The organism is Agrobacterium sp. ST15.13.013, from assembly GCF_027956525.1.
GTDB lineage: Bacteria > Pseudomonadota > Alphaproteobacteria > Rhizobiales > Rhizobiaceae > Agrobacterium > Agrobacterium salinitolerans.
Genome location: NZ_JAQKGP010000021.1, coordinates 1 through 99,826 on the forward strand (window position 1 = coordinate 1; position 99,826 = coordinate 99,826).

The 99,826-nt window shown below is 59.8% G+C and carries 97 protein-coding genes and 1 pseudogene; 42 read left to right on the forward strand and 56 right to left on the reverse strand.

All coding sequences use genetic code 11. From position 1 onward, the window contains the following. A partial coding sequence (locus PL597_RS19395) for a porin (RefSeq protein ID WP_271366031.1) occupies positions 1 to 490 on the forward strand: 490 nt, incomplete at its 5' end. A 144-nt stretch (positions 491 to 634) separates the two neighbouring features. Here PL597_RS19395 and PL597_RS19400 read toward each other — a convergent pair. Further along, positions 635 to 2,707, reverse strand: a complete 2,073-nt coding sequence (locus tag PL597_RS19400; protein WP_271366032.1) for a lytic transglycosylase domain-containing protein — start codon at positions 2,705 to 2,707, stop codon at positions 635 to 637. A gap of 362 nt (positions 2,708 to 3,069) precedes the next feature. Between PL597_RS19400 and dapA the strand changes: the two genes are divergently transcribed. Together dapA and smpB are read left to right on the forward strand one after the other, a co-directional pair. Continuing rightward, a complete protein-coding gene (gene dapA, locus PL597_RS19405) occupies positions 3,070 to 3,954 on the forward strand; it encodes a 4-hydroxy-tetrahydrodipicolinate synthase (RefSeq protein WP_077982991.1) in 885 nt (294 codons plus the stop codon). Positions 3,955 to 4,115: 161 nt separating this feature from the next. Next, positions 4,116 to 4,598: an SsrA-binding protein SmpB gene (gene smpB, locus PL597_RS19410; RefSeq protein WP_077982615.1), complete on the forward strand. Its 483-nt coding sequence runs from the start codon at positions 4,116 to 4,118 to the stop codon at positions 4,596 to 4,598. Positions 4,599 to 4,935: 337 nt separating this feature from the next. On the opposite strand, the gene PL597_RS19415 is transcribed toward smpB, so the two are convergent. Together PL597_RS19415 and PL597_RS19420 are read right to left on the reverse strand one after the other, a co-directional pair. After that, positions 4,936 to 6,435, reverse strand: a complete 1,500-nt coding sequence (locus PL597_RS19415) for a methyl-accepting chemotaxis protein (RefSeq protein WP_142912494.1) — start codon at positions 6,433 to 6,435, stop codon at positions 4,936 to 4,938. A gap of 214 nt (positions 6,436 to 6,649) precedes the next feature. After that, positions 6,650 to 7,219 carry a LabA-like NYN domain-containing protein gene (locus PL597_RS19420; protein ID WP_004440903.1) on the reverse strand — a complete coding sequence of 190 codons (570 nt, stop codon included), beginning with the start codon at positions 7,217 to 7,219 and terminating at the stop codon, positions 6,650 to 6,652. A 392-nt stretch (positions 7,220 to 7,611) separates the two neighbouring features. Between PL597_RS19420 and rpoZ the strand changes: the two genes are divergently transcribed. From rpoZ to recO, 11 genes are all read left to right on the forward strand, one after another. Further along, positions 7,612 to 8,001: a DNA-directed RNA polymerase subunit omega gene (gene rpoZ / locus PL597_RS19425; RefSeq protein ID WP_077982613.1), complete on the forward strand. Its 390-nt coding sequence runs from the start codon at positions 7,612 to 7,614 to the stop codon at positions 7,999 to 8,001. A 132-nt stretch (positions 8,002 to 8,133) separates the two neighbouring features. Further along, entirely contained in the window at positions 8,134 to 10,368 is a 2,235-nt protein-coding gene (locus tag PL597_RS19430; RefSeq protein ID WP_173988536.1) for a RelA/SpoT family protein, read from the forward strand. A 197-nt stretch (positions 10,369 to 10,565) separates the two neighbouring features. After that, positions 10,566 to 10,712, forward strand: a complete 147-nt coding sequence (locus PL597_RS19435) for a hypothetical protein (RefSeq protein WP_003496944.1) — start codon at positions 10,566 to 10,568, stop codon at positions 10,710 to 10,712. A gap of 242 nt (positions 10,713 to 10,954) precedes the next feature. Continuing rightward, positions 10,955 to 11,533 (forward strand): DUF2062 domain-containing protein, encoded by a 579-nt coding sequence (locus PL597_RS19440; protein WP_142912495.1) that lies wholly within the window; start codon positions 10,955 to 10,957, stop codon positions 11,531 to 11,533. Continuing rightward, positions 11,530 to 11,934 (forward strand): holo-ACP synthase, encoded by a 405-nt coding sequence (acpS, locus tag PL597_RS19445; protein WP_077982611.1) that lies wholly within the window; start codon positions 11,530 to 11,532, stop codon positions 11,932 to 11,934. The genes PL597_RS19440 and acpS overlap by 4 nt, the downstream gene beginning before the upstream one ends. Positions 11,935 to 12,140: 206 nt before the next feature. Beyond that, positions 12,141 to 12,887 (forward strand): signal peptidase I, encoded by a 747-nt coding sequence (gene lepB, locus PL597_RS19450; protein ID WP_080791042.1) that lies wholly within the window; start codon positions 12,141 to 12,143, stop codon positions 12,885 to 12,887. Continuing rightward, the gene (gene rnc, locus PL597_RS19455) at positions 12,884 to 13,603 is read left to right on the forward strand and encodes a ribonuclease III (protein ID WP_077982609.1); all 720 of its coding nucleotides are present in this window, start codon (positions 12,884 to 12,886) and stop codon (positions 13,601 to 13,603) included. The genes lepB and rnc overlap by 4 nt, the downstream gene beginning before the upstream one ends. A gap of 74 nt (positions 13,604 to 13,677) precedes the next feature. Then, a complete protein-coding gene (gene era, locus PL597_RS19460; protein WP_173988547.1) occupies positions 13,678 to 14,628 on the forward strand; it encodes a GTPase Era in 951 nt (316 codons plus the stop codon). 239 nt (positions 14,629 to 14,867) lie between these two features. Next, on the forward strand, positions 14,868 to 15,620 hold the full coding sequence (locus PL597_RS19465; RefSeq protein ID WP_080809772.1) for a Crp/Fnr family transcriptional regulator: 753 nt from the start codon (positions 14,868 to 14,870) through the stop codon (positions 15,618 to 15,620). Positions 15,621 to 15,754: 134 nt separating this feature from the next. Then, positions 15,755 to 16,132 carry a response regulator gene (locus PL597_RS19470; RefSeq protein WP_077982607.1) on the forward strand — a complete coding sequence of 126 codons (378 nt, stop codon included), beginning with the start codon at positions 15,755 to 15,757 and terminating at the stop codon, positions 16,130 to 16,132. 56 nt (positions 16,133 to 16,188) lie between these two features. Then, complete coding sequence (gene recO, locus PL597_RS19475) at positions 16,189 to 16,959, forward strand: DNA repair protein RecO (protein WP_077982606.1); 771 nt, start codon at positions 16,189 to 16,191, stop codon at positions 16,957 to 16,959. Between the two features lies 1 nt (position 16,960). Here the strand turns inward: recO and PL597_RS19480 are convergent, their stop codons facing one another. Further along, positions 16,961 to 18,175 carry an MFS transporter gene (locus PL597_RS19480; protein ID WP_271366034.1) on the reverse strand — a complete coding sequence of 405 codons (1,215 nt, stop codon included), beginning with the start codon at positions 18,173 to 18,175 and terminating at the stop codon, positions 16,961 to 16,963. Between the two features lie 166 nt (positions 18,176 to 18,341). Between PL597_RS19480 and PL597_RS19485 the strand changes: the two genes are divergently transcribed. Continuing rightward, the gene (locus PL597_RS19485; RefSeq protein ID WP_271366035.1) at positions 18,342 to 19,076 is read left to right on the forward strand and encodes a class I SAM-dependent methyltransferase; all 735 of its coding nucleotides are present in this window, start codon (positions 18,342 to 18,344) and stop codon (positions 19,074 to 19,076) included. A gap of 253 nt (positions 19,077 to 19,329) precedes the next feature. Here PL597_RS19485 and PL597_RS19490 read toward each other — a convergent pair whose 3' ends face one another. The 4 genes from PL597_RS19490 to PL597_RS19505 form a co-directional block, all read right to left on the reverse strand. Beyond that, positions 19,330 to 20,172 (reverse strand): MOSC domain-containing protein, encoded by an 843-nt coding sequence (locus PL597_RS19490; RefSeq protein WP_271366036.1) that lies wholly within the window; start codon positions 20,170 to 20,172, stop codon positions 19,330 to 19,332. A gap of 11 nt (positions 20,173 to 20,183) precedes the next feature. Then, positions 20,184 to 20,828 carry an HD domain-containing protein gene (locus tag PL597_RS19495; protein ID WP_271366037.1) on the reverse strand — a complete coding sequence of 215 codons (645 nt, stop codon included), beginning with the start codon at positions 20,826 to 20,828 and terminating at the stop codon, positions 20,184 to 20,186. Next, positions 20,825 to 23,596 carry a DUF2339 domain-containing protein gene (locus PL597_RS19500; protein ID WP_271366038.1) on the reverse strand — a complete coding sequence of 924 codons (2,772 nt, stop codon included), beginning with the start codon at positions 23,594 to 23,596 and terminating at the stop codon, positions 20,825 to 20,827. Before PL597_RS19500 ends, PL597_RS19495 begins: the two co-directional genes overlap by 4 nt. 256 nt (positions 23,597 to 23,852) lie before the next feature. Beyond that, positions 23,853 to 25,412, reverse strand: a complete 1,560-nt coding sequence (locus tag PL597_RS19505) for a VOC family protein (protein ID WP_271366039.1) — start codon at positions 25,410 to 25,412, stop codon at positions 23,853 to 23,855. A gap of 289 nt (positions 25,413 to 25,701) precedes the next feature. Between PL597_RS19505 and PL597_RS19510 the strand changes: the two genes are divergently transcribed. The 3 genes from PL597_RS19510 to PL597_RS19520 all read left to right on the forward strand — a co-directional run bounded on the left by PL597_RS19510 (position 25,702) and on the right by PL597_RS19520 (position 28,557). After that, positions 25,702 to 26,745, forward strand: coding sequence for an ABC transporter substrate-binding protein (locus PL597_RS19510; RefSeq protein WP_271366040.1), 1,044 nt, complete (start codon positions 25,702 to 25,704; stop codon positions 26,743 to 26,745). Between the two features lie 208 nt (positions 26,746 to 26,953). After that, entirely contained in the window at positions 26,954 to 27,742 is a 789-nt protein-coding gene (locus tag PL597_RS19515; protein ID WP_269833202.1) for an ABC transporter ATP-binding protein, read from the forward strand. Continuing rightward, positions 27,739 to 28,557 (forward strand): ABC transporter permease, encoded by an 819-nt coding sequence (locus PL597_RS19520; RefSeq protein ID WP_142912503.1) that lies wholly within the window; start codon positions 27,739 to 27,741, stop codon positions 28,555 to 28,557. Before PL597_RS19515 ends, PL597_RS19520 begins: the two co-directional genes overlap by 4 nt. Before the next feature lie 181 nt (positions 28,558 to 28,738). On the opposite strand, the gene PL597_RS19525 is transcribed toward PL597_RS19520, so the two are convergent. From PL597_RS19525 to PL597_RS19565, 9 genes are all read right to left on the reverse strand, one after another. Next, the gene (locus PL597_RS19525; RefSeq protein WP_271366041.1) at positions 28,739 to 29,425 is read right to left on the reverse strand and encodes a metal-binding protein ZinT; all 687 of its coding nucleotides are present in this window, start codon (positions 29,423 to 29,425) and stop codon (positions 28,739 to 28,741) included. Between the two features lie 166 nt (positions 29,426 to 29,591). Then, on the reverse strand, positions 29,592 to 30,413 hold the full coding sequence (locus PL597_RS19530) for a mechanosensitive ion channel family protein (protein WP_077982599.1): 822 nt from the start codon (positions 30,411 to 30,413) through the stop codon (positions 29,592 to 29,594). Positions 30,414 to 30,491: 78 nt separating this feature from the next. Then, positions 30,492 to 31,010, reverse strand: a complete 519-nt coding sequence (locus tag PL597_RS19535) for a tyrosine phosphatase family protein (protein ID WP_271366042.1) — start codon at positions 31,008 to 31,010, stop codon at positions 30,492 to 30,494. After that, positions 31,007 to 31,630 carry a YfbR-like 5'-deoxynucleotidase gene (locus PL597_RS19540; RefSeq protein ID WP_170985469.1) on the reverse strand — a complete coding sequence of 208 codons (624 nt, stop codon included), beginning with the start codon at positions 31,628 to 31,630 and terminating at the stop codon, positions 31,007 to 31,009. Before PL597_RS19540 ends, PL597_RS19535 begins: the two co-directional genes overlap by 4 nt. 2 nt (positions 31,631 to 31,632) lie before the next feature. Then, on the reverse strand, positions 31,633 to 32,481 hold the full coding sequence (ygfZ, locus tag PL597_RS19545) for a CAF17-like 4Fe-4S cluster assembly/insertion protein YgfZ (RefSeq protein ID WP_271366067.1): 849 nt from the start codon (positions 32,479 to 32,481) through the stop codon (positions 31,633 to 31,635). Positions 32,482 to 32,603: 122 nt separating this feature from the next. After that, positions 32,604 to 33,371 (reverse strand): hypothetical protein, encoded by a 768-nt coding sequence (locus tag PL597_RS19550; protein WP_137410028.1) that lies wholly within the window; start codon positions 33,369 to 33,371, stop codon positions 32,604 to 32,606. 14 nt (positions 33,372 to 33,385) lie between these two features. Then, the gene (locus PL597_RS19555; RefSeq protein WP_003501987.1) at positions 33,386 to 33,643 is read right to left on the reverse strand and encodes a hypothetical protein; all 258 of its coding nucleotides are present in this window, start codon (positions 33,641 to 33,643) and stop codon (positions 33,386 to 33,388) included. Positions 33,644 to 33,748: 105 nt separating this feature from the next. Continuing rightward, the gene (locus PL597_RS19560; protein WP_077982596.1) at positions 33,749 to 34,186 is read right to left on the reverse strand and encodes a TIGR02301 family protein; all 438 of its coding nucleotides are present in this window, start codon (positions 34,184 to 34,186) and stop codon (positions 33,749 to 33,751) included. A gap of 98 nt (positions 34,187 to 34,284) precedes the next feature. Then, positions 34,285 to 34,701: an NUDIX hydrolase gene (locus tag PL597_RS19565; RefSeq protein WP_269825795.1), complete on the reverse strand. Its 417-nt coding sequence runs from the start codon at positions 34,699 to 34,701 to the stop codon at positions 34,285 to 34,287. 133 nt (positions 34,702 to 34,834) lie between these two features. Between PL597_RS19565 and PL597_RS19570 the strand changes: the two genes are divergently transcribed. Further along, complete coding sequence (locus PL597_RS19570; protein ID WP_077982594.1) at positions 34,835 to 35,158, forward strand: YnfA family protein; 324 nt, start codon at positions 34,835 to 34,837, stop codon at positions 35,156 to 35,158. A gap of 10 nt (positions 35,159 to 35,168) precedes the next feature. Further along, on the forward strand, positions 35,169 to 35,930 hold the full coding sequence (locus PL597_RS19575) for an SOS response-associated peptidase (RefSeq protein ID WP_271366043.1): 762 nt from the start codon (positions 35,169 to 35,171) through the stop codon (positions 35,928 to 35,930). A gap of 208 nt (positions 35,931 to 36,138) precedes the next feature. Here the strand turns inward: PL597_RS19575 and PL597_RS19580 are convergent, their stop codons facing one another. The 6 genes from PL597_RS19580 to PL597_RS19605 form a co-directional block, all read right to left on the reverse strand. After that, a complete protein-coding gene (locus PL597_RS19580) occupies positions 36,139 to 37,431 on the reverse strand; it encodes a GGDEF domain-containing response regulator (RefSeq protein ID WP_271366044.1) in 1,293 nt (430 codons plus the stop codon). Between the two features lie 391 nt (positions 37,432 to 37,822). Beyond that, entirely contained in the window at positions 37,823 to 37,954 is a 132-nt protein-coding gene (locus PL597_RS19585) for a hypothetical protein (RefSeq protein ID WP_264673018.1), read from the reverse strand. Positions 37,955 to 38,126: 172 nt separating this feature from the next. Beyond that, on the reverse strand, positions 38,127 to 38,996 hold the full coding sequence (gene pssA, locus PL597_RS19590; RefSeq protein ID WP_020009523.1) for a CDP-diacylglycerol--serine O-phosphatidyltransferase: 870 nt from the start codon (positions 38,994 to 38,996) through the stop codon (positions 38,127 to 38,129). Between the two features lie 22 nt (positions 38,997 to 39,018). Then, positions 39,019 to 39,774, reverse strand: a complete 756-nt coding sequence (locus tag PL597_RS19595; protein ID WP_269825793.1) for a phosphatidylserine decarboxylase — start codon at positions 39,772 to 39,774, stop codon at positions 39,019 to 39,021. A 106-nt stretch (positions 39,775 to 39,880) separates the two neighbouring features. Continuing rightward, positions 39,881 to 41,767 (reverse strand): ABCB family ABC transporter ATP-binding protein/permease, encoded by a 1,887-nt coding sequence (locus tag PL597_RS19600; RefSeq protein WP_077982982.1) that lies wholly within the window; start codon positions 41,765 to 41,767, stop codon positions 39,881 to 39,883. Positions 41,768 to 41,877: 110 nt separating this feature from the next. Continuing rightward, positions 41,878 to 43,884: a LysM peptidoglycan-binding domain-containing protein gene (locus PL597_RS19605; RefSeq protein WP_271366046.1), complete on the reverse strand. Its 2,007-nt coding sequence runs from the start codon at positions 43,882 to 43,884 to the stop codon at positions 41,878 to 41,880. Between the two features lie 156 nt (positions 43,885 to 44,040). Between PL597_RS19605 and PL597_RS19610 the strand changes: the two genes are divergently transcribed. Both PL597_RS19610 and PL597_RS19615 read left to right on the forward strand, forming a co-directional pair. Continuing rightward, complete coding sequence (locus PL597_RS19610) at positions 44,041 to 44,661, forward strand: TIGR00730 family Rossman fold protein (protein WP_077982588.1); 621 nt, start codon at positions 44,041 to 44,043, stop codon at positions 44,659 to 44,661. 189 nt (positions 44,662 to 44,850) lie between these two features. Further along, complete coding sequence (locus PL597_RS19615; RefSeq protein ID WP_271366047.1) at positions 44,851 to 46,611, forward strand: peptidoglycan D,D-transpeptidase FtsI family protein; 1,761 nt, start codon at positions 44,851 to 44,853, stop codon at positions 46,609 to 46,611. 54 nt (positions 46,612 to 46,665) lie between these two features. Here PL597_RS19615 and rarD read toward each other — a convergent pair whose 3' ends face one another. The 14 genes from rarD to alr form a co-directional block, all read right to left on the reverse strand. Then, on the reverse strand, positions 46,666 to 47,574 hold the full coding sequence (gene rarD / locus PL597_RS19620; RefSeq protein WP_077982587.1) for an EamA family transporter RarD: 909 nt from the start codon (positions 47,572 to 47,574) through the stop codon (positions 46,666 to 46,668). 216 nt (positions 47,575 to 47,790) lie between these two features. Further along, complete coding sequence (gene pip, locus PL597_RS19625; RefSeq protein WP_271366049.1) at positions 47,791 to 48,747, reverse strand: prolyl aminopeptidase; 957 nt, start codon at positions 48,745 to 48,747, stop codon at positions 47,791 to 47,793. Beyond that, a complete protein-coding gene (locus PL597_RS19630) occupies positions 48,744 to 49,229 on the reverse strand; it encodes a GFA family protein (RefSeq protein WP_077982585.1) in 486 nt (161 codons plus the stop codon). The genes pip and PL597_RS19630 overlap by 4 nt, the downstream gene beginning before the upstream one ends. Continuing rightward, entirely contained in the window at positions 49,226 to 49,690 is a 465-nt protein-coding gene (locus tag PL597_RS19635) for a GFA family protein (protein ID WP_271366050.1), read from the reverse strand. The genes PL597_RS19630 and PL597_RS19635 overlap by 4 nt, the downstream gene beginning before the upstream one ends. After that, positions 49,687 to 50,163, reverse strand: a complete 477-nt coding sequence (locus PL597_RS19640) for a GFA family protein (protein WP_271366051.1) — start codon at positions 50,161 to 50,163, stop codon at positions 49,687 to 49,689. Before PL597_RS19640 ends, PL597_RS19635 begins: the two co-directional genes overlap by 4 nt. Next, a complete protein-coding gene (locus tag PL597_RS19645; protein WP_271366053.1) occupies positions 50,160 to 50,528 on the reverse strand; it encodes an endonuclease domain-containing protein in 369 nt (122 codons plus the stop codon). The genes PL597_RS19640 and PL597_RS19645 overlap by 4 nt, the downstream gene beginning before the upstream one ends. Before the next feature lie 257 nt (positions 50,529 to 50,785). Next, entirely contained in the window at positions 50,786 to 52,171 is a 1,386-nt protein-coding gene (gene cysS, locus PL597_RS19650; protein WP_271366054.1) for a cysteine--tRNA ligase, read from the reverse strand. 212 nt (positions 52,172 to 52,383) lie between these two features. Continuing rightward, complete coding sequence (locus PL597_RS19655; RefSeq protein WP_217004523.1) at positions 52,384 to 53,124, reverse strand: SDR family NAD(P)-dependent oxidoreductase; 741 nt, start codon at positions 53,122 to 53,124, stop codon at positions 52,384 to 52,386. A gap of 145 nt (positions 53,125 to 53,269) precedes the next feature. Beyond that, entirely contained in the window at positions 53,270 to 54,778 is a 1,509-nt protein-coding gene (gene purF, locus PL597_RS19660) for an amidophosphoribosyltransferase (protein ID WP_077982580.1), read from the reverse strand. A gap of 139 nt (positions 54,779 to 54,917) precedes the next feature. Further along, positions 54,918 to 55,505, reverse strand: coding sequence for a CvpA family protein (locus PL597_RS19665; protein WP_137410042.1), 588 nt, complete (start codon positions 55,503 to 55,505; stop codon positions 54,918 to 54,920). Between the two features lie 89 nt (positions 55,506 to 55,594). After that, complete coding sequence (radA, locus tag PL597_RS19670) at positions 55,595 to 57,001, reverse strand: DNA repair protein RadA (RefSeq protein ID WP_077982578.1); 1,407 nt, start codon at positions 56,999 to 57,001, stop codon at positions 55,595 to 55,597. Between the two features lie 6 nt (positions 57,002 to 57,007). Beyond that, positions 57,008 to 57,361, reverse strand: a complete 354-nt coding sequence (locus PL597_RS19675) for a type II toxin-antitoxin system RelE/ParE family toxin (protein WP_319802145.1) — start codon at positions 57,359 to 57,361, stop codon at positions 57,008 to 57,010. Continuing rightward, positions 57,315 to 57,584 (reverse strand): type II toxin-antitoxin system ParD family antitoxin, encoded by a 270-nt coding sequence (locus PL597_RS19680; RefSeq protein ID WP_137410043.1) that lies wholly within the window; start codon positions 57,582 to 57,584, stop codon positions 57,315 to 57,317. Before PL597_RS19680 ends, PL597_RS19675 begins: the two co-directional genes overlap by 47 nt. Positions 57,585 to 57,649: 65 nt before the next feature. Then, on the reverse strand, positions 57,650 to 58,825 hold the full coding sequence (gene alr, locus PL597_RS19685) for an alanine racemase (protein ID WP_271366055.1): 1,176 nt from the start codon (positions 58,823 to 58,825) through the stop codon (positions 57,650 to 57,652). 86 nt (positions 58,826 to 58,911) lie between these two features. Between alr and PL597_RS19690 the strand changes: the two genes are divergently transcribed. From PL597_RS19690 to PL597_RS19700, 3 genes are all read left to right on the forward strand, one after another. Continuing rightward, positions 58,912 to 59,769 carry an AraC family transcriptional regulator gene (locus PL597_RS19690; protein ID WP_271366056.1) on the forward strand — a complete coding sequence of 286 codons (858 nt, stop codon included), beginning with the start codon at positions 58,912 to 58,914 and terminating at the stop codon, positions 59,767 to 59,769. 94 nt (positions 59,770 to 59,863) lie between these two features. Further along, positions 59,864 to 60,568, forward strand: a complete 705-nt coding sequence (locus PL597_RS19695; RefSeq protein WP_271366058.1) for an AzlC family ABC transporter permease — start codon at positions 59,864 to 59,866, stop codon at positions 60,566 to 60,568. Next, on the forward strand, positions 60,565 to 60,867 hold the full coding sequence (locus PL597_RS19700; RefSeq protein WP_077982574.1) for an AzlD family protein: 303 nt from the start codon (positions 60,565 to 60,567) through the stop codon (positions 60,865 to 60,867). Before PL597_RS19695 ends, PL597_RS19700 begins: the two co-directional genes overlap by 4 nt. Before the next feature lie 99 nt (positions 60,868 to 60,966). On the opposite strand, the gene PL597_RS19705 is transcribed toward PL597_RS19700, so the two are convergent. Next, the gene (locus PL597_RS19705; protein ID WP_003520716.1) at positions 60,967 to 62,463 is read right to left on the reverse strand and encodes a replicative DNA helicase; all 1,497 of its coding nucleotides are present in this window, start codon (positions 62,461 to 62,463) and stop codon (positions 60,967 to 60,969) included. A gap of 325 nt (positions 62,464 to 62,788) precedes the next feature. Between PL597_RS19705 and PL597_RS19710 the strand changes: the two genes are divergently transcribed. Genes PL597_RS19710 through PL597_RS19720 form a run of 3 tightly spaced genes read left to right on the forward strand, consistent with a single transcriptional unit; the run spans position 62,789 to position 66,054 of the window. Next, positions 62,789 to 63,244: a MarR family winged helix-turn-helix transcriptional regulator gene (locus PL597_RS19710; protein WP_217004530.1), complete on the forward strand. Its 456-nt coding sequence runs from the start codon at positions 62,789 to 62,791 to the stop codon at positions 63,242 to 63,244. Further along, positions 63,241 to 64,968: an MFS transporter gene (locus tag PL597_RS19715; RefSeq protein WP_271366059.1), complete on the forward strand. Its 1,728-nt coding sequence runs from the start codon at positions 63,241 to 63,243 to the stop codon at positions 64,966 to 64,968. The genes PL597_RS19710 and PL597_RS19715 overlap by 4 nt, the downstream gene beginning before the upstream one ends. Before the next feature lie 18 nt (positions 64,969 to 64,986). Then, complete coding sequence (locus PL597_RS19720) at positions 64,987 to 66,054, forward strand: HlyD family secretion protein (RefSeq protein WP_077982572.1); 1,068 nt, start codon at positions 64,987 to 64,989, stop codon at positions 66,052 to 66,054. Between the two features lie 102 nt (positions 66,055 to 66,156). On the opposite strand, the gene rplI is transcribed toward PL597_RS19720, so the two are convergent. The 5 genes from rplI to PL597_RS19745 form a co-directional block, all read right to left on the reverse strand. Further along, positions 66,157 to 66,732 carry a 50S ribosomal protein L9 gene (gene rplI / locus PL597_RS19725; RefSeq protein ID WP_077982571.1) on the reverse strand — a complete coding sequence of 192 codons (576 nt, stop codon included), beginning with the start codon at positions 66,730 to 66,732 and terminating at the stop codon, positions 66,157 to 66,159. A 14-nt stretch (positions 66,733 to 66,746) separates the two neighbouring features. Beyond that, on the reverse strand, positions 66,747 to 67,721 hold the full coding sequence (locus PL597_RS19730; RefSeq protein WP_077982570.1) for a DUF2232 domain-containing protein: 975 nt from the start codon (positions 67,719 to 67,721) through the stop codon (positions 66,747 to 66,749). 148 nt (positions 67,722 to 67,869) lie between these two features. Continuing rightward, the gene (rpsR, locus tag PL597_RS19735) at positions 67,870 to 68,118 is read right to left on the reverse strand and encodes a 30S ribosomal protein S18 (RefSeq protein WP_003502063.1); all 249 of its coding nucleotides are present in this window, start codon (positions 68,116 to 68,118) and stop codon (positions 67,870 to 67,872) included. A gap of 13 nt (positions 68,119 to 68,131) precedes the next feature. After that, complete coding sequence (gene rpsF, locus PL597_RS19740; protein ID WP_003502065.1) at positions 68,132 to 68,593, reverse strand: 30S ribosomal protein S6; 462 nt, start codon at positions 68,591 to 68,593, stop codon at positions 68,132 to 68,134. A gap of 289 nt (positions 68,594 to 68,882) precedes the next feature. Further along, entirely contained in the window at positions 68,883 to 69,926 is a 1,044-nt protein-coding gene (locus PL597_RS19745; protein ID WP_271366060.1) for an aldo/keto reductase, read from the reverse strand. A gap of 225 nt (positions 69,927 to 70,151) precedes the next feature. Here PL597_RS19745 and fabD point away from each other — a divergent pair, with 225 nt between their 5' ends. From fabD to gmk, 7 genes are all read left to right on the forward strand, one after another. After that, complete coding sequence (fabD, locus tag PL597_RS19750) at positions 70,152 to 71,096, forward strand: ACP S-malonyltransferase (RefSeq protein WP_089153231.1); 945 nt, start codon at positions 70,152 to 70,154, stop codon at positions 71,094 to 71,096. Positions 71,097 to 71,178: 82 nt separating this feature from the next. After that, complete coding sequence (gene fabG / locus PL597_RS19755; protein ID WP_003520726.1) at positions 71,179 to 71,916, forward strand: 3-oxoacyl-[acyl-carrier-protein] reductase; 738 nt, start codon at positions 71,179 to 71,181, stop codon at positions 71,914 to 71,916. Between the two features lie 350 nt (positions 71,917 to 72,266). Then, positions 72,267 to 72,503 carry an acyl carrier protein gene (locus PL597_RS19760; protein WP_003502080.1) on the forward strand — a complete coding sequence of 79 codons (237 nt, stop codon included), beginning with the start codon at positions 72,267 to 72,269 and terminating at the stop codon, positions 72,501 to 72,503. A 250-nt stretch (positions 72,504 to 72,753) separates the two neighbouring features. Beyond that, positions 72,754 to 74,016 (forward strand): beta-ketoacyl-ACP synthase II, encoded by a 1,263-nt coding sequence (gene fabF, locus PL597_RS19765; RefSeq protein ID WP_077982567.1) that lies wholly within the window; start codon positions 72,754 to 72,756, stop codon positions 74,014 to 74,016. A 307-nt stretch (positions 74,017 to 74,323) separates the two neighbouring features. Next, the gene (gene mltG, locus PL597_RS19770) at positions 74,324 to 75,544 is read left to right on the forward strand and encodes an endolytic transglycosylase MltG (protein ID WP_077982566.1); all 1,221 of its coding nucleotides are present in this window, start codon (positions 74,324 to 74,326) and stop codon (positions 75,542 to 75,544) included. 67 nt (positions 75,545 to 75,611) lie between these two features. Further along, positions 75,612 to 76,499, forward strand: coding sequence for a YicC/YloC family endoribonuclease (locus PL597_RS19775; protein ID WP_137410052.1), 888 nt, complete (start codon positions 75,612 to 75,614; stop codon positions 76,497 to 76,499). 4 nt (positions 76,500 to 76,503) lie between these two features. Continuing rightward, entirely contained in the window at positions 76,504 to 77,169 is a 666-nt protein-coding gene (gene gmk / locus PL597_RS19780; protein ID WP_269824195.1) for a guanylate kinase, read from the forward strand. Between the two features lie 13 nt (positions 77,170 to 77,182). On the opposite strand, the gene PL597_RS19785 is transcribed toward gmk, so the two are convergent. The 8 genes from PL597_RS19785 to PL597_RS19820 form a co-directional block, all read right to left on the reverse strand. Further along, a complete protein-coding gene (locus tag PL597_RS19785; RefSeq protein ID WP_271366061.1) occupies positions 77,183 to 77,632 on the reverse strand; it encodes a type II toxin-antitoxin system VapC family toxin in 450 nt (149 codons plus the stop codon). Further along, complete coding sequence (locus PL597_RS19790; RefSeq protein WP_269824197.1) at positions 77,625 to 77,879, reverse strand: type II toxin-antitoxin system Phd/YefM family antitoxin; 255 nt, start codon at positions 77,877 to 77,879, stop codon at positions 77,625 to 77,627. Before PL597_RS19790 ends, PL597_RS19785 begins: the two co-directional genes overlap by 8 nt. An 89-nt stretch (positions 77,880 to 77,968) precedes the next feature. Further along, entirely contained in the window at positions 77,969 to 78,799 is an 831-nt protein-coding gene (gene rsmA / locus PL597_RS19795; protein WP_271366062.1) for a 16S rRNA (adenine(1518)-N(6)/adenine(1519)-N(6))-dimethyltransferase RsmA, read from the reverse strand. Beyond that, positions 78,799 to 79,821, reverse strand: coding sequence for a 4-hydroxythreonine-4-phosphate dehydrogenase PdxA (gene pdxA / locus PL597_RS19800; RefSeq protein WP_271366063.1), 1,023 nt, complete (start codon positions 79,819 to 79,821; stop codon positions 78,799 to 78,801). The genes rsmA and pdxA overlap by 1 nt, the downstream gene beginning before the upstream one ends. Before the next feature lie 26 nt (positions 79,822 to 79,847). Continuing rightward, entirely contained in the window at positions 79,848 to 80,795 is a 948-nt protein-coding gene (locus PL597_RS19805) for a SurA N-terminal domain-containing protein (RefSeq protein ID WP_077982977.1), read from the reverse strand. A 295-nt stretch (positions 80,796 to 81,090) separates the two neighbouring features. Next, complete coding sequence (locus PL597_RS19810) at positions 81,091 to 83,472, reverse strand: LPS-assembly protein LptD (RefSeq protein ID WP_269824200.1); 2,382 nt, start codon at positions 83,470 to 83,472, stop codon at positions 81,091 to 81,093. Beyond that, complete coding sequence (gene lptG, locus PL597_RS19815; protein ID WP_271366064.1) at positions 83,472 to 84,560, reverse strand: LPS export ABC transporter permease LptG; 1,089 nt, start codon at positions 84,558 to 84,560, stop codon at positions 83,472 to 83,474. Before lptG ends, PL597_RS19810 begins: the two co-directional genes overlap by 1 nt. Then, the gene (locus PL597_RS19820; protein ID WP_217004539.1) at positions 84,557 to 85,726 is read right to left on the reverse strand and encodes an LptF/LptG family permease; all 1,170 of its coding nucleotides are present in this window, start codon (positions 85,724 to 85,726) and stop codon (positions 84,557 to 84,559) included. The genes lptG and PL597_RS19820 overlap by 4 nt, the downstream gene beginning before the upstream one ends. 299 nt (positions 85,727 to 86,025) lie before the next feature. Here PL597_RS19820 and PL597_RS19825 point away from each other — a divergent pair, with 299 nt between their 5' ends. Both PL597_RS19825 and PL597_RS19830 read left to right on the forward strand, forming a co-directional pair. Further along, the gene (locus tag PL597_RS19825) at positions 86,026 to 87,519 is read left to right on the forward strand and encodes a leucyl aminopeptidase (RefSeq protein ID WP_077982975.1); all 1,494 of its coding nucleotides are present in this window, start codon (positions 86,026 to 86,028) and stop codon (positions 87,517 to 87,519) included. A gap of 25 nt (positions 87,520 to 87,544) precedes the next feature. Continuing rightward, complete coding sequence (locus tag PL597_RS19830) at positions 87,545 to 87,994, forward strand: DNA polymerase III subunit chi (RefSeq protein ID WP_269834437.1); 450 nt, start codon at positions 87,545 to 87,547, stop codon at positions 87,992 to 87,994. A gap of 202 nt (positions 87,995 to 88,196) precedes the next feature. On the opposite strand, the gene PL597_RS19835 is transcribed toward PL597_RS19830, so the two are convergent. Continuing rightward, positions 88,197 to 89,123 (reverse strand): Gfo/Idh/MocA family protein, encoded by a 927-nt coding sequence (locus PL597_RS19835; RefSeq protein ID WP_077982557.1) that lies wholly within the window; start codon positions 89,121 to 89,123, stop codon positions 88,197 to 88,199. A 445-nt stretch (positions 89,124 to 89,568) separates the two neighbouring features. Between PL597_RS19835 and PL597_RS19840 the strand changes: the two genes are divergently transcribed. Both PL597_RS19840 and PL597_RS19845 read left to right on the forward strand, forming a co-directional pair. Then, the gene (locus PL597_RS19840) at positions 89,569 to 90,645 is read left to right on the forward strand and encodes a GGDEF domain-containing protein (protein ID WP_269834439.1); all 1,077 of its coding nucleotides are present in this window, start codon (positions 89,569 to 89,571) and stop codon (positions 90,643 to 90,645) included. 112 nt (positions 90,646 to 90,757) lie between these two features. Next, on the forward strand, positions 90,758 to 92,698 hold the full coding sequence (locus PL597_RS19845) for an EAL domain-containing protein (protein ID WP_269834440.1): 1,941 nt from the start codon (positions 90,758 to 90,760) through the stop codon (positions 92,696 to 92,698). Between the two features lie 221 nt (positions 92,699 to 92,919). Here the strand turns inward: PL597_RS19845 and PL597_RS19850 are convergent, their stop codons facing one another. Both PL597_RS19850 and PL597_RS19855 read right to left on the reverse strand, forming a co-directional pair. Next, positions 92,920 to 94,803, reverse strand: coding sequence for an ABC-F family ATP-binding cassette domain-containing protein (locus tag PL597_RS19850; protein ID WP_271366069.1), 1,884 nt, complete (start codon positions 94,801 to 94,803; stop codon positions 92,920 to 92,922). A 69-nt stretch (positions 94,804 to 94,872) separates the two neighbouring features. Beyond that, positions 94,873 to 95,919 carry a GGDEF domain-containing protein gene (locus PL597_RS19855; protein WP_173988634.1) on the reverse strand — a complete coding sequence of 349 codons (1,047 nt, stop codon included), beginning with the start codon at positions 95,917 to 95,919 and terminating at the stop codon, positions 94,873 to 94,875. A gap of 256 nt (positions 95,920 to 96,175) precedes the next feature. Here PL597_RS19855 and PL597_RS19860 point away from each other — a divergent pair, with 256 nt between their 5' ends. Then, a complete protein-coding gene (locus tag PL597_RS19860; protein WP_137410061.1) occupies positions 96,176 to 96,871 on the forward strand; it encodes a glutathione S-transferase family protein in 696 nt (231 codons plus the stop codon). Between the two features lie 103 nt (positions 96,872 to 96,974). Beyond that, positions 96,975 to 97,397: a nucleoside-diphosphate kinase gene (ndk, locus tag PL597_RS19865; protein WP_003496769.1), complete on the forward strand. Its 423-nt coding sequence runs from the start codon at positions 96,975 to 96,977 to the stop codon at positions 97,395 to 97,397. A gap of 297 nt (positions 97,398 to 97,694) precedes the next feature. On the opposite strand, the gene PL597_RS19870 is transcribed toward ndk, so the two are convergent. After that, positions 97,695 to 98,207 carry a hypothetical protein gene (locus PL597_RS19870; RefSeq protein WP_137410063.1) on the reverse strand — a complete coding sequence of 171 codons (513 nt, stop codon included), beginning with the start codon at positions 98,205 to 98,207 and terminating at the stop codon, positions 97,695 to 97,697. Beyond that, positions 98,204 to 98,755 (reverse strand): CGNR zinc finger domain-containing protein, encoded by a 552-nt coding sequence (locus PL597_RS19875; RefSeq protein WP_077982553.1) that lies wholly within the window; start codon positions 98,753 to 98,755, stop codon positions 98,204 to 98,206. The genes PL597_RS19870 and PL597_RS19875 overlap by 4 nt, the downstream gene beginning before the upstream one ends. A 61-nt stretch (positions 98,756 to 98,816) precedes the next feature. Between PL597_RS19875 and PL597_RS19880 the strand changes: the two are divergent. Further along, a pseudogene (locus tag PL597_RS19880) lies at positions 98,817 to 99,714 on the forward strand (branched-chain amino acid ABC transporter permease). Positions 99,715 to 99,826 lie beyond the last annotated feature (112 nt).

Below are 99,826 nucleotides of genomic sequence, written 5' to 3' on the forward strand. Positions count from 1 at the left end.
TATCGGTGCGAAGCTCGGCGCTGCATCGCTGCAGTTCATCGGTGGCTACGACGTAGACCAGGAAGAAGGCGCTCTCCGCCTCATCGCTACGGCTGACATCGGCCCCGGCACGCTTGGTCTTGCTGGTGTTTGGGCTTCTGGCGTAAACGCTTACTACGCTGAATCCGAGTGGGCAGTTGCTGCTGAATACGCAATCAAGGCAACTGAAAAACTGACGATTACGCCTGCATTCCAATATTCTGGTAATGTTGCTGCGAAGGGCTCTTCTGCTGCATTCGCTGCCGCTGGCGCCCCCATTGTTGGCGGTGCTGCTGGTACGACGTACTACGTTGTTAACGACTGGTCGAACGATGATGCTTGGACTGCAGGTGTTACCGTTGATTACCAGATCACACAGGGTCTGGCCGCGAAAGTTACTGCCAATTACACCGACACCGACAACGCACCGGAAGAATGGACTGGTTTCGTTCGCCTTCAGCGTTCGTTCTAATCTGATCTGACATAGTCAGTGATGGAAACCCCGGCAGAAATGCCGGGGTTTTTTGTTTGAGTGCGGTCAGTCCATTAAACAAAAAAGCACCGGGCCTGCCGGTGCTTCGATAGTTTGACAGCGATCAACCGATGTGCCGGGTTTCTATCCCGCCCGCCCATGGCGCAGGTCGTCAACGATATCGGCCTGTTGCCCGAGCCTCGTCTTGTAGACCTGATAATTCTCCATCACCCGCTGCACGTAATTGCGGGTTTCGGGGAAGGGGATGCGCTCGATCCAGTCAATCACCTCGTCGATTGGCTTGCCGCGCGGGTCGCCATAGCGGGCGATCCATTCCGGCACGCGCTTGGGCCCGGCATTATAGGCGATGAAGGTGAGGATATAGGAGCCGCCGAAACTGTCGATCTGCTCGCCGAGATAATGTGCGCCGAGCGTGGCGTTATAACCCGCATCGGTGGTCAGTCGCGCCTGGATGTAGGGCAGGCCATGCCGTCCGGCCACGCCCTTGGCTGTTCCGGGCAGCAGTTGCAAGAGGCCGCGCGCATTGGCGGCGGAGACGGCGGCCGGGTTGAAGGCGCTTTCCTGCCGGGCGATGGCATAGGCAAGCGCCTTGCCGGAGCCGGCAATATTGGCGCTGGCGGGAATGACGCCGAGCGGATAGGCGAGTGCGGCCGCATCGATGCCGCGGCTGAAGGCGGTCTTGCCGATCTGTAGCGAAACCTGATGGTTGCCGTTGCCTTCCGCCCGTGCTGCAAGAATGGCAAGTTCGCCGGGGCTGTCGAGCTGTTCGGCGAGCGAGCGGTAAAGGCTGTCGGCACGCCAGCCGTAACCCGCCGCCTCCAGCCGGTCGATGGCGCGCACGGCTTCGCGGCCGGCGAAACGTTCGCGGTCGCCACTGCTGGGGCTTGGATAGGTGACGTTCAGTGTCTTCGTACCTATCCGCGCGGCGGCGAGCTGGCCGTAAAACGTGCCGGGATGCGCGGCGGCTTTTTCGAAATAGTCACGGGCATTCCCCGGTCCGCCCGCTTCCGCCGCCCGTCCGAGCCAATAATAGGCGCGCGAGGCCGAAAGCGGCCGGTTCGACGTCTGCAACAACGTATTGAAATGGCGAGAGGCTGCCGCCGGATCGCGCAGCGCCCTCAGCGCATACCAGCCGGCATGGAATTCTGCATCGGCAATATCGACGGCTGAAGTGGCCGAATGATTGGCGACGATGCGATAGGCTTCGGCAAAATCACCCAGATCGGCAAGGCCGCGGGCGACGATACGGCGTTCGTTCCACCATTCGCCGGGGTTGACGAGTCTGGCCGTTTCCTTCGGCGCCTGCCGCAGCAGCACGGCGGCTTCCGGATATTTCTGCTGATTGCGCAGGTTCTCGATGCGCGCGAAGAGATAGGTCGGATCGTTGCGCCAGGAGGCGTCGACCTTGCCCAGCAACGCCGTGGCATTGACGGATCGCTGTAGCACCGCCGCCCAGGCATTATAAAGCGACTGCGTCTTGCCGAGATCCCCGAAACGCTTGGCCTGGCTGATGCGGCTGCGATACATCAGATAATCCATACGCGCCTTGTGATCGGCCGGCGTCAGATAGGTGGGAAACTCGGCAAGCACACGGTCTTCCATGTCCTTGTCCATGCCTTCGCTGACCCAGAGCTGGCGAATGAGGCGCTGCGATTCGTCTGTTTTACCGGAGGAGGCGAGCGCCTTGGCAAGCACGACGGTTCCTTCCGCGGTTTCCGGCCGGCTGCTACCGAAGGCTGAAAGCACCTGCGCGGCCGGCGGATCTTCCCTGTAAAGCGCCTTTTCGGAATTGGCCCGCAGGGTGGCGGCACCGGGCCAGCCGGCCAGTTCGCGCTGGGCAGTAGCAATCTCGGCTGATGGCACATCCTTCTGGCCGGAGACGGCAATTGCCCAGGAGAGAATATGCCGGTCGAGGCTGCCGCTCGGCATGGTGTTGCGCAGCGCGATTGCCCTGGCCGCATCGCGGCTGGACAGCGCGTCGAGGCCGGCCTTCAGCTGGCTGGTATCATCGGGGCGGGTAAGGCGCGGTATGGCGCCGGTGATCTCGGGCGAGGCCGGCATGAAGGCCGGAACAGCAGGCGCGTTCGGCTTGACATAGGGAAGCGGCACCGCACCTTCCGGCAGCGGCCCGGCCAGTGCGTTCCAAACGGTTGCGGCAAGACCCGCCGCCATCAATCCCCAGACTGTCTTTTTCATGCCGTTCTTCATTGTGTAAAGGAGTTGCCGATTTTCCTGTAATATCGCTTCATTGCAGCAGGATTGCCGAAAACGGTCTGATGTCCCACACCGGAATCTTGAGATTTCAGCCTTAATGAAATCTTAATAACCGCCCCGCGATTCAATCAACTTTTATTCACCGGCCCGCGAGCGATGTCTCTTTTCGGCGCCGGCTTTTTGCACTTGCCGGTCATGGTCCGGAGACTGTCACACTTCCGACAATTTCGGACAAAATACGGTGCCTTTGCGCTTGTCGGCGTCAAGGGCTGGCTCTAATGTGTGCCGGTTTTAACCATCGAATGCGGCCGAAGCATGAACCGGCTCGGCGCCAGGAGCTTTGCATGTTCAAGGGATCAATTCCCGCCCTCATTACCCCGTTCACGGACAATGGCGCCGTGGACGAACAGGCATTTGCCGCCCATGTGGAATGGCAGATCGCCGAAGGCAGCAGCGGACTTGTGCCCGTGGGCACGACAGGGGAATCTCCAACCCTCTCCCACGACGAACACAAACGGGTCGTCGAGCTGTGCATCGAGGTGGCGGCGAAACGGGTTCCGGTCATTGCGGGCGCAGGCTCCAACAATACCGATGAAGCAATCGAGCTTGCGCTGCACGCGCAGGAGGCCGGTGCGGATGCGCTGCTGGTCGTCACACCCTATTATAACAAGCCGACGCAGAAGGGCCTGTTCGCCCATTTCTCGGCAGTCGCCGAAGCCGTGAAACTGCCGATCGTCATCTACAATATCCCGCCGCGCTCGGTGGTGGACATGTCGCCGGAAACCATGGGTGCGCTGGTCAAGGCGCATAAGAACATCATTGGCGTCAAGGACGCGACCGGCAAGATCGACCGCGTTTCCGAGCAGCGCATTTCCTGCGGCAAGGACTTCATCCAGCTTTCGGGCGAGGATGGCACGGCGCTCGGCTTCAACGCCCATGGCGGCGTCGGTTGCATTTCGGTCTCCGCCAATGTCGCGCCGCGCCTCTGTTCGGAATTCCAGGCGGCAATGCTCGCCGGCGATTATGCCAAGGCGCTGGAATATCAGGATCGCCTGATGCCGCTGCACAAGGCGATCTTCATGGAGCCCGGCGTCTGCGGCACCAAATATGCGCTGTCGAAGACGCGCGGCGGCAATCGCCGGGTCCGCTCGCCCTTGATGAGCACGCTGGAACCGGCAACGGAAGCGGCCATCGATGCGGCGCTGAAGCATGCCGGCCTGATGAACTGAGGCAGGCCCGAAAGCGTTTAAGGCGCGCCATGAACCGCTTCGCGACAGAAGCCGTTCGGCGCGCCTTTTCTTTTCGCGACGACAACATTAAATAGGGGTTCGAAAACCGCTCTCGGCGGTAAGCCGAAGGCGCAATAAGAAAAACAAGGGATTGAAATATCATGGCCCCCAAAGGCAGCCAGCGCGTGGTGAACAAGATCGTTGCGGAAAACCGCAAGGCTCGTTTTAACTATGAAATCATCGATACCTATGAGGCGGGGCTGGTGCTGACCGGCACCGAGGTCAAGTCGCTGCGCGAAGGCAAGGCGAATATCGCCGAATCCTACGCGTCGGACGAGGGCGATGAAATCTGGCTCATCAATTCCCACCTGCCGGAATATCTGCAGGCCAACCGCTTCAACCACGAGCCGCGCCGCCGCCGCAAGCTGCTTTTGAACAAGCGTGAGATCAACCGTCTGCGCGCCGGCATCAACCGTGAAGGCATGACGCTGGTACCGTTGAAGGTCTATTTCAACGACAAGGGTCGCGCCAAGCTGGAACTGGCGCTCGCCAAGGGCAAGAAGCTGCACGACAAGCGCGAGACCGAAAAGGAACGCGACTGGAACCGGCAGAAGTCGCGGTTGCTGAAGGGCGGCAACGCCTGAACCGGTTTGGCCGGACAGGGGATTTGCCGCCTTTCGCGACATGTACCTCCGTCCGAACTTGATCCGGCATCCAGACGGCGCGTCTGGAATGGCGTCATTAGTTTGATGGCGAATGTTGCCAGACACTTCGACGTCATCCTCGGGCTTGTCCCGAGGATCTAAACACGTAAACAAAATCAATGCGTTGCAGATCCTCGGGACAAGCCCGAGGATGACGTCGAGAGGATTTTCGCCCTTCGCCCTCGACTTCGATGCAAACGCAGTCCGTCCAGAGATTTAAACGGGACAGCAGTGGCTTCAGGCGGGGATGAAGAGGTGGATGTGGCCGTGTCGCCTCTCAAGCAGCCCGATACGTCCGCTCCACATGCGCCCGCGTTGCAGAAACGCTGAACCGGCTGACAAGCGCCGCCAGATTGGCGCTGACATCGCTCAGATTATGCGTCGCCGCATTCGTCTCTTCCACCATGGCCGCATTCTTCTGGGTCAGGTTGTCCATGCTGTTGATGGCGGCGTTGATTTCCTGAATGCCGACGGACTGCTCCTGCGCCGCCTTTGTCAGCGAGACGATATGTTCCTGAATATGATCGACCTTGTTGCCGATGGTATTGAGGGACTCGCCCGTCTTGTTGACCAGCGAAACGCCCTGCATCACATCGTCGGAAGATTTGGCGATCAGCGTCTTGATTTCCTTGGCGGCGTTGGCGGAGCGTTGTGCGAGTTCGCGCACCTCCTGGGCGACAACGGCGAAGCCCTTGCCGGCCTCACCGGCGCGTGCAGCCTCCACGCCGGCATTCAGCGCCAGAAGATTGGTCTGGAACGAAATCTCGTCGATGACGGAAATGATCTGGGTGATCTTTTGCGACGATTCCTCGATGGCGCCCATCGCTTTCACCGCGTCCGTCACCACATCGCGTGAGCGCGCGGCCTCAACGGCCGAGCTTTCCACAATGGCCTTGGCCTCTTCGGAACGCTGCGCCGACAATTTGGAAATGGTGGTGATTTCCTCGACGGCGGCGGCGGTTTCCTCAAGGGCGGCGGCCTGCTGTTCCGTGCGGCGGGCCATGTCATCGGTCGCGGAAGTCAGTTCACGGGTATTGCTGGAAATCTTGTTTGCTTCCTCGACGATCTGCGCAAAGGCGCCGGAGAGATTGCCGACCGCGGCGTTGAAGTTGGCGATCAGCCCCTCGAACTGCGGTGCGGTCTTTTCGCCGATGCTGGAAGTGAGGTCGCCGTTTGCCAGCTTGTTGAGGGCATTGTTGAGCAGTTCGAGAACGTGATCCTGCTCCCTCTTCATCTGCGCCTGCTCGGCCTCGACCTTTTGCCGCTCGCTGGCAAGCACGTCGAGATAGACGGAGATCGAATAATCCATGTCGAGAAGGGCGGCCTTGATGGTGGCGGAGAGGGCGTCCTTCACCTTTTTGGCCTTCTTCTCCATGAAAAGGCCCTTCAATTCGGACTCGATCACGGCCTTGACGATGCCATCAAGCATCAGCGCGTAGCCACCGATATACCACCTCGGCTCCAGCCCCAGTCTTGCATGGGTGCGGCCGATGGCGGTTACGGCATCGGTATAATCCGCATTGAATGTACCGGAGGCTATCCTCTCCCAGTGCTTGAGCTGCATGCCCTTGGCGTGCTGGATATGGGCCTCGCTGGAGAAGAACTTCGCAGTCTCCGGCACCGAGCGGGCCTTGGCGTAAAAGCGATCGAGGGACGCATCGAGGGAGCCGGTAATGACGCCCTTCATGTCTGAAAGATTTTGCCGCTCACCGTGGCCAAGCCCCAGAAAATTCAGTCGTTCATCAAGTTGTCGGTCGGTTTTTGCTTGGCCGTGCATGTCTAGTCATCCTGCTTTGACACCCCAAATCACGTAACTGGTGTCTTTGCGTGATTTAGACACGTCTAAAATTAACCAAGATATAATTTCGACTGACCGGATTTGATGTTTGTTAAGTTTAAAAGGAATTTTACCTTGGGCGATCAGCGCAAAACAAAAAAGGCGCCCGTTTTTCAACGGACGCCTTTAAAAGTCTGCGGTGTCTAAACCAGGGTCAAACCGTCTCCGGACCCTCTGCGTGCCGGGCGGGGCGCTCGTTCGGGTCGCGCCCGATCTCGGCCTTCAGCGTCATCAGATCGATGAAGTGATCGGCCTGTCGGCGCAAGTCGTCGGCGATCATCGCAGGCTGCGTGGCCATGGTGGAAACCACCGAAACCTTGCGGCCCTTGCGCTGCAGCGCATCCACCAGCGTGGTGAAATCGCCGTCGCCGGAGAAGAGCACCAGGTGATCGACCGTCTCGGACTGTTCCATGGCATCGACTGCGAGTTCGATATCCATGTTGCCCTTGATCTTGCGGCGGCCGAGTGCGTCGGTGAATTCCTTCGCCGGCTTTGTCACGACCTTGTAGCCGTTATAATCCAGCCAGTCGATCAGCGGGCGGATCGAGGAATATTCCTGATCCTCGATGAGCGCCGTATAATAATAGGCGCGCAGCAGGTATCCGCGCTTTTGAAACGCCTTCAGGAGCTTGCGGTAGTCGATATCGAATCCCAGGCTTTTCGATGCTGCATAAAGATTGGCCCCGTCTATGAAGAGCGCAATTTTCTCCCGTGGATCGAACATTCCATCCCATTCCTTTTCTTGGAAAGGCCATTATCTGGCTTTTATATCCGGTCGATGACGCAAAAAAACATGTCGTATCAACGCGCTTTGCGTGTCGCCGTTGCGTTTTAAGTAAGCTACCTTCCCCCTTATTCCAAGACAATTCTTCTAGACATTTTGCTCATCAGACGCCAAACATGGGCGATATGGTGCCAAAAGACGCCAAAGACAGGAAAAACTTGAATTCCGCGGCCAATGGCTGTATCGGAGGCTGGAAAGCGTCGTCGCGAGAAATCTTGAATGTTTTTCGCAAGGCACGAAGCGCAGATTCAATAGGTTAGAGTACCCCTTGTGCACCCCGAACATCGCACGGCGCTCTGATCCACGACATTACGACCCGCAAAGGACAGGCAATGGCCCGCGTCACAGTTGAAGATTGCATTGATAAAGTAGACAACCGTTTCGAGCTGGTGCTTCTCGCCAGCCACCGTGCGCGCCAGATTTCTCAAGGGTCTTCCATCACGGTTGACCGCGACAACGACAAGAACCCGGTTGTTGCGCTGCGCGAAATCGCTGACGAGACACTGTCTCCCGACGATCTGAAGGAAGACCTGATCCACTCGCTGCAGAAGCACGTGGAAGTGGACGAGCCCGAGCCCGATCCGGTCACGCTCGCCGCCTCCGCTGCCGAGGGCGAAGACGACGACCAGCCGGAAACCGTCACTTTCGACCAGATGTCGGAAGAAGAACTGCTGGCCGGTATCGAAGGCCTTGTGCCGCCGGAAAAAAACGACGATTATTGATCCGGTTTTATGATGCCTTTGGCAGGCGGCGGTTACTGTCTGTCAATAGTTGCCGTCATAATCTGATCCCTATTGATGCAGCATTGTGCGCCGACCCCAAGGTTGGCGCGCTTTCTTTTTGTGGAATATCGCATGATGCGGCAATACGAACTCGTCGAGCGGGTTCAAAAATATAAACCGGATGCGAATGAGGCCCTGCTCAACAAGGCCTATGTTTACGCGATGCAGAAACATGGCCAGCAGAAGCGGGCCAATGGCGACCCCTATATTTCGCATCCGCTGGAAGTTGCCGCAATCCTCACTGAAATGCATCTCGACGAATCGACCATCGCGGTGGCGCTGCTGCACGATACGATCGAGGACACCACCGCCACCCGCGCAGAAATCGACGAGCTTTTCGGCGAGGATATCGGCCGGCTGGTGGAGGGACTGACCAAGCTCAAGAAGCTCGATCTCGTTACCCGCAAGGCGAAACAGGCCGAAAACCTGCGCAAGCTGCTGCTCGCCATTTCCGACGACGTGCGCGTTCTTCTGGTGAAGCTTGCCGACCGCCTGCATAATATGCGCACCATGGAATATATGCCGGCCGACAAGCGCAGCCGCATTTCCGAAGAAACCATGGAAATCTATGCGCCGCTCGCCGGCCGCATGGGCATGCAGGATATGCGCGACGAGCTGGAGGACCTGTCCTTCCGTTACCTTAACCCTGAAGCCTATGAGACGGTGACCAACCGTCTTCAGGAGCTGGAAACGCGCAATGAAGGGCTGATCAAGAAGATCGAGGACGAGTTGCGCGAGCTTCTCGTGGCAAACGGGCTGGTTGGGGCAGGCGTGAAGGGGCGTCAGAAGAAGCCCTATTCGGTGTTTCGCAAGATGCAGTCGAAGTCGCTCTCCTTCGAGCAGCTTTCCGATGTCTACGGTTTCCGCATTCTGGTGGATGACATTCCCTCTTGCTACCGGGCGTTGGGCATCGTGCATACGCGCTGGCGCGTGGTGCCGGGCCGGTTCAAGGACTATATCTCCACACCGAAGCAGAACGACTACCGTTCCATCCACACCACCATCGTCGGTCCTTCGCGCCAGCGTATCGAGCTGCAGATCCGCACCAAGCGCATGCATGAGATCGCCGAATTCGGCATCGCGGCCCATGCGCTTTACAAGGATGGCGAAAACGGGGAGGGCGATCTGCTCTCGCCGGAATCGAACGCCTATTCCTGGCTGCGCCACACCATCGAATCGCTGGCCGAAGGCGACAGCCCGGAAGAATTCCTCGAGCATACGAAGCTCGAGCTGTTCCAGGATCAGGTGTTCTGCTTCACGCCCAAGGGCAAGCTGATCGCCCTGCCGCGCGGCGCCACCCCCATCGATTTCGCCTATGCGGTGCACACCAATATCGGCGACACCACGGTCGGCGCCAAGATCAACGGGCGGATCATGCCGCTCGTCACCCGCTTGAACAATGGTGACGAGGTGGAGATCATCCGCTCCGGCGTGCAGGTGCCGCCCGCCGCCTGGGAAGAGGTGGTGGTGACCGGCAAGGCGCGTTCTGCCATTCGCCGCGCCACCCGCATGGCCATCCGCAAGCAATATTCCGGCCTCGGTTATCGCATTCTGGAACGTACCTTCGAACGCGCCGGCAAGGCCTTCTCCCGGGATGCGCTGAAGCCCGTGCTGCATCGTCTGGCGCAGAAGGATGTCGAAGATGCCATCGCCGCCGTCGGCCGTGGTGAAGTCTCGTCGCTCGATGTGCTGCGTGCGGTCTATCCGGATTATCAGGATGAGCGTGTGACGGTGAAGATGACCGGCGACGATGGCTGGTTCAACATGCGCAGCGCCTCCGGCATGGTCTTCAAGATACCCGGCAAGTCGCGCTCCGTACTTGAGGACGATGGTGCCGCCGAGATGCTGGATGGGCCGGACCCGCTGCCCATCCGTGGACTTTCCGGCAATGTCGACGTGCATTTCGGTTCCGCCGGCGCCGTACCGGGTGATCGCATCGTCGGCATCATGGAAAATGGCAAGGGCATCACCATCTATCCCATTCAGGCTCCGGCGCTGCAACGCTTCGACGATGAGCCGGAGCGCTGGATCGATGTGCGCTGGGACCTCGATGAGGCGAACAAGTCGCGCTTCATGGCGCGGGTGATGATCAATGCGCTGAACGAACCGGGCACGCTCGCGTCCGTCGCGCAGTCGATCGCGACGCTGGACGTCAATATTCGCGGCCTCAACATGGTGCGCATCGGCACGGATTTCTCCGAGCTGGCGCTGGATGTCGAAGTCTGGGATCTCAGGCAGCTGAACCAGCTTCTGTCGCAGCTCAAGGATCTCGATTGCGTTTCGACCGTAACGCGTGCCTTCGATTGAGGCATTTTTGATCTTTTGTAAGCACTGCAAGGCTGTTGTTATGCGTTGAACGCATGGCAGCGGCCTTTTCCTGTCTCTGGTGGCGGAGGCGGTTTGCGACTATTTTCATCTCAGAAATTGAAGAGAAGGAAATGCGGCGTGCCGGTGGATGAACACCGATGAGAAACGCCAGTTCCAAACCGAAAGGACCGAAAATCATGTTTACTCCGCTTCGCAAGATCGCCCGCGCCGTTCGTGGCAAGACCACCCAGGAACGCGAATTCGAATATCTCAGCGGTTCGGTATCGAATGTCGACCTCGAATTCCGCCAGCGCGAAATCGACCGCGGCCTGTTCCGCCGGTAATGCGCACAGCGCATGGCAGCCCTTCGCCATGCGTTTGGGTCAGCGGGGGCAGTCATATTGGTTGACGTGAAGGCTGACCTTTAGAGACAAGAAGGTGCGCGCGAGAAGCGCGGGCATCCCGGGCTGTGTGGCCATTCCCGCATGGATAGTCGGCGCCGCATGCCCCTGCTGCTTGTGGCGCGCTTCTGAATATGGCCTTATGCCTCTTGGCTCGGCCCGGGCGATGAAATAAACTGCACCCCATGCCGTTTCGCCGCCGTGAACCCGTTGGTTTTTCAGAGAAGATTCGCGACCTGTTTTGGCCGCGCACGGGGTTTTCCCGTTCGCTGCGCTATATGAAGCTGCGTCTGCTCCGGCTTTCCGCGTCTCCGCATTCCGTCGCCGCCGGTGTCGCCATCGGTGTGGCCGTGGCCTGGACACCGTTTCTCGGTGTCCATATCATCATTGCGATGGCGCTCGGTTTTCTGATGCGTGTCAATCTCGTCGCTGCCGCGCTCGGCACCACCTTTGCCAATCCACTGACATTTCCGTTCATCTGGGCATCCACCTGGGAACTGGGGCACTTCATCCTCGGTCGGCAGAAGATCGAAAGCGCAGCGGATGTGGATTTCGTGGCGCTGTTCAGCCATCTCGAATTCCGTCAGATATGGACGCCTGTGCTGGAACCCATGACAATCGGCGCGTTTTTTCCCGCCCTTGTCAGCGCGGTCGTCGCCTATATCGCCGTTTATGGTCTCATCAGCGGTTTCCAGCGGCGCAAGATGGAAAATCTCGCGCATCGCGCCGCCAACAAGAATGCTTCTCTGGAGATGTTGAAATGATCATTGGATTGGGCAGCGACCTGATCGACATCCGCCGCGTTGAAAAATCGATCGAACGTTTCGGCGAGCGCTTCACCCATCGCTGTTTCACCGATATCGAGCGCGCCAAATCCGATGGCCGCAAGAACCGCGCCGCTTCCTATGCCAAGCGTTTCGCCGCCAAGGAAGCCTGTTCCAAGGCGCTGGGGACCGGCCTTGCGAACGGCGTTTTCTGGAAGGATATGGGCGTCGTCAATCTGCCGGGCGGCAAGCCGACCATGGTGTTGACCAATGGGGCAGGGGAAAGGCTGACGGCGCTGCTGCCCGCCGGCCACCGCGCCAATATTCACCTGACGATCACGGATGATTTTCCCTATGCTCAGGCATTTGTGATTATCGAGGCGCTTCCCGTGAACGGGTAAGACCCGGTGAAGCCGCATTGGCGTCCTATTTGCGGACGTGTCACAGAAGCGCTTCCCTTCGGGCTGGAAAGGTTCTAGAGAAGTCGCAGAAATATGAAAGCCTTGCCGGCCGCGTGAGACAGCATCACCCGCCGCAGGCGCGATAAGCAACGGCCCGGGAGCTTCTGAAATCGAAGAAGCCGGGAAACAATCAGGCAGGTCTTTAAGTGTCGGAAAAAGCTGAAAAGAAGCAGAACGCCCTCTGGGAGAACGTCAAGGTCATCATTCAGGCGCTGCTGCTGGCCATGGTCATCCGCACCGTGCTGTTTCAGCCCTTCACGATCCCGTCCGGCTCTATGATGCCGACGCTGCTGGTGGGCGACTATCTTTTCGTCAACAAGTTCTCCTACGGCTATTCGAAATATTCGCTGCCCTTTTCGCCGAACCTGTTTTCGGGCCGTATCCTCGAATTCAGCAAGCCGAAGCGCGGCGATGTCGTGGTCTTCCGCCTGCCGCCCAATCCTGAAGTCGATTACATCAAGCGCCTCGTCGGCTTACCCGGTGATCGCATCCAGGTGACGAACGGCGTGCTGTTCATCAACGGTCAGCCGGTTCCCAAGCAGCCCGACGGCACCTTCACCTCCGATTACCGCGCCGATCCGGGCGCCAATGTGCCTGTCTTTCGCGAAACGCTCGACAATGGCGTCACCTACGATACGCTCGACCAGTCGCCCGACTCGCGCGGCGACAACACCCGCGAATTCGTGGTGCCGGAAGGCCATTATTTCATGATGGGCGACAACAGAGACAATTCGCTCGACAGTCGTTTCGACGTCGGTTTCGTACCGGAAGAAAACCTGATCGGCCGCGCCAGCGTCATCTTCTTCTCGCTGGGCAATGACACGCCGTTCAGCCGCATTTGGGATTGGCCCGCCAACATGCGTTGGGACCGCCTCTTCAAGGTTGTGGAATGAGCAAGACCAAGCCGCTTTCGGCGGACGAGATTTCCCGTCTGGAAGCGTTGATCGGATATGAGTTCAAGGAAAAGGCCCGGCTTGACCGGGCCTTGACCCATGCCAGCGCCCGCTCCGCCGCGGCCGGCAATTACGAGCGGCTGGAATTTTTAGGCGACCGTGTTCTCGGTCTCTGCGTCGCCGAACTGCTGTTCTCCACTTTCCGCAACGCCACCGAAGGCGAGCTTTCGGTTCGTCTGAACCAGCTCGTCAGCGCCGAATCCTGCGCCGCGATCGGCGACGAGATGGGCCTGCACAATTTCATCCGCACCGGTTCGGATGTGAAGAAGCTGACTGGCAAGGCGATGCTCAACGTGCGCGCCGATGTTGTCGAAAGCCTGATCGCCACCATCTATCTGGATGGCGGGCTGGAAGCGTCGCGCAAATTCATTCTGAAATACTGGCAGGGCCGCGCGACAAGCGTGGATGCCGGGCGTCGTGATGCAAAGACCGAATTGCAGGAATGGGCGCATGCCAGATTTGCGACCACGCCCTCCTACCGTATTGACGATCGCTCCGGACCGGATCACGATCCACGCTTTACGGTGACGGTGGAAATTCCCGGCGTGAAGCCGGAAACCGGTGTCGAGCGCTCCAAGCGCGCGGCCGAACAGGTGGCGGCAACGAGATTGCTGGAACGCGAAGGCGTCTGGCAGAAAAGCCCCACCGGAAACTGAGCACCCGACGACAGGGTGCTGCAATCGAGCGCATGGCGGACCCTATGGCCGCATGTTGAATACCTCTGACCTTGATGGATATCATGACCGATCACGAAAACCCCGCCGTAACGGGCGAAGACAATGCCCTTCCGACCCGTTCCGGTTTCGTCGCCCTCATCGGGCCGACCAACGCCGGCAAATCGACGCTGGTGAACCGGCTGGTGGGCGCAAAAGTCTCGATCGTCAGCCACAAGGTGCAGACGACACGCGCCGTGATGCGCGGCATCGCCATCCACAAGAATGCGCAGATCGTTTTCATGGACACGCCCGGCATCTTCAAGCCGCGCCGCAGGCTCGACCGTGCCATGGTCACGTCCGCCTGGGGTGGCGCGAAGGATGCGGATCTCATTCTGCTGCTGATCGACAGCGAGCGCGGCCTGAAGGGTGATGCCGAGGCCATTCTGGAAGGGCTGAAGGATGTTCCTCAGAAGAAGATCCTGTGCCTCAACAAGATCGATCAGGTGAAGCGCGAAGACCTGTTGAAGCTCGCCGCTGCCGCCAATGAGGCGGTCGCGTTCGACCGCACCTTCATGATTTCCGCCACCAACGGTTCGGGCTGTGAAGACCTGATGGACTACTTGGTGGAGACCCTGCCGGAAGGCCCGTGGTATTACCCGGAGGACCAGATTTCCGACCTGCCGATGCGCCAGCTCGCCGCCGAAATCACCCGCGAAAAGCTGTTCCTGCGCCTGCATCAGGAACTGCCCTATGCCTCGCATGTCGAGACGGAAAAGTGGGAAGAGCGCAAGGACGGCTCCGTGCGCATCGAGCAGGTGATCTATGTCGAGCGCGACAGCCAGAAGAAGATTGCGCTGGGCAAGAACGGCGATGCTATCAAGGCGATCTCCACCGCATCACGCAAGGAACTGTCAGAGATCCTCGAGCAGCCGGTGCATCTCTTCCTGTTCGTGAAGGTGCGCGAGAACTGGGGCGATGACCCCGAGCGCTTCCGTGAAATGGGTCTGGAATTTCCGCGGGGCTAAGGCCGAAAGGCATCCTCCCTCAACCCTGTGCCTGTCACAGGGTTCCAGCCGATGCGGCTCGTGCGCGGCGAGTAGAGCCTTTTCAGCCCAATGACTTGGGCTGACCAATTTCTTGTGACGAGCACAGGAATAAAGGGCGCAAGGGCTTTGAATATCTTCAATATTTATCGGGAACCGAATACGTTCGGGCGTGTTGTTCCAAAACGATTGGGCGCAACCTTTTTTGATGATGGATATTCATGTCGCCGAAAAAACCGAACGGAATTTCCACCACCCCCTGCCAGCAATGTCCCCTGCGCGACCTGCCGCATTTTCGGGACTTTTCCTCCCCTGAACTCGATTTCGTCTCCCGTTTCAAGACAGGAGAACTTGCGGTTGAAAGCGGCTCCGTCATCCTGATGGAAGGCTCGCACAGCGCCCATCTTTATACCGTCCTGCAAGGCTGGGCTTTCCGATACAAGACACTGGAAGACGGGCGCCGGCAGATCCTCAATTATGTCATGCCGGGTGACCTCGTCGGCCTTCAGGGCACGGTGATGGGGGAAATGGAGCATTCGGTGGAGGCCCTGTCGCCGGTGACGCTCTGCGTTTTCGAGCGATCGCGGCTCAACAATCTCTTCACCGATCACCCGACTCTTGCCTTTGATCTCACCTGGATCGCGGCAAGCGAGGAGCGCATGCTCGACAACCACCTCCTCAGCATCGGCCGACGCACCGCGCTGGAGCGCGCGGCCTATCTCATCGCCTTCCTGTATAGTAAGGCGAAGGCGGTTGATCTCATCCGCAACGAAACACCTATTCCCGTCACCCAGCAGCATGTGGCAGATACGCTCGGCCTTTCCATTGTGCACACCAACAAGACCTTGAGAAAGCTGGTCGATCGCGGCCTCATACGCTGGACGGACAAGGGTTGTCTGGTGCTTGATAATGCCGGGCTGGCCAATGTTGCCGGCTGGGAAAGCGACGAAAAGCGCCAAAGGCCCTTCATTTGATCTTCTTCCGACATGTCTTTTTTAAATGACGCTGGAGCCGTAATTTGCGACTTCTGTGGTGATATCTCGCTTGAGATCACGTCGCAGACTGCGACTTTGAGCCATGGGCTCTCTATTTAGGAAGAAGAAAAGATATGGTGCCACAACGGGTTATCATCGTTGAGGATGAATATCTGGTGGCCCTTGATGTCGAAGCGGTTCTCCAGTCCATGGGCGTGGAAACGATCGTAATCGCAACGACGCTTGGGCAAGCAAAGCAGGCCGTCGAACAGGATGGTGCCGATTGCGTTCTTCTCGATGTCAGCCTGACGGACGGCAAAAGTTACGCTTTCGCGCGCGATTTGCGGGAAGTGGGCATTCCCTTCGGTTTCGTCAGCGGTTATGGCGACACGACGGGTTTTCCGGAAGATCTCATGCACGCGCCGTTGCTCGGCAAGCCTTTCGGTGAAAACGAAATTGTCGATTTCGTTCTCAATCTCGTCGGCACGGTCGGCGACGCCGTAAAAGAATAACGTTTTGCCGCCAGATCGGGTATGCTCGGACCTGAATCGAAATCCGGACGCGTTTCATGCAGTGGCAGGAAGAGGCAATCATTCTCGGCGTCAAACGCCATGGCGAGACGAGTGTCATCGCCGAGGTGATGACCCCTTCGCGTGGCCGCCATCTGGGGCTGGTGCGTTCCGGCCGTTCCCGCAGCATGCAGCCGGTGTTGCAGGCCGGAAACCGGGTGGATGTCATCTGGCGGGCGCGCCTTCACGATCATCTGGGCGAGTTCCGCATCGAGCCGCTGCAATTGCGCGCAGCACAGCTGATGGAAACGGCGACCGCCGTTTATGGCGTGCAGGCCATGGGCGCATTGCTCAGGCTTCTGCCGGAGCGCGATCCGCACCCGCATCTCTATCAGGCGCTGGATATCATTCTCGATAATCTGCATGACCCCGTCGATGCCGGGGAATTGTTCGTGCGTTTCGAACTGGCGGTGCTGAACGAGCTCGGTTTCGGGCTCGATCTTACCGAATGTGCGGCGACGGGGCTGCGCACCGATCTCATCTATGTATCGCCGAAAACGGGCAGGGCGGTTTGCCGCACGGCAGGTGCGCCCTATGCGGAGCGGATGCTGTCGCTTCCGGCTTTCTTGAGCGAAGGCCAGTCGAAGGCGGCCGATCCTGACAGCCTTGCGGCGGCTTTCCGCCTCACCGCTCATTTTCTCAACCGGCATGTCTACGATCCGCGTGGCCTCAACGAAAACGCCGCCCGCGACGGTTTCGTGCAGGCGGCGCTGAAGGCGCTGGAAGGCCGAGTGGCGGCGCCTGCGCTCAACAGGGCCGTGCAGGCTTAGATCAGGCCATTGCAGGCCTCGGAGCCGGCCGCTCCTGAATGGGCCAATGCACGATGGCCGCAAAAATCCCCATGCCGACGCCCAGCCACCAGACGAGATCATAGGAACCGAACCTGTCGTAAAGAAAGCCGCCCAGCCAGACGCCGAGGAATGAGCCGAGTTGATGGGTCAGGAAAACCACACCGCCCAGCATGCCGAGATGACGTGTGCCGAACATGATCGCCACCAGCGCATTGGTGGGCGGTACGGTGGAAAGCCACAGAATGCCCATGACGGAGGCGAAGATGATGACCGAAAGCGGCGATTGCGGCAGCAGCAGGAAGGCCGTGACCACGACCGAGCGGGCAATATAGATATAGGCCAGCAGATAGGGTTTGGAATAACGCTGGGCGATGACGCCGGCGGCAAGCGATCCGATGATGTTGAAGAAGCCGATTAGCGCCATGGCGATGACGGCGTACCGTGGTTCGATGCCGATATCGCCGAGATAGGCCGGAAAATGCGCGGTGATAAAGGCCACCTGAAAACCGCAGACGAAGAAACCGGTGGTCAAAAGCAGGTAGCTTTTATGGCCGAGCGCCTCCTTCAGGGCTTCGCCCGCCGTCTGCTGGAACTGCGCCTGCGACTGGCTGCCGGAGGATGAATTGCCGCGCATGAAAAAGGCGAGCAGCGGCACGAGCATCATCATCGCGGCGAGCCAGACGAGGCTGTCCGACCAGCCATAGTTGGAAATCAGCCCCTGGCTGATCGGCGCAAACAGGAACATGCCGGCCGAACCCGCCGCCGTGCCGATGCCGAAGGCGAGCGAACGTTGCTGCGGCGTCACATGGCGCGCAAAGGCCGAAAGGATGACGCTGAAGGAGCCGGCGGCAATGCCGAGCCCGACGAGAACGCCGCCGCCGAAATGCAGCCAGAACGTCGAGGTCCCGAAAGACATGCAGATGAGGCCGGCAGCATAAAGCAGGCCGGAAAGAACGAGCACGCGACCCGTGCCGTATTTATCGGCGATGGCGCCGAAGAAGGGCTGGCCAAGCCCCCAGAAGAGGTTCTGCAAAGCCATGGCAAGACCGAAGGTAGAGCGATCCCAGCCGGTATCGGCAAGCATCGGCAACTGGAAGAAACCCATTGCCGAGCGGGGACCGAAGGTCATGACCGCAATCAGCGACCCGGCGACGATAATCACCCAGGGCATGGTCTGGCGTGTGGCTTGCGACATGAATATTCCCCCATCGCGGCGCCTCGCCTCAGGGAGAAGGCGCATGGCTTGCCGCAGAATCCGCTACGATGGAACGAATATTATCTTTTGTCAGCCGGTCCCACTAGCGACTTTTCTTGACGGCCACTATTCATGCCATTGATGGAATGCGGAAGAAGAGACGACGATGAAACAGAATATCTACGACGATCCCGGGTTCTTCGAGCGCTACAGCGCAATGCCGCGCTCCGTGGAGGGTCTGCGTCAGGCCGGCGAGTGGCATGAATTGCGCGCTATGTTGCCGGACCTGAAAGGCAGGTCTTTCCTCGATCTCGGTTGCGGTTTCGGTTGGCATTGCCGTTATGCGGCGGAGCAGGGTGCTGCCCATATCGTTGGCGTCGATCTCTCCGAAAACATGCTGCGCCGCGCCGTCGAGATCAATGGCGGTCCGGGCATAGACTATCGCCGCGCCGCCATCGAAGACATCGATTTTCCGCAGGAAAGTTTCGATGTGGTGCTGAGTTCTCTCGCCCTGCATTACGTTCGCGATCTTGACGTGGCATTCGCGAAGATTTTTGCCGTGCTGAAATCCGGTGGCGATTTCATCTTTTCCATCGAACATCCTGTTTTCACGGCGCTGGAAAAACAGGACTGGTTCTATGACGAGGAGGGCGAAATCCTCCACTGGCCGCTCGACAATTATCAGAACGAAGGCGTGCGCCACTCCAACTGGATGGCGGATGACGTGGTTAAATATCACCGCACGTTGTCAGGCATTCTCAACAGCCTGCTTTCTGCCGGTTTTACCCTGACGTGTCTGGCCGAGCCCAGGCCAGATCCGGCTTTGATGGCCGAGCGCCCGGAATTGAGACACGAGGATCGCCGCCCGATCTTTCTGATTGTCGGGGCGAAAAAGCCGTGATTTCAGACTGCGCGTCGCATTTGCGAGTGTGAAACAATGATGGAGATCGGCGCGTCCAGCTCTGAGCCGGTTGTTGAGCGATGACCGTAGCGCGCTCCTCCTCATCCCTGTGCTCGTCACAGGGATCCAGCCAGCCCAAGTCCTTGGGCTGAAAAGAGTCTCTCCGCCGCGCCGACGCGCGTCGGCTGAATTCTTGTGACGAGCACAGGAGTGAGGGAGAGAAGGTGTGCCCGGTCAGAACCAAGCCGCCGGCCTACCGCCGCTTGATCGCCCAGCCTTCCGGCCTTTCCTCGATCACCCTGGCAACATCGCCGACGGATAGCCGGCCTTCGCCGCGCGGCGTGACGTTCCAGCCGAAGAGCGGGCCGGGCACGCGTCGGTCGCCGGACATGCGGATGCGGCCCATCGCCTTCATGGGGGAGGGCACATCGCGGGAGCCGGTCATCTGGTCCTGTGTGGTCATGATGCAGCGGGCGCAGGGCTTGACGAGATCGAAACGAATGCCGCCGATCTCGATGGCCGCCCAGCGGTCCTCCGCCCATGCTTCCTCCGTGTCGAGCACGATATTCGGCCGGAACCGCTCCATGCCCACGGCCTCCTCGCCATTTCCGCGCATATTGTCGTTGAGTGCGGCAAGCGAGGCGGTGGTGGTGACGAGAATCTGGTAGCCGTCGGCAAAGGTGACGGGGGTTTCATTGCCCGTCCATTCGAGGCTCGCAATGCGTTTAGAGGCATCATCGAAGAACGCCAACTTCACCTCGCGTCCGAGCCAGGCCGAAAGCGTGTCATTGGTCTCGTCATCGGCGATATTGGCGCTGACGATCGATTTCCACACCGCCACATCCATGCGCTGGCCTGATGGCCGTGCGACTACCTCGCCGTCTTCACCCCTTGAAAGCAGCATGCTCTCGTCCTCATGGCGAGCCAGAACCGTGGCAATAGCAGGCAATTCACGCTGGGTGATGAAGTGGCCGGATGGGTCGACAAGCATGGCGCGGCGGTCACCCGGCAGGCCTTCGGCCGAAACGGCGCTTTCGGAGAGGGGAATGCCGCGCGCGCTTTTCAGCGGATAGATGTTCAGTTCGGTCACACGCATCTCGGGTCTCCTCAGATTTCGTCGAGAAACAGGTCCAGCACCTGTTTCAGCCTCTCATGGCGGGCTTTGGCCATCTGCCGGCCTGTTTCGGTGCGAAAACCGTCGGCCAGCTTGAACAGCTTGGTTTCGAAATGGTCGATGGCAAAGGCGCGGTCGTCAAGCGGCCGTTCTTTCGCCAGCGGGTCAACCGGATCGTAAAGTGCCGAGCCCAGGCGCCCGGCAATATAAAAGCAGCGCGCCGCGCCCACCATGCCGATGGCATCCAGCCGGTCGGCATCCTGAAGGATTCTCGCCTCCAGTGTCTGCGGCTCGATATTGGCGGAAAAGCTGTGGGCGGTAATGGCGTGCGCGGCGGCGTCGATGTCCGCCTGTTTCCAGCCGAGCCCCATTAGAATGCCCGCCGCCTTTTCCGCCGCCAGCCGCGATGCCTGCGCCCGCAAGGGCGAGTTCTTCTCCACCGCCACGCAATCATGCAGCAGCACGCTTGCCGCCAGCACGGTGCCATCGCCGCCTTCGCCCGCATGGATGCGCATGGCGTTGCGAAAGACGCGGTGAATATGGGCAAGGTCATGCGAGCCGTCGCCCGCATCGGCGGCGTGCTGCATCAGTTCCTGCGCAAGCGCCGCATAGGGCGCGAAAGCCTCAGCCGCGATCATGCCTGCGGCTTCCGGGTCAGGATTTTCTGGTAGAACAGGCCGATACCGATCAGCACCGCGCCGAGCCCGATGAAGGACAGTGCTCTCAGCACACCTTCGAGATTGCTCATGTCGATCAGGAAGGCCTTGGCAACCGAGATCAGCACGAAGGCAGCCGATGCCAGACGCAGGCTGCGGGCATTGAAGCGCGAACCGAGCACAAGCAGCAACACGCCAATCAGCAGCCAGACCACCGAATAGCTGTAGGTCTCACCCTGCATAAAACCCTTCCAGTCTGCGATATTCTCGCCCTGCCAGAAACGGCGCACCGAAAGTGTCGCCCAGGCAAAGCCGAGTGCTGCACCCGCCACCGCCAGCATGCTGACATAGGCTGGCGGACGTTTTCCCCGCGCATAATAGGCAAGGCCGCCATAAGCGAGCGCCGGCAGAAGGTAACCGATCAGCAGGAGGTTGAGGACCGGGATGCGGCCGGTATTCTCGCCGGTGAAATAGGGATTGAGCGTGAAGAAATGCATCGTCAGCACGTTAATGACGGCAATCACGCCGGCAATCATCGAGCCGTAACGGAAGACCGGGCTGGGGCTCTTGAGATCGAGCGTCATCAGCACGCCCGAGAAGCCAATGGTCAGCAGCGTGTAGATCGACTGTTCGCCGAGCGTCGGGACGCTGTTGTCCAGCGTGCCGCCATTCATCGCATGGCGGATGAGGATGGCGACGGCGAGAAGCCCCATGACACTGGCAATCGCCTGCAGGAAGTTCTTCGCCCTGACCCCCGGCCAGTCGCGCAGCAGCCAGGCCGAGGCAACGGCCAGCAGTGCGGGAATGCCGTAACCCGGAAGAAGCGCGTTGAAAACAGGCGTGGTGCCGAGATTCTGCGGCCCGACAATGGTGGGTTCCCAGGCGATGCGGCCGAGAACGGCGACGCTCGCCACGGCCATCACCCAGGGCAGAACCTCCCAGTTGCGATGACGTGTCGCCAGCACATAGACAAAACCAATGACGGAGAGCAGCACGGTTGTCGCAAGCCCCTGCGTCAGCGTGTGCAGGCAGAGCGCGAAGGCGGCGAATGAGCCGAGCACGAGGATGTTCAGCGGCTTGCGATAGGCCTCGTTGTTCTGCCGGTGCAGCCACTCGGCGCCTGCAAGCAACACCAGTCCAAGGCCGAGGCCATAGGCGGCGTGCAGCCAGTCACGGCCGAGATTGCCGTATTCGACGAAGCTTGCGGTGGCGAGCCAGACCGGGAAAAGCGCGGCGATACCGGCCCAGAGCTGGGCAAAATCCGAATCGTCAGCGCCCTTGCGTTTCAGGAAGGAGAAGGCGCAGAGCACGAAGACAGCCCCGAGGCCGAGCGCCATGGCAATTTCCGCCGTGTAGCCGACTGACACGGACGGAAGGGAGACGGACGTATCGTTGATAAGGCCGATAAAATCGATGCCCCGCCGCGACATCAGCGACACGGCAGCCTGCGCACCGAGCGCTGCGATAATGGCTGGCCAGGCCGCATAATGGCGGGCGGCGCCAAGCGCTGCAAGGGCTGCGATGATCGCTGAAACGATGATCGCCGGATGAGTATCGACGCCGCCATCGGCAAAGAGGAAGCCGATGGCCGGCAGGATCACGGCCATCGAGACGGTGAGATTGAGGGCGAGCGACGGGCGCAGCAGAAGCCGCATGCCGCGGATGGCGCGCCGCGCGGGAACGGCGGGTTCACCGGTTTCGGCAGGCGGCGTGTCGAATGTCTTGCCGGGCCAGAGGAATATGGTTCCCGCCAGCATGACGAGCAGGGCAAGCGTTGGTGGTTCGGCACTGATCGTTTCGGAAAAGCCGATATAGCCGAGCGCCCAGAGGCCAAGCCCGGCATTGGCGAGAGAGGGAACCACGGTCCAGCCCTGCCTGCGCGCCGCGGCCGCTGTTGCCAGCCAGGCGATAGTCAGGAACGCGAAGAGCGCCCAGATATTCGGCGTTTCGGTGGAAATCAGTGCTGGCGTCAGCATTGAACCGAGAAGGCCGAGACCGGCCAGCGCTTGCCCGTGCAGCAGCGAAAGCCCGATGGTGGCGAAGGCGACGAGCCCAAGCAGGCTGAAAGCCATGCCGGGGCCGATATAGCCGTAAATGCCATAGGCGGCGTAGACGACGCCGAACAGCGTCAAGGCGCCGGCCGCCGTCAGCACGCCCGGTATCATGGCGTTGGAATAGGTGGAGGCGATGCCCGGCACCGCCTTGCGGCGGATCGCTTCGCCGGCAACGCCGAGAACGAGGCCGAAAATGGCGGCGAGCGAAAGCCTGACCGCCGGGCTGAGCAGCCCCGATTCGATCGAATATTTGACGAGGAAAATACCGCCGAGCGCGAGCGCCAGCCCGCCGGCCCAGACGGCCCAACGGGCGCCGAGCAGGCTTTCGAAGCTTTCCTTCGTCGCCGGAGCGGATGCCGCCTCGCTGGCGGGAGCTGCGGGTGCTTCCTCGCGGACGGCGTCTTCCGCTTGCGCCATGGCGGCGGCTTCCTGGGGCTCGGATGCATAGTCAGCCTGGAAGGCTGTATCTTCCGCAGCGGGGGTGCTTGGCTCTTCCACCTCGAGATCCGGTTTTACCGCGGATTCCTCGCTCTCCGTTTGCGCCGCCGCAGCCAACGTCACGCCCGCAGCCATCAGCCGCTTGAGACTGAGAACTTCCCGTTCCAACGACTTGATTCGGCTTGAGTTGCGGATGCTCGCGACCAGCGTGTAGATGAAGGCCGCGACGAGGGCGAGGATAAACAGCGGGATTTCCAAACGGATTCTCCAATTACGAAGCTGTTTTTAAAGCCCTTTTGGTGAATTTATGCAAGGCCCGGTTGATGGATGATATGGGTGGCGAAGGAGCGGGCGTGTGCCACTTGTTTCTTCTCCCCGCCGGGGAGACGTCCGCGGCAGCGGGATGAGGGGGTGAGGGTGGAGATATTCGGTGAGCTTGCCCCCTCATCCGACCCTTCGGGCCACCTTCTCCCCGGCGGGGAGAAGAAATAGGTGGCACGCGCTCGGCCTCGTGTCAGGAAACATCCGCCAGCCAGTGCCGTGCCGCTTCGATATCGGCAAGCCCGAGTTCATGCCCGTCCTCAACCGTTTCCAGCTCGGCACTTGCGCCGCTCGCGGCGAGCCGGCCCTGCAGTTCGTGCGCCTTGTCGAGATATTTGTCGCGTTCTCCCGCCACAAGCAGGAGATTGCGGCCGGAAAGATCGGTCTGCGGCCATGTTTCGAGAACCGGCATCGGGCGATAGAGCAGGGCGTCGCCGGCAAGGTCGGGATAGAGCGCTGCAAAGGCCGCGTAGAAGTTCGCGCCATTGGAATGGCCGATAAACCGCAGTTTCGAACGGTCTAGGCCATAGGACCGTATCGCCCCCTCCACGAAGGCGGCGAAGGCTTCCGCTTCCGAGGCGATATCCTTCTGGTCGAAGCTGAAATCGGGATTGCGACGGAACCAGCGGGCGATCTCTTCCTCCGTGCTGCGGCCGCGCACGCCGAGAAGCGTTGCGCGCGGTGCTGCCCGGTGCGCCAGCGGCATCAAGCTGGTTTCGCTGCCGCCGGAACCGTGCAGCAGGATGATGGTGCTGCCATCCGGCTCCTGCGGCGTGTAGAACCGGTGCACGAAGGGAAGGTCGCGATAGACGATGCGTTCTTCGCCCGGCATTGAAAATTGCGGCAGGGCAACGCGTACATCCGCCTCGTCCTTCATGAAGAGCGGCGGGATGAACAGTTTTTCCCCGAGCGATTCCAGCGGTTCGTCCACCGTCATGCCCGGCCCGTCGGTTGCCATTTCGATCAGTACGCCGCCCGGTTCGCGGACATAAAGCGAGTGGAAATATTTCCGGTCATGGGCGTTGGTGGTGCTGGAATTCAGCGATTTCAGCCCGGTTAGAACCGTGTTCAGCTCATCCATATCCTTCGCGCGGAAGGCAATGTGATCGACGGTGCCGGTGCCCGGCGCGCTGGACCAGAAGCCAGTGGCGTCGCGCACGTCGATAATGTCGCCGCTTTCGGAAACGAGCCGGCGGATTGCGCCTGCCTGGCTTTCCTGCCGGTAACCGAAATGTTTCTCCAGAAACGCCACGGTTTCTTCCGGCACTTCGCTCAGCACCGTCGCGCCATAGATTCGGCGAATGGCGTCCTCGGCGGAAATATCGTCCGTCACATGCGGCGTGGCATCGGCAAAGGCGTGGGTGCCGACCAGCTTGACGATCAGGCCGTCAGGATCTTTCAGCCGGATGACCGGGGCACCGAACTCATCGGAGGGGCCTTCCGCCCGGATACCAAATCTCAGCGCCCGCGTCAGCCAGAAGCCGATGGCGGCGGGATCGATGGCCACGGAAATTTCCAGCGTCTGGCCGTACCCGACACGGCCCTGGCCGCCATCTTCCCAGACGAGAAAGGTGAGAAGCGAGCCGGGCGAGGCGATATCGTCGCCATAAAGCAGATGCAGCTGCATGGCGTCTTCGAAACCGGCCGTGCGCTTGGCCAGCCTCAGGCCCAGAAAGCCGGCGTAAAAATCCACATTCGCCTGCACCTTCCGGGTAATCATGGTGATGTGGTGTATACCAAGTGCAGAATTCATCTTGCCGTCCCGCGTTTGCCTGCTGTTCGTGGCCCTATTTGTCGCACGCTGCCCCTGATCCGCAACCCCGGCAAATGAGAACGCTGTGTTCTCTGCGTGAACGATATTTCCGCACCTTCGTTGCACGCGGGATGGGCAGAGTTGCCAGCTTGTTGCCTGTGTATCGATCATTGATGCATATAAAATAAGCATACAAAATAACGGCTATTTTGTATGCAATTTTATCTTGCCTTGAGAGTTGGAATTGGGTCTTATGCAACCAATCCAACAAAACCATCAGGGGGAACAGATGATTTTAACGCGCAGGTTGTTGTCCAGAACACTGGCCATTGCCGCCATCGGTGTCACCGCCGGATTTTCATTGCCGGTGGTAGAGGTGCGGGCCGAAACGCCGGTGAAATTCACACTCGACTGGAAGTTCGAAGGCCCCGCCGCGGGTTTCCTGCTGGCGCTCGACAAGGGTTACTTCAAGGCTGAAGGGCTCGATGTCACCATCGATAGCGGCAACGGCTCGGTGGAAGCCATTCCGCGCGTGGCGACCGGCGCCTACCAGATGGGTTTCGGCGACATCAACTCGGTGATGAAGTTCCTCGACGAGGATCCAAGCCAGAAGATCAAGGCCGTTTATATGGTCTATGAGCGTCCGACATTCGCCGTGGTCGGTCGCAAGTCGCTCGGTGTTACCGGTGATCCGAAATCGCTGGAAGGCAAGAAGCTCGGCGCCCCGCCGCCGGATGGCGCCTTTGCGCAATGGCCCGCCTTCAAGCAGGTCGCAGGTCTCGATGACAGCAAGATCAAGATCGAATCGATCGGTTTCCCGGTGCGTGAACCTATGCTCGCCAAGGGCGACGTCGATGCCGTTTTCGGCTTTGCCTTTTCGGTGATCCTCAATCTCAAGAAACAGGGCATCGCCGATGACGATATCTCGACCATCCTGATGGCCGAGCATGGCTTGAATCTCTATGGCAATGCGGTGCTGGTAAACACTGATTTCGCTGAGAAAAACCCTGAAGCGGTGAAGGGTTTCCTGAAAGCGCTGGCCAAGGGTTTCGCTGATTCCGTCAAGAACCCGGAAGAGGGTGTGGCGGCCGTCCTCAAGCGCAACGAGACGCTGGACAGCGCCATCGAGCTGGAGCGCCTGAACATGGCCAACAGCATGAACATCAAGACGCCCTATGTCGTGGAAAACGGTATGGGCGGGGTCGATCCGGCCCGGCTTGCGGCCTCGCTGGAGACGCTCAAGGTTTCCATGGGCCTGAAGGGCAACGTCAAGGCGGAGCAGGTGTTCGACGCGACCTACCTGCCGGCCAAGGAAGAACGCATGCTTCCCTGATGGGTAAAATGAGCGGGTGCGGCCCGATTCTTCTCCCCGCCGGAGAGAAGTCCGCGGCAGCGGGATGAGGGGGCAAGCTCTCCGTATATCTCTACGCTTGCCCCCCTCATCCGACCCTTCGGGCCACCTTCTCCCCCTCGGGGAGAAGAAACAAGCGGCAACGCTGCGGGGTTCAAAAGCCCGATCAGCAACTGAAAACGGAACTGCGATGTCACGTCTCGTGGAAATAGATAATGTCGACATGCGTTACGGCGGTTCCGCCGGCACGCTGGCCGTATCCGGCTTGAATCTCACGGTCGACAAGGGTGAATTCGCGGCCGTGGTCGGCCCGTCCGGCTGCGGCAAGTCGACCCTGATGAAGCTGGTGACAGGGCTGCATATTCCGCAAAGGGGCAATGTCATCGTCGCCGGGCGGCAGGTCACCGAACCGGTCTCCATCGTCGGCATGGCCTTTCAGAACCCGACGATGCTGCCCTGGCGCACGACGCTTGAGAACATCCTGCTGCCGCTGGAGATCGTCGAGAAACACCGTCGCCGGCTGCGCGCCCATAAAGCAGACTATGTCGCGAAAGCCGAGCGTCTTCTGGAGATCGTCGGCCTGAAGGGCTTTGGCTCCAAATATCCGTGGCAGCTTTCCGGCGGCATGCAGCAGCGCGCCAATCTCTGCCGGGCGCTGATCCATGAGCCGGAACTGCTGATGCTCGACGAGCCATTCGGCGCGCTCGACGCCTTCACCCGCGAGGAGTTGTGGTGCGTCATCCGCGATCTGCACGCCGCGCAGCGCGTCACCATCATCCTCGTGACCCATGATCTGCGCGAGGCGACATTTCTGGCCGACAAGATTTTTGTGATGAGTGCAAGGCCGGGCCGGGTGCTGGCGGAACATCGCGTGCCTTTCGCCCGCCCGCGCCAGCTCGATATCATGTATGACAAGGGTTTCAACGACATGGTGCAGGCACTGCATGGCGAAATCGCGCAGGCGAGGGTGGCGGCATGAGCGCGATCATGGAAACCACCGTCACGACTGAGCCGCGCAAACCGCTGATTGCCCGTGTCAACTGGGTGAAAGCCGCCCCATGGCTTTATACGCTGGCGCTTTTCGTGTTGTGGGAACTGCTTGTCTACGCGCTGAAAATGCCGCCCACCATCCTGCCGTCGCCAGTCAGGGTCGGGCAGGCCATCGTGCAATATTGGTCGCCGATCTGGAAGAATTCGCTGCAAACGCTGTATACCACGACGCTGGGCTTCGCCATTGCTGTGGCCGCCGGTCTCGCTATCGGCCTGTTCATCGGCTGGTCGAAAACCATCTATGCCGGGCTTTATCCGCTGATGATCGGCTTCAACGCCATTCCGAAGGTGGCGCTGGTGCCTATCCTCGTCATCTGGTTCGGCATCGGCACGGTTCCCGCCGTTCTGACCGCTTTCCTGATTTCCTTCTTTCCCATCGTCGTCAATGTCGCCACCGGCCTTGCCACCATCGAGCCGGAAACCGAAGATGTGCTACGGGCGCTCGGGGCCAAGAAGATGGACATCATGCTGAAGGTCGGTATTCCGCGGTCCATGCCCTATTTCTTCGGCTCGCTCAAAATCGCCATCACGCTCGCCTTCGTCGGCTCGGTCGTGTCGGAGACCGTCGCTTCCAATTACGGCCTCGGCAACATGATGAGTTCGGCGCAGAGTCAGTTCAACGTGCCTCTGGTCTTCGCCGGCCTGCTGATGCTCGCGGTGGAAGGTATTGCCATGTATGCGGTCATGGCGTGGCTTGAAAAGCGCATGACCGGCTGGGCGCATCGCTCCACCATGGGGCAGTGAACGGTTGCCATCGGTTTCTTCTTCCCGCCGGGAAGAAGGTGGCCCGGAGGGTTGGCTGAGGGGGCTAGGTTTACGATTAACCACGCCCTTGCCCCTCATCCTGCTGCCGCGACCTTCTCCCCGGCGGGGAGAAGGTGCGACCGCTCGGCATTCTTGGGATCACGGAAAGCTGTGAGCCTGTTCAATGCGCCGCCATTTCCTTGACGATATCATCACCGTCCATCAGGAACGGATAATAGGTCGGCCAATTGGTCACTTCGTCCAGCAGCGCCTTGCGGTCGTTGCCCCAATAGAGATGGTAGTGGCCGGCTTTGACCGGAGCAATGGAATGGTCGCTGAACTGGATGAATTGCGGCGCGGCCTCGTCGCCGGCGGTTTTCTTGAAGATATAGCGTACGCCGCGATTGCCCTTCTTGTAGGTCAGGATTTCATGGCCGTCGCTGACATAGGTGCCTTCAGCGGGCTTGCCGTCCTTGTAGAATGCCACGCTGTCGGCCTTGATGACGATGCGGTTCACATCGGTCTTGTAGCCGATCTCGTAATAGGCGCGGTACTCCGCCGCGGTCTTGTCGCCATGCGCCGCCTTTTCGGCCATGACGGAATCGAGCGAGCCGTTCAGCAGATAGGGGTAGACCGATTGCCAGTCGCCTTCCCAGTCGGAAAGCGCGCGCGGTTTCACCTGGGCATCTTCGAAGTAGCCCTTGTAAATCTGCTTTTCCGCCTCGGTCATCTGGTGGCCATGATCGTGCCCATGGTCGTGGCTGTGGGCAGCGGATTTGTCGCCGCCGGCGGCCATCGCCGCGGTCGTCGCCAGCAGCATGGAACCAAGTGCGACAGCGCCGGTGACGCGGGTGAGTATCTTCTGCATTTGTTTCGGCCCTCTTATCTTCATAATGGCAAGTTATGTAATAACATTACATTATGATCCATAAAGGCCGCGTTCGAGGGATGCAAGTGGCGTCCCGGCTCGGTGCAACGAAAAAGCGCGATGGCTTTGCAGCCGTCGCGCTTGAAAGAGGGTAAGGTGCAACGCCTTAGGCGGGTTGCGCGCTTATGTCCGCCTTGCGCTCGTCAAAGGCGAGTTTCATAGCCTTCGTCACGTCGCGGGTCGTTGTAAAGTAACTGTCGCTGCGCACCCAGTAGCGTAATTTCACCGTGGCGCTGTCCGCACTGACTGAATCGACAAAGGTCACGGGGGCTGGATCCAGCAGCACGCGGCTTTCGGATCGCGCCACCCGCATCAGCATGTCCTGTGCGGCGGCGAGGTCCTCGTCGTTCTTGACCGTCAGGCTCACTTCATGACGGCGCGACGGAAAGCGGCTGTAATTGGTGATCGGCACGTTCCACAGGGTCGAGTTGGGTGCAAGGCGATAAAGCCCGTCGCTCGTCTTGAGCTCGGTAGCAAACAGCCCGATCTCGATGATGGTTCCTTTGACGGTGGTCGTCTCGATATATTCGCCGACGCGGAAGGGACGTAGCACCACGAGCATGATGCCCGCGGCGATGTTCTGCAACGTCCCCTGCAACGCAAGGCCGATGGCAAGGCCGGCGGCGCCGAGAACTGCAAGAATGGAAGCTGTTTGTACACCGAACTGGCTAAGCACCATGACCAGAACCAGAATTAGCACGACATAGCGGACCGCCCCGGCAAAAAAACCGGCTAGCGTCGCATCGAAGCCGCGAACGCGCGACAGGCCCTGAAATGCCCAGCGTTGCAGGAATGTTGCGGCCAACCAGCCGATGATCAGAAGAAGAAGCGCGCCAATGACCGAAAAGGAATATTGCACTGCCAGGGCGCTGGCCTGCCGAACGGCTGCCTGCGATGCGACGAAGATATCCGCTGCCTGCTGTTCCATGAATTGTCCCGTAATCTTTATTGCTGTTCAGCGTTGGTAACGAACGGGCGCCTTGGCGGTTCCGCCAAAATTCGGGCTTCAGCCGCCAAGCGGCAGCACGAAAGGCACGTTGCCGTCGGTATCCGCACCCCTGCCGATCGCCTTTATCGCCCTGACAAGTCGCCCGTCGCGCCTCAGAAGCCGGTCGCCAATGGCGATGATACGGGCATTCGGCGTGGCGTAAGGGGAAACCGCCCGCAATCGCCCGGCGAGTTCGTTCTCGTCTTGGTCCGGATAAAGGCTGAGGGATGCGATGACGGCGGCGGCGGGTGAGCGCGAAACACCCATCCAGCAATGGATGAGCAGCGGCGCGGACTGGTCCCATTGCCGGGCGAAATCGATTAGCTTCAGCACATGCGCATCGTCCGGCGCGATGAGATCGGCGGTGCCCTTGAATGCAATGTCGTTCATGGCAAGCGTCAGGTGCCGGTCTGCGGCAATGACGGCAGGGCGGTGAAAGGACTGCTCTTTGGCGATCAGCGTCACCATTTCGCGGGCCTTGTGCTTCACGGCCATCTCCGCGATCCGCGACAGCGGCGATACAACAATGGCCGTCATGTCGCGCTCCCCGTCTTGACCATACGCAGCTCTTCAATTGCCTCAAAACGCTCAATGAAAAGCTTTTGCGCTTCAGTCGAGGGCAGGGGCGTCATGTCGAACATATCGCGGGTGATGCCGCGCGGCAGGCCGAAGAACTTCTGCGCCTCGGCGGTGGAAAAACCGGCAAGTTCCGTCGCTTCGAAAAAGGCGGCGACCGTATCGGCCTTCTTGATGCGGTCCTTCAATTCGCGCGATGCATGCGGCGGCAGGCCGAAACGCAGATGCACCGCGGCTTCCAGGCGTTTTTCCACGGTCTTGTAACCACCGCCGACCACCGATTTGAACGGCGAGATCATGTCGCCGATGACATATTCCGGCGCATCGTGCAGAAGCGCCATCTGCATCTCGTCAGGCGTGGCACCGGTGCACATGCGGCAGAAGATGGTCTCGACGATGAGGCAATGCTGGGCCACGGAAAAGGCATGGTCGCCGCGCGTCTGGCCGTTCCAGCGGGCTACGCGGGCAAGGCCATGGGCAATATCGACGATTTCCACATCGAGCGGCGAAGGGTCGAGCAGATCGAGCCGCCGACCGGACAGCATGCGCTGCCAGGCGCGCGGGCTTTTTGCGGGCGTCACTCTCAGTCCTCCGCCCGCGCTGCCGGATCGGCCGTCGGCAAGGAAATGCCGCTCCACGCCGGCAGCGCCACCGTCACGGGAACATTCCCGGCAAGAAGCGGCGTACCTGAAGCAAGCGCATCGGCAATACGGTCGATCCGCACAATGGCGAGCGCCCTGTTACCGGAAACAGTTCCGAGCGCGCCGACCGGCTTTCCATCGGCAGTAATCTCCGCTCCGCTGGCGGGAAGCGCGACTTCGGCCGAAACGCTGACGACGCGGCGTCTTGCCGTGCCGCGATGTTTCATGCGCGAGACGACTTCCTGACCGACAAAACAACCCTTATTGAAGGAAACGCCGTCATTCACATCCATTAGCACATCGTGCGGAAAAGCATCCTGAAGCGCATAATCCCGACCCGATTCGGCAATGCCCTGCTCGATACGGAGCGCATCATAGGCCGCGATGTCGCCGGATGCGGAGGCGCCCGGTATACGGTAGAGATCGATGCCGGCTTTGGCGAAACGGCCATCCCTGACGCCAGCCGCTGCGGCAGTCTCGTTCCAGAAAACGCTCACGCCTTCCACCGTCTCGGCTTTGAGGTCGACCGGTGCACGCAGCTTGTACATGGTCAGGCGGCGCAACAGCGCGTCCTGTTCGGCCGCGCCCGTCTCGATCAGATAGTCCCCGCCATCGCGCCAGATCAGAAAATCGAACAGGATCTTGCCCTGCGGCGTCAGAAGGGCTGCGGCCCTTGCTTCGCCTTGCGGCAGGTTTTCAACATCTGCGGTGATGAGGTTGTTCAAAAATTCCTCGGCGCCGGCGCCGGAAACCCGGATCAGACGGCGGTCGGCAAGAAAGGCGGAAGGCATGGCGTCACCGTTCGGTTCGTCGAGACTATGCGGATAGCAGGCAAGATGCAGATGCATTTGCCGGAATGCTCATTCCGCACAGTTAGGATTTTTGCAAAAGAACGGCAAGCGCTGCGATGCGATCAATCGCCGGCGGTGAAGAACTTCCACTTGCCGTCAGGCGAAATGCCGACGCGATAAAAGCTGTAATTGCCAAATTCCTGCATGTCAGCCAGATCGCCCGCCGTAATGATTCGCAGAAGCTCCACCTTTTCCGGCGCAGTCAGCGTATTCAGCGGTTTTCCGGAAAAATAGGGGAAAACATAGGCCTCGTCAGGCGTGCCGGCGTCCACATGGGCATAACCGGTCGACAGCAGGTCGATGATGATCGCCAGCACTTCCAGCCCGTCAGGATCGCCGGAATAAGTTTTCAGCGCCGCAATCGGGTCTTCGCCGTCATTGCCGTCGATGCGGAATTCGTTCTGGCCGGCAGCGATGAAGGGTCGCAGCTTTTCGATATCGCCGGAGGCGGCGGCATCGATGATCTGCTGGCGCAGCTTGCGCACGGGTTCCGGCGCCTTGGAAATGTCGTGCTCGATCACGACAGACATTTCAGGCGTGTTGTCGGACGTGGAGGATTGCTGGTTGGCCTGATTGGCGGAACGGTCCACAAGAGGGTCGGGCAGGGGAATGCCTTCCGAATCGCCTTCGATTTCGTCCGGCTCCGCGGGCTGGGCCTGCTGCGGCTCACCGCCATTCTCAGCCTTCGGCTCGCTTTCGGTGTTCTGCGCCGGCTTCAGCTCGGAAAGGGCAAAGGCGCGGCCTGGCATGCCAATCGGGCTGGCGGCGAGCGCAAGCAGGATGGACAGCAGGGCGGAAGAGCGCAAAAGCCCCTTGCTCAGGCAAGACATGATAGACCCCGGCTTTACTGTATTACCCGCTGCGGCGAAAATTCGCCCTGAAGCATGCGCTGGCGCAGCGATTCCAGCATTGCTTCAGCGCCGGCCTCGCCATGGATACGGATGGTTTCGCGCATGGCCAGAGCGATGGCGGCATCGGCGATGATCTCAGGCTCGATGCCGTCGGCCATGCCGTCAGCCCATGCCTCGTTCTGGTGTTCCAGAGCGACCTGCATTTTTTCATGCACGATCATATCGTCGATTTCGTTACGGCTTGTCTGCATTTTTCATCCTCGACAGGGCGGGCAAGTCCTTACCACCCTGTTAACAACACTAGCAGCCTTTTATCAAAACGGCACGGCCTGCGGCGAAAAGAGGTTAATAATCCTCTAATTTCCGAACCGGGACGCGATTTCCTGCGCGAGTGTTGCCCCTTCGTTACGGTAGTTCTCTTCTGCCATGATGGCGGCGCGTGTGCAACTGGTGTGGATAGCCGCAAAGGAGCGGTATCCACGGTTGAATGCGGCCGTCATGCGCTGGCGGCGTTCGGGTTCGTTGGCCGTATCAGCGGCCAGAAGGTCGCTCATCGATTTGCGCCAGTCCTCCGGTCCGGAAGAGGGGCACAGCGTTCTCAGATATTGCACCGCGCCCAATATTTCCGAAAGCCGCGCCAGCTTGTCGTCGTAAGGAGCGGGTTTGGGCGGTGTCGCTTCCGCAGGACGCGCCGTCGAAACGGATTTTGAAGGCTGCGCATAAGCGATACCCTCTTGCCCTGATACGGCAAGCATTGTCACAAAAAGAGACAGGAAGATGGTTGGTCGTATCAAAATTCTATTCTGCCCCACACATACGCGTGAACTGTTGGCTCGTGACCATCCGGCGGGCGGATCGATCCTAGATAATAGCGATTCTGGCTGGCTGGCAATCATGCAAGCAGGCGTTCGGCGCATTCGACGACGCTTTCGGGCGCGGGCAGCAGGCGAATTTCCGCCAATGTGTACCAGCCCGCATCCGCCGCATCGTCGCCGACAGTCACGAGGGGGTCGGCATCGGTTTCCACGGTGAAAACCGACAGGAAATAATGGCTCGTCAGCAGGCCTGCCGCATCTCGCGAGGGAAGATCGTATGTCGCGAAAAGCTGCGGCCGGCGAGCGACGATGCCGGTTTCTTCCTGCAGCTCGCGCAATGCCGTTTCGGCCGGCGTTTCGCCGTCTTCGGCCCGACCGCCCGGAAAGGCGAACATGTCCTTGGAGGGTGGGTTGATGCGGCGCACGAGAAGCAGCCGGTCTCCATTCCTGACGATGGCGGAGGAGGCGGCACGGGGCTTGATACGAAGGGTCATGAAGGGTTTCGCTTGTTTCGGCCGTTTCCGGCCTGTCTATCGTGGTATCGTGGCTCGGAAAAATCGATTCCGGTTTCCGCGCCGATGGTTATAGTCCGGAACGGACGCGATTGTGCACACTAAAGACGGTGGAATGAAGGTCTATCTTATCTACGTTCTGGCGGCTCTTGCCGAAATCGCCGGCTGTTTTTCCTTCTGGGCCTGGCTGAAACTCGGTAAGACCGGTTGGATATTGTTGCCCGGCATGGTGGCGCTGGCGGCTTTTGCCTGGCTTCTGACGCTGGTGCCGACAGAGGCGGCGGGCAGGGCCTATGCCGCCTATGGCGGGATCTATATTGCTGCCTCGCTTTTCTGGCTCTGGGGCGTGGAAGGGCAAACGCCGGACAGGTGGGATATCGCCGGCGGCATCGTCTGCCTTGCCGGCACCGCCATCATCCTGTTCGGACCAAGGGCATAAGGAGAAGGCGATGTGCGGACGTTTCGTGCTGAAGGCGACGCCCGAGGAGATTGCCGATTATCTCGATCTGATCGGCCTTGAGGATTTTCCCGCCCGTTTCAATATCGCGCCGACCCAACCCATTCTGGTCGTCATGGAGGGCGAACGGCAGGAACGCGGCAGCAACCTGCCCAATCGCCGGGCCCTGCTGGTGCGCTGGGGTTTCATGCCGGGCTGGGTGAAGGACCCCAAGGATTTTCCGCTGCTCATCAACGCCCGTTCCGAAACCGCAATCGGCAAGGCCTCCTTCCGCGCGGCCATGCGCCATCGCCGCGTGCTCGTCCCGGCAACGGGTTTTTACGAATGGCGGCGCCCGCAAAAGGAGGAGGGCGGCAAACCGCAACCCTATTTCATCCGCCCGAAAAGCGGCGGCATCGTCGCTTTCGCCGGTCTCATGGAAACCTGGTCGTCTGCCGATGGTTCGGAAGTTGATACCGGCGCAATCCTCACCACGGCCGCCAATGCCGCGATTGGCCGTATTCACGACCGCATGCCCGTGGTCATTGCGCCGGAAGATTTCAGCCGCTGGCTCGACTGCAAGACCCAGGAGCCACGCGAGGTCGCCGACCTGATGCGACCCGTTCAGGATGATTTTTTCGAGATGATTCCCGTTTCGGATAAGGTCAACAAGGTCGCTAATGTCGGCGCCGACCTCATCGAACCGGTGCCGGAAAGCGCGCCGCTGGCAAAGATCAAACCGCCGAAGGACGAGGGGCAGATGTCGTTGTTTTGAGGTGTTTCGCGAGGCCAATGACGAGGGCTGAGCGAGCCGCCTTTTTCTTCTCCCCGCCGGGGAGAAGATGGCCCGAAGGGTCCGATGAGGGGGCTACGGTAGAGATATGCGGAGAGCTTGCCCCCTCATCCCCTGCCGCGGAATTCTCCCCGGCGGGGAGAAGAAACAAGTGGCACTTGCTCGGTCCCATAGAAGACTTCAGAGACAATCAGCCGTTCAGCCCGATCTTTTGCAGGCCTTCCTGGATCATGATGTCGGAATAGACGCGGTTGCGGCCATTCGCCTTGGCCAGATAGAGCAACTGATCCGCCGCATTCAGCTGGTTGTCGAAGGGCTCGCCCTTCTCGATCTCCACGACGCCGAGCGAAATCGTCAGCGCCAGGCTGCTGCCGCTCAGCTGGCGGCCGTTCCTTTCCACCTGTTCGCGCAGTTCCTCGCAGAAGGCATAGGCAGCCCGGGCATCCAGCCCGCGCAGGAACACGGCAAATTCCTCGCCGCCGAGGCGGGCGGGAATATGGCGTTGCTCGTCGCACATTTCATGCAGCAGTGCGGCCAGCTTTTTCAGCGCCCTGTCGCCGGCATCGTGCCCCAGCGTGTCGTTGATCTTCTTGAAATGATCGATGTCGAGAATGGCGACGGCGCCGCTCTCGTCATTGCCATTGATGACATCCATCAGCGCCCGCGTGCGCTCGAAGAAGGAGCGACGATTGGGCAGGCCTGTGAGGTGATCTCGCTCTGCCAGTTCGCGCAGGCGTTTGAGCTGTTTCAACGTCTCGATATTGTTGTCGATGCGGCATTGCAATTCTTCCGGCACGAAGGGGCGGTAGACGAAATCCGACGCGCCGGCCTTGAGAAAACTTGCCGAAAGGAGACGATCCGTTGAAGAGGAGATGCCGATGACCCGCAAATCTTCGGAGGACCGGCTGTCGCGGATACGGCGTGTGAGCTCGTAGCCGTCCATGTCGGGCATATGATAATCGGTGATGACAAGCTGGATCGTCGGGTCTTGCGACAGTATCTCCAGCGCCTGCTTGCCCGAATGGGCCTCGCTGACCCTGAAATTCTGCCGCTCCAGAATTTCCACCAGGCCGGAACGGGCTGTTCGCACATCATCGACGACCAGAACGGAGAAGAGCTTGTTGCTCAAAATCCGCTGGACCGTTCTGACGACCGCATCGACGGTTCGATGGCCGTCCTTGACGATATAGTCGATGATCTTCTTTTCGGCGTAGCGCTTGCGCGCCTCGTCATCCACCGTGGCGGTGAAAACGATGGCTGGCACCTTGCGCTCGGATAAAAGTGCGAGAATCTCGCCCTTCGGCGCATCGGGCAGGTTGAGGCCCGTCAGCGCCAGCGTGAAGTCATGGGTCTGCATGAGGGTATCGGCCGCGGCCATGCTGTCGCAATGGACGACTTCGGCTTCCGTTTCTTCCGAAAGCCGCGTCTTCAGCAGCATGGAAAGAGCAACGGAATCTTCAATCAGAAGGATTTTATCCTGCATGGCCGTCCCAAGCCCCCCTGGCCTGTCTTCACAATCTTCCCTCAACGCCGAACATCCGCCATCCGCGTGTCTGCGGATTCGAGAGCCGGCTTATGCATTGTTGTGGAAAAAAATGCGGAATAGAAAAGTTCTTTTGTATTCACTAATCTATACGTCGGTGTTCGTATAGCCTTCTTGTGGAAGGCGAGCCTTTTACTACACTTTCGTTGCAGCTTCGTTACAGAAGGCTGCCGATTGCGTGAATGACTGACGCTCTGCAGTATCGCGGCGGTGCCTGAAACAAAAAAACGGCGCCCGAAAAAGGCGCCGCGTGATTGTCGATTTTCCGTCGGCAACGTTCCGTTTTCTGGAAGATTCGCAAAATCCAAAAAAATCAAAAAATCTAATATTTTCAGGCGGTTTTGGCGGCGGGCTTGCGCTTCAGCATCAGGGTTGCGGCCGCTACGGCCTTCAGTCCGAGCGGGCGGTAGTGGCTGTTGAGGTCGGGCTTCGCCGGCGGCTGCGCCTTCGTCTCGTTCGTCATTTCTCTCTCTCCACAATTCACGTCAATCGCCGTTGCGATGCGTGTGAGCCACTTCTTTCGCGGCTAATCTTGACGGATTCGAGGCGAAGAAAAACGAAGCCGGCTTTCCAGACTGCGACATTTTGCGTCACATCCTGCGCCGGCTTGTGTGAGAAAAAATAAACCTGCGGTTTTAAATACCGCGATCGAGGCCGTTGCCGCCATTGGCGTCGTCATGTGCGTCTTCCTCGATGGTCAGCGTGCCGTAGCGGCGGTGCCAGAGGCGGGCGCTGATGGGAATGAAGACGAGATAGGCGGCAACCGTCAGAACCAGCACTTCCCAGGTGAAGCTCATCAGCATTGCGACATAGAGCACGACGACGAGGATCATCGGCAGGACCAGATCGCGACGGATGCGGCTGGTGCCGGATTTTCCCGACCAGACCGGCAGGCGGCTGATGAGGAGATAACCGATCAGCACGGTATAGGCGGCGGCCACATAGGCGAAGGGCTTGTCCGGCTCGACGCCGAGGAAGCCGAGATAGACAGGCAGCAGCACCAGCATGGCGCCCATCGGGGCGGGGACGCCCACGAAGAACTCATTCTGCCACGGCGCCTTGACCGGCCGCTCGATCATGACGTTGAAACGCGCCAGACGCAGGCCGGCGGCGATGACATAGATGAGGGCGGCGATCCAGCCGATGGAGCGCGCCTGGTCGAGAAGGTAGGCATAGACCACGAGGGCAGGGGCGACACCGAAATTGACGATATCGGCCAGCGAATCCATCTGCTCGCCGAATTTGGACGTCGCTTTCATCATGCGGGCGATGCGCCCGTCTATGCCGTCAAGGAAGGCGGCAAGCAGCACCATGCCGACGGCCAGCTCGAAGCGGCCCTCTATGGCGAGACGCACGCCGCTCAGGCCCGCACAGATGGCCAGAACGGTGATGAGATTGGGAACGACGAGGCGAAAGGGAATTTCCCTCAGCCGTGGTCCACGGCCGCTGTCGCTGCGGCCCTCTGGTTTGCCGTTCTGTTGCGGTTCGGCGATCGGCGTTTCCATGCGCATGCCCTTCCTGTTTCCGTCAGCCGCGGCGGCTGACGACCGGACCCTTGGCGGAGCCGAATTCGGCGAGCACGGTTTCACCGGCAATCGCCGTCTGGCCGACCGATACGCGCGGCTCGAAACCTGCGGGAAGGAAGATATCGAGACGCGAGCCGAAACGGATAAGACCGAAACGCTCGCCGGCGTCGACTGGTTCATTCGGCTTTACCCAGCAGACGATGCGGCGGGCAACCATGCCGGCGATCTGCACCACGCCGACCTTGCCGTGCGAGGTCTCGATGACGAGGCCGTTGCGCTCATTGTCTTCGGAAGCCTTGTCCACTTCGGCATTGAGGAAGAGGCCGGGACGGTAAGCGACATTGACGATGCGGCCACGCACGGGCGCGCGGTTCACATGGCAGTTGAACACGTTCATGAACACCGAGATACGCACCAGCGGTTCCTTGCCGAGTTCCAACTCCAGCGGCGGAACGACGCTCTGCACGGCGGAAACCTTGCCATCGGCCGGGCTGATGATGAGGTCGTCATCCTGCGGCGTGACACGCTCGGGATCGCGGAAGAAATAGGCGCACCAGGCTGTGAGCACGAGACCGACCCAGAACAGCGGTTCGGCGATCCAGCCGAGCACCAACGATGCGACGAAGAAGGCCGCCACGAAGACATAACCTTCCTTGTGGATCGGTACGATGGTGTTGCGAATGGTGTCGAACAGATTCATGAGATTCCTTGCTCCGGTTGTCGTCTGTCGCGTCTGTATGTGGTCGTGATACGACATGAGCCACACGGCAATGCGACAAATTTTGCCTAGCTGGTTACAGCCAAACGCGCCGCCGGGCAATGGGCCGGGGGCCATGAGGCCCGGTTGGCCGGGGTTATGCGCGTCAATGCGCCGGTTCACCGCGGTCGATGACACCCAGATCGTCGGTTTCGCGCACATGGCGCAGCACCTCTTCCGCACGGATCGCCTCGCGCTGGCGGCTCCACATCGAGGCGTAGAGGCCGTTCTGCCCCATCAGCGAGCTGTGCGTGCCGCGTTCGGCGATCTGCCCGTCCTTCAGCACGATGATCTCATCCGCGCCGATGACGGTGGAAAGGCGATGGGCGATGACCAGCGTGGTGCGGTTCTTCGAGACGATGTCGAGCGCGCTCTGGATTTCCTGCTCGGTATGCGTATCGAGCGCAGAGGTCGCCTCGTCGAGAATGAGGATCGGCGGCCCTTTGAGGATCGTGCGGGCAATCGCCACGCGCTGTTTTTCCCCGCCGGAAAGCTTCAGGCCGCGTTCACCGACCATGGTGGCGTAACCCTCCGGCAGCTTGCCGATGAAGGCGCTGATCTGCGCCGCATCCGCCGCAGCCCTCAGTTCCTCGTCGGTGGCGGAGGGGCGGCCATAACGGATGTTATAGGCGAGCGTGTCGTTGAAAAGCACGGTATCCTGCGGCACCATACCGATCACCGAGCGCAGGCTCTTCTGCGTCACATCGCGAATATCCTGCCCGTCAACGGTCACCGAGCCTTCCTGAATATCGTAGAAACGATAAAGCAGCCGCGAGATCGTCGATTTGCCCGCGCCCGAAGGGCCGACAATGGCCACCGTCTTGCCCGCCGGCACGTCGAAGGAAACGCCCTTCAGGATCGGTCTGTCGGGGTCATAGGCGAAATGCACGTCGCGGAAGGAGATCGCGCCCGGTCCGGCTGCAAGCGGCTTCGCATCCGGCCTGTCGGTGACTTCCGCCTCTACTTCCAGAAGATCGAACATCTGCTCGATGTCGGTCAGGCCCTGGCGGATTTCGCGATAAACGAAGCCGATAAAATTCAACGGCACGGAAAGCTGCAACAGCAGCGCATTGACGAAGACGAAATCGCCGATTGTCTGTTCGCCGCGCTGCACGGCAAGCGCCGACATCACCATCATGACGGTGGAGCCGATGCCGAAGATAACGCCTTGGCCGAAGTTCAGCCAGCCGAGCGAGGTCCAGATCGAGATCGCCGATTTTTCGTAACGCTCCATGGCGACATCGAAACGCCGCGCCTCCATCTCTTCATTGCCGAAATATTTGACGGTCTCGAAATTCAGGAGCGAATCGATTGCCTTGGTGTTGGCGTCGGTGTCGCTGTCATTCATGGCGCGGCGGATGCCGATGCGCCAGTTGCTGGCCCGCACGGTGAACCAGATATAGGCCCAGACCGTGATGACCGTGACGAGCACATAGGAAAAACCGTAGGAGGCCCAGAAGATGATCGCTGTCAGCAGGAATTCGATGAGGGTCGGCGCGGTGTTGAGAATGGTGAAGCGGACAATGGTTTCAATGCCCTTGGTGCCACGCTCGATGACCCGCGACAGTCCGCCGGTTTTGCGCTCCAGATGGAACCGCAAAGAAAGCCGGTGCATGTGAACGAAGGTCCTGTAGGCGAGCTGACGCACGGCATGTTGGCCGACGCTTGCAAAAAGCGAATCGCGCAGCTGGTTGAGTCCCACCTGTATCAGCCGCGTCAGATTATAGGCGATCACCAGCGCGACGGCTCCGAGCAGGAAGGCGGGAACAAGCCCGGCCATATCCAGCCGGCCGTTCAGCGCATCGGTCGCCCATTTGAAGAAATAGGGAACTGAGATCAGCACCAGCTTGGCGACGACCAGATACACGGTGGCCCAGACCACCCGCATCTTCAGATCCCAACGCCCCTCCGGCCACATATAGGGCCAGAGATTGATCAGCGTCTGGATGGGATTGCTGGAATCCGCAGAAATGGTTTTTTTCTTCGTGGCCATCATTCGCTCCGGTGACTGCCGGAAGCCGACAGCAGGGCGGCGGCTTTGGTCAAGCCGCCGCGCGTGTCACAGATAGGGTTGTTGCGCGTTCACCGCAACGCTAGAAATGCTCAGGAGCCGCCCTTCAGCCGCTTGCGGTGAAGTTCCTCGGCATTCGGCAACGCCTCTTTCGGCACGCCGAAAATCTGGCCGGGCTCGATCAGGTCGGGGTTTTTGATCTGGTCTTCGTTGGCGAGATAGATCGTCGTATAACGCACGCCCTGACCATAAACACGACGGGAAATCTGCCACAGCGTATCACCGCGGCGGATGATGACGCTGTTCTGGCTCTCTGCCAGCGGCGCCTGCTCGAAGGTCTGCGGACCGGCGGGCGCCTGTGGAGCGGGAGCGGCGGGCGCCGTGATGTGGAGCTCGGCAAGGCGGCTTGCCAGCGAGGCGATACCCTTGCCGATTGCCGCCACATCGTTCGGCCATGCTTCGACCGATGTTAGCAGCTGGCGCGCCTTGGCGGTGATGTCGCCGGCAAAAGCGGTGAAGGCCGGATCTGTCGCGGCGGCGGTACGGAATTCCGAAAGCGACTTGAGGCCGATGACGACGGCGGAGCGGCCGGCAATGGCCTGATCGAGCGCCGGCGTGGCCTGATCCTTGTAGAGATTGGAAAGAATGCCGAAGGCCTTGGCAACATCGTCGCGCAGCTTTTCAAAAGTTGCGCGATCACTTGCCGTGCTCTGGTTTTCAGCCGGCGCCGCAGTCGCTGTGGCTGACGACGGAGCGGACGGCGTTTGCATGGCGACGGTCGCCTGGTCGGTCTGCGGCCGCTCGAAGGGAACGCGCACGCGCAGTTTCGCGGCGCCGTCGGCATTCAGTTCCTCGACGGTGATGATATGGCTGCCGACGCTAAGCTCGACATCGCCTTCGACGACGAAATGACCGGAGGCTTCCGTGATGCTCTTGCCGATTTCCCTGTCATCGACCAGCGCACGCACAGTCGAACCGGCAGGCGCGGAACCGGCGACGAAGATCTTCGATCCCTCGAACTCGACGGCGGTGACCTGAACGCTCGAGGTCAGCGGGGCCGCGGCGGACGCAGCCGCAGTGCCGGCGAGCGGTGCGGAAGCGGTGTTGGCGCTGGTTTCGGATGTTGCCGCAGGCTGTTGCGAGGGCGCGGCTTGCGGCTGAAGCGCCGGAGGGGCCGCCTCCGGCATGGCCAGCACGCGGCTTGCCTTGCCGGGCTTGGAAACCATGGCCAGAAGCTCGCCCGTCTTGCCGTCAGGTACGGAAACCGTGGCGACTTCTTCGGATTGCGTTGCCTTGCCGTTGGCATCGGTCGAACGCAGCACCAGCTCATGATCGCCGGGTGGCAGCGGATTGTCGAAAACGGCGGCGAAATCGCCGCTGCCGTCGATGGTCGTCTGCGCGATCACCTTGCCGTTGCTCAAGATTTCGAGCTTCGCACCGGGCTGCGCCTTGCCGGCGATCACGGCCGAACCATCCGGCTCGACGCGCAGCACGTCGAAAGTCGGCGTGGCGGATGATGATTGCGCCGCATCGGCGGGTGCTGCGGCCGGTTTTGCCGGTTCTGGCGCACCATCGTCGGTGCCGGCGAAGACGCCAGCCAGACGACGCACCTGGGCCGCCGCCGCCGCCGCATTGTCAGGCAGGCCGCGCAGGAACGCCGTGGTGCGCTCGGCGGCCGCGCGCGCCGTAGTGATGAGCCGCGACGTCGTTTCGTCCAGCGACTCGGGAATTTCGATATTCGTCAGTTCCTTCAGCGAGGTTTCGACCTTCTTGCGCGCCGCTGCGAAATCGGCGTCGGAGGGAACCTTGCTGTCGGCGAAAAGCGTCGTCAGATCCTTGATCGACTGGGTGGCGGAAGCCGCCCGCCGCCCGACCTTGTCGGCGATGTTGGCGGTTTCCTCGGCCGCGTCGGACAGAATGTCGCCCGCCTTGTCGGCGCCCATTTCAACGCTGTTCTTCACGGCGTCGCCGGCCTCGTTGATAGCGTCGCCGATCGGTTTGCCGTCGTTTGAAATCCGCGGCAGGACGAAAAAGATCATGAGCAGGGACGCAATCCCCAGCACGACCAGCGCCAGCAAACCGGCTTTATTATTTTTCATCCTGGAATCTCCGGGTATTTCAAGCTTTTCACACAAGTTGAGATTGCTAGCGCCTTACCTTGCGCCAGACAAGCGGCGAGTGGCTAAAAGGCCATATTTGCAAGGGATTTCCCAAATTTTCTTGACGTGCCGCATCGCACATAGTTCCTTCCCTTCATGACGGACAAAAATACATCGATTCGATCCATCTGCGTTTATTGCGGCTCCCAGCCCGGACGTGATCCGGCTTATATGGAAGCAGGCCGCGCGCTTGGGAAATGCTTTGCCGAAAGCGGCATTCGCCTCATTTATGGCGGCGGCACCAAGGGCATCATGGGCGCGGTCGCCAGCGGCGTTCTTTCCAATGGCGGCGAAGTAACCGGCATCATACCGGAATTTCTGGTCGATATGGAGGCGACGCGCCATTCTCTCGGACAATTGAACGAGCTTGTCATAACCAAGGACATGCACGAGCGCAAACATATGATGTTCGAGCGGTCCGATGCCTTCGTGACATTGCCGGGCGGTGTCGGCACGCTGGAGGAGATCGTCGAGATCATGACCTGGGCGCAGCTTGGCCGCCATTCCAAACCGATGGTCTTTGCCAATATCAACGGCTTCTGGAACCCGATGCTGGAGTTGGTGCAACACATGCGCGACCAGGGCTTCATTCACCGCGCGCATCTTCTCAACCCACTCGTCATCGACGAGGTGAAGGATATCGTGCCCGCCATCATCGACCGGGCGCTGGCGCAGCAGAACCCGGAAGGCGACCCTTCGGTGATTTCCCGCCTCTAGCTTTGCCCTTTGTTAACGACCGCCTGGGCGGCTCGTTACAATTTTAAATGTATATTAATACAGATTTAACGGCGGCATCTCTCCGCCCGCTCTTTTCATGGCCCCGCGGCTTATCTTGTGCCAGCCTCAATAAGGCGTTGGCTGTCGCGGAATTCGTTTCGCCGCCATGAGAGTGGGTGTCATCGGGAAATGATTGCTTTTGTGGTGCGGCTCAAAAGCCGGGCGCATTTTATTATTCAGAGAAATTCCGCGCAGGGTAGGGAGGCGCTCCTCGGTTCCGCCGCTCGCCGCAGGGTCGATGCGCGCATGAGGCTCGGCATCCTGATCGCCGCCTTCGCTGTCATCTATGCGGTCGTCGCCGCACGTCTCGTCCAATATGGCCTTGCCGAACCGGTGGCGACCGCATGGATCAATACCGGTGCCAATGCCGTCGCCTCCCGGCCGGATATTGTCGATCGCAACGGCACGCTTCTGGCAACCGATCTTAACATGGTCTCGCTCTATGCGGATCCGCGCCGGATCGTCGATCCGGACGAGGTGGTGGAGAAACTCGCGACCGTTATTCCCAATCTCGACTGGCGTGAAACGCACCGCCGGTTGCGCTCGGATACCGGCTTTCAATGGCTGCGACGCCAGCTGACGCCCCGGCAGCAGGCGGATATTCTCAACCTCGGCATACCGGGCATCGGCTTCCGGCCGGAAAAGCGAAGGTTTTATCCGGGCGGCCCCACCGCTTCGCATATTATCGGCCACGTCAATGTCGACAATCAGGGGCTTGCCGGCATGGAGCGCTACCTCGACCAGCAGGGGCTGGCCGATCTGCGCGCCGTGGGTCTTGCCAGCGGCGCGCCGATGGAGCCGGTGCGGCTCTCCATCGATCTCAGGGTACAAAACATCGTCCGCGATGTGGTCGTGAAGGCGAAAAGCGCCTATCAGGCCGAAGCCGCCGGTTCGGTGATCCTTGATGTGGAGACGGGCGAAGTGCTGGCCATGGCCTCGGTGCCTGACTACGATCCGAACGAACCGTCCCGCACCCTCGCCGATGGCAGCATCGACAGGGAGTATGAAAAGGGCTGGTTCAACCGGATGAGCAACGCCACCTTCGAGATGGGCTCCACATTCAAGAGCTTCACGCTCGCCATGGGGCTGGATGCCGGGGCGATCACGCTGGGTTCGGTGGTGGATGCGTCGCGGCCGATCCGCATGGGCGGCTTCACCATCAAGGATTTCAAGGGCAGGAACCGGCCGCTCTCCATTCCGGAAGTGTTTCAATATTCATCGAATATCGGCACGGCGGCGGTGGCCGACAAGGTCGGGGTCGAAGGCCATCAGCAATTTCTGACGAAACTCGGGCTTCTTACCAGGATGGACACGGAAATGCCCGGTGTGGCCACGCCTACCCAGCCGAGAACATGGAAGAAGATCAATTCCGTCACCATCTCCTTCGGCCATGGCGTCGCCACCACCCCGTTGCAGACGGCGGTGGCCGCTGCCGCGCTGATCAATGGCGGCAACCTGATTTCGCCGACCTTCCTGCCGCGTTCGAAAGAAGCTGCCGCATCGCTCGCGCGCACCGTCATCAACGACAGGACGAGCGCCGATATGCGCTACCTGTTCAATTGGAACGGCATCAAGGGTTCCGGCCGTGGCGCGCAGGTGGAGGGATTTCATGTGGGCGGCAAGACTGGAACCGCCGACAAGGTGATCAATGGCCGTTACGCCAAGGATATCAATTTCAACGCCTTCGTGGCAGGTTTTCCCATGCACAAACCGAAATATGTCGTGTTGACGATGATCGACGCCCCGAAGACCGGCGTGAACGGCGGGCGCACGGCGGCCTCAACCGCGGCCCCGATGACCCGCGAGATAATTACCCAAACGGCAGGCGTTCTCGGCGTCAAACCGCATTTCGGTTACGACGCCAACCCGCAATTGCTGGTGGACTATTGACGCTACCTCTCTTCATTCCCGTGATGAGCAAAGGAATGAGGGATGCCGCCCGGACTACCGCTTGAGCCGCAGCAGGCTGGAGCCGGTATAGATCGCCAGCGCCACCCAGATCATCGCAAAGGCGGCCATGCGCACCATGTCGAACGGCTCCTTGAAGATGAAGATGGCAATGAGGAAGATCATCGTCGGTGCGATATATTGCATGATGCCGATGGTCGACAGCCGCAGCAGTTTTGCGCCATTGCCATAAAGGATGAGCGGAACGGCGGTGATAAGCCCGCTTGCCGCCAGAAGCCAAGTATCGGCGGAGTTGCCGCCCATGAAATGCGCCTGTCCGCTGAAGGCGAGCCAGATCATCACCAGCACGGCAGGGATGGATAAAAGCATGACTTCCAGCAGGAAACCCTGCGTTGCGCCAATCGGCAAAGTCTTGCGGAAAAAGGCGTAAAAACCCCAGGACACGGTGAGCGCGATGGACACCCAGGGCAGGCTACCCGCATGCCAGGTGAGGATCGCCACCGCCAGCGCCACGAGGCAGATAGCGGCGATCTGCGCCGGATAAAGCTTTTCCTTGAGAAGCACCGCGCCGAGGAAAATGCTGAACAGCGGATTGATGAAATAGCCAAGCGCGGCATCGAGCGCGCGGCCTGCGCCGATCGCCCAGATATAGACGCCCCAGTTGATGCTAATGAGGATGGCCGTCAGGCTCGCCATAGCCAGCATCTTCGGGGTTCTGAGCGCGGTTCTGATTTCCGCCGTGCGCCCGAGCGCAATCAGCACGACCGCCGCAATCGGCACCGACCAGACGACGCGATGGACAATGACCTCGATCGGCGAAATATGCGCAACCGCTTTCATGTAGAAGGGAAGAAACCCCCAGAGCAGATAAGCGGAAAGCGCGAAAGCAAAACCGCGCGCGCTGTCGCCGCCCTCCTGGGCCGGGAGCGATTTGTCGAGTGCCATGGGGAGTACCGCCAATTGTTCGGATGCCGTTTTATAACGGATCGCCACAGTGGCGGCCAATTCATTTCCGTGAAGGGTTCATGAGAAAAACTGCATGAATAAAAGGCGCGCTGCCCTTGAAATGGGCTGCTCCGCGATGGAAGGAAATGATCCGCGCAGGAAGCCCTGCGTGAATCATTCTCTTATCCGTCCGTTGCAAGGTGATGAAAGGACTGGTTATTTCCCGGCAAAACGGTCGTTGGCGCGGATCAGTTGATCAAGAATGCCCGGCTCGCTCATCGCGTGTCCGGCCGCCTCGATGATGTGGAAATCCGCCTTCGGCCAAGCTTTGGCCAGCTGCCAGGCATATTTCAGCGGGCAGGGCATGTCATAACGCCCATGCACGATGACGCCGGGAATATCGTTAAGTTTGCCGGCGTCGCGCAGCAATTGGCCTTCTTCCAGCCAGCCGCCATTGACGAAAAAGTGGTTTTCGATGCGGGCGAAAGCGATGGCGTATTTGTCCTCGCCGAAATCCGCGACCCGGTCGGGATCGCTGACGAGTGAGATGGTTGCCCCTTCCCACTGGCTCCATGCCTTGGCGCATTCGAGTTTCTTCGCCTCGTCGGTACCGGTGAGATAGCGGTTATAGGCCTGCATCATCTCGCCGCGTTCGGCTTGCGGGATGGGTGCTATGAATTTTTCCCACTGATCCGGATACATTTCGGAAACGCCGAACTGGTAATACCAGTCCAGTTCCGGCCTGGTGACGGTGTAAATGCCGCGCAGAACCAGCTCACTGACGCGGTCGGGATGGGTCTCGGCATAGGCGAGCGCCAGCGTCGAGCCCCAGGAACCGCCGAAAACCAGCCATTTCTCGAAGCCGCAAAGCACGCGCAGCCTTTCGATATCGGCAACGAGATGCCATGTGGTATTGGCTTCCAGTTCCGCATGCGGCGTGGAGCGGCCGCAGCCGCGCTGGTCGAACAGGATGACGTCGTAAAGGGCCGGATCGAAAACGCGGCGATGCGTGGGATTCACCCCGCCGCCGGGACCGCCATGCAGGAAAACCGCCGGTTTTCCACCGCGCGTGCCCACCCGTTCCCAATAGATCGTGTGGCCGTCGCCGACATCGAGCATGCCGGTCTCGAAAGGTTCGATCTCGGGGTAAAAGCCGCGCAATTCTTCGGTCATGGGTCATCATCCTTCGCTGGCCATTCGGCCGTATCATGGTCCGGGTGTTGGCAATTGTTCACCCGAGGGGAAGGGCTATCCGTTGCAGGCTCCGGCTCGATCGGCAAGCCGTCGAGTGCGCCGAACCACTGCATTTTGCCAGCGAGATTGGATTGCGCCTCGGGTTTGATCCGCTGGGGTTCGTCCAGCGAACCGAGGGCAATATTGATGAAATCGGCGCCCGGCATGTCGTAGAACAGCGGCGTGCCGCACCGGCCGCAGAAACCGCGACGCACGTGATCGGAGGACTGGAACCACGTTGCTTCGCCGCGGGTGATTTCAAACTGCGTAAGCGTACTTGCGGCAAGCGGCATGAAATAATTGCCCGATGCCTTCTGGCACATGCGGCAATGGCACAGATGCGGATAACGAAGACCGCCCTCTATCCGATAACGCACCGCGCCGCACTGACATCCACCGCTGAAACCCTCGGCTCCGCTCATGCGCGCTCGTCTTCCGGCGGCCAGACCTTTGTGTCGTGATCCGGGTGCTGATAGGAGGTGATCTCCGCCTCGTCCACGCCCTGTTCCACGGTCGGCTTGCCGAAGAGCTGCTCTATCCACGGCATGCGCTTGTGGACATTGACCTGCACCTGCGGCTCGATCCGCTCGGGCTCATCGAAAGCGCCGATGGCGATCTCGACGCCGCCGGGATAATGGTAGGTCAGCGGCGTGCCGCACTTGTTGCAGAAACCGCGATGGATTTTCTGCGACGAACGAAAGAGGGCAGGCTGGCCGCGCGTCCAGGTCAGATGCGCCTGATCGGCTGTGACGAGTGCGCCGAAGAAATTGCCGAAATGTTTCTGGCACATGCGGCAATGGCAGATGGAGGGCCGGCCGAGTTTGCCCGCATGGAAACGCACCGCACCACACTGGCAACCGCCGGAAAAACCACTTTCGCTCATTGTCTGTTCTCCAGCGGCCATTGTGCCGTATCATGGTCGGGGTGCTGATAGGAGACGAGATTGGTGAGATAGTCCACCGAAGTCAGGTCGTCTTCCGTCGGAACGGCAGGCAGCGTGTGAAGCGTGTCGACGAAATCGATCTTGCGCTCCACGCCCCACTGAATGGTTGGCGGCAGCGCTGCGGGATCGTCAAATGCCCCGGCAGCCACCGCCACGCCATCCGGCGCCTCATAGGTCAGCGGCGTGCCGCATTCCGGGCAGAAACCGCGCTTGACGACGCTGGAGGATTGAAACCGCTTCGGTTCGCCGCGCGTCCATTCGAATTCCACGTTGCGTACCGAAACCAGCGGCGCGTAATAGGCCCCGAAGGCCTTCTGGCACATGCGGCAATGGCAGATGGAACTGTCCTTCAAGTCGCCCGTGGCGCGAAAACGGACCGCGCCGCATTGGCATCCGCCGGTATGGGTGGTCATGCTTGGTTCTCCTCTGCCATGCGGATAATGTGGAGACAGACATTGTCGATGTCGTTGAGGATATCGTCGTTCCAGAAACGGAGGATGGTCCAGCCTAGTTCCTCAAGCGTTTGTGTTCTCTGCCGGTCGTAAGCTGCCGCAAAGTCTTCCGCGTGTTGAAACCCGTCCAGTTCGATGATGATCTTATGCGACGGGCAAGCGAAATCAACGATATATCCGGCAACCGGCAACTGGCGTCGGAAAGACAGGCCGTCTAGGCGGTGAGCACGGACGGCGTTCCAAAACTTCAGCTCTGTGTCGGTCATAGCCTTTCGCATCTGCCGCGCATATTCCCGATGTTGGGGTTTGACCTTGGCGTGGGGCATGAGCGGCTCGCGGTTTGAAGGGATACTGCGAGATTGGAATATGGTATGGGCGAAAGCAAGGGCCTGTCGTGTGGCTTTACCCCCCTCTGCCCTGCCGGGCATCTCCCCCTCAAGGGGGGAGATCAGCAGGAGGCGCTACCTCAACTTCACTCTTAAGCGTTGAGATGGGCGAGACCGCGCCACAGATCGATCTCCCCCCTTGAGGGGGAGATGCCCGGCAGGGCAGAGGGGGGTAAACCCCAAGCCGCAGCAGTAAATTACCGCTTAATCTCCCACGTCGTCGTCCGCTCCCCGGTCTCCTTGTCCTTCCCATCCTTCAACTGAATGCCCTTTTCCAAAAGCTCGTCGCGAACACGATCCGCCTCCGCAAAGTTTTTCGCCTTCAGCATTTCAAGACGCAATTCCACCAACGCATCGACAGCCGAAACGATGGCCTCATCCATCTCCGTCTTCTTCGGCAGAACACCCATCAGGGCGGCGCTGGCGGCGAAGGCGGGTAGTCTGGACGGGTCGGTATTGGCCGCATGGGCCAGCGCATGCAGCGCCTGCACGGCGGCAACCGTGTTGAGGTCGTCGGCAAGCGCATCCAGGACGGTGTCATCCGGCGCGGCCTCGGAGGTTTCGGCCGCCGGCCATTTGGCCAGCAGGCGTTCGGCCTCTTCCAGACGCTTCACCGAAAAATCGATCGGCTCGCGATAATGGGTCATCAGCATGGCAAGACGCAGTACTTCGCCCGGCCATTGCCGTCCGCCGAATTTTTCCGTGTGCAGCAATTCGTAGATCGTTACGAAGTTGCCCTCGGACTTCGACATCTTGCGGCCCTCCACCTGCACGAAGCCGTTATGCATCCACACATTGGCCATGACATGCGTGCCGTGGGCGCAACGGGATTGCGCGATTTCGTTTTCATGGTGCGGGAAGATGAGGTCGAGCCCGCCGCCGTGAATGTCGAAGACTTCGCCAAGGTAACGGCCAGCCATGGCCGAGCACTCGATGTGCCAGCCCGGGCGACCGAGACCCCAGGGGCTCTCCCAACCGGGTTCGTTATGGGACGACAGTTTCCACAGCACAAAATCACCGGGGTTCTTTTTGTGGGCTTCCACCGCCACGCGCGCGCCGGCCTGCTGCTCGTCCAGCGGGCGTTTGGAAAGCTGGCCGTAATCGGCCATCGACCGCGTGTCGAACAGAACCTCGCCGCCCGCCGTATAGGCGTGGCCGCGGTCGATGAGCCTCTCGATGAGGTGGATCATCTCGGCAATATAGTCGGTGGCGCGGGGTTCCACGGTCGGCGGAAGGCAGCCGAGGGCGGCGACGTCATCATGGAACTGGTCGGCCGTCTTTTTCGTCACCGCGTGGATGGCGTCGTTGAGCGGCAGATGCGGATAGTCGCGCAGTGCCCGCGCGTTGATCTTGTCGTCGAGATCGGTGATGTTGCGGGCATAGGTAACATGGTTTTCGCCGTAGACGTGGCGCAGCAGGCGATAGAGAACATCGAACACGATGACCGGGCGCGCATTGCCGATATGGGCGAAATCATAGACCGTCGGCCCGCAGACATACATGCGCACATTATCAGGGTCGATCGGCGCAAATTCCGACTTTTCGCGGGTCAGGGTATTGTAGAGTTTCAGGCGCAAGGACATGCGGGTGTTCCCTAAAGGCAGTCAATTGTCCTGACCGGACCGTTTGTCTGTTGGACCTTGCGGGAAGACGAAAACGATCTGGCCGGTGGCGAACCAGCAAAATTTATTCAGCAGCAGGTGCAGATCGTTGTTTTCATACCTTGCCTTATGGCGCGGCGGTTCTGTGTGGTCAAGCGTTTCTCGCCGGTGCCGCAATGACGCAGGCCAAAAGCTTATTCCGGCTGGCGATATTCCACGAATTTCCTCTCACGCACGACGAAGAGCTTGCCGGTTTCGGTAAGATCGGGCGAGGCGAGTGGAAGGATGGCGGCGGCAACTTCGGACGGATGCGGCACGGTGGCCGGATCTTCGCCCGGCATGGCCTGGGCGCGCATCGCCGTGCGCGTGGCACCCGGATTGATGCTGTTGACACGAAGCGCGCTCTTCTGCGTTTCCGCAGCCCAGGTGCGGGCGAGCGCTTCCACGGCGGCCTTGGAGGTGGCGTAGACGCCCCAGAAGGGACGACAGCTATGGGCCGCACCCGAAGACAGGATGAGCGCGCGGCCGGCATCCGATTTCAACAGCAGCGGCTCGACCGAGCGGATCAGCCGCCAGGTGGCGGTGACGTTGATGTTCATGACCCTTTCGAAGACCTTCGCCTCGATATGGCCGACCGGGGAAATCACGCCGAGAACACCGGCATTGGCGACCAGAATATCGAGCTTGCCCCAGCGCTCGTATATATTGGCGCCCAGCGCATCGATGGCTTTCATGTCGGCGAGATCGAAGGGGACCAGCGTCGCCGTGCCGCCGACGGCCTTGATGGCGTCGTCCAGTTCCTCAAGGCCGCCGACCGTGCGGGCGCAGGCGATGACATGCGCGCCCGCTTTGGCCAGCTCCAGCGCGGTGAAATAGCCGATGCCGCGCGATGCGCCGGTAACGAGAGCGATGCGCCCCTTGAGATCGATAGTCATGGTCTCTCCCGAAATGATTGCGCCTTCTTCTACGAAGCCGCGGACGCCCGCTGCAAGCAATTAAATTGTCGCAGCTGACGTGCGGAATAAAAGGCAAGAAAAAGCGGCCGCCGGAGACCGGTGGCCGCTTGTTCTGTCGCACCTATCAGCCGTTACTGGCCAGCATGGAAATCTTGCTGCCCATGGCCTCGCCATTCTTGTCGAGAAGGCGGGTCGGATAATCGCCGGTGAAATAATGGTCCGTGAACTGCGGCCGCGCCGGGTTGCGGTTTTCGCCACCCACCGCACGGTAAAGCCCGTCGATGGACAGGAAGGCCAGCGAATCTGCGCCGATATATTTCGCCATCGCTTCGACGTCCGCATATTGGTTGGCGAGCAGCTTGTCTGCGTCAGGCGTATCGATGCCGTAAAAATCCGGATGGAAAATCATCGGGCTGGCAACGCGGATATGCACTTCCTTGGCGCCGGCTTCTCGGATCATCTGCACGATCTTGACCGAGGTCGTGCCGCGCACGATGGAATCGTCCACCAGCACCACGCGCTTGCCTTCGATCATCGCCCGGTTGGCAGAATGCTTGAGCTTGACGCCGAAAGCGCGGATCTGCTGCGTCGGCTCGATGAAGGTTCGGCCGACATAATGGTTGCGGATGATGCCATATTCGAAGGGAATGCCGCTTTCCTGCGCAAAACCGAGCGCTGCCGGCGTGCCGCCATCGGGAACCGGTACCACGACGTCAGCTTCCAGCGGTGCTTCCTTGGCAAGGTTCATGCCCATGTTCTTGCGCGTCGTGTAGACGTTGCGGCCACCGACGACGGAATCGGGGCGGGCGAAATAGACATATTCGAACAGGCAGAGACGCTCCGGCTGCGGCTTCGAGGGCTTGCGCGCGTCGATGGTGATCGAACCGTCAGGCTGGATTTCGCAGATGATGACTTCGCCGTTTTCAACGTCGCGCACGAATTTCGCACCGATGATGTCGAGAGCGCAGGTTTCCGAGCAGAAGATCGGCTTGCCGTCCAGTTCGCCCATGACGAGCGGGCGGATGCCGATAGGGTCGCGTGCGGCGATCAGCTTCGTGCGGGTCATCGCCAGCATCGAATAACCGCCTTCCATCTGGCGGATGGCGTCGATGAAACGATCGGCGGTGGAAGAGTGGCGTGAGCGGGCGATGAGGTGAAGGACGACTTCGGTATCCGACGTCGACTGACAGATGGCGCCTGTCGCGATGATCTGACGGCGCAGCGTCAGGCCGTTGGTGAAGTTGCCATTGTGGGCAATGGAAATGCCGCCTTCTTCCAGCTCGGCAAACAGCGGCTGCACGTTGCGCATCGCCACTTCGCCCGTGGTGGAATAACGGGTGTGGCCAATGGCGATGGAGCCTGGCAGGCGGGCGAGCGTTGCGGGATCGGTATAATGATCGCCAACGAGGCCCATATGGCGTTCCTGATGGAAGCGCTTGCCATCGAAGGAGACGATGCCGGCTGCTTCCTGGCCGCGATGCTGGAGCGCATGCAGACCGAGCGCGGTCAGCGCCGAGGCATCGGCATGGCCGAGAATGCCGAACACGCCGCATTCTTCATGCAGCGTATCGCCGTCGATCTCTTCCTTGAAAGTGGTCCCATGGAATGTGGAATGCGAAAGCGGCTCAATCATCCGGCTTGCCCTTGCTCTCTACCGAGAAAAAAAGAAAGACCTCTCCGGTGAGTATCTCTCCCGGTCGGTCCGTCTGTGTCGTGCTTGATATTTAGCACAAATAGCGCGCCTTGCATGCATTGCAAGGCGCGACACTGTGTCAATTATTCGTTGCCGGTTGATTTGTCGCCGGCACATCTTCCGCAGGCGCCTGCGCTGCTGTCGGTTCCTGCGGTTTTCCAAGGATACGGGCGCGGATCTGCGGCTCGATATCGTCAGGAAGAACCGCCTCCAGCTTGCCGACCAGCCCGTCGAGGAAAGGTTTGGACTTGGCCTGGGTCATCCATTCCGGCTGCGTCTTCACATCCACCAGCCAGTTCCAGAAGGCGACCGCGACGACGAGCAGCAGGATGCCGCGCGCTGCGCCGAACAGGAAGCCGAGCGTACGGTCCAGTGCGCCGATGCGGCTGTCGATGATGAAATCGGCAATACGCGAGGTGATGAAGGAAATCACGATCAGCGAGACGAGGAAGACCACACCGGCGGAACCGGCGATGGCGATCTTGTCGTCATCGGTATAGTTGCGCGCATAGGGCAAGAGGACCGGATAAAGATAATAGGCGGCGGCGACAGAGCCGCCCCAGCTCGCAATCGACAAAATCTCGCGTGAGAAACCGCGCACCATTGCAAGAAGGGCAGAGAAAAGAACAACGGCGATGACGATGCCGTCGAAAATTGTAATGGGCATATACCAACTCCGGAGGTGCGACGCCTTGTCAGACGCTGCCTTGCCAATTTTGCGATCCTCTTACACCACTGTTTCCCTTGGCGAAAGGATCAATATTCGTCGTCCTCAACCTGTTTGAACCGGTTGCCGGAGCCGGCGATGCGGGCCACGAGGTCCGGAAGGCTTTCAATTTCCGCCCACCGACCCTTGCCCGCTTTGGGCAATTCAGCCGAACCAGACGGCAGAAGTGCGGCGGAAAAGCCGAGTTTTTCAGCTTCTTTCAACCGTTGGCCCGTATGCGAAACCGGGCGCACCGCACCCGACAGGCTGATTTCGCCGAAATAGACGCAATCGGCGGGCAGGGCAAGACCGGCAAGCGAGGAAACAAGCGCCGAGGCAATCGCCATATCGGCCGCCGGTTCTGAAATGCGGTAGCCGCCTGCGACATTCAGATAAACATCATGCTGGCCAAGCTTCACCCCGCAATGGGCCTCCAGCACGGCGAGAATCATGGCGAGTCGCGAGCTGTCCCAGCCGACGACCGCGCGGCGCGGCGTGCCGAGCGACGTGGCAGCGACCAGCGCCTGCACCTCGACAAGTATGGGACGTGTGCCTTCGATGCCGGCGAAAACCGCTGCACCCGGCGATTTTTCGTTGCGCTCGCCCAGAAACAGCTCCGACGGATTGGACACTTCCCTGAGGCCACGATCCGACATTTCGAAAACGCCGATTTCATCGGTCGGCCCGAAGCGGTTCTTGACCGTGCGCAGAATGCGGTAATGGTGACCACGATCCCCTTCAAAATAAAGCACGGCATCGACCATGTGTTCCACCACGCGCGGACCGGCGATCTGGCCTTCCTTTGTCACATGGCCGACAAGCACCATGGTCGCGCCTGTCTGCTTGGCGAAACGGATCATCGCCTGCACGCCGGTGCGCACCTGCGTCACCGTGCCGGGGGCGGAATCGGCCGTGTCGCTCCAGAGCGTCTGAATGGAATCGATGATGACGAGATCGGGCCGCTTGCCCTCGGAAATCGTTGCCAGAATATCCTCGACATTGGTTTCCGCCGCCAAGAGCACGTCCGTATCCGCAGCGCCGAGACGTTGCGCCCGCAGACGCACCTGCGCCACCGCCTCTTCGCCCGAGACATAGACGATGCGATGGCCGCGCCGCGACAGGGCAGCCGCCGCCTGCATCAGCAGCGTCGATTTGCCGATACCCGGGTCGCCGCCGATCAGAACGGCCGAACCGCGCACGAAGCCGCCGCCAGTCGCCCGGTCCAATTCGCTGATGCCGGTCGGAATACGCGGCGCTTCCTCGATCTCGCCGGAAAGCGAGGTGAGCGTGACAGGTCTGCCCTTCTTCGGCACCTTGCCCGGCCCGGAGCCGATACCGCCCATCGGGTCTTCTTCGACGATGGTATTCCACTCGCCGCAGCCTTCGCATTTTCCCGCCCAGCGGGTATGAACCGTGCCGCAGTTCTGGCACACAAATTGGGTCTTGGCTTTGGCCATGTTTTGTCAGTTTTCTTCTTGTTTGAAATCGTTGGCGGAAATGTCTTGATGGCCATGCAGCACGCGCAAAACGGTAAGCTCATTCTCGTCGACACGAAAGAAAATGACGCGCTCACGATAAGCGATGCTGCGAAGCCCGGCTCCATATCCGCTTCTTGAGACACCGGATAAGCCCAGTGCCGCTATCGATTCGATTTTATTGAAGATATCGAGGGCGAAGCGATCAGCAGCAAGGGGATTTTCGGCCTCGATATAGGCGTGGTCTTCGGCAAGGTCGCGCCTTGCGCGCGTGGTGAAGGTTGGAGTCCGGATTTTAATGGCCGGACCCCGTTTTTTGCTGCGCGGAAACTCGTTTGATATCGCTCAGAAACTCGTCCTGTGAGGTATAACGGTGGACCCGGCCCGCCTCGGCGTCGTCGATGCCCTCCTGGATCAGCAACTGAAGCGCGGCTCGTTTACCTTCGTCACTGCTCAGCAATTGCAGGCTCGCATGAATGACGGCGTCCGCGTCGCTGTAAATACCAGCCGCCACCTGCTCCTCGATGAACTTCTCGTCCTGCTCGCTCAAATGGATTTCGGGCATTTCGATCTCCTTTTGTTCTCTTTTAGCACAGGTCACATCGGCTTTCCAAGAGCTAAAGGCAGCCCTCAGTCGTCGGCCATCAGATATTGCCGTTCGTAACGCAGGCCGAGCCCCGTGAACATCTCATAGCCGATGGTGCCGGCCGCCCGTGCGGTCTCGTCGACCGGAACGTTGGGGCCAAAAAGCTCGATATAGTCGCCGCTGCGGATGGCATTAACAGGTACATCCGTCACGTCGAAAATGGTGAGGTCCATGGTCACGCGGCCGGCGACGGGCACTTTATGGCCGTTAACGGCACCGTAGGCGCCGCCATGGCCCATTTCGCGCAGCGGAATGCCGGAGCCGGAAAGCGAACGCTGATATCCATCCGCATAACCGACGGAGGCGATGGCGAGCCGGCTGGCGCGCTTCAGCAGGAAGCTGCCACCATAACTGACGGTCTGGCCTTCGCCTGCCTCGCGTATCTGGATGATCCGCGCCTCGGCCTTCGCCACGGGCCGCATCGGGTTGGCCATGTCGTTGACCGCCTCGCCGCCATAAAGGGCGATGCCGGGGCGGGTGAGGTCGAAATGATAATCGCGACCGAGAAAGATGCCGGCGGAAGCCGAAAGGCTTGATTCGATACCTTCGAAAGCGGCGCTAACCTTCCGGAATGATTCGAGCTGCGCCCTGTTCATCGGTGAGGAGGGCGTGTCGGCGCAGGCGAGATGCGACAGCACCAGAACCGGGTCGAAACTCGCCGGTCGTGTCACGTCGTCGGCAAGGAACAGGGCGTCGTCGAGCGGAAGGCCGAGGCGATTGAAGCCGGTATCCACATGCAGCGCGCAGGGGTGGTCTCCGCGCTCGGCAACCGTCGCCATCCAGAACGACAGCTGCTCTTCTGACGCCAGCACCGGCACAAGATCGTTGTCGAAGACCTGCCGTTCCTGCCCCTGCCAGATGCCTGACAGCACGAAGATGCGCGCTTCCGGGGCATAGGATCGCAACGTTGCGCCCTCAGCCACCGTCGCCACGAAGAAGTCCCGCGCGCCGGCATGGTAAAGCGCCGCGCCGCAATCCTCGATACCGAGACCATAGGCATCGGCCTTGACGACAGCCGCCGTGCGGGCGCTTCCGGACCGCTTCTTCATGTCCCGCCAATTGTCGGCGAGCGCGCCGAGATCGACGGTCAGCCGCAGCGGCGCGTGCTCGAAAGCATCATTTTCGTTTTCGGGAAAGCTGTCTTCGAAGTCGTCTGTCATGCCATGCGTCCGGTTGATTTTGGAACCGGCCAGACCCTAGCACTTTTGTTCAAGACGGTAAGGACGGAATGCTCTAAACTTCGCTCATGCACAATGTTTCGCAGGAACAGGCCCTTGATTTTATGCCCGTTGCCACGACGGAAACCACGCGTTTCTGGCGGGACGGACGTTTTGGCGGCATGGAATGCCTCAGCGCGACGTTTCTCACCCATGAATACTCACCGCATGCACATGACACGTTTTCCATCGGTGCCATCGAAAGCGGCTCGCAGATTTCCACCATTCAGGGCACCACCGAACAGACGGGGCCGGGGCATCTTTATCTCATCAATCCAGACGAGATTCACGACGGCGCGCCGGGCGGCGGCGGTTATCGTTACCGGATGATCTATCCCGACACGGAACTGCTGCGCGACATCATCGAGGACGTAACGGGCAGGGCATTTCACGGCACGCCGTGCTTTCCCAAATTCCTGCCGCACGATCCGCAGATGGCGGCCGCATTTCAGATTGCCCACCGGCGGCTGGAGACGAAATCCGGCGCGCTGGAGGCGGATGAGGGGATGTTCTCGGTTCTGGCGGCGCTGTTCGGCAGGCATGGCAGCGCCATCATCCTGCCGGTTGAAACCCGCGAGAAAAGGGCGGTTCATACCGCCCGCGATTATCTCACCGATAATTACGAGAGCGATATTGGCCTTGAAGAACTCGCCTCTATCGCCGGTCTCAGCCGGGCGCATCTCATCCGCGCTTTTCGCAAGGAGTTTCACATCACCCCGCATGCCTATCTGACGGATGTGCGCATCCGCAGGGCGCGTCGGCTTCTGCGTGCAGGGGAGATGCCGGCCGAGGTGGCGGTTCTGTGTGGTTTCGCCGATCAGGCGCATTTCACCCGGCATTTCAAAGCGCGTACTGGCGTAACACCAGGACAATTTCGGACGGGTTGACTTGCCGCAGACCTTACCGTCACGCGGCGTCACTTTTGTTCAAGACGACTGTATTTCTCAGGCGTAATCCCTTTCCTTCGAAAGGGAGAATGCGATGTTCATATCGGAGAAACGCGCGGAATTTATCGCGGGGTTGCGGGCCGCCGCCCCATTGCTGGTCGCCATGGTGCCGATCGGCGTTGTGTTCGGTGCTGTCGCCATCGGCAAAGGCCTGTCGCCGCTCGAGGCCTCGCTGATGTCGCTGCTGGTCTTTGCTGGCGGCTCACAATTCGTTGCCATGGATCTATGGACGCATCCCGCAAGCTGGACAGCGCTCGGTTTTGCGGCGCTTCTCGTCAATCTGCGCCATGTGTTGATGAGCGCCTCCATCGCGGGCAAGCTGGAGGATTTCAGGGGTTGGCGGAAATATGCCGCCATGCTGGTGCTGACCGACGAATCCTGGGCATTGTCCGAATTCCGCGTCATCGCCGACAGGCTGACGGCGGCCTTCTTCACCGGTGCTGCGTTCTCGATCTATCTCGTCTGGAACCTTGCAACCCTTGCCGGCGCGCTGCTCGGTTCGGTGGTGGGAGACATGTCGGTCATCGGTCTGGATTTCGCCTTTCCCGCCGTCTTCATCGTGCTGCTCATGGGGTTCTGGAAGGGCAGGGAAACCGGCTTCGTGCTTCTGGCAAGCGCATCCGCCGCCTGTCTCACCCACACGCTGGTTCCAGGCGCGTGGTATATCGCCGCCGGCGCGCTGGCGGGGCTTGCCGTCGCCGCCTTCGGGCATGAAGAACAGGTGGAGCAGCCGGCATGACGCTCGACCCGAATACGCTGCTGACAATCCTTGCCATGATGGCGGCAACCGTCGCCACCCGCCTTGGCGGCCTGTTGCTGGTCACTCATTTTTCGCTGACACCGCGCCTGAAAAAGGCGCTCGGCGTGGTGCCGCCCGCCGTCTTGATGGCCGTGGTGACGCCGACGGCGCTCGCCAGTGGCTTGGCGGAAACCATCGCCTGTGCAATCACCGCGGTTGCGGCGCTGCGCCTCAGCCTTCTGCCGGCCGCAACGCTCGGTGTTGCGGCCGTGGCGCTGCTGCGCGGAATCGGATTGTGAGAAAATTCCGCCAAGACCCTGAAAAGATTCCAGCCTTGTTTACGCAATGTGAGACATGGCTGAGACGGTAAACATACCCTCTTTGCCATTGTTGCCGGATCAATGCTCTTCGTACTGGCTGAAACTCGGATCGGCCAGATCCGTAAAGCGGGTGAACTCGGACTGGAAGGCAAGCTTCACCGTGCCGGTCGGTCCGTGACGCTGCTTGGCGATGATGACGTCAGCCGTGCCTTTCACCTTGTCGAACAGGGCTTCCCATTCGGCATATTTGGGATCGGATATATCGCGCGGCTCCATGTTCTTGACGTAATATTCCTCGCGGAACACGAACAGCACCACGTCCGCGTCCTGCTCGATGGAGCCGGATTCACGCAGGTCGGAAAGCTGCGGACGCTTGTCTTCGCGGCTTTCCACCGCACGGGAGAGCTGTGACAGCGCGATGATCGGAACGTTGAGTTCCTTGCCGAGCGCTTTCAGACCCGTGGTGATCTGGGTGATTTCCTGCACGCGGTTTTCGCCGCTCTTGCCGGAGCCGGTCATCAGCTGAACGTAGTCGACCACCAGAACATCGAGGCCGCGCTGGCGCTTCAGGCGGCGGGCGCGGGCGGAAAGCTGGGCAATCGAGATGCCACCGGTCTGGTCGATGTAAAGCGGCACCTTCTGCATCATCTGGGAGCAGGCGACGAGCTTTTCAAAATCGGCCTCGGTGATGTCGCCGCGGCGGATTTTCGAGGAAGACACTTCCGTCTGCTCGGAAATGATACGGGTAGCGAGCTGTTCGGACGACATTTCGAGCGAGTAGAAGCCGACGACGCCGCCGTTTTTCGCCTTGTACGACCCGTCCGGCTGCACTTCCTGCTCATAGGATGCGGCGATGTTGTAGGCGATGTTGGTCGCAAGCGAGGTCTTGCCCATACCCGGGCGGCCGGCAAGCACGATAAGGTCGGAACGCTGCAACCCGCCCATGCGGGCGTCGAGCGAATGAATACCGGTGGAAATACCGGAGAGATTGCCGTCGCGTTCGAAGGCGGCGCCGGCCATGTCGATCGCCAGCGCCACGGCGTCGTTAAACGACTGGAAACCGCCGTCGTAACGGCCGGTTTCCGCCAGTTCGAACAGGCGGCGTTCGGTGTCTTCGATCTGCGCCTGCGGCGGCATGTCGAGCGGCGCGTCATAGGCGATGTTGACGACATCCTCGCCGATCTGGATCAGTGCGCGGCGCAGCGCCAGATCGTAGATCGCCCGGCCGTAATCTTCCGCGTTGATGATCGAGACGGCTTCCGCCGCCAGACGCGCGAGATACTGCGCCACCGTCAGATCGCCGATCTTGTCGTCGGCGGGCAGGAAGGTCTTGATCGTCACCGGATTGGCGGTCTTGCCCATGCGGATGATATCGCCCGCCACCTCGAAAATCTTACGGTGCAGCGGTTCGTAAAGATGCACGGGCTTCAGGAAGTCCGACACGCGATAATAGGCGTCGTTATTGACGAGGATGGCGCCCAGCAGCGCCTGTTCCGCTTCGATGTTGTTCGGCGCTTCGCGGTAATGCGGTTCCGCCGGTTGCGCGGGGGTGATCTTTCTCACAGCGTCGTTCATGGTTTGCGTGATCTCCCTTTGCCTTTTCTTACACCTCAGGCTTTGGCTTCCTGGGGCATGGCAGTCAATGATATTGTTGCAACACTCCATGGCAGGGTGACGTCTGCCCCGTTGCGCTCGATCACATCTTCAGTTGTCCCCAGCAATCCACAGGGGGCGCAGACAAGGGGCGGGAAAAATTACCGGCCCGGAATTCGCGGCAACGTGATTCGCTGCCATGAGTTTACCGCATGGCAGACCCGGCGTGAAAGAAACTTGAAATTCGTCAGTCTTACGAATAAATAGGTAGAAAATAAGTAGTGTGCTAATTATAAGGCTTACTGACATGTCCCGCGAGACCGACAAGGAACAGCTTCTGGATGAAGTCTCCGCTTTTACCCGCAAACTGCGCGCGTTTTTCGATGCGCGGGTGGGGGAAAGTGGCCTGACGCTGGCCCGCGCGCGGGCGCTTTTCGCCCTTTCTCGCCGAGGTCCGCTGACGCAGACGGAACTTGCCGAGGAAATGGAAATCGAGACGCCGACCCTGGTGCGCGTGCTCGACGGCATGGAGAAGCAGAACCTCATCGAACGCCGTTCCGATGAGAACGACCGCCGCGCCAAACGCATCCACATGACGGCGGAAGGCGAGAAAACGTCGGAGACGGTGCAGGCGATGGCAAAGTCGCTGCGTTCCGAGATTACCGCCGATATTTCCTCGCAGGATCTGGCGATGGCATTGGATGTCATGCGCCGCCTGTCGGCCAACCTGCAAAATCTCGCTTCGGGAAGGGGGCAGGCATGAGCTCTGTGGTATCGCAGAATGATCACGATGTGAGGCTTAACCAGGAACCGGATACGGCGGAGAAGCAGGCGAATGTGACGCCTGCGGTCGTTTCTGCGACAGCTGCGGAACCGGAACCAACGCTTGCCGCGCCCGTTCAGCCGGATCGGCCGCTGTGGCTGCGGCTCTGCTTCATTTTCGCTGGGCTGTGTTTTTTCATCACGCAGGGTCTCGGCATGAACCTCGTCATGGCCAATCTCTATCAGCTGCAGGGCGAGTTTTCCGCAACCGTGGCTGAGGTGGCCTGGCTTTCGGCGGCCTATATGGCGCCCTATGCCACCTTCTCCATCGCTTTGTTCAAGGTCAGGGCGCAATATGGCCTGCGACCCTTCGCCGAGCTTTCGATCGTCGCCTTTGTCATCGCCAACTGCCTCAATCTTTTTGTCACCGATCTGCATTCGGCGATCGTCATCCGCTTCATCAGCGGCATGGCCGCCGCACCGATTTCCTCGCTCGGCTTCCTCTACATACTAGAAGCTTTTCCGCCCGCGCGAAAATTCTCGCTCGGCTTCAGCATTGCGCTGACGGGAACCCTGCTGTCCGCGCCGATTGCGCGCATGGTCTCACCCTCGCTGCTGGCGATTGACGGCTGGAACGCCCTCTATTCAATGGAAGTCGGCTTTGCGCTGATCTCGCTTGCCATGATCTATGTCCTCAAGGTCACGCCGCCGCCGCGCGCGAAAGTCATCGAGCGCATGGATATTCTAAGCTATCTCCTGTTTGCTGGCGGTCTCGGTTGCCTCGCGGTGATGCTGACGCTCGGCCGGTTCTATTGGTGGTTCGAGACCTGGTGGCTCGGTGCGCTGCTGGCGACATCCATTGCTCTTCTGACACTGATGGCTTTCATCGAATTGCCGCGCCAGAACCCGCTTCTCGACCTGCGCTGGATTTTCTCCAAAACCAACCTGCACGCCATCGCGGTCCTGCTGGTCTATAGAGCGGTATCGTCTGAACAATCCTCGACGGCCGTCAGCTTTTACCAGCAGCTCGGCCTGCTCAATGATCAGACAATTCCGCTTTATGCGCTGGTGCTGCTGGCGACCCTCCTGGGCGGGGCGGCCTGCGCCTGGTTGATGTTGACGAAATATGTCGATACGGCCCATGTCATTGCGCTGACGCTGATTGCCGCCGGGTCCTTTATGGACAGTCAGTCCACCAATCTGACCCGCCCGGAGCAAATGTATCTCAGCCAGATGATGATTGCGTTCGGCGCCGCCATGTTCCTGCCGCCTGTCATGGCGAAGGGTTTTGGCGCAGCGATTGCAAGGGGCACACCCTATCTGGTGAATTTCATCACCATCTTCCTGTTTACGCAGATTACCGGATCGATGTTGATGACGGGCCTGCTCGGCAGTTTCGTGACGCTGCGGGAAAAATTCCACTCCAATATTCTGGTGGAAAATATCCTGCTCACCAATCCCGCAGTCGCCCAGCGCGTCTCGCAACTTTCCGGCGCTTACAGTCATGTCATCACCGATCCGGCATTGCTGAAGGCCGAGGGGCTGTCGCTGCTCGGTCAGCAGGTCAGCAGGGAAGCCTATGTGCTTGCTTATAACGATACGTTCCTGCTGATCGCCGTTGTCTCGGCGCTGGCGCTTGCCTTCCTTTTAATCCATCTTGCCTGGCGACGCATCTGGCCACTCCTTTCGGGAAATGCCGGTGCCGCGCCAGCGACACAGTCTTGAACATCCAAGAGTGACATCATGCTGAAGAAGTTTTTTACCCCCGTTTCCATTCTCGTGCTGCTCGGCGGCATCGCCGGTGTGGCGCTGGTGCTTTACGCTTGGCGGCTGCCGCCGTTCCTTTCCACCGTCGAAATGACCGACAATGCCTTCGTGCGGGGTTATGTCACGACGATGAGCCCGCAGGTGAGTGGCTATGTGGTGAATGTTCCGGTGAAGGACTATCAGGAAGTCAAGCAGGGCACCCTGCTGGCGAAGATCGACGACCGCATCTATCGCCAGAAACAGGCCCAGGCGGAAGCAACGCTCGATACGCATAAGGCGGCACTCGACAATTCCCGCCAGCAGGAAAATGCGGCCAATGCCAATATTCGCTCCAGCGAGGCGGCGGTTGACAGCGCGCAGGCCTCGCTGAAACAGGCGCAGCTCGCCTCCGACCGGCAGGACAATCTCATCAAAAGCGGGGTAGGAACCTCAAGCCTCCAGGAAGAAGCTCATGCCGCGCTGGAAAAGGCGAGGGCATCGCTGTCGCAGGCAAAGGCGGCGCTGGAAGTGTCGCGACAGGATTTGCAGACGATCATCGTCAACCGCAGCTCGCTGCAGGCAGCCGTCGCCAATGCCGAAGCCGCCGTCGAACTGGCCCGGATCGATCTTGCCAATACCGAAATCCACGCGCCGGTGGATGGCAGGCTCGGCGAAATCGGCGTGCGCACTGGCCAATATGTCACCGCCGGCACGCAGCTGATGGCCGTTGTGCCGCATGATGTCTGGGTTATCGCCAATTTCAAGGAAACCCAGCTCGCCGGCATGCAGGTTGGCCAGCCGGTGACGATCTCGGTGGACGCGCTGCATCGCCGCAAGCTTACCGGCCATGTGGAACGGTTCTCGCCGGCGACGGGTTCGGAATTCGCCGTTATCAAGCCTGACAATGCGACGGGTAATTTCGTAAAGATCGCCCAGCGCCTCGGCGTACGGATCGCGATCGATGCCGATCAGCCCCTGACGGCGGAGCTTTCTCCGGGCATGTCGGTGGTGGTGCATGTGGACAAGAGCAAGGCGCCTGAGCGCACGGAGACGGCGGCGAGGTAGTGGGCGTTGAGTTTGCGGAGGGATACCCCCTCTACAAACACAACAAACAAAAAACCCCGGATGTCGCCATCCGGGGTTTTCCTTTGACCGTTAGGCCAGATCTTATTCGTCGTCGCCGTCGCGGTCAGCTTCCGGGTCGAAGAAATCTTCCGGACGCAGCGCGTCTTCGTCAACGCCGTAAATGGCGTCAGCGGAGGTGAGGCTTTCGCCCTTGGCCTGACGCTCTGCTTCTTCAGCCGAACGGGCAACGTTCAGCTCGACCTGCAGCTCGACTTCGGCGTGCAGGTGCAGGGTAACGTTGTGCAGACCGATGGTCTTGATCGGCGTGTTCAGTTCAACCTGGTTGCGGCCGATGTTGAAGCCTTCGGCGCCGAGGATTTCAACGACGTCGCGAGCAGCGACAGAACCGTAGAGCTGGCCGGTTTCGCCAGCCGAACGGACGACGATGAAGGACTTGCCTTCGAGGGCTTCGGCAACCTTCTGGGCTTCCGACTTGCGCTCGAGGTTACGGGCTTCAAGCGTTGCGCGCTCGGTTTCGAAACGGGTCTTGTTGGCAGCATTGGCGCGCAGCGCCTTGCCCTGCGGCAGCAGGAAGTTACGGGCATAGCCGTCGCGAACCTTGACGGTTTCGCCCATCTGGCCGAGCTTGTTGATGCGTTCGAGAAGAATAACGTCCATCTTCTTGATCCTTTCTAGTTGTTGGTTTCGTTCGTATTGTCGGTTTTCCGCGTCGGAGTAAGAGAGATCGTGCTGCGCACGTCGCTCAGGCCGAACACGAGAATGATGAACAGCGGAAAGACAAAGACCGCCGAGAGATATGCGAGAATGAGAACCGGCAGACGCCAGTCCTTTCCACGCGCGCGCTTGTGCAGCGAGGCGTAACCCGCCATCAGGAAGCCCGCGCCGAAGGTGCCGCAGATGACCGCTCCGACCATGGCCGCGACGCCGCCAAGGAACATGGCGACGATGCCAGCGAGGAAAATGAAGATGGCGTTGCGGTGCATGCGCAGTGCCGAAGCGATGTCCTCGCGCGGGCGAAGACCCTTGCCGAAGGTGCCGACCACTCGCGTCGCGAAATAATAGGCGGCAAACAAAAGGATGACCCAGAGGCCGCCCTGAACGATCGGCAGCATCAGCACCAACAGGGTCTTTGTTTGCGCCAGCGCCTCGACATTGGGCTCGAACAGGGGTTCGCGGCTCTGAACCGAGGTCATCATCACATCGACCATGCGCGCGACGAGATCGGGACCGTAACCGATCATCCAGCCGAGAATGACGACGGCGACGGAAACCAGAATGCACAGATGCAGCACGATGCCGGAAAGCGGATACCATGCAAGCAGATCATCCGGGCCGCCGAGTTCGGAGGCCGGGCGCGCCAGATTGGCCAGATGCGAAAGCCAGCCCGCCGGAATCAGCGTGAAGATGGCAATCGTCAGCGCGAAAAGCGGCGACATGACCAAAGCACCTATGATGGCCGTGGTGATGATTGCGATAATGGCGGCGCGGTTGCCCCAGCCCATGCCGGCGATGAAAATCGGCATGGCGGAACCGGCATAAAGCAGGAAAGAAAGCGACGACTGTGCCGTTGCGCCAAGCGTTAAAAACGCGGCGCATATGCCGGCGAGAACGCCGGAGATCAGCACTGTCTGATTCAACTTCTGCACGTCGCTGTCCTGCTGAAACTTAAGCAGTTAGAGGATCGCTCCTTGGAGCCTCATCCCCAACATGGGTTTTTTGGTATCGATCCGCGCCCAACGCGGAAGGATTGAGATAAAGCAAGGCCGCGCCAAAACGCAGCCTCGCTTCAATTCATTATGCTACGACGTAAGGCAGCAGGCCGAGGAAACGGGCGCGCTTGATCGCCTGGGCGAGTTCGCGCTGCTTCTTCTGGGAAACGGCCGTGATGCGGGAAGGAACGATCTTGCCGCGCTCGGAAATGTAGCGCTGCAGGAGACGAACGTCCTTGTAGTCGATCTTCGGAGCGTTGGCGCCGGAGAAGGGGCACGTCTTGCGACGGCGGTGGAACGGGCGGCGTGCCTGGGAAGAGGATGCGTCAGCCATAGGTCAATTCTCCTTATGCACGGTCTTCGCGCGGACGGCGCGGACGGTCTTCGCGGTCGCCGAAGCCACCTTCGCGCGGTGCGCGGGGACCACGATCTTCACGCGGGCCACGGTCCGGACGGTCGCCGTCACGGCGCGGACGGTCGTCGCGATCGCGCTTCTGCATCATCGCGGACGGGCCTTCTTCGTGGGCTTCGACGGCGATGGTCATGTAGCGAAGAACGTCTTCGTTGATGCGCATCTGGCGCTCGACTTCATGGATGGCGGCCGCCGGAGCGTCGATGTCCATGAGAGCGTAGTGAGCCTTGCGGTTCTTCTTGATGCGGTAGGTGAGGGACTTCAGACCCCAGTTCTCGACGCGTCCGACTTTACCGCCGAACGATTCGATAACGCCCTTGTACTGCTCGACAAGTGCGTCAACCTGCTGGGCAGAAATATCCTGCCGGGCAAGGAAGATGTGTTCGTAAAGAGCCATTTAAGCTTTGCCTTTCTTGCGTTTCGTCCTTCACCCGGCAACGGCGCTAAGCCTCAACGACTGCTCCTGAAAAGGCGTGAGCCTTAAAGCAAGAAAAGCGTTGTTCGAGACGGTCGAGAGCGGAGACACGGGAGGCCGGAAAAACCTTATGGTTCCTGCTGTTCCGTTACCGGAACCAGCCCTCCGTTCAGCCACCAGCCAATTGGACCGGGTGTTGTGAACAGCGCGCTTATACGCAATTTTGCCCGGAATGCAAGGGCAAGGGGCGAAAAAGCGCGCCGTGATCTTGTCAGATCGGCATCGGATATTGCCGGTGGATCGCCGCGATACCCTTCAGCAGGTCTTCCGACAGGGCCACATCGGCCGCCGCAATATCCACCTTCAACTGTTCCATAGTGGTCGCGCCGATGATCGCCGAGGCCATGAAGGGGCGGGTGAGGCAGAAGGCGATGGCGAGCTGGGCCGGGTCTACCCCATGTTCGGCGGCAAGGTCCAGATAAGCCTTGACCGGCGCTTCCTGATGCGGCTGCAACCGGCCGCCCAGATCCTTGTTGATGGTGCCGCGCGAGCCCGCCGGGCGGGCGCCGTTCTGGTATTTGCCGGTCAGCAGCCCTGCCGCCAGCGGCGAATATGCGAGCAGGCCGACGTCCTCGTGGTGCGCGACTTCCGCCATGTCTAGATCGAAGCTGCGGTACAGCAGGTTGTATTCATTCTGAATGGTGGCGACGCGCGGCAGGCCGTTAGCCTCCGCGATATCGATATATTTCTGCGTGCCCCAGGCGCTTTCGTTGGAGAGACCAATGGCGCGGATCTTGCCGGCCTTCACCAACTCGCCGAGCGTTTCGAGCTTTTCGGTGATTTCGGCGAGCGTGCGCTTGGTGTCCTGGCCGGAAGCGTCAAAGCTCCATGCGCCACGGAAATGATAGGTGCCGCGATTCGGCCAGTGGATTTGGTAGAGGTCGATATAGTCGGTCTTCAGGCGCTTGAGGCTGGTGTCCACCGCCTCGCGGATGGCTGCGGCGTCGATATCGCGACCGCCACGAATGTAGTCACGTCCAGAGCCTGCGACCTTGGTGGCGAGCACGACCTGATCGCGCTTTCCGGTCTTTTCAAACCAGGTGCCGATATAGTCTTCCGTCCGCCCCTGCGTTTCGGCGGAAACGGGGGTGGTAGGATAAAGTTCTGCCGTATCGAAGAAATTGACGCCGTTTTCGACGGCGTAATCCATCTGCGCGTGCGCGTCGGCTTCGGTGTTCTGCGTGCCCCACGTCATGGTGCCGAGGCAGATTTCAGACACGGAAATACCCGTGCGGCCCAATAGTCTTTGTTTCATGGAAATGTCCCGGTGCTTGGCCAGATAGTTTGGAAGGTGGGGTGAAAGTAATGGGGATTTGCCGCAGTGCAAGAAAAAATATGATGAAAAGAAAAGGGGAAAACAGGTCGGCAAAACCCCTGGCGAGCGCCCGCCATGGGGCTTCAAGCCTTGACTTCGCTGGCGGGAATGTGAATGGAAGTCGACAAGAATAAAGGCAGCGCCAGACAAGAAGGACGACATCCCATGGGTATTGCATTCACTTTTCCCGGACAGGGAAGTCAGGCCGTCGGCATGGGCAAGGAGCTGGCGGATACCTATCCGGAAGCGCGCGCCGTGTTTCAGGAAGTCGACGAGGCGCTCGACCAGAAGCTCTCCGATATCATGTGGAACGGTCCTGAAGAGACGCTGACGCTGACCGCTAACGCCCAGCCGGCCCTCATGGCGGTGTCCATGGCGGTCATGCGGGTTCTCGAAGCGCGCGGTTTCAAGCTGTCCGATACGGTTTCTTATGTCGCCGGCCACTCGCTCGGCGAATATTCGGCGCTCTGTGCCGCCGGCACCTTCTCGGTTGCCGATACCGCGCGTCTTCTGCGCATTCGCGGCAATGCCATGCAGGCCGCCGTGCCGGTGGGTGAGGGCGCCATGGCGGCGATTATCGGGCTTGAGCATGACGCCGTTTCGGCAATCTGCGAAGAAGCGGCCATTCTCGGCGTCTGCCAGATCGCCAATGACAATGGCGGTGGCCAACTCGTCATCTCCGGCGGCAAGGCCGCCGTCGAGAAGGCTGCGGCGATCGCGTCCGACAAGGGCGCCAAGCGCGCCATTATGCTGCCGGTTTCCGCCCCCTTCCACTCCGCGCTGATGGCGCCGGCGGCGGAAGCGATGCGCGAGGCTCTGGCGAAAGTCGAGAAGCACAATCCGGTCGTGCCTGTTATCGCCAACGTGCGCGCCGCTCCCGTTTCCGACGCCAATGAGATCGCCGCCCTGCTGGTCGAGCAGGTGACGGGGCAGGTGCGCTGGCGCGAGACGGTAGAATGGTTCGCCGCCAACAATGTCACGCAGCTTTACGAGATCGGCTCCGGCAAGGTGCTGACGGGCCTTGCCCGCCGCATCGACAAGACGGTGAACGGCGTTGCCGTCAACGGCGCTGCCGATATCGACCAGCTTCTTGCCACGCTTATCGGCTGAGACGGATACTCCGGCTGCCGCATTCATCGGGCGCAACAGCGCTGAACATTTTCAGTCCGAAGCTCTAAAGAAGGAATAGGACATGTTTGATCTGACAGGCCGCAAGGCTCTCGTAACCGGCGCAACCGGCGGCATCGGCGAAGAAATCGCCCGCCTTCTGCACAGCCAGGGCGCAACCGTCGGCCTGCACGGCACGCGCGTTGAAAAGCTCGAGGCGCTGGCGGCGGAACTTGGCGAGCGCGTCAAGATTTTCCCGGCCAACCTTGCCGACCGCGCCGAGGTCAAGGCGCTCGGCGAAAAGGCTGAAGCCGAACTGGAAGGTGTCGATATTCTCGTCAACAATGCCGGCATCACCAAGGACGGCCTCTTCGTGCGCATGAGCGACGAGGACTGGGACAACGTCATCGAAGTGAACCTGACGGCGATGTTCCGCCTGACGCGTGAGCTGACGCATCCGATGATGCGCCGCCGTTTCGGCCGCATCATCAACATCACCTCCATCGTCGGCGTCACCGGCAATCCCGGCCAGGCCAACTATTGCGCTTCCAAGGCCGGCATGATCGGTTTTTCGAAGTCGCTGGCCCAGGAGATCGCCACCCGCAACGTCACCGTCAACTGCGTGGCGCCGGGCTTCATCGAAAGCGCCATGACCGGCAAGCTGAACGACAAGCAGAAAGACGCCATCATGGGCGCCATTCCCATGAAGCGCATGGGAACCGGCGCTGAGGTCGCCTCGGCCGTTCTTTACCTCGCCTCCAACGAGGCGGGCTACATGACCGGCCAGACCCTGCACGTCAATGGCGGCATGGCAATGATCTGACGACGCCTAAGGCTGTCATGAAAAGGATTGCGGCGCTGTTTAAGCACCTTCTTGGGTAGCTGGCGCCGCAAGGCTCCGCCGACTGGTTTTCGGCGAAATTGCCTGTCATACGCTGTGCTTAGCGCGTTTTCAGGCTTTTCGACCGATTGAAACCATGTTAAGCGGGCCAAGACTGTGAACAGTCGTCCCGGAGAGACAGGAAGCCGTTGCGATTTTGCGTGACGATGTCTAGCTTGGAACGGGTTGAACGGGTTTGCCAGCAGCGCCGGATTTGAACGGCGCATGAGGGCTTCTAACAGGGCAGGGTGCCGCAAGGCATTCCCTTCAAAATAAAGGTCGAGGAAACCGACATGAGCGATATCGCAGAACGCGTAAAGAAAATTGTAATTGATCATCTTGGCGTTGACGCCGACAAGGTTGTCGAAGGCGCCAGCTTCATTGACGATCTGGGCGCTGATTCGCTCGACACCGTTGAACTGGTCATGGCTTTCGAAGAAGAATTCGGCGTTGAAATCCCCGACGACGCAGCTGACTCGATCCTGACGGTCGGCGACGCCGTCAAGTTCATCGAGAAGGCCCAGGCCTGATCGACCTTCATCGGGAGGGTGACATATCTTCCCGTCTTGGCCCGGCCTGTCCGGGCCAATGTTTTATAGGCAGACGGTGGGTGCCGCAAAGGCACGCTTTCCCGTTGTCCTAAAGGTCACGGGCTGCAATAACGCTGCCTGTAACCTTCAAGCAAAGATTGAGACGTACTGCAGCCTGCCGAGAGTGCCATCTCATGGTGCCCGGTGTTGCAGGAAGACCGATGATTTGGATAAGGGCGGAGCGTTGGCGATGAGGCGTGTCGTTATCACCGGTACCGGCATGGTATCTCCTCTTGGATGCGGAACGGAAGTGACCTGGGAACGGCTTTTGGCCGGCCAAAACGGCGCCCGTCTCGTGACTGAATTCGAAGTCGAAGACTTGCCCGCAAAGATCGCCTGCCGTATTCCCGTCGGCGATGGTTCCAACGGCACTTTCAATGCCGATGACTGGATGGAACCCAAGGAACAGCGCAAGATCGATCCTTTCATCCTGTACGGCATGGCTGCCGCCGACATGGCGCTTGCCGACGCAAACTGGCATCCGGAAACGGACGAGGACCAGATCGCGACAGGCGTTCTGATCGGCTCCGGCATTGGCGGCCTGGAGGGCATTGTCGAGGCGGGCTATACGCTGCGCGACAAGGGCCCGCGGCGCATTTCCCCATTCTTCATTCCCGGCCGCCTGATCAACCTCGTATCCGGCCAGGTTTCCATCCGCCACAAGCTGCGCGGACCGAACCATGCCGTGGTGACGGCCTGCTCGACCGGCGCGCACGCCATTGGCGATGCTGCCCGTCTGATCGCGCTCGGCGATGCCGACGTCATGGTCGCCGGCGGCGCCGAATCGCCGGTCTGCCGCATCGCGCTCGCCGGCTTCGCCGCCTGCAAGGCGCTTTCCACACAACACAATGACGATCCGCAGAAGGCCTCGCGCCCCTATGACCGTGACCGCGATGGTTTCGTCATGGGTGAAGGTGCGGGCATCGTCGTTCTGGAAGAGCTGGAACACGCCAAGGCGCGCGGCGCGAAGATCTATGCGGAAGTCGTCGGTTACGGCCTCTCTGGCGATGCCTATCACATCACCGCACCGTCCGAGGACGGTGAAGGTGCCTATCGCTGCATGTCGATGGCGCTGAAGCGCGCAGGTCTCACGCCTGACGATATCGACTACATCAACGCTCACGGCACCTCCACCATGGCCGATACGATCGAGCTTGGCGCGGTCGAGCGGCTTGTCGGCGAATCTGCATCGAAGATTTCCATGTCCTCCACCAAGTCGGCGACCGGCCATCTTCTCGGTGCGGCGGGCGCTATCGAGGCGATCTTCGCGACGCTTGCGATCCGCGACAACATCGTTCCGCCGACGCTGAACCTCGACAATCCCGATGTGGAGACGAAGATCGATCTCGTGCCGCACAAGGCGCGCAAGCGTAAGGTCGACGTGGCGCTCTCGAACTCCTTCGGATTCGGCGGCACCAACGCCTCCCTCGTGCTGCGTCGTTACGAAGCATAATGCGGCGGCTCTGCCGCCGCTGGCGCCCTCCCACCGGGTGCTGACAAAGGACGTTCTTTCATTTGAAGAACGCATTGCGGCCTGTGAAAGCTATTCCGGTTTTCGCGCCGCTATTGTAGTCGTTTTATGGGAAGCGTTTGCCGGTGCCGGCTGCTCCCTCAATCGGCTTTGTCCGAAACGATGTTCGTGAAGCGGAACAGCAGGCTTCACGATACCTCTATGTGGTGCGGGACGGCATTCCGAACCTGTTTTTGCCGCATTACCTGCGCAAAAAGCGCTGACAACGCCGAACTGAAAAGGACCGACGGTGAGCGACACGAACCAGAACAGCCAGGGACCATACGGACAAACCGGCGCGGGCGAAGGCAATCGCGGCCCGATCATTCCGAAATCCCCGACGGAGGCGCTGCGGCCGGAAAAAGTGCCGGCTCCGCCCAAGCGCTCCCGCAAGGCCCACGGCCAGCTTGTGATCTTCCTGAACTTTCTGATGACGCTGGCCGTCGCCGTCTGTGTGCTGGCCATTGCCGCTTTCTATTACATGATCAATGCGTTCCAGGAGCCCGGTCCGCTCCAGACGAACACCCATTTCACAGTGCGCAACGGCGCAGGCATCATCGAGATCGCCAATAATCTCGAACGCAATGACATCATCTCCAACGCCCGCGTTTTCCGCCTGATGACCGGCAGCTATCTGCAGAAGGACCAGACGCTGAAGACGGGTGAATACGAGATCAAGGCTGGCGCATCGATGAAGGACATCATGGTGCTGCTGGAGTCCGGCAAGTCGATCCTTTATTCCGTGTCGCTGCCGGAAGGCCTGACCGTGAAGCAGATGTTCGCACGTCTTGCTGCGGATGAAGTTCTGGACGGCGAGCTTCCCGCCACGCTGCCGCCGGAAGGCAGCCTGCGCCCGGATACCTATCGCTTCACCCGCGGCACCAAGCGCGAAGAGATCATCAACCAGATGAGTGCGGCGCAGGACAAGCTGATCGACATGATCTGGGAACGGCGCGATCCCGATCTGCCGATCAAGACCGTCGAGGAATTCGTGACGCTTGCCTCGATTGTCGAGAAAGAAACCGGCAAGGACGACGAACGCGCCCATGTCGCCTCCGTGTTCTACAACCGCCTGAAGAAGGGCATGCGCCTGCAATCCGACCCGACGATCATCTACGGCCTGTTCGGTGGTGACGGCAAACCGTCGGACCGCCCGATCTACCAGTCGGACCTGCAGAAGCAGACGCCGTTCAACACTTATGTCATCAAGGGCCTTCCGCCGTCTCCCATCGCCAATCCGGGCCGCGCGGCACTTGAGGCGGTCGCCAATCCATGGCGCACGGATGACCTTTATTTCGTTGCTGACGGCACCGGCGGCCACGTCTTTGCCAAGACGCTTGAAGAGCACAACGCCAATGTTCGCCGCTGGCGCAAGATCGAGGCTGAGAAGGCTGCTTCCGGCGCCAATCCCGATGTTGTCGTGGATGGCCAGCCAGGTGGAACCGAGGCGGAGAAACCCGCCAACAACTGATAATCTCGACCGGGCTCTGTGATCCACAGGGCCCGGTTTTGTAAGGCATGACGGGGGGCTTTCAGATATGACATTGCAATCGATGACCGGCTTTGCGCGCAGCGAAGGAACCTCCGGCCGTTACCGCTGGGCGTGGGAATTGCGGTCCGTGAACGGCAAGGGGCTCGATGTGCGCCTGCGTCTGCCGACCGGTCTTGAAGCGCTGGAAACGGCCCTGCGCGAAATCGCAGGCGAGCATCTTTCCCGCGGTAATATCCAGGCGGGTCTGACGCTGGCGATTGCGGAAAACCGGCTGGAGGCGGTGGTCAACCGCGATGCTCTGGCGGCTGTTCTGGCGCTGAAAAAGGAGCTTGGCGATGTCGTGGAAGACAAGCCGCTGAGCTTCGACACGCTGCTGACGCTGCGCGGGCTCGTCGATTTTCGCGAGGCGGAAGACGATGCGGAGGTTCAGGCCGCGCGCAACGATGATGTGCTTGCCGGTTTCGCCGCCGCGGTCGAGAAGCTGAAGGATATGCGCGAGCGCGAAGGGGCTTCGCTGTTTGCCATCCTGTCCGGTCACATCAACCGAATCGAGCAGCTCGCAGACATCATTGAAAACGATCCTTCCCGCCAGCCCGAGCAAATTGCGGCACGGCTCGCCCAGCAGATCGCCCTCATCGGCGACGGCTTGCACGGGCTCGATCGTGACCGGCTTCATGCGGAGGCGGCGCTGATCGCCACCAAGGCGGATCTGCGTGAAGAGATCGACCGGCTGCACGCCCATGTTCAGGCGTCGCGGGAGCTTTTGGCCAATGGTGGGCCGGTTGGCCGCAAGCTCGATTTTCTTGCACAGGAATTTAACCGCGAGTCGAATACAATCTGTTCCAAATCGAACGCCAGTGCGGTAACCGCAGCGGGCATAGAGCTGAAAGTGGTGATCGACCAGTTCCGCGAGCAGGTCCAAAATCTGGAGTAGACCCATGGCCCCGGTGAATAATTCTCCCGTCACGATTGCCCGCAGAGGGTTGATGCTGGTGATTTCTTCGCCATCGGGCGCGGGAAAATCCACGATTGCGCGCAACCTGCTCGACAAGGACAAGAATATCGGCCTGTCCGTCAGCGTCACGACACGTCCGCGCCGCCAGAGCGAGATTGACGGTATCCACTACCATTTCATTTCCAAGCGCGATTTCGAGCGCCTGCGCGACAGCGACGCGCTGCTGGAATGGGCCGAGGTTCATGGCAATTTCTACGGCACCCCGCGCGAGCCGGTGGAAGAAGCCATGGCCGCAGGCCGCGACATGCTGTTCGATATCGACTGGCAGGGCGCCGAGCAGCTTCAGGACAAGATGAAGGCCGACGTCGTTTCGATCTTCATCCTGCCGCCGACCATGACCGAACTTCAATCTCGCCTGCATCGCCGCGCCGAAGACACCGAAGAGGTCATCAAGACCCGGCTCCTCAATTCCCGTGCCGAGATCGAACACTGGCGCGACTATGACTATGTCATCCTCAATGACGACCTGCAGGCTGCCTTCGAGGCCGTCGAAGCAATCGTGAAGGCCGAACGCGTCCGCCGCGACCGCCGCCACGGCATGTTCGATTTCGTGCGGGCGTTGCTCGAGGAAGAGCCAAAGCTCGGTTGAAAGCCGTTTTGTTCTATTTCTGGAGTGAGGCCGGCAAATCGACTTGAATTCCCAACGGAATGAAGTGCTTCAGATTTTCGGTTGTCACGGTCAGATTATAGACTTGAGCGGTGGCGGCGATGATCAGGTCGGCAAGGCCGGGATGACGGCCCTTGCTGTTTGCCACATCCTCTATCGCACCCGCTACACGGGCAACCGCTACATCCATCGGCAATATTCGATCTCCGAAGTTTTCGGTCAGAGAACTCAGCCAGTCGTTCAGACGCTTGGCGCGATCGATGGCACCCTTGCGAACAAGATATGCTATTCCCTTTTGGATTTCGGCAACGGTCATCGCTGACAGATAAAGTGCATCGGCCTCGCCCTGTACATGGAACCATGTGCGGGTCGCTTCGGATGGGATTGGCTTGTCGGGAGCAAATCGGGATATGATATTGGTATCGAGCAGGAAGCCGTTACTCAAAATCGATGTCCCTCATGGTCGAAGGATTGCGCGACAAATCCACGCCGCCGGGATAGGTTAGCAGGAAATCACCGAAATTGGCGGGTGGCGTCTTCAGCGCCTTTTTCGCTGCTTCGGCCGCCTCGACGGAAACAAGCACCGCTGCCGGTTTACCGTGACGTGTGATGGTCACGAACTCGCCCTTCGCTGCTTCATCGATCAGTGTGGCAAATCCGGCTTTTGCTTCGGCAACGCTCATGCTCGACATATCCGCCTCCAAAAATGACCATATATGGACATAATAGTAGAGCGCAGAGTTGCAAGCAACCTCCGTCGTTGCATCGGCTTTACGTTAGCTTACAGGCAGTTCGCCAGCGTCACGAATTCCTCCACCGACAGCGTTTCCGCCCGGCGCGTGGGATCGATTCCCGCTTTTTCCAGCAGCGTTTCTCCGCCAAGGCTCTTGACGCTTTGGCGCAGCATCTTGCGGCGCTGGCCGAAGGCGGCTTCCGTGACCCTTTCAAGCTTGGCCACGTGGCAGGGCAATGGCTTGTCCTTCGGCAACAGGTGCACGACGGTGGAGGTGACTTTTGGCGGTGGGCTGAAGGCCTGCGGCGGGACGTCGAAGGCCATTTCGGAAACCGTGCGCCAGCCGGCGAGAACGCCGAGACGGCCGTAGTGATTATCGCCTTCTTCGGCCACGATGCGCTGCCCAACTTCCTTCTGGAACATCAACGTCATGGATAGCCAGAAGGGCGGCCACGCCTTCGGCAGCAGCCAGTTGACCAGCAATTGCGTGCCGACATTGTAAGGCAGGTTGGCGATGATGCGCACAGGCTCGCCGGCGGGAACCAGCGCCTCGAAATCCGTCTTCAGCGCGTCGCCCTCGATAACCTCGAGCCGTCCGGGATAATGCGCTTCGATTTCCGCAAGAACGGGCAGACAGCGGCTGTCGCGCTCGACAGCGATGACCTTTTTCGCACCAAGTGACAGAATGGCGCGGGTAAGGCCGCCGGGGCCGGGGCCGACTTCGATCACCGTCACGCCTTCGAGCGGCCCGGCCGTACGGGCGATCTTCTGGGTGAGGTTGAGGTCGAACAGGAAGTTCTGTCCGAGCGATTTCTTCGCGTCGAGCCCGTGGCGCTGGATGACATCGCGCAGCGGCGGCAGTCCGTCGATGGCCGCCATTATGTGTTGGCCCGGCTGCGGAGCGAAATGTCCGCCGCCATCTTCAGCGCCGCCACAAGGCTCGCCTCATTAGCGATGCCCTGGCCGGCAATGCCGAAGGCGGTGCCATGGTCGGGCGAGGTGCGGATGAAGGGCAGGCCAAGCGTGACATTGACGGAATCGTCAAAGCCGAGCGCCTTGGCCGGAATGAGCGCCTGATCGTGATACATGCACACCGCCACGTCATAACGCTTGCGGGCGGCATCGTGGAACATGGTGTCGGCGGGCAGGGGGCCAAAGGCATCGATCCCGTCCTTCCGCAACCGCATGGTCGCCGGGTGAACGATATCGCGATCCTCGGTGCCGAGTGCGCCATCTTCCCCCGCATGCGGGTTGAGGCCGGCAACCGCCAGACGCGGCGCCTCAATGCCGAATTTCTGCCGGAGATCGGCATCGATGATGCGGCAGGTCGTGACGATCAGCTCTTCGGTAAGAGCGGCGGGCACGTCTTTCACGGGGATATGGATCGTCACCGGGACGACACGGACCTTGGGGCCGGCAATCATCATGACCGGTATGACTTGCTCCCCGGTCTCGCGCAGGGCGAGATCGGCCAGAAATTCCGTATGACCGGGAAAGCCGAAACCGGCCTCGTATAACACCGATTTTGCGATCGGATTGGTGACGACGGCCGCAGCCTTGCCCTCGACCGTGAGGGAAACGGCGGTCTCGATGGCCTTGATTGTCGCGTGCGCCGCTCCGACATGCGGCTGACCCGCCTGCACTTCGAAGCCGACGGGAAGGGAAAGGATGGGGAAGGCTTGTTCGAACAGGTCGACGGCGCTTTCCGCACCGCAGGTCTCGATATTGACCGGCACGCCGATCAACGCCGCGCGGCTCGCTACCACATCGGGGTCGCCGATGAAGATGAAGGGCGGCATGCCGTTCTCCCGGCGCTTGGCCCAGGCGGTGATGGCGATATCAGGGCCGATACCGGCTGGATCTCCCTGTGTCAGGGCAAGCGGCAGGGATGCATATGTCACGGAAAGACCCGGCTCTTTAATCAATATCAGGTGTTGACGATCTGCGCCTTCTTGCGCAGCTCATCCATATATTTCTTTTCGTTCGGGTTTTCGCCGTCCTTGGCCTTCATCAGATCTTCGGACTTGAACACCATTTCCGCCGCGTAGTCGTCGGAAACCTGGCGCTGCTTGCAGATGGCCAGATATTCGACGCCCTTTTCGGTGACGCGCGTGCCGGTGGTGCCGCCTTCCTTGGTCTTCTCCACCAGCGCCTTCCAGTCTTCCGGCAGCTCCGGCGCCAGAATGCGGCCAAGGTCCTTGATCGCAACATCACGCATGGTCGCGGCGAAGCTCATGGCCTGGTCGCAGCCGGGATAACGCTTGCGCGAGGCTTCAGCCTCAGCCTTGCGCTTGCCGGTAATGGCCTTGCGCTTTGATTCCGGTATCACGAAGATAACCTGCTGCAGAAAATATTCCGTGGTGACGGGCTTGTCGCCACGTTCCTTCAGGCGGGTAACGAGATCCTGCGTCGACATCTTGCCGCGTGCGCCGTAACGAGCGTTGACAAGACGCGGCCAACTCATCTGAACGGCGATGAAGGCCTTGAAATGGTCGGCGCCGACGCCCGCCTGCGCAAGCACCTTCGTCAATTGCTGCGGGCTCATCTTGTTGTTGCCGGCAAAGCGCGCGAAGGCCGCATCGACATCGTCGGTGCTGACCGACATCTTGACGCGGGCGATTTCCTCGCGCTTCAGCGCTTCATCGACAAGCTGCTCACGCGCCTTTTCATTGAGATTACCGGACTGGCGCTGCAGCTTGAGGAAGGCGACGCGCTTGGCAATATCGTCGTTGGTGATGGGTGTCTTGTTGACGACGATCTTGACGGTGCTATCGGCGAAGGCCTGGCCGGTATAGGGCACAACGGCCATGGGAACGGCGAATATCGCAAAGGCAAAAGCAGCGCCACGCAAAGCCGTCTTTCCGAAATTCATCATATCCTTCTCCCTTTCGTCGGGCAGGGTCCTGTTGCCCTGTCCCGCCAATCTGTTCTGCCTGATGGGGGAATATTGAACTTTCCCGCTTTCAGACCTGCACCTGTGCGTCCGCACCGCGAATTTGCCACGTATATATCATCGCGATCCGCAAGACGGCAATGTGTCGGTTTGTTGAAAGAAAACCCGATAGGTTCCATGTGCGGCCGACATTGGCGTGTTGTTGCGGCGAAACCGTGGCTTTACTGGCCAAATGGTAAAAAGGCAGGTCACGATGCTGCGTAACCTGCCTCTAAACTCAGTAGTTGTTTGGCTTCCAGCCGATATCCATGTCGTTCCAGTCCTCATTGGCTGAGCCGATGCTGATATCGCCGAGCGTGCGGAAGGCCAGACGCGCATTGATCGACCAGTCATTGGCGGCCTGACGGCTGGAATTGATATTGCCTTCGTCCGAATAGCTGACCGTCAGGATTGTGCACTCATCCTGATAGGCAATACCGATACGGCGTTCAGCGGCAAACTTCCCGTTCAGATCGTAATTGATCGATCCGAAAAGCGACCAGTTGTCGTCCATGCGCAGCGTGCCGGACGCCTGAATGATGTCGCGGTCTTCGTTATAGCCATATTTCGGCTGTGCCTTGACCTGCGTATAGCTGAGCTTGCCGGTAAGGCGACGGTCCGAATAGCTGATACCGGTTTCCGAGCGGTTGATGTCGAAATCGTCCTTGTCGAGACGCAGGCTCGACGAGAGCGAGAGTCCGATCGGCGCATCGAAAGCGGCCATGGCGACATAATCCGAACGGTCGGATTCGAGGCCGGAATTGGCGCCTGCATTGACTAGATCGTAAGACGCGAAGGAATTGTCGCCCGCCAGATGGAAGGACTGGCCGGCAATGGCGCGAATGCCGTAACCATTGTCGAACGTGCCGTTATAGCGGAAGCCGAGATTGGCACGCGTACCGCCTTCGATGCGGTCGAAGCCGGAGAACTTGTCGCGCTCGAAGAGGTTGGTAGCGTCGAACACAAAGGCTTGCGAGTCCTCGTTCGGGAAACGACCGGAATATTGCTCGTTCGGCCGAACGAAAATCTGCGCGATAGGCTCGATCACGTGGCTGCTGTTGAGGGCCGTGAACAGCCAGGGATAACGCACCTCAAGGCCACCGGTGACCATGCCACGCAGGGCAGCATCGTCATGGATCATGCCTTCATAGGCATAGGATGTACCGCCGGAGGTGAAGCTTGCCGCATTCATGTCGGTCCACAGCGCGTCGCCGCGCGCAGCAAGGATCGGCGTGATCTGAAGACCGCTATCCATCGTAATGGTGCGCTTCCATTCCGCTTCCGTGGTCCAGCGCGTATAAGAGCCTTCCAGACCGTTGAAGCGGGGGAAGCCGCCCATCGCGTAGGAATCCTGCGTCGAACGGCTGATGCTCGTGAAGTTCGTGGTCAGCGACAGTTCACCGCCATAGATCGGATCCGGCAGGAAGTAACGATAGTCTACGACCGGATGAACGATCGCCTGCTTGCGTTCCTTGAGCTCCGAATTATCCGTGTCCTGAACGTTGAAATAATAACCACGGGCCTCAAAGCTGTTACGCTCGCCAGTGCCCGTCAGATAAATCTGGTTGGTCTGGACGTCGTTCTTGTAGCCCTTGAGGTTATAGGTGCGCGAGAAGTTGTTGTCGGACTGCACCATGGCGTCCCAGCCGAAAGCCCAGCGCGGGTTGATGCTGAAATCACCCTTGGTTGCCACCATGCCGCGCTGATCGTTCAACGCGTCACTCGTTCCGGCGTTGAAGGTGTCAGACGACTGCTGGCTGATGCCGGCAATCGTCAACGTATGCATGCCGCTTTCGAAACGGTTCCGCAATTCGCCCTGCAGCAACAGACCCTGCTTGGTGTAGTAGGTCGGCGTGATGGTCAAATCCGACGTGTCGGAAAGAACCTGGAAATAGGGAACGCCAAGGCCAAAACCAAGCTTGTTGGTCAAGCTCATCTGCGGGAACAGGAAGCCCGATTTACGCTTCACTGTGTTGTCCGGAACCGTGAGGAACGGCAGATAGGCGATCGAGTGGCCGAAAAGCTGAAGGCGGGCCTTTTCCAGCCGCACCGTATGGGTCTTGCCGTCCTGAATGACGCGCTCGGCCTTGACCTGCCACAGCGGCGCCTTTTCGGGCCGTTCGGCGCAGGGCAGACAGGCGGTGTAGACGCCGTTGTTGAGAACCATCCGGTCGCCTTCGAGACGCTCGGCGCTTTCACCCGCAATGCGAGTGTTATCCGTTGTCTCAACGCGCAGGGCATTGACGAAGCCCTGACCGAAGTCATCGGTCACGTCCATCTCGTCGGCATAAATCTTGTTGCCGCCCGGCTCGATCAGCTCGATGTTGCCATGGGCGATCACGCGGCCGGTCTGCTGGTTGTATTCCACCTGCTGGGCCACCATACGGTAGCCCGAATATTTCATGCGAACGACGCCCTTCGCAATCACGCGCTGGGAATCGCGATTATAGGTCAGTTCATTTGCTGTAAGCAGGAGTTTCGAATCGTCTTGGCTTGCCGACGCAAGCAAACCATCCTGGCCGAAAGCGACCGGGCTGGATGCCAAATACGCGCACACAGCGGCACCTGTCAGAAGGGCCGTCCAAAGCCGCCTGATATTCCCGCGGTCAATTACCGCCACTAGCCGTCCTCCTGATGAAGCAGAATGGTTGCCCCCAAAGCCAACGCCACGATGACTGGAACCCAGACCGCGACGGTGGGAGGGACAACACCACCACTCCCGAATGCCCTTACGAGCACGGTTACTACATAAAGCACGAAGCCGGAAACGATTCCACCCAGAATCACGGAGCGCGATTGGGCGAAGCGGCTGAACTTTAATGAAACGGTCGCGGCGATCAAGGTCATCGCGACCAGAAGCAGGGGCGTCGATAGCAGGAAATGATACTGCGTCTCAAGCGCCTTTGAAGATAGTCCAAAGGACTTTGCAACTTCGATCTTGTGAGAAAGGTCAAAGAAAGCAACGGTTTCCGTCTGCGTCATGCGTTCCTGGACGAATTCCCGTCTCAAATTGGTACTGATCCGCATGCTCTCTTGCCGAACTGACACATGCCCGGCGCGCGTTTCCGAAACGCCGTTAAGAAGCCAGTAACCATCTTCCAATTTAGCCGACTTCGCATCCTTGCGCGAGACGATGTTTCCGTCCTTGTCGATGTCGATCAGAACCACGTCGAGAAGCAGCGTTCCGTTGTCCTCGAAGCTCTTGGCGCCGATGATCGTATCCTTGCCGCCGCTCGACTGGCGCATCCACGGAACGATCTCCTGCTGGCGGCCGCCGCCCGCTTCGTTGCGCAGGCCGGCTTCCATTGCCAGCGACTTGTTTTGGCCCCATGCCGCGATGGGGTTCAGGATCGCGACCGACAGGATGCCGATGAAAACCGCGCCGAGCACGAACGGAAGGATGAACTGCCAGGCGGAAATGCCGGCGGCGCGCGTCACCACCAGCTCATAACGCCGGTTGAGCGAGATCAGCGTCGTCATGCCGACGAAAAGCGCGATGAAGGGCACGGTCTGCTGCAGGATCAGCGGCAGGCGAAGCGCCGTCAGGCCAAGGGCGGCCGGAACGGAATAGCCGGGCAGGCCGGACATGCGCCGTGCCGTTTCGCTGAAATCGGCAAGGTAAATGATCGAAGATACGCCGAGCACGAACCAGATGGCGGTGATCAGATATCGCTTCAGGAAATACCGGGAGAGCGTGTTGAAAATCATGCGCTGCCGCTCCCAGAGTTTTTGGCCATCCGGCTGGAGAACAGACGGCGCAGACGACCCATCGCATCGGCGAGGATTGTCGGCATTTTCGGCTTTCGTCCGGTCAGCAGAATGAAGGCGGCAGCGCCGCCGCTAAGGCCCGGCACGGCATAAACCAGGGGAATGAAGGCCGCGCTCTGCTTGACCTGATTGGTGACGTAAAAACCAAGCCAGCGCAGCATGAAGGCCGTCACCAGTGCGGCCACCATCGGATGCAGGCGCGCCTCGCGGTGCGAACGGGCGTCGGCGGCGATGACCAGCGAAATAAGCGCGAAGGAGAAGGCGAACATCCAGTCCGACAGACGCTTGTGCAACTCGCTGCGGAAGTTTTCCGGTGAGCGCTTGTAGCTCGCATTGTTCTCGTCGGGCGCGAGAAGGAAGCCGAGGCTGGCGTCGCCCGGAGAGAGCGACGGCTCGGAATCCTGCTTCTCCGACATGGTCGAAAGATCGAAGGCATAGGACAGGAACTTGACGATCGAGACCTTGCCGTCCGGCGTCTTCTGCTGCACTTCACCGTCGCGCATGGTGAGCGACGTGCCGCTTTCATCGATCATGCCTTCCTTGGCGTAATAAATGAGGTCGAAATTCGGATCGCGGCGGTCGGCGACGAACAGGCCTTTGAGAATACGGCCCTGCCGCTGGGCGATCTGCACGTAAAGGCCATCCTGAATGGTGCGGAAAGTCTTTTCCTCGATCACCGAGGACAGGAGGTCGGCATAGGCGGCGGCCACCATCTGCCGGGCGGAGCTGCGGGCGGGCGGCTCGATGAAATTGGTGATGGTGAAGGAAAAGGCGCTCAGAACGGCGGCCAGAATGAGAACCGGGCGATACATCACCGACCGCGGCGATCCGGCCGCATCAATGATGGCAAGCTCGGAATCGTTGTTCATCGTCGTGAAAATCTGGGTAATGCCGATGACAAGCGCAAAAGGCAGGACGACTGGGATCAGCGTCGGCAGGATCATGGTCGCGAGCGCCATGAAGGAACCCATCGACTGGCCCGTATCGGTGACGAGATTGATTCTCTGGAGAACCTGGATGGTCCAGATGATGGCCAGCACCGGCAGCAGCGCGACCAGAAACATCTGCGTTGTCCGCCGCAGGATATAGTTCTCGAGAAGCTTCATACGGCCCTGTTCGACATTGTTTTTACGTGCGATCGCTCGCCGAATTTTCGTCTATCTAATCGCATCGTTTGCAATTGGCTATTCCGGCGCGCTCACAAATATGTTTTGCGCGACGATTTTTCCGCTGCCTGTGTCTTTTTGTGAAACAAGCTGTCGGTTTCATGACGTGATTTCGCATTCCACAAAAATGCCTTTCCTTTAACGACTGTGGGGCTTTAAAGAATGCAAGGGTTGCGCCCGGGGCCGAAAAGGCCATGATCATGCGCATCGTGCAAGTCGTAGAAGAAGAGCAGGAAAACATGTCCGCCAAATTCGATATTTCTTTCGCCAATTCCGCCGTGCTGGAAAATGCGCTCGCCGTTGTGCTGCAGGCCTCGGGTGAGGCTCAGGCCGTCGCCGGCGCCTCCGAGGCCGATCCGGGCGGTGTGATCGAAAGGGCGGCGAAGATCGCAGGTTTTTCCGCAAAATCCATGGCGACGCTCGATGTGATCGCACCGCAGGGTTCCGCCGCCGATCGTTTGCTTGTCATCGGTCTTGGCAAACCATCCAAACTGGTTGCGCACGACTGGTTGCGTGCTGGCGGTACTGCGGCCGCCCATTTCAAGAAGGCGGAAAAGGTCGTTATCTATCTCGACGCACCGAGTGTCGAGGTTGGCGCACGGGCGGCAGGTGATTTCGCGCTTGGCCTGCTGCTGCGTGCCTATAGTTTCGATGCCTACAAGACCAAGAAGAAGTCGGACGACGAGAAGGCGCCGAAGAAGGTCGAGGTTGTCATTGTCACCGCCGCTCACAAGGAGGCCGAGAAGGCATTTGCCCTGTCGCAAGCGGTCGCGGACGGTGTGATTCTCGCGCGCGATCTCGTCAACCTCCCGCCGAATATTCTCGGACCTGTCGAATTTGCCGAGAAGGCCGAAGAGCTGCGCAAGCTCGGCGTCGAGGTGGAAGTCCTCGGTGAGAAGGAACTGAAAAAGCTCGGCATGAACGCGCTTCTGGGCGTGGCGCAGGGGTCGGCCCGTCCGCCGCGGCTGGCGGTCATGCAATGGAACGGCGGTTCAAAGAAGGATGAGCCCATCGCCTTTGTCGGCAAGGGCGTCGTATTCGATACCGGTGGTATTTCGCTGAAGCCGGGCCTCAATATGGAAGATATGAAGGGCGACATGGGTGGTGCTGCGGCCGTTACCGGCCTGATGCACACGCTGGCGGCCCGCAAGGCCAGGGCGAACGTGATCGGCGTCATTGGCCTGGTCGAGAACATGCCCGATGGCAATGCCCAGCGCCCCGGCGATATCGTCACCTCCATGTCCGGCCAGACCATCGAGATCATCAATACCGATGCCGAAGGCCGGCTGGTTCTGGCCGATGCGCTCTGGTACACGAAGGATCGCTTCAACCCGAAATTCATGGTGAACCTCGCCACGCTGACGGGCGCGATCACGGTTGCGCTCGGCAATCTTCAGGCCGGTCTTTTCTCCAATGACGACGAACTTGCAGCGCGCCTCACGCAGGCGGGCGATGTGACGGCGGAAAAACTGTGGCGCATGCCGCTCGGCAAGGATTACGACAAGATCATCGATTCCAAATTCGCCGACATGAAGAACAGCTCGGGCCGCCTTGCGGGTTCCGTCACCGCTGCGCAGTTCCTCAAGCGTTTCGTGGGCGAAACATCCTGGGCGCATCTCGATATCGCCGGCACCGCCATGGGCTCGCCGCTGACCGAGATCAACCAGTCCTGGGGCTCGGGCTATGGTGTGCGTCTTCTGAACGAACTCGTTCGCGCCCATTACGAAGATTGAAGCGAGCGGAGCTGCGCGTCTGCGAATGACTGAAATTCTGTTCTACCACCTGACGGAATCGAAGCTGGAGGACGCGCTGCCGCCCTTGCTTGAGAAATCGCTGGAACGCGGCTGGAAGGTCGCGATCCAGACGGTGGGCGAGGAGCGCCGTGATTTTCTCGACACGCATCTTTGGACCTTTCGTGACGACAGCTTCCTGCCGCACGCCACCGATATTTCGCCCGCACCGCAAAATCAGCCGATTCTCCTGACGGCGTCGGGCGAGAACGCCAACGCGGCAAGTGTCCGCTTTCTCGTTGATGGCGCCGAGCCGCCGGCGGTTGAGGCTTATGAACGCGTCGTCTTCATGTTCGACGGATACGATGCCTACCAGCTGGAAATGGCACGTAGCCATTGGAAGAGGCTGAAGACGGAGGGGCACTCCCTGACCTATTGGCAGCAATCGCCAGAAGGCCGCTGGCAGAAAAAAGCCTGATCCACCAGAGACCGTGCCTCCCCGACAGGCGGTTGATGCCCGTCTCGGCATTGGTGGTGCACTTGCCCCTTCATGTGGATGCAGACCGCATGGGGCCGCTGCACAGCATCGAAGAGCGCTGTATGAGGCCAAAAATTCAGGGCGCGACCGTTTCGTCAGCCGCGCCCTTTGAATCAGCGTTCTTGGCAAGCGTTTCGGCTTCTCAGTCGTAGAAGGAATCCACGAATTTGTGACGGCCGAGCAGGAAAGCGTCAGCCACATGGGTCAACGGCGCGAGGTCGACATCGGAACGGCCTGCCTTGATGATTTCCGAGAAACGCTCGTAAAGAGCAGGATATTCCCGCTCCGGCTGGGAGAGCTTTTCTTCGCCGTTGATCGAGAGCTTCGCACCGCCTTCCGAAAGCACCATCTGTCCCGCGGCCGTCTCGGCAACGATATCCCAGCTTTGCTTGCCGGTCTGACGCCAGTCGAATTCGGCATGGACGGGCATTTTCGTCACATCGGAAAAATGCAGGTCGGCGGCGATCGGGGCGTCGCGGTTTTCCGGGAATTCGAGTGTCGCCTTGGTCAGGAACAGCGCGCGCGGCAGGATATGGGTGATGATCGAAAGCGCATTGATGCCGGGGTCAAACACGCCGAGACCGCCTGCCTGCCAGATCCAGGCCTGGTTCGGGTGCCAGTGACGCACATCCTCTTTCCAGATGACATGCACGCTGTCGATTGTCGTCGAGGCCAAAAACGCCTTCGCAGCCTCGACCGCGGGCGCATAACGCGAATGCCAGCTCGCAAACAGTGAAAGGCCCTTCGAATCCGCCAGCCGAGCGAGATCCTGCACTTCCGAAAGGGTGGCGCCCGGCGGCTTTTCAAGGAAGACATGCTTGCCGGCATTCAGCGCTGCGTAAGCCGCCTCATAGCGATATTGCGGCGGCATGCACAGCGACACCGCATCGATATCAGGCACAGCCTCCAGCATGGCCTCGATGGTGCCATAGGAAGCGACGCCGTCCACGGTGCCGTGACGGCTTGCGGTGCAGATCAACTCAAAATCCGGATTGCCTGCAATGGCGGGAAGATGCTGGTCGCGAACGATTTTGCCGACGCCGACGATGGCAAGCTTGGTGGCTGACATGAAGTGGAACCCGTCTGAGTGCTGCGTGGGATAAAGTGTGATTTTTACAAGTTTCTAGCAGAAACGCTCCAAGGAGCAAGGTGATCGTTTCCATGCGGCGCGTCTTTTTTCAAGCCGTAATATCGCAACAAGTTTCGGCGTGTGTATCCGCAGATCAATTAATATTCGATTGTTTCAAATATTTTTCTGGATTATTGAGTGTTGTTTTTGAATTTTGATAGTTATAGTGTTAATTTTCTCCGATGTATTATGCAATTATCCGTAATAATTTTATATTTCAGTTGAATATATTTTACGAAGCAGGTGTTTTGTGTTTTTGTTTGAAGATGATCGTTTGTCTGGCTTTCTTCGGAAAGTCAACGAAAGCAGTCGGAAATTCAATACATATGGATTGATTTTCGGTGTCATCCTTTACAATCTCTACGTGTTTGTGGACCTAAGTCTGGTGCCGGATATCATCTGGCTGGATCTGACGGTCCGTCTGCTTATCATCACGCCGCTTCTTTTTCTTTATTTTCCGGCACGATACTATGCGCTCAGGGAGCGGGCGGATGCGGTGGCGCATGAGGTCCTTCACGGGCTGGGCTGCATGTTGGTCGTCGCATCGATCATGTTCATCTACGCCAATGCTCGGACCTCGTCGGCGAGCGAATATTACATGGGTATCGTCACCGTTGTCCTCTATATGAACACGATACACCGAAAACCGTTTCCGGTTGCGGTCATGGGAACGGTCGGCTGCATGGCGGTTTTCATCGTCGGCATGGAATATGTCACCGTGACGAGTGAGGTGGCCAAGCTGCCGGCGATCATGTGTTCCGTCGGCATCAGCGCCGTCTCGCTGTTTGCGGCCTATCGTATCGAACAGGTGGAAAGGCGGGATTATCTGGCCTCGCTGCGTGAAAAGACTTTGCTGCAGAGGATCCAGAGGGCAAATCACGAGCTTCAGCAGCTTTCCAATACCGACCAGCTCACCGGCATTCGCAACCGCCGCAGCTTTGACGAAGCGGCGAGCCACGCCTCGGGCGGCAGCGGCCGGCCCCGGGCGCTCATCCTTCTCGATGTCGATTATTTCAAGAAATATAATGACTCAGAGGGGCATGTGGCCGGCGACGACTGCCTGCGCAGGGTCGCCGGCAGACTGCGCAACGCCCTTTGTAGGGACGATGGCGACAGAAGTTTTGTCGCGCGTTACGGTGGCGAGGAATTTGTGGTTCTGCTCGATAATTGCGTTGTTTCCGCCGCGCTCGCCATTGGCGAAAGGCTCAGATTGGCCGTGATCGACGAGGCCATACCCCATCTTAACCGCCCCGACGGACGAGAGATCGTAACGGTCAGCCTCGGCATTGCCGTTTCCGGTGACGGCAGGGAAATCATATACGAGATGGTGAACCGGGCCGATGTGGCGCTTTACGAGGCGAAGCGTCAAGGCCGCGATCGGCTGGTACTCGCCTCCGGGAATATTGGAGCGATTGTCGAGCCAGCGGAGATTTACGACGTCGAATCCGCGATGTCGGGATAGGGCGGCGAAGGTCTGGCGATGTGTTGTAAAGTCTGCGCTGCCAGAAGCAGGATTTGTGAAGGCCAGGTGCCGGAATGCGGGCGCCAGAACAAAATATAACCGGGGAACGCAGATGATGGAATTGATCGCCGCACAAGCGGCAGCATCGGCTGCCGAGCTTCCATTCCTGCTGCTTCAGGCTGCCGCCGTGATTGGCATGGTGTCTGTGCTTATTCTCGTGCGGCGAAATATAGCCCTCGAGGACCCGCGCTATAAAATCTATTACGGCGTCATCTTTGGAATGGCGGGCTTTCTGCTGACGCTGCTGGTGTCCGAATTCATCAAGCTGCCCTCCAAACCCTATATCCGCTCCGAACTGCTGTTTCTGGCGGGGGTGCTTGGTTCCTGGCAGGGCGGGCTGATCAGCCTGTCCTTCGTGGCGGCGGGGCGTCTCATGTTCGGTGGTCCCGTGCTGTTTTTTGCGGCCCTGCAGGACATGGTCGTCATTTCGGCCAGCGGCATCATCATGTATGGCTGGATGCGCAAGCGCCGCCTCGCCGATCTGGGAATTCGGGATATCCTCACCGTCTTCGCGGTGAGGTTCATTGCGGTGCTGCTTGCCGTCTCGGTCTCGTTCGCGCTTGGTCTGATCGATCAGGCGCTGTATTTAAGTGTCGTAGGCCGCCGAACCTTGGGCGCCGTCGCCGTCGGTCTGCCGATGTTCTTCTGCCTGTTCATCCTTCTGCGCAACGAGGCGCGGGCACGGGAAGAGACAAGGCAACGCGAAACGGCGGCACGCACGGATTCGTTGACCGGCCTGCCCAACAGGCGCGCCCTAAGGGACCATATAGAAGCGATGATGCGGCAGGAGCCGGCGGTTTCGCATGCCCTCATTCTGATCGAGATCGTCAATATTGCCGATGTCGCCGCCTGCGCGGGCGAGGACTGGAGCGATCTTTTCTGGCCGAGGCTGGCGCGTGAAATCTGCGACAGGGAGGACGGCCTGCTATGCAGCTCCGATACGCCGTGCAGCTTCATGTTCGGCGATACGACGCTTGCGGTCGTCATGCGGGGGATTTCGCTGGAGAAGTCCGAAAGTACAAAACTCATGATGCATCTGCATGACGGGTTGAGCACGTTTTGCCGCTTGGCTGAGGCGGGGCCGGTGCCGCATCTCAAAATCGGTGCGGCGAATCTGGACAGGCTTTCCCGGCAGAACACGGCCTCGTTCCTCCGGCACCTCAGCCTCGCGCTAAAGGGAAGCGATCATCCGGTGCAGATTTTCCCCTTCTCCTTTGCCGAGAAAGCGACACGGGACGAGGCGGTGCGGCAGATGCTGGTCAACTGGATCAAATCCGGCACGCCGCCCATTTGTTATCAGCCGAAATTCGAACTGCGCAATCGCCGCATGATCGGCGCTGAAGCGCTCCTGCGCGCGGTCGATGCGCGGGGGCAGGCGCTATCGCCTTATTATGTGTTGGAGATCGCCGAACGCCATCGGCTGCTGGTGGAATTCGAATGGTCGACGATAGAAGCCGTCGTGCGTGACCTTCGAGACCTGCAGGGCCTTGAGGCGGATTTTCATCTGGCGGTGAATATCTCCGCATCGTCTTTTGCGAGCGCGCATTTCGCAGACCGGGTCGTGGCGCTGCTGCACGAAATGGCGGTGCCGGCGCATCGCCTCTCAATCGAAGTGACGGAGATGAGCAGAATACCGACCACTGACGTCGTACAGCAGAATTTCGACACGCTGATTGCCGCGGGCGTCCGGCTGGCGCTCGATGATTTCGGCACCGGTTATGCCGCACTCACTTTGCTCGCGCGGTTCCCATTCGAAGAGGTGAAGATCGATCACTGGATGACGTCGAGGCTCGACCAGTCGCGGTTCAGGGAGGCCATCGCGCTCGCTTTCGAGAGCGCCGAGCGCTATGGTGCGAAGCTGGTGACGGAAGGCATAGAAACCGAGGAACAGAGCCGGCTCCTCATGCAGATGGGCATTCGCTTCGGGCAGGGTTATCTTTATTCCCCAGCCGTACCGCTTGCGCGATTGCAGCCGCGCAGGGCTTGCGCTTAGCGCGAAGGCCAATGGCGGTCAGGGGTGAATTCGGCGACCGCTGCATTGAATGTTTTCCCGGTCTGTGCTGAGAAACTCCTTCGGTCGCAACGGCGCAAACGCTGTCGAATGCGCGCGTGAAGGCCTCAATACGATCGACGCGAAGTAAGATCGACAATAGGTTCGGCGGCTTCCTTGGAGGTCGCCGGACGGAGAGGGGATGCACTGCAAACCCGGCCTCGTCAGCCCGCCATCGCATCCTCATATTCGCTGGAAAGCAGCAGCCATTGCTCTTCCGCATCGGAGAGCTTTGCAGCCGCCTCACCACGTTCCTTCACTTTCTGGGCAGCCTTCGCAGGGGCCTTTTCATAAAGGGCCGGGTCCGCCAGCTCCTTGTCGAGCGACTGAATCACTTTCTCAAGCTTTGCCGTCAGGGATTCGATTTCATTGATCTTTTTCTTGAGCGGCGCGAGCTGGGCGCGCTTTTCCGCGTTGGCCTTGCGTTGATCGGCCTTGGATGCCTGATCGGGGACGGCGTCGGTCTTGTCTTCCTTCTTCCTGCCAGAGGAAACGACGATATCGCGATATTCCTCCATGTCGCCTTCGAAGGTCTTGACCGTGCCGTCGGCCACCAGCCACAGCCGGTCGACCGTCGCCTCGATCAGGTGGCGGTCGTGCGAGATGAGGATGACTGCGCCGCTATAATCGTTCAGCGCCTCGATCAGCGCCCGACGGCTGTCAATGTCGAGGTGGTTGGTCGGTTCGTCGAGGATCAGCAGGTTCGGCGCATGGAAGGCCGCAAGCCCCATCAGCAGGCGGGCTTTTTCGCCCCCGGACAAGTCCTTCGCCGCCGTCGCCATTTTCTCCGTCGCAAGCCCCATCTGGGCGACACGGGCGCGCACCTGCGCTTCGGGCGCCAGCGGCATCAGTTTGCGCACATGTTCGACCGGCGTTTCATCCGGCACGAGGTCATCCAGCTGGTGCTGCGCGAAGAAACCGATCTTAAGCCCGGGAGCAAAGCGAAGATCGCCCGCCTGGGGGGCAAGCCGGCCGGAGATGAATTTCGCGAAGGTGGATTTACCGTTGCCGTTCGAGCCGAGCAGCGCGATGCGGTCGTCATTGTCGATCCGCAGATTGAGCTGCTTCAGGATCGATTTGCCCGGCTCATAACCCACAGCACCGCCATTGATGGCGACGATGGGGGAGGCGGGCTGCTTTTCCGGCTCGGGAAATGTGATCGGCTGGACGTGATCCTCGATCACGGCGGCCACGGTGCCCATGCGCTCCAGCGCCTTGATGCGGCTCTGCGCCTGGCGCGCCTTGGTGGCCTTGGCACGAAAACGATCGATGAAGCTTTGCAGATGCTTGCGCGCGGCGTCGTTCTTCGCCTTCGCTTTCATCTGCAATTCGTCGGCCTCGGCCTTCTGCCGCTCGAACTGGTCGTAACCGCCGCGATAGAAGGTCAGCTTCTTCTGGTCCAGATGCACGATGGAATTGACGGCGTTGTTGAGAAGATCGCGGTCGTGGCTGATGATGATGACAGTGTGTGGATACCGCCGGATATAATCCTCCAGCCAGAGCGTGCCTTCGAGGTCGAGATAGTTGGTCGGCTCATCGAGGAGCAGCAGGTCGGGTTCGGCAAACAGCACGGAGGCGAGCGCAACGCGCATGCGCCAGCCGCCGGAGAAGGAGGAGGCGGGGCGAAGCTGCGCCTCGTGATCGAAACCGAGGCCGGCAAGAATGCTGGAGGCGCGCGCTTCGGCCGAATGGGCGTCGATGTCGACAAGCCGCATCTGGATTTCGGCGATCCGGTGCGGATCGGTCGCGGTTTCCGCCTCCGCCAGAAGCGCGCTGCGCTCCTTGTCGGCGGCAAGCACGATGGAAATCAGCGAGTCTTCGGTGCCTGGAGCTTCCTGCGCCACCTGGCCGATGCGCGCCTGCTTCGGGATCGTCACCGAACCGCTTTCCGCCGAGAAGTCGCCGGTGATGACCCGGAACAGGGTGGATTTGCCGGCGCCGTTGCGGCCGACAAGGCCCGCCTTTACACCGGCGGGAAGCGTCACGCTGGCATGGTCGAGAAGCAGACGCCCGGCGATGCGGGCGGAAAGATCGGTAATCGTAATCATGGCGCCGTTTTGGCCGAACTGTCTGGCCAAGGCAAGAGCGCCCGCGCCACATCGCGCGAGATTAAACGGTCAATCGCCGAGCTGCACCAGATAGCTGTTGCGGCTATGCTGCGCCACCTCCCGCGAATAACCGACGACGCAATTGCGTGCGCCGCAGCGGGCCGAAAGCAGCGCGAGTTCGGCATGGTCGAAAAATTCGGCGGGCGTGGCGGTGCCATCCACTTCTGCGACGCCGATCGACACCGTCAGATGTTCGCCATCGCCGCCAGCGGTCGCAAAGCGCAACGCCTCCACGCTCTGCCGCAGCCGCTCGGCAATGGCCTCGGCCGTGTTTTGCGATACGCCGGCAAACAGAAATGCGAATTCATCACCGCCGATACGGGCGACGAAATCGTCTTTCTTGATGGTTTTGCGAAACAGGGCGGCGAGACGTCGTAATGCCTTGTTGCCGGCGGACGAGCCGTATTTGCCGTTGATCTCCCGGAAATGATCGATATCCAGCAGCACAAGCGAGGTGGCGGATGCAGCCCGGTCCTTTGAAAAAAGAAGGTCCAGCTTTTCGAGAAAGGCGGCCCGGTTTGGTAGAGCCGTCAGCGCGTCGCGCAACGAGGCGACCTGAAGCTCGCCCCGGTTTCTTTCAACCTCGCGGATTTTCACCAGTCCCATGGCGATGAAATTCCGAAGGCTCGTCTGCTCTTCGTGGATGTCGCCCAGCAAATCGACCAAGCGCTCCGCTGCGGACCGCTCGCCATCCTCATCCTGCTCAAGGCTGGCCAGGAAAGTCTCTGTGCGTCGAAGGCTTGCATCAAGCCGCGCGGAAATCTGCGTCAGTGTATCGAGGGCCTCGCTTGCCATCTGTTCGGCTTCGATGCGCGAAAAGCCGGGCAGATTGTGCCGCTGGCCGATGAGGTCGATTTCATGCTGCTGCGGCGCATTGCCGAGCGCAAGAATGTCGCGACCCATGGCAGGATTGTGTCCGGACAATATTTCGTAGATCAATTCATAATTGCGCGGCAGAGGCGCAATGTTCATCTTGGCGATGAACTGCGTAATTTTGGTGACGACAAGAGAACTTCGCGCCTGATCACGTTTTTTATCGCCCGCCGATGTCGTCACTGACAGCCCCAATACCGAGAGATTATTATGAATAGACCGGCAATAACCGATTGTTGAATGGTGTTATTCTTACAAGCAACGCTTTAAAATTGATTGAATCAGGGAAAAATTGTTGCGCTGCGAAGTGAAAAATTTCACTTCGCACAGACTCACGGATCACATGCGCTTGTGATCGATTGAATGACAAATCCTGATTTGATTTCATCGCCCGGCCGTTCTTATATCGTTTTATCGATATTGCAGAAGAGGGCAGCCCATGACGACTTCCAGAACGCTTTATTCGCTATGCGGAAGCGATACTTCCCGGCCATTTTCTCCCCATTGCTGGAAAACCGTGCTTTCGCTGGCGCATAAGGGGCTGGATTTCGAGGAGCGGCCTTTACCCTTCACCGTGATCCCGACGGTGGAGGATGGTTTTTCGAAGACCGTGCCGATCCTGCGAGACGGTGACGAGCTGGTGAGTGACAGTTTTGAGATCGCGCTTTATCTGGACGAGACTTACCCGGAGCGCCCGTCGCTGTTCAACGGCGAGGGCGGCAAGGCCATGGCCCGTTTCGTCGAAAGCTGGTCGCAGACGATGCTTCACCCGGCCATTGTCCGTATTGCCGTGCTCGATATCCACAATATGCTGGACGAGCCGGACCGCCGTTATTTCCGCGACAGCCGCACGAAAGCCCTCGGCCGCCCGCTCGAGGATGTGGTGGCGAACCGCGAGGCGGAAATCGCAGCCTTCCCGGCATTGCTTGCGCCGATCCGGCGTATGCTGAGCTTCCAGCCTTTCATCGGCGGCGCATCGCCTCTCTTTGCGGATTATATCGTCTTCGGCGCCCTGCAATGGGCGCGCATTACCACCGGGGCGGATTTGTTCGCCGAAAACGACCCCGTGCGGGACTGGTTCGAAGGTTGTCTCGATCTCTACGATGCGAGAGGCCGCAGTGTGACAGCGGCGTGAAATGTCTGGCATGATCGTCGCAATCTCGTCGATCCCCCTTGTTTTCGGGCCTTTGGGCGGGTAAAGACCGCCCACTTTCTCTGAAGGAAAAGGAAACGGACATATGGCGATTGAACGCACATTTTCGATGATCAAGCCGGACGCAACCAAGCGTAACCTGACGGGCGCGATCACCAAGGTATTTGAAGACAACGGCCTGCGCGTCGTCGCCTCCAAGCGCGTCTGGATGAGCAAGCGCGAAGCCGAAGGCTTCTACGCGGTTCACAAAGAGCGTCCCTTCTTCGGCGAACTCGTTGAAGGCATGACCTCCGGCCCGACCATCGTTCAGGTTCTGGAAGGCGAAAACGCTATCTTGAAGAACCGCGAGATCATGGGCGCCACCAACCCGGCCCAGGCCGCTGAAGGCACCATCCGCAAGACCTTCGCGCTCTCCATCGGCGAAAACTCCGTTCACGGCTCCGACGCTCCGGAAACCGCCGCTCAGGAAATCGCCTACTGGTTCGCCGAAACCGAAATCGTCGGCTGATTCAAAATCTCAACGGCTTGAATCGTCGTTGCAGGCGATTGCACGAAGCTGCTGAAAAGACTCGAAGAAGCGGGGCCGAGAGGCTCCGTTTTTTTGTTTGGATAGGCGGGAAAGGACTAGGCTGCAGCCGCAGTCATTCCACCTTTCTCATTCCTTTGCTTGTCACAGGAATCCAGCCAACGCGCGTCTGCGCGGCGAGAGGAGTCCTTTCGGCCCAAGGACTTGGGCTGACTAGATTCCTGTGACGAGCACAGGAATGAGAAAGGAAAAGTCTTCACGTCATTCATTCCGTCTGGCCTACGATGCCGGGCATCCCTGAACTGGCCGCATATCCGTCGTGCCATCCGGTTTGAATACCTCCGGATTGGGCGTATAGAGCGGGCCGACCACCAGCGGCTTGGCGGGAAGAAGCGACTGGTCAGTGTCGGAGCGGATCGTGGTCTCGATGGTCTGCAGAATATCGCCTTCCGGCCCCTTGATGCGGATGGTGACCTTATAGGGCCGGTCCTGCTTCACACATTCCACGGGTGGGCTCTGAACCGTGATCTTTTCGTCTTTCGGAAAAATCTTCTCGCGGCTGGCGAGGTCTGGACCACCGCGCGGGTTTTCGAACGTCGCCTCAATGGTGCTGCCGTCACGAACGGGGGCGATGCGCTGAAGCGTCACCAGATAGGTGGCGATGGCGACGCGGTAGTTAAACACAAACATCCGGCCGGAGATCTTCGCCACCTCACGCGGTTCGTCCCGCTGGCAGCCGGAAAGGGCGAGCATCCCTGCAATCGTCAGCAATGGAAGGGCGATTCCTTTCATGTTTGCGCCTCCTTTTTCCGATGATAGTGCCGGCTGGCCTTCCGTCGGTTGCCGCACACCGCCATATCGCACCAGATACGGCTTCTGTTCTTGCTGCGGTCGATGAAAAGCCAGCCGCAATTGCCACAGATGCGCAGCCGTTCCCGTGTCTCGCCGGCAAGCAGCGAGAGGGCGGAATGGGCGGTGGCGTTGCCGAGGTTCTCGGCAAGCGGAAACGTCCGCAGCGCCGTGCCGCAGGCGAAGAGAAGCCCGGCCAGCCTGTCGTCACCATCGTCGTCGCCGGCAATGGCGGCGCGGAAATAATCGTCGACAGCCTCGCGAAGATCGAGAAAAACCGCCTGCTTTTCCGCCTCGGGCGCGATGAGTGTGGGAAACCTGTCACGTTCCGCGCCGAGCTTTGTGGCCGCTTCGGCAAAGGCCGCGATCTGCGCCGGCACGGCAAAACGGTCGACTGTTTTTGCCGCATCCGAGCGCAGGATCACGCTGTTGGCGACATCCAGCGCCAATGCGCCGCCTGCGAAACGATGTTCTGTCCAGCGAAAGGTCATGCCGCGTATTATAACTGTCAAAATGAGTTTTAACAGTTATAATAATCGAGGGAGGAAGCGCTTGGCCTATTTCCTGCAACAATTGCTGAATGCCGTGCCGGTCGCCTCGCTTTATGCGGTTCTGGCCTTCGGTTATGCCGTCGCCTTTTCGGTGACCAAACGCGCCGATTTAACCTATGGCGCCATATTCGCCTTTGCCGGCCAGACCTGCCTGTTATTTGCGGATTTCGGCTGGAACCGGCTGTGGCTGGTTCTGCCGGCAACATTGGCGCTCGGGGGGGGGGGCAGGCCTGTTCGGCGGGCTGTGGGTGGCGGGTTTTGTCGGCAGGGCGGTGATGCGGCCGCTGGCGCAAGCCTCTCCCAATGCCGTGACCGTCGCCTCCGTCGGCGTGCTGATCGCGCTGACCGAAAGCGCAAGGCTCGCCGCCGATACAAGGCAATTATGGCTGCCGCCGCTGTTATCTCAGCCGGTGCGCTTCTGGGCCGATGGCGGCTTTGCCGTGACCCTGACACCGATGCAGATACTGAACACGGCGGCCTTCTGCCTGCTCATTCTCGCAGGGTCGTTTTATCTTGACCGTTCCGCTTTCGGCAGGCGTTGGAAGGCGGTCTCGGACGATGCTTTTGCCGCCGCTTTATGCGGGGTGAATGCGGGCAGGATATTTCTGCTGTCCTATTGCGCGGCGGGTCTGGTCGCCGCGATCGCCGGTGTGCTAGCCACATTTTATTACGGCACCATGGATTTCGGGGCCGGTCTGGTTTTTGGGCTGAAGGTGGTGCTGATTTCAGCGGCGGGCGGTTATGCCAGTCCGCTCATCTGCGGCCTTGGGGCCGCCGCCGTCGGCTTTGCGGAAACGTTCTGGGTCGGTTACGGACCGGCCGCCTGGCGCGATGCGGTGGTTCTGGCGATGCTGGTCGGCTGGCTGATTGTCATGCGCAGCAGGGTGGAAGCACCCTGAGTCTGGCCCCTAGCACTACTTTGGCAGAATGCATTTTGGCGGTCTGAAGCGGATTCTGCAGTGCGGACATCGTTCTGGGGCTGACGCTGCCAGGAGGGTGTTTATGACCGCG

Excerpts from the sequence above, each read along its gene's own strand:
- PL597_RS19400 (WP_271366032.1), bottom strand. The coding sequence starts at position 2,707 with ATGAAAAAGACAGTCTGGGGATTGATGGCGGCGGGTCTTGCCGCAACC.
- dapA (WP_077982991.1), top strand. The coding sequence starts at position 3,070 with ATGTTCAAGGGATCAATTCCCGCCCTCATTACCCCGTTCACGGACAAT.
- smpB (WP_077982615.1), top strand. The coding sequence starts at position 4,116 with ATGGCCCCCAAAGGCAGCCAGCGCGTGGTGAACAAGATCGTTGCGGAA.
- PL597_RS19415 (WP_142912494.1), bottom strand. The coding sequence starts at position 6,435 with ATGCACGGCCAAGCAAAAACCGACCGACAACTTGATGAACGACTGAAT.
- PL597_RS19420 (WP_004440903.1), bottom strand. The coding sequence starts at position 7,219 with ATGTTCGATCCACGGGAGAAAATTGCGCTCTTCATAGACGGGGCCAAT.
- rpoZ (WP_077982613.1), top strand. The coding sequence starts at position 7,612 with ATGGCCCGCGTCACAGTTGAAGATTGCATTGATAAAGTAGACAACCGT.
- PL597_RS19430 (WP_173988536.1), top strand. The coding sequence starts at position 8,134 with ATGATGCGGCAATACGAACTCGTCGAGCGGGTTCAAAAATATAAACCG.
- PL597_RS19435 (WP_003496944.1), top strand. The coding sequence starts at position 10,566 with ATGTTTACTCCGCTTCGCAAGATCGCCCGCGCCGTTCGTGGCAAGACC.
- PL597_RS19440 (WP_142912495.1), top strand. The coding sequence starts at position 10,955 with ATGCCGTTTCGCCGCCGTGAACCCGTTGGTTTTTCAGAGAAGATTCGC.
- acpS (WP_077982611.1), top strand. The coding sequence starts at position 11,530 with ATGATCATTGGATTGGGCAGCGACCTGATCGACATCCGCCGCGTTGAA.
- rnc (WP_077982609.1), top strand. The coding sequence starts at position 12,884 with ATGAGCAAGACCAAGCCGCTTTCGGCGGACGAGATTTCCCGTCTGGAA.
- era (WP_173988547.1), top strand. The coding sequence starts at position 13,678 with ATGGATATCATGACCGATCACGAAAACCCCGCCGTAACGGGCGAAGAC.
- PL597_RS19465 (WP_080809772.1), top strand. The coding sequence starts at position 14,868 with ATGTCGCCGAAAAAACCGAACGGAATTTCCACCACCCCCTGCCAGCAA.
- PL597_RS19470 (WP_077982607.1), top strand. The coding sequence starts at position 15,755 with ATGGTGCCACAACGGGTTATCATCGTTGAGGATGAATATCTGGTGGCC.
- recO (WP_077982606.1), top strand. The coding sequence starts at position 16,189 with ATGCAGTGGCAGGAAGAGGCAATCATTCTCGGCGTCAAACGCCATGGC.
- PL597_RS19480 (WP_271366034.1), bottom strand. The coding sequence starts at position 18,175 with ATGTCGCAAGCCACACGCCAGACCATGCCCTGGGTGATTATCGTCGCC.
- PL597_RS19485 (WP_271366035.1), top strand. The coding sequence starts at position 18,342 with ATGAAACAGAATATCTACGACGATCCCGGGTTCTTCGAGCGCTACAGC.
- PL597_RS19490 (WP_271366036.1), bottom strand. The coding sequence starts at position 20,172 with ATGCGTGTGACCGAACTGAACATCTATCCGCTGAAAAGCGCGCGCGGC.
- PL597_RS19495 (WP_271366037.1), bottom strand. The coding sequence starts at position 20,828 with ATGATCGCGGCTGAGGCTTTCGCGCCCTATGCGGCGCTTGCGCAGGAA.
- PL597_RS19505 (WP_271366039.1), bottom strand. The coding sequence starts at position 25,412 with ATGAATTCTGCACTTGGTATACACCACATCACCATGATTACCCGGAAG.
- PL597_RS19510 (WP_271366040.1), top strand. The coding sequence starts at position 25,702 with ATGATTTTAACGCGCAGGTTGTTGTCCAGAACACTGGCCATTGCCGCC.
- PL597_RS19515 (WP_269833202.1), top strand. The coding sequence starts at position 26,954 with ATGTCACGTCTCGTGGAAATAGATAATGTCGACATGCGTTACGGCGGT.
- PL597_RS19520 (WP_142912503.1), top strand. The coding sequence starts at position 27,739 with ATGAGCGCGATCATGGAAACCACCGTCACGACTGAGCCGCGCAAACCG.
- PL597_RS19525 (WP_271366041.1), bottom strand. The coding sequence starts at position 29,425 with ATGCAGAAGATACTCACCCGCGTCACCGGCGCTGTCGCACTTGGTTCC.
- PL597_RS19530 (WP_077982599.1), bottom strand. The coding sequence starts at position 30,413 with ATGGAACAGCAGGCAGCGGATATCTTCGTCGCATCGCAGGCAGCCGTT.
- PL597_RS19535 (WP_271366042.1), bottom strand. The coding sequence starts at position 31,010 with ATGACGGCCATTGTTGTATCGCCGCTGTCGCGGATCGCGGAGATGGCC.
- ygfZ (WP_271366067.1), bottom strand. The coding sequence starts at position 32,481 with ATGCCTTCCGCCTTTCTTGCCGACCGCCGTCTGATCCGGGTTTCCGGC.
- PL597_RS19550 (WP_137410028.1), bottom strand. The coding sequence starts at position 33,371 with ATGTCTTGCCTGAGCAAGGGGCTTTTGCGCTCTTCCGCCCTGCTGTCC.
- PL597_RS19555 (WP_003501987.1), bottom strand. The coding sequence starts at position 33,643 with ATGCAGACAAGCCGTAACGAAATCGACGATATGATCGTGCATGAAAAA.
- PL597_RS19565 (WP_269825795.1), bottom strand. The coding sequence starts at position 34,701 with ATGACCCTTCGTATCAAGCCCCGTGCCGCCTCCTCCGCCATCGTCAGG.
- PL597_RS19570 (WP_077982594.1), top strand. The coding sequence starts at position 34,835 with ATGAAGGTCTATCTTATCTACGTTCTGGCGGCTCTTGCCGAAATCGCC.
- PL597_RS19575 (WP_271366043.1), top strand. The coding sequence starts at position 35,169 with ATGTGCGGACGTTTCGTGCTGAAGGCGACGCCCGAGGAGATTGCCGAT.
- PL597_RS19580 (WP_271366044.1), bottom strand. The coding sequence starts at position 37,431 with ATGCAGGATAAAATCCTTCTGATTGAAGATTCCGTTGCTCTTTCCATG.
- PL597_RS19585 (WP_264673018.1), bottom strand. The coding sequence starts at position 37,954 with ATGACGAACGAGACGAAGGCGCAGCCGCCGGCGAAGCCCGACCTCAAC.
- pssA (WP_020009523.1), bottom strand. The coding sequence starts at position 38,996 with ATGGAAACGCCGATCGCCGAACCGCAACAGAACGGCAAACCAGAGGGC.
- PL597_RS19595 (WP_269825793.1), bottom strand. The coding sequence starts at position 39,774 with ATGTCGTATCACGACCACATACAGACGCGACAGACGACAACCGGAGCA.
- PL597_RS19600 (WP_077982982.1), bottom strand. The coding sequence starts at position 41,767 with ATGGCCACGAAGAAAAAAACCATTTCTGCGGATTCCAGCAATCCCATC.
- PL597_RS19605 (WP_271366046.1), bottom strand. The coding sequence starts at position 43,884 with ATGAAAAATAATAAAGCCGGTTTGCTGGCGCTGGTCGTGCTGGGGATT.
- PL597_RS19610 (WP_077982588.1), top strand. The coding sequence starts at position 44,041 with ATGACGGACAAAAATACATCGATTCGATCCATCTGCGTTTATTGCGGC.
- PL597_RS19615 (WP_271366047.1), top strand. The coding sequence starts at position 44,851 with ATGATTGCTTTTGTGGTGCGGCTCAAAAGCCGGGCGCATTTTATTATT.
- rarD (WP_077982587.1), bottom strand. The coding sequence starts at position 47,574 with ATGGCACTCGACAAATCGCTCCCGGCCCAGGAGGGCGGCGACAGCGCG.
- pip (WP_271366049.1), bottom strand. The coding sequence starts at position 48,747 with ATGACCGAAGAATTGCGCGGCTTTTACCCCGAGATCGAACCTTTCGAG.
- PL597_RS19630 (WP_077982585.1), bottom strand. The coding sequence starts at position 49,229 with ATGAGCGGAGCCGAGGGTTTCAGCGGTGGATGTCAGTGCGGCGCGGTG.
- PL597_RS19635 (WP_271366050.1), bottom strand. The coding sequence starts at position 49,690 with ATGAGCGAAAGTGGTTTTTCCGGCGGTTGCCAGTGTGGTGCGGTGCGT.
- PL597_RS19640 (WP_271366051.1), bottom strand. The coding sequence starts at position 50,163 with ATGACCACCCATACCGGCGGATGCCAATGCGGCGCGGTCCGTTTTCGC.
- PL597_RS19645 (WP_271366053.1), bottom strand. The coding sequence starts at position 50,528 with ATGCCCCACGCCAAGGTCAAACCCCAACATCGGGAATATGCGCGGCAG.
- cysS (WP_271366054.1), bottom strand. The coding sequence starts at position 52,171 with ATGTCCTTGCGCCTGAAACTCTACAATACCCTGACCCGCGAAAAGTCG.
- PL597_RS19655 (WP_217004523.1), bottom strand. The coding sequence starts at position 53,124 with ATGACTATCGATCTCAAGGGGCGCATCGCTCTCGTTACCGGCGCATCG.
- purF (WP_077982580.1), bottom strand. The coding sequence starts at position 54,778 with ATGATTGAGCCGCTTTCGCATTCCACATTCCATGGGACCACTTTCAAG.
- PL597_RS19665 (WP_137410042.1), bottom strand. The coding sequence starts at position 55,505 with ATGCCCATTACAATTTTCGACGGCATCGTCATCGCCGTTGTTCTTTTC.
- radA (WP_077982578.1), bottom strand. The coding sequence starts at position 57,001 with ATGGCCAAAGCCAAGACCCAATTTGTGTGCCAGAACTGCGGCACGGTT.
- PL597_RS19680 (WP_137410043.1), bottom strand. The coding sequence starts at position 57,584 with ATGCCCGAAATCCATTTGAGCGAGCAGGACGAGAAGTTCATCGAGGAG.
- alr (WP_271366055.1), bottom strand. The coding sequence starts at position 58,825 with ATGACAGACGACTTCGAAGACAGCTTTCCCGAAAACGAAAATGATGCT.
- PL597_RS19690 (WP_271366056.1), top strand. The coding sequence starts at position 58,912 with ATGCACAATGTTTCGCAGGAACAGGCCCTTGATTTTATGCCCGTTGCC.
- PL597_RS19695 (WP_271366058.1), top strand. The coding sequence starts at position 59,864 with ATGTTCATATCGGAGAAACGCGCGGAATTTATCGCGGGGTTGCGGGCC.
- PL597_RS19700 (WP_077982574.1), top strand. The coding sequence starts at position 60,565 with ATGACGCTCGACCCGAATACGCTGCTGACAATCCTTGCCATGATGGCG.
- PL597_RS19705 (WP_003520716.1), bottom strand. The coding sequence starts at position 62,463 with ATGAACGACGCTGTGAGAAAGATCACCCCCGCGCAACCGGCGGAACCG.
- PL597_RS19710 (WP_217004530.1), top strand. The coding sequence starts at position 62,789 with ATGTCCCGCGAGACCGACAAGGAACAGCTTCTGGATGAAGTCTCCGCT.
- PL597_RS19715 (WP_271366059.1), top strand. The coding sequence starts at position 63,241 with ATGAGCTCTGTGGTATCGCAGAATGATCACGATGTGAGGCTTAACCAG.
- PL597_RS19720 (WP_077982572.1), top strand. The coding sequence starts at position 64,987 with ATGCTGAAGAAGTTTTTTACCCCCGTTTCCATTCTCGTGCTGCTCGGC.
- rplI (WP_077982571.1), bottom strand. The coding sequence starts at position 66,732 with ATGGACGTTATTCTTCTCGAACGCATCAACAAGCTCGGCCAGATGGGC.
- rpsR (WP_003502063.1), bottom strand. The coding sequence starts at position 68,118 with ATGGCTGACGCATCCTCTTCCCAGGCACGCCGCCCGTTCCACCGCCGT.
- rpsF (WP_003502065.1), bottom strand. The coding sequence starts at position 68,593 with ATGGCTCTTTACGAACACATCTTCCTTGCCCGGCAGGATATTTCTGCC.
- PL597_RS19745 (WP_271366060.1), bottom strand. The coding sequence starts at position 69,926 with ATGAAACAAAGACTATTGGGCCGCACGGGTATTTCCGTGTCTGAAATC.
- fabD (WP_089153231.1), top strand. The coding sequence starts at position 70,152 with ATGGGTATTGCATTCACTTTTCCCGGACAGGGAAGTCAGGCCGTCGGC.
- fabG (WP_003520726.1), top strand. The coding sequence starts at position 71,179 with ATGTTTGATCTGACAGGCCGCAAGGCTCTCGTAACCGGCGCAACCGGC.
- PL597_RS19760 (WP_003502080.1), top strand. The coding sequence starts at position 72,267 with ATGAGCGATATCGCAGAACGCGTAAAGAAAATTGTAATTGATCATCTT.
- fabF (WP_077982567.1), top strand. The coding sequence starts at position 72,754 with ATGAGGCGTGTCGTTATCACCGGTACCGGCATGGTATCTCCTCTTGGA.
- PL597_RS19775 (WP_137410052.1), top strand. The coding sequence starts at position 75,612 with ATGACATTGCAATCGATGACCGGCTTTGCGCGCAGCGAAGGAACCTCC.
- gmk (WP_269824195.1), top strand. The coding sequence starts at position 76,504 with ATGGCCCCGGTGAATAATTCTCCCGTCACGATTGCCCGCAGAGGGTTG.
- PL597_RS19790 (WP_269824197.1), bottom strand. The coding sequence starts at position 77,879 with ATGTCGAGCATGAGCGTTGCCGAAGCAAAAGCCGGATTTGCCACACTG.
- rsmA (WP_271366062.1), bottom strand. The coding sequence starts at position 78,799 with ATGGCGGCCATCGACGGACTGCCGCCGCTGCGCGATGTCATCCAGCGC.
- PL597_RS19805 (WP_077982977.1), bottom strand. The coding sequence starts at position 80,795 with ATGATGAATTTCGGAAAGACGGCTTTGCGTGGCGCTGCTTTTGCCTTT.
- lptG (WP_271366064.1), bottom strand. The coding sequence starts at position 84,560 with ATGATTTTCAACACGCTCTCCCGGTATTTCCTGAAGCGATATCTGATC.
- PL597_RS19820 (WP_217004539.1), bottom strand. The coding sequence starts at position 85,726 with ATGAAGCTTCTCGAGAACTATATCCTGCGGCGGACAACGCAGATGTTT.
- PL597_RS19825 (WP_077982975.1), top strand. The coding sequence starts at position 86,026 with ATGTCCGCCAAATTCGATATTTCTTTCGCCAATTCCGCCGTGCTGGAA.
- PL597_RS19830 (WP_269834437.1), top strand. The coding sequence starts at position 87,545 with ATGACTGAAATTCTGTTCTACCACCTGACGGAATCGAAGCTGGAGGAC.
- PL597_RS19835 (WP_077982557.1), bottom strand. The coding sequence starts at position 89,123 with ATGTCAGCCACCAAGCTTGCCATCGTCGGCGTCGGCAAAATCGTTCGC.
- PL597_RS19845 (WP_269834440.1), top strand. The coding sequence starts at position 90,758 with ATGATGGAATTGATCGCCGCACAAGCGGCAGCATCGGCTGCCGAGCTT.
- PL597_RS19850 (WP_271366069.1), bottom strand. The coding sequence starts at position 94,803 with ATGATTACGATTACCGATCTTTCCGCCCGCATCGCCGGGCGTCTGCTT.
- PL597_RS19860 (WP_137410061.1), top strand. The coding sequence starts at position 96,176 with ATGACGACTTCCAGAACGCTTTATTCGCTATGCGGAAGCGATACTTCC.
- ndk (WP_003496769.1), top strand. The coding sequence starts at position 96,975 with ATGGCGATTGAACGCACATTTTCGATGATCAAGCCGGACGCAACCAAG.
- PL597_RS19870 (WP_137410063.1), bottom strand. The coding sequence starts at position 98,207 with ATGAAAGGAATCGCCCTTCCATTGCTGACGATTGCAGGGATGCTCGCC.
- PL597_RS19875 (WP_077982553.1), bottom strand. The coding sequence starts at position 98,755 with ATGACCTTTCGCTGGACAGAACATCGTTTCGCAGGCGGCGCATTGGCG.